Origin of the sequence: Streptomyces sp. WMMB 322, from assembly GCF_900090145.1 — a bacterium.
Lineage (GTDB): Bacteria > Actinomycetota > Actinomycetes > Streptomycetales > Streptomycetaceae > Streptomyces.
This window is the reverse complement of the sequence record NZ_FMHI01000011.1, coordinates 1-114508: the sequence shown is the minus strand read 5'-3', so window position 1 is coordinate 114508 and position 114508 is coordinate 1. Positions and strand designations below refer to the sequence as shown.

Annotated in this window: 98 protein-coding genes and 1 pseudogene (1 of these 99 cut by a window edge); 55 read left to right on the top strand and 44 right to left on the bottom strand. The window is 71.3% G+C overall.

The features are described from left to right. From H180DRAFT_RS18325 to H180DRAFT_RS18315, 3 genes are all read left to right on the top strand, one after another. Window positions 1–42, top strand: the end of a protein-coding gene (locus tag H180DRAFT_RS18325; RefSeq protein WP_055487166.1) for a bifunctional 4-hydroxy-2-oxoglutarate aldolase/2-dehydro-3-deoxy-phosphogluconate aldolase. It extends 609 nt beyond the left edge of the window; 42 of the gene's 651 nt are visible here — the last part of the coding sequence; the start codon falls outside the window, past its left edge; the stop codon is at window positions 40–42. A 132-nt stretch (window positions 43–174) separates the two neighbouring features. Beyond that, window positions 175–723 carry a GNAT family N-acetyltransferase gene (locus H180DRAFT_RS18320; protein ID WP_055487165.1) on the top strand — a complete coding sequence of 183 codons (549 nt, stop codon included), beginning with the start codon at window positions 175–177 and terminating at the stop codon, window positions 721–723. Between the two features lie 172 nt (window positions 724–895). Beyond that, window positions 896–1678 (top strand): class I SAM-dependent methyltransferase, encoded by a 783-nt coding sequence (locus tag H180DRAFT_RS18315; RefSeq protein ID WP_254666071.1) that lies wholly within the window; start codon window positions 896–898, stop codon window positions 1676–1678. A 251-nt stretch (window positions 1679–1929) separates the two neighbouring features. Here H180DRAFT_RS18315 and H180DRAFT_RS18310 read toward each other — a convergent pair whose 3' ends face one another. Then, window positions 1930–2934 (bottom strand): hydroxyacid dehydrogenase, encoded by a 1005-nt coding sequence (locus tag H180DRAFT_RS18310; protein ID WP_055487163.1) that lies wholly within the window; start codon window positions 2932–2934, stop codon window positions 1930–1932. A 349-nt stretch (window positions 2935–3283) separates the two neighbouring features. Between H180DRAFT_RS18310 and H180DRAFT_RS18305 the strand changes: the two are divergent. Further along, a pseudogene (locus tag H180DRAFT_RS18305) lies at window positions 3284–3630 on the top strand (VOC family protein). 55 nt (window positions 3631–3685) lie between these two features. Here H180DRAFT_RS18305 and H180DRAFT_RS18300 read toward each other — a convergent pair. Next, a complete protein-coding gene (locus tag H180DRAFT_RS18300; RefSeq protein ID WP_055487162.1) occupies window positions 3686–4684 on the bottom strand; it encodes a Gfo/Idh/MocA family protein in 999 nt (332 codons plus the stop codon). Window positions 4685–4872: 188 nt separating this feature from the next. On the opposite strand from H180DRAFT_RS18300, the gene H180DRAFT_RS18295 reads away from it, so the two are divergent. From H180DRAFT_RS18295 to H180DRAFT_RS18250, 10 genes are all read left to right on the top strand, one after another. After that, the gene (locus H180DRAFT_RS18295; protein WP_055487255.1) at window positions 4873–5595 is read left to right on the top strand and encodes a GntR family transcriptional regulator; all 723 of its coding nucleotides are present in this window, start codon (window positions 4873–4875) and stop codon (window positions 5593–5595) included. A gap of 160 nt (window positions 5596–5755) precedes the next feature. Continuing rightward, the gene (locus tag H180DRAFT_RS18290; RefSeq protein ID WP_055487161.1) at window positions 5756–6766 is read left to right on the top strand and encodes a sugar ABC transporter substrate-binding protein; all 1011 of its coding nucleotides are present in this window, start codon (window positions 5756–5758) and stop codon (window positions 6764–6766) included. Window positions 6767–6983: 217 nt separating this feature from the next. Next, window positions 6984–7928 carry a substrate-binding domain-containing protein gene (locus tag H180DRAFT_RS18285; protein ID WP_055487254.1) on the top strand — a complete coding sequence of 315 codons (945 nt, stop codon included), beginning with the start codon at window positions 6984–6986 and terminating at the stop codon, window positions 7926–7928. Further along, on the top strand, window positions 7925–9064 hold the full coding sequence (locus H180DRAFT_RS18280; RefSeq protein ID WP_079100210.1) for an ABC transporter permease: 1140 nt from the start codon (window positions 7925–7927) through the stop codon (window positions 9062–9064). Before H180DRAFT_RS18285 ends, H180DRAFT_RS18280 begins: the two co-directional genes overlap by 4 nt. Continuing rightward, window positions 9061–10029 (top strand): ATP-binding cassette domain-containing protein, encoded by a 969-nt coding sequence (locus H180DRAFT_RS18275; protein WP_079100209.1) that lies wholly within the window; start codon window positions 9061–9063, stop codon window positions 10027–10029. The genes H180DRAFT_RS18280 and H180DRAFT_RS18275 overlap by 4 nt, the downstream gene beginning before the upstream one ends. Window positions 10030–10234: 205 nt before the next feature. Continuing rightward, window positions 10235–11389: an ROK family glucokinase gene (locus tag H180DRAFT_RS18270; RefSeq protein ID WP_055487159.1), complete on the top strand. Its 1155-nt coding sequence runs from the start codon at window positions 10235–10237 to the stop codon at window positions 11387–11389. Then, complete coding sequence (locus H180DRAFT_RS18265) at window positions 11386–11949, top strand: hypothetical protein (RefSeq protein WP_055487158.1); 564 nt, start codon at window positions 11386–11388, stop codon at window positions 11947–11949. Before H180DRAFT_RS18270 ends, H180DRAFT_RS18265 begins: the two co-directional genes overlap by 4 nt. An 81-nt stretch (window positions 11950–12030) precedes the next feature. Beyond that, entirely contained in the window at window positions 12031–13278 is a 1248-nt protein-coding gene (gene pcaC, locus H180DRAFT_RS18260) for a bifunctional 3-oxoadipate enol-lactonase/4-carboxymuconolactone decarboxylase PcaDC (RefSeq protein ID WP_055487252.1), read from the top strand. A 73-nt stretch (window positions 13279–13351) separates the two neighbouring features. After that, a complete protein-coding gene (locus tag H180DRAFT_RS18255) occupies window positions 13352–13990 on the top strand; it encodes an MBL fold metallo-hydrolase (protein ID WP_055487251.1) in 639 nt (212 codons plus the stop codon). Between the two features lie 10 nt (window positions 13991–14000). Beyond that, on the top strand, window positions 14001–14780 hold the full coding sequence (locus tag H180DRAFT_RS18250; RefSeq protein ID WP_055487157.1) for an exodeoxyribonuclease III: 780 nt from the start codon (window positions 14001–14003) through the stop codon (window positions 14778–14780). Between the two features lie 96 nt (window positions 14781–14876). Here H180DRAFT_RS18250 and H180DRAFT_RS18245 read toward each other — a convergent pair whose 3' ends face one another. After that, window positions 14877–16676, bottom strand: a complete 1800-nt coding sequence (locus H180DRAFT_RS18245; protein WP_107097688.1) for an SGNH/GDSL hydrolase family protein — start codon at window positions 16674–16676, stop codon at window positions 14877–14879. A 209-nt stretch (window positions 16677–16885) separates the two neighbouring features. On the opposite strand from H180DRAFT_RS18245, the gene H180DRAFT_RS18240 reads away from it, so the two are divergent. After that, entirely contained in the window at window positions 16886–17329 is a 444-nt protein-coding gene (locus tag H180DRAFT_RS18240; RefSeq protein WP_055487155.1) for a DUF6278 family protein, read from the top strand. A gap of 84 nt (window positions 17330–17413) precedes the next feature. On the opposite strand, the gene H180DRAFT_RS18235 is transcribed toward H180DRAFT_RS18240, so the two are convergent. Further along, window positions 17414–18196, bottom strand: a complete 783-nt coding sequence (locus tag H180DRAFT_RS18235; protein WP_055487154.1) for a hypothetical protein — start codon at window positions 18194–18196, stop codon at window positions 17414–17416. Window positions 18197–18345: 149 nt separating this feature from the next. Here H180DRAFT_RS18235 and ggt point away from each other — a divergent pair, with 149 nt between their 5' ends. From ggt to H180DRAFT_RS18190, 9 genes are all read left to right on the top strand, one after another. Continuing rightward, window positions 18346–20172 carry a gamma-glutamyltransferase gene (gene ggt, locus H180DRAFT_RS18230; RefSeq protein ID WP_055487153.1) on the top strand — a complete coding sequence of 609 codons (1827 nt, stop codon included), beginning with the start codon at window positions 18346–18348 and terminating at the stop codon, window positions 20170–20172. 152 nt (window positions 20173–20324) lie between these two features. Further along, on the top strand, window positions 20325–21773 hold the full coding sequence (locus H180DRAFT_RS18225) for a hypothetical protein (RefSeq protein ID WP_074466869.1): 1449 nt from the start codon (window positions 20325–20327) through the stop codon (window positions 21771–21773). Between the two features lie 227 nt (window positions 21774–22000). Next, window positions 22001–22843, top strand: coding sequence for a nitrilase-related carbon-nitrogen hydrolase (locus H180DRAFT_RS18220; protein ID WP_055487151.1), 843 nt, complete (start codon window positions 22001–22003; stop codon window positions 22841–22843). Continuing rightward, window positions 22843–24186 (top strand): aspartate aminotransferase family protein, encoded by a 1344-nt coding sequence (locus H180DRAFT_RS18215; protein ID WP_055487150.1) that lies wholly within the window; start codon window positions 22843–22845, stop codon window positions 24184–24186. The genes H180DRAFT_RS18220 and H180DRAFT_RS18215 overlap by 1 nt, the downstream gene beginning before the upstream one ends. Next, a complete protein-coding gene (gene hydA, locus H180DRAFT_RS18210; RefSeq protein WP_055487149.1) occupies window positions 24183–25589 on the top strand; it encodes a dihydropyrimidinase in 1407 nt (468 codons plus the stop codon). The genes H180DRAFT_RS18215 and hydA overlap by 4 nt, the downstream gene beginning before the upstream one ends. Before the next feature lie 28 nt (window positions 25590–25617). Next, the gene (locus H180DRAFT_RS18205) at window positions 25618–26619 is read left to right on the top strand and encodes a TIGR03842 family LLM class F420-dependent oxidoreductase (protein WP_055487148.1); all 1002 of its coding nucleotides are present in this window, start codon (window positions 25618–25620) and stop codon (window positions 26617–26619) included. A gap of 156 nt (window positions 26620–26775) precedes the next feature. After that, window positions 26776–28347 (top strand): NCS1 family nucleobase:cation symporter-1, encoded by a 1572-nt coding sequence (locus tag H180DRAFT_RS18200; RefSeq protein WP_055487147.1) that lies wholly within the window; start codon window positions 26776–26778, stop codon window positions 28345–28347. 133 nt (window positions 28348–28480) lie between these two features. Continuing rightward, a complete protein-coding gene (locus H180DRAFT_RS18195) occupies window positions 28481–28774 on the top strand; it encodes a hypothetical protein (RefSeq protein WP_055487146.1) in 294 nt (97 codons plus the stop codon). Window positions 28775–28781: 7 nt separating this feature from the next. Continuing rightward, a complete protein-coding gene (locus tag H180DRAFT_RS18190) occupies window positions 28782–29024 on the top strand; it encodes a hypothetical protein (RefSeq protein WP_055487145.1) in 243 nt (80 codons plus the stop codon). A gap of 175 nt (window positions 29025–29199) precedes the next feature. Here H180DRAFT_RS18190 and H180DRAFT_RS18185 read toward each other — a convergent pair whose 3' ends face one another. Continuing rightward, a complete protein-coding gene (locus tag H180DRAFT_RS18185; RefSeq protein WP_055487144.1) occupies window positions 29200–35115 on the bottom strand; it encodes a WD40 domain-containing protein in 5916 nt (1971 codons plus the stop codon). Between the two features lie 93 nt (window positions 35116–35208). Here H180DRAFT_RS18185 and H180DRAFT_RS18180 point away from each other — a divergent pair, with 93 nt between their 5' ends. Continuing rightward, on the top strand, window positions 35209–36396 hold the full coding sequence (locus tag H180DRAFT_RS18180; protein WP_079100208.1) for an SLC13 family permease: 1188 nt from the start codon (window positions 35209–35211) through the stop codon (window positions 36394–36396). 130 nt (window positions 36397–36526) lie between these two features. Here H180DRAFT_RS18180 and H180DRAFT_RS18175 read toward each other — a convergent pair whose 3' ends face one another. The 4 genes from H180DRAFT_RS18175 to H180DRAFT_RS18160 form a co-directional block, all read right to left on the bottom strand. Beyond that, window positions 36527–37420 carry an inositol monophosphatase family protein gene (locus H180DRAFT_RS18175; RefSeq protein ID WP_079100207.1) on the bottom strand — a complete coding sequence of 298 codons (894 nt, stop codon included), beginning with the start codon at window positions 37418–37420 and terminating at the stop codon, window positions 36527–36529. Continuing rightward, window positions 37401–38102 carry a hypothetical protein gene (locus tag H180DRAFT_RS18170; protein WP_055487143.1) on the bottom strand — a complete coding sequence of 234 codons (702 nt, stop codon included), beginning with the start codon at window positions 38100–38102 and terminating at the stop codon, window positions 37401–37403. The genes H180DRAFT_RS18175 and H180DRAFT_RS18170 overlap by 20 nt, the downstream gene beginning before the upstream one ends. 13 nt (window positions 38103–38115) lie before the next feature. Next, window positions 38116–39066, bottom strand: coding sequence for a hypothetical protein (locus H180DRAFT_RS18165; RefSeq protein ID WP_368073133.1), 951 nt, complete (start codon window positions 39064–39066; stop codon window positions 38116–38118). 195 nt (window positions 39067–39261) lie between these two features. After that, on the bottom strand, window positions 39262–40059 hold the full coding sequence (locus tag H180DRAFT_RS18160; protein WP_079100206.1) for an SIR2 family NAD-dependent protein deacylase: 798 nt from the start codon (window positions 40057–40059) through the stop codon (window positions 39262–39264). Window positions 40060–40418: 359 nt separating this feature from the next. On the opposite strand from H180DRAFT_RS18160, the gene H180DRAFT_RS18155 reads away from it, so the two are divergent. The 12 genes from H180DRAFT_RS18155 to H180DRAFT_RS18100 all read left to right on the top strand — a co-directional run bounded on the left by H180DRAFT_RS18155 (window position 40419) and on the right by H180DRAFT_RS18100 (window position 54099). After that, a complete protein-coding gene (locus tag H180DRAFT_RS18155; RefSeq protein ID WP_055487141.1) occupies window positions 40419–42062 on the top strand; it encodes an ABC transporter substrate-binding protein in 1644 nt (547 codons plus the stop codon). Continuing rightward, window positions 42059–43012: an ABC transporter permease gene (locus H180DRAFT_RS18150; RefSeq protein WP_055487140.1), complete on the top strand. Its 954-nt coding sequence runs from the start codon at window positions 42059–42061 to the stop codon at window positions 43010–43012. Before H180DRAFT_RS18155 ends, H180DRAFT_RS18150 begins: the two co-directional genes overlap by 4 nt. Window positions 43013–43104: 92 nt before the next feature. Then, window positions 43105–43929, top strand: coding sequence for an ABC transporter permease (locus H180DRAFT_RS18145; RefSeq protein ID WP_055487247.1), 825 nt, complete (start codon window positions 43105–43107; stop codon window positions 43927–43929). A gap of 59 nt (window positions 43930–43988) precedes the next feature. After that, on the top strand, window positions 43989–45029 hold the full coding sequence (locus tag H180DRAFT_RS18140) for an ABC transporter ATP-binding protein (protein ID WP_107097690.1): 1041 nt from the start codon (window positions 43989–43991) through the stop codon (window positions 45027–45029). After that, on the top strand, window positions 45026–46102 hold the full coding sequence (locus H180DRAFT_RS18135; RefSeq protein ID WP_055487138.1) for an ABC transporter ATP-binding protein: 1077 nt from the start codon (window positions 45026–45028) through the stop codon (window positions 46100–46102). Before H180DRAFT_RS18140 ends, H180DRAFT_RS18135 begins: the two co-directional genes overlap by 4 nt. Window positions 46103–46287: 185 nt before the next feature. Further along, window positions 46288–48138, top strand: a complete 1851-nt coding sequence (locus H180DRAFT_RS18130) for a gamma-glutamyltransferase family protein (protein WP_055487137.1) — start codon at window positions 46288–46290, stop codon at window positions 48136–48138. A 65-nt stretch (window positions 48139–48203) separates the two neighbouring features. Next, the gene (locus H180DRAFT_RS18125) at window positions 48204–49022 is read left to right on the top strand and encodes an inositol monophosphatase family protein (RefSeq protein ID WP_055487136.1); all 819 of its coding nucleotides are present in this window, start codon (window positions 48204–48206) and stop codon (window positions 49020–49022) included. Window positions 49023–49064: 42 nt separating this feature from the next. Beyond that, entirely contained in the window at window positions 49065–50492 is a 1428-nt protein-coding gene (locus H180DRAFT_RS18120; RefSeq protein WP_055487135.1) for a phytoene desaturase family protein, read from the top strand. A gap of 188 nt (window positions 50493–50680) precedes the next feature. Next, a complete protein-coding gene (locus tag H180DRAFT_RS18115; RefSeq protein ID WP_055487134.1) occupies window positions 50681–51817 on the top strand; it encodes a glycerate kinase in 1137 nt (378 codons plus the stop codon). Between the two features lie 236 nt (window positions 51818–52053). Continuing rightward, the gene (locus H180DRAFT_RS18110) at window positions 52054–52608 is read left to right on the top strand and encodes a TetR/AcrR family transcriptional regulator (protein WP_055487133.1); all 555 of its coding nucleotides are present in this window, start codon (window positions 52054–52056) and stop codon (window positions 52606–52608) included. After that, the gene (locus tag H180DRAFT_RS18105; protein WP_055487132.1) at window positions 52601–53329 is read left to right on the top strand and encodes an ABC transporter ATP-binding protein; all 729 of its coding nucleotides are present in this window, start codon (window positions 52601–52603) and stop codon (window positions 53327–53329) included. Before H180DRAFT_RS18110 ends, H180DRAFT_RS18105 begins: the two co-directional genes overlap by 8 nt. A gap of 5 nt (window positions 53330–53334) precedes the next feature. After that, on the top strand, window positions 53335–54099 hold the full coding sequence (locus tag H180DRAFT_RS18100; protein ID WP_055487246.1) for an ABC transporter permease: 765 nt from the start codon (window positions 53335–53337) through the stop codon (window positions 54097–54099). A gap of 185 nt (window positions 54100–54284) precedes the next feature. Here H180DRAFT_RS18100 and pssA read toward each other — a convergent pair whose 3' ends face one another. The 8 genes from pssA to H180DRAFT_RS18060 all read right to left on the bottom strand — a co-directional run bounded on the left by pssA (window position 54285) and on the right by H180DRAFT_RS18060 (window position 64096). Further along, the gene (gene pssA / locus H180DRAFT_RS18095; RefSeq protein ID WP_055487131.1) at window positions 54285–55136 is read right to left on the bottom strand and encodes a CDP-diacylglycerol--serine O-phosphatidyltransferase; all 852 of its coding nucleotides are present in this window, start codon (window positions 55134–55136) and stop codon (window positions 54285–54287) included. Further along, window positions 55123–55770 (bottom strand): phosphatidylserine decarboxylase, encoded by a 648-nt coding sequence (locus H180DRAFT_RS18090; protein ID WP_055487130.1) that lies wholly within the window; start codon window positions 55768–55770, stop codon window positions 55123–55125. The genes pssA and H180DRAFT_RS18090 overlap by 14 nt, the downstream gene beginning before the upstream one ends. Before the next feature lie 168 nt (window positions 55771–55938). After that, on the bottom strand, window positions 55939–57150 hold the full coding sequence (locus tag H180DRAFT_RS18085; RefSeq protein WP_055487129.1) for an acyl-CoA dehydrogenase family protein: 1212 nt from the start codon (window positions 57148–57150) through the stop codon (window positions 55939–55941). Between the two features lies 1 nt (window position 57151). After that, complete coding sequence (locus H180DRAFT_RS18080) at window positions 57152–57706, bottom strand: MaoC family dehydratase (protein WP_055487128.1); 555 nt, start codon at window positions 57704–57706, stop codon at window positions 57152–57154. A gap of 5 nt (window positions 57707–57711) precedes the next feature. Beyond that, entirely contained in the window at window positions 57712–58698 is a 987-nt protein-coding gene (locus H180DRAFT_RS18075; RefSeq protein WP_055487127.1) for an HpcH/HpaI aldolase/citrate lyase family protein, read from the bottom strand. Then, a complete protein-coding gene (locus H180DRAFT_RS18070) occupies window positions 58695–60716 on the bottom strand; it encodes a protein meaA (RefSeq protein ID WP_055487126.1) in 2022 nt (673 codons plus the stop codon). Before H180DRAFT_RS18070 ends, H180DRAFT_RS18075 begins: the two co-directional genes overlap by 4 nt. Beyond that, window positions 60709–62109: a crotonyl-CoA carboxylase/reductase gene (gene ccrA, locus H180DRAFT_RS18065; protein WP_055487125.1), complete on the bottom strand. Its 1401-nt coding sequence runs from the start codon at window positions 62107–62109 to the stop codon at window positions 60709–60711. Before ccrA ends, H180DRAFT_RS18070 begins: the two co-directional genes overlap by 8 nt. 496 nt (window positions 62110–62605) lie before the next feature. After that, window positions 62606–64096 (bottom strand): class I adenylate-forming enzyme family protein, encoded by a 1491-nt coding sequence (locus tag H180DRAFT_RS18060; RefSeq protein WP_055487124.1) that lies wholly within the window; start codon window positions 64094–64096, stop codon window positions 62606–62608. A 254-nt stretch (window positions 64097–64350) separates the two neighbouring features. On the opposite strand from H180DRAFT_RS18060, the gene H180DRAFT_RS18055 reads away from it, so the two are divergent. Next, complete coding sequence (locus H180DRAFT_RS18055; RefSeq protein WP_139151407.1) at window positions 64351–65100, top strand: hypothetical protein; 750 nt, start codon at window positions 64351–64353, stop codon at window positions 65098–65100. A gap of 99 nt (window positions 65101–65199) precedes the next feature. On the opposite strand, the gene H180DRAFT_RS18050 is transcribed toward H180DRAFT_RS18055, so the two are convergent. The 3 genes from H180DRAFT_RS18050 to H180DRAFT_RS18040 form a co-directional block, all read right to left on the bottom strand. Next, a complete protein-coding gene (locus tag H180DRAFT_RS18050) occupies window positions 65200–65865 on the bottom strand; it encodes a class I SAM-dependent methyltransferase (RefSeq protein WP_055487122.1) in 666 nt (221 codons plus the stop codon). A gap of 51 nt (window positions 65866–65916) precedes the next feature. After that, the gene (locus H180DRAFT_RS18045; RefSeq protein WP_055487121.1) at window positions 65917–66705 is read right to left on the bottom strand and encodes a TetR family transcriptional regulator; all 789 of its coding nucleotides are present in this window, start codon (window positions 66703–66705) and stop codon (window positions 65917–65919) included. A gap of 97 nt (window positions 66706–66802) precedes the next feature. After that, window positions 66803–68587, bottom strand: a complete 1785-nt coding sequence (locus H180DRAFT_RS18040; protein WP_055487120.1) for a 3-hydroxyacyl-CoA dehydrogenase family protein — start codon at window positions 68585–68587, stop codon at window positions 66803–66805. Between the two features lie 372 nt (window positions 68588–68959). Here H180DRAFT_RS18040 and H180DRAFT_RS18035 point away from each other — a divergent pair, with 372 nt between their 5' ends. Continuing rightward, window positions 68960–69592 carry a HEAT repeat domain-containing protein gene (locus H180DRAFT_RS18035; protein WP_055487119.1) on the top strand — a complete coding sequence of 211 codons (633 nt, stop codon included), beginning with the start codon at window positions 68960–68962 and terminating at the stop codon, window positions 69590–69592. Here H180DRAFT_RS18035 and H180DRAFT_RS29890 read toward each other — a convergent pair. After that, window positions 69570–69743, bottom strand: a complete 174-nt coding sequence (locus H180DRAFT_RS29890; RefSeq protein WP_159033587.1) for a hypothetical protein — start codon at window positions 69741–69743, stop codon at window positions 69570–69572. The two genes, H180DRAFT_RS18035 and H180DRAFT_RS29890, sit on opposite strands and share 23 nt — an antisense overlap. A gap of 41 nt (window positions 69744–69784) precedes the next feature. Between H180DRAFT_RS29890 and H180DRAFT_RS18030 the strand changes: the two genes are divergently transcribed. Continuing rightward, entirely contained in the window at window positions 69785–70294 is a 510-nt protein-coding gene (locus H180DRAFT_RS18030) for a pyridoxamine 5'-phosphate oxidase family protein (RefSeq protein WP_055487118.1), read from the top strand. On the opposite strand, the gene H180DRAFT_RS18025 is transcribed toward H180DRAFT_RS18030, so the two are convergent. The 8 genes from H180DRAFT_RS18025 to H180DRAFT_RS17990 form a co-directional block, all read right to left on the bottom strand. Further along, the gene (locus H180DRAFT_RS18025; protein WP_055487117.1) at window positions 70279–71490 is read right to left on the bottom strand and encodes a Gfo/Idh/MocA family protein; all 1212 of its coding nucleotides are present in this window, start codon (window positions 71488–71490) and stop codon (window positions 70279–70281) included. The two genes, H180DRAFT_RS18030 and H180DRAFT_RS18025, sit on opposite strands and share 16 nt — an antisense overlap. After that, the gene (locus H180DRAFT_RS18020) at window positions 71487–72503 is read right to left on the bottom strand and encodes a glycoside hydrolase family 130 protein (RefSeq protein ID WP_055487245.1); all 1017 of its coding nucleotides are present in this window, start codon (window positions 72501–72503) and stop codon (window positions 71487–71489) included. Before H180DRAFT_RS18020 ends, H180DRAFT_RS18025 begins: the two co-directional genes overlap by 4 nt. A gap of 78 nt (window positions 72504–72581) precedes the next feature. Continuing rightward, window positions 72582–73430, bottom strand: coding sequence for a carbohydrate ABC transporter permease (locus H180DRAFT_RS18015; RefSeq protein ID WP_055487116.1), 849 nt, complete (start codon window positions 73428–73430; stop codon window positions 72582–72584). A gap of 6 nt (window positions 73431–73436) precedes the next feature. Next, window positions 73437–74351, bottom strand: a complete 915-nt coding sequence (locus H180DRAFT_RS18010) for a carbohydrate ABC transporter permease (protein ID WP_055487115.1) — start codon at window positions 74349–74351, stop codon at window positions 73437–73439. A 22-nt stretch (window positions 74352–74373) separates the two neighbouring features. After that, on the bottom strand, window positions 74374–75657 hold the full coding sequence (locus tag H180DRAFT_RS18005; protein WP_055487114.1) for an extracellular solute-binding protein: 1284 nt from the start codon (window positions 75655–75657) through the stop codon (window positions 74374–74376). Next, a complete protein-coding gene (locus H180DRAFT_RS18000) occupies window positions 75654–76667 on the bottom strand; it encodes a LacI family DNA-binding transcriptional regulator (protein WP_368073134.1) in 1014 nt (337 codons plus the stop codon). Before H180DRAFT_RS18000 ends, H180DRAFT_RS18005 begins: the two co-directional genes overlap by 4 nt. A gap of 590 nt (window positions 76668–77257) precedes the next feature. Beyond that, window positions 77258–77653 (bottom strand): RidA family protein, encoded by a 396-nt coding sequence (locus H180DRAFT_RS17995; protein WP_055487112.1) that lies wholly within the window; start codon window positions 77651–77653, stop codon window positions 77258–77260. 43 nt (window positions 77654–77696) lie between these two features. After that, window positions 77697–78737: an Rv2578c family radical SAM protein gene (locus tag H180DRAFT_RS17990; protein ID WP_055487111.1), complete on the bottom strand. Its 1041-nt coding sequence runs from the start codon at window positions 78735–78737 to the stop codon at window positions 77697–77699. A gap of 152 nt (window positions 78738–78889) precedes the next feature. Between H180DRAFT_RS17990 and H180DRAFT_RS17985 the strand changes: the two genes are divergently transcribed. From H180DRAFT_RS17985 to H180DRAFT_RS17955, 7 genes are all read left to right on the top strand, one after another. Beyond that, window positions 78890–79336, top strand: coding sequence for an SRPBCC family protein (locus H180DRAFT_RS17985; RefSeq protein ID WP_055487110.1), 447 nt, complete (start codon window positions 78890–78892; stop codon window positions 79334–79336). 268 nt (window positions 79337–79604) lie between these two features. After that, a complete protein-coding gene (locus H180DRAFT_RS17980; RefSeq protein ID WP_055487109.1) occupies window positions 79605–82106 on the top strand; it encodes an MFS transporter in 2502 nt (833 codons plus the stop codon). Between the two features lie 204 nt (window positions 82107–82310). Further along, window positions 82311–83144, top strand: coding sequence for a M55 family metallopeptidase (locus tag H180DRAFT_RS17975; protein ID WP_055487108.1), 834 nt, complete (start codon window positions 82311–82313; stop codon window positions 83142–83144). Next, a complete protein-coding gene (locus tag H180DRAFT_RS17970; RefSeq protein ID WP_055487107.1) occupies window positions 83137–84465 on the top strand; it encodes a M20/M25/M40 family metallo-hydrolase in 1329 nt (442 codons plus the stop codon). Before H180DRAFT_RS17975 ends, H180DRAFT_RS17970 begins: the two co-directional genes overlap by 8 nt. 29 nt (window positions 84466–84494) lie before the next feature. Then, window positions 84495–86516: a S9 family peptidase gene (locus H180DRAFT_RS17965; protein ID WP_055487244.1), complete on the top strand. Its 2022-nt coding sequence runs from the start codon at window positions 84495–84497 to the stop codon at window positions 86514–86516. Continuing rightward, window positions 86513–87481: a S66 peptidase family protein gene (locus H180DRAFT_RS17960; RefSeq protein ID WP_055487106.1), complete on the top strand. Its 969-nt coding sequence runs from the start codon at window positions 86513–86515 to the stop codon at window positions 87479–87481. The genes H180DRAFT_RS17965 and H180DRAFT_RS17960 overlap by 4 nt, the downstream gene beginning before the upstream one ends. Then, window positions 87478–88017 (top strand): DinB family protein, encoded by a 540-nt coding sequence (locus H180DRAFT_RS17955; RefSeq protein ID WP_254666070.1) that lies wholly within the window; start codon window positions 87478–87480, stop codon window positions 88015–88017. Before H180DRAFT_RS17960 ends, H180DRAFT_RS17955 begins: the two co-directional genes overlap by 4 nt. 32 nt (window positions 88018–88049) lie before the next feature. Here H180DRAFT_RS17955 and H180DRAFT_RS17950 read toward each other — a convergent pair whose 3' ends face one another. Together H180DRAFT_RS17950 and H180DRAFT_RS17945 are read right to left on the bottom strand one after the other, a co-directional pair. After that, window positions 88050–88967: a haloalkane dehalogenase gene (locus H180DRAFT_RS17950; RefSeq protein ID WP_055487105.1), complete on the bottom strand. Its 918-nt coding sequence runs from the start codon at window positions 88965–88967 to the stop codon at window positions 88050–88052. 186 nt (window positions 88968–89153) lie between these two features. Then, window positions 89154–90203: an aminoglycoside phosphotransferase family protein gene (locus H180DRAFT_RS17945; protein WP_079100205.1), complete on the bottom strand. Its 1050-nt coding sequence runs from the start codon at window positions 90201–90203 to the stop codon at window positions 89154–89156. A gap of 14 nt (window positions 90204–90217) precedes the next feature. Here H180DRAFT_RS17945 and H180DRAFT_RS17940 point away from each other — a divergent pair, with 14 nt between their 5' ends. The 7 genes from H180DRAFT_RS17940 (at window position 90218) to H180DRAFT_RS17910 (ending at window position 98399) form a co-directional block, all read left to right on the top strand. Further along, window positions 90218–90877: a 4'-phosphopantetheinyl transferase family protein gene (locus tag H180DRAFT_RS17940; RefSeq protein ID WP_055487104.1), complete on the top strand. Its 660-nt coding sequence runs from the start codon at window positions 90218–90220 to the stop codon at window positions 90875–90877. Between the two features lie 224 nt (window positions 90878–91101). Next, window positions 91102–93093: a DUF5107 domain-containing protein gene (locus tag H180DRAFT_RS17935; protein WP_055487103.1), complete on the top strand. Its 1992-nt coding sequence runs from the start codon at window positions 91102–91104 to the stop codon at window positions 93091–93093. A 232-nt stretch (window positions 93094–93325) separates the two neighbouring features. Next, window positions 93326–94087, top strand: a complete 762-nt coding sequence (locus H180DRAFT_RS17930; protein ID WP_055487102.1) for a DeoR/GlpR family DNA-binding transcription regulator — start codon at window positions 93326–93328, stop codon at window positions 94085–94087. Between the two features lie 94 nt (window positions 94088–94181). After that, window positions 94182–95543 carry an ABC transporter substrate-binding protein gene (locus tag H180DRAFT_RS17925; RefSeq protein ID WP_055487101.1) on the top strand — a complete coding sequence of 454 codons (1362 nt, stop codon included), beginning with the start codon at window positions 94182–94184 and terminating at the stop codon, window positions 95541–95543. Between the two features lie 146 nt (window positions 95544–95689). Further along, a complete protein-coding gene (locus H180DRAFT_RS17920; RefSeq protein ID WP_079100222.1) occupies window positions 95690–96535 on the top strand; it encodes a carbohydrate ABC transporter permease in 846 nt (281 codons plus the stop codon). Then, a complete protein-coding gene (locus tag H180DRAFT_RS17915) occupies window positions 96532–97413 on the top strand; it encodes a carbohydrate ABC transporter permease (RefSeq protein WP_055487099.1) in 882 nt (293 codons plus the stop codon). The genes H180DRAFT_RS17920 and H180DRAFT_RS17915 overlap by 4 nt, the downstream gene beginning before the upstream one ends. After that, entirely contained in the window at window positions 97410–98399 is a 990-nt protein-coding gene (locus tag H180DRAFT_RS17910) for a zinc-dependent alcohol dehydrogenase family protein (protein ID WP_055487098.1), read from the top strand. The genes H180DRAFT_RS17915 and H180DRAFT_RS17910 overlap by 4 nt, the downstream gene beginning before the upstream one ends. 152 nt (window positions 98400–98551) lie before the next feature. Here H180DRAFT_RS17910 and H180DRAFT_RS17905 read toward each other — a convergent pair whose 3' ends face one another. The 11 genes from H180DRAFT_RS17905 to H180DRAFT_RS17855 all read right to left on the bottom strand — a co-directional run bounded on the left by H180DRAFT_RS17905 (window position 98552) and on the right by H180DRAFT_RS17855 (window position 110761). Then, a complete protein-coding gene (locus tag H180DRAFT_RS17905) occupies window positions 98552–99388 on the bottom strand; it encodes a carbohydrate ABC transporter permease (protein WP_079100204.1) in 837 nt (278 codons plus the stop codon). A 2-nt stretch (window positions 99389–99390) separates the two neighbouring features. After that, on the bottom strand, window positions 99391–100380 hold the full coding sequence (locus H180DRAFT_RS17900) for a carbohydrate ABC transporter permease (RefSeq protein WP_055487097.1): 990 nt from the start codon (window positions 100378–100380) through the stop codon (window positions 99391–99393). Window positions 100381–100532: 152 nt separating this feature from the next. Beyond that, on the bottom strand, window positions 100533–101879 hold the full coding sequence (locus H180DRAFT_RS17895; protein ID WP_055487096.1) for an ABC transporter substrate-binding protein: 1347 nt from the start codon (window positions 101877–101879) through the stop codon (window positions 100533–100535). A 108-nt stretch (window positions 101880–101987) separates the two neighbouring features. Further along, a complete protein-coding gene (locus H180DRAFT_RS17890) occupies window positions 101988–103511 on the bottom strand; it encodes a glycoside hydrolase family 32 protein (protein WP_055487095.1) in 1524 nt (507 codons plus the stop codon). Between the two features lie 447 nt (window positions 103512–103958). After that, window positions 103959–105017 carry a LacI family DNA-binding transcriptional regulator gene (locus H180DRAFT_RS17885; protein WP_055487094.1) on the bottom strand — a complete coding sequence of 353 codons (1059 nt, stop codon included), beginning with the start codon at window positions 105015–105017 and terminating at the stop codon, window positions 103959–103961. A gap of 207 nt (window positions 105018–105224) precedes the next feature. Beyond that, window positions 105225–105359 carry a hypothetical protein gene (locus tag H180DRAFT_RS30805; protein WP_302622447.1) on the bottom strand — a complete coding sequence of 45 codons (135 nt, stop codon included), beginning with the start codon at window positions 105357–105359 and terminating at the stop codon, window positions 105225–105227. A 154-nt stretch (window positions 105360–105513) separates the two neighbouring features. Next, window positions 105514–105870, bottom strand: coding sequence for a VOC family protein (locus tag H180DRAFT_RS17880; RefSeq protein ID WP_055487093.1), 357 nt, complete (start codon window positions 105868–105870; stop codon window positions 105514–105516). A gap of 33 nt (window positions 105871–105903) precedes the next feature. Then, window positions 105904–106743, bottom strand: a complete 840-nt coding sequence (locus H180DRAFT_RS17875) for a methyltransferase domain-containing protein (protein WP_055487240.1) — start codon at window positions 106741–106743, stop codon at window positions 105904–105906. A 68-nt stretch (window positions 106744–106811) separates the two neighbouring features. After that, entirely contained in the window at window positions 106812–108683 is a 1872-nt protein-coding gene (locus H180DRAFT_RS28665) for a bifunctional phosphatase PAP2/diacylglycerol kinase family protein (protein ID WP_107097687.1), read from the bottom strand. A 463-nt stretch (window positions 108684–109146) separates the two neighbouring features. Further along, a complete protein-coding gene (locus H180DRAFT_RS17860; RefSeq protein WP_055487238.1) occupies window positions 109147–109548 on the bottom strand; it encodes a DUF2795 domain-containing protein in 402 nt (133 codons plus the stop codon). Beyond that, window positions 109535–110761, bottom strand: a complete 1227-nt coding sequence (locus H180DRAFT_RS17855) for a baeRF2 domain-containing protein (RefSeq protein ID WP_055487092.1) — start codon at window positions 110759–110761, stop codon at window positions 109535–109537. The genes H180DRAFT_RS17860 and H180DRAFT_RS17855 overlap by 14 nt, the downstream gene beginning before the upstream one ends. Window positions 110762–110917: 156 nt before the next feature. Between H180DRAFT_RS17855 and H180DRAFT_RS17850 the strand changes: the two genes are divergently transcribed. Then, window positions 110918–111151, top strand: a complete 234-nt coding sequence (locus H180DRAFT_RS17850; RefSeq protein ID WP_055487091.1) for a DUF6158 family protein — start codon at window positions 110918–110920, stop codon at window positions 111149–111151. Between the two features lie 204 nt (window positions 111152–111355). Here H180DRAFT_RS17850 and H180DRAFT_RS29885 read toward each other — a convergent pair whose 3' ends face one another. Beyond that, window positions 111356–111508: a hypothetical protein gene (locus H180DRAFT_RS29885; protein WP_159033586.1), complete on the bottom strand. Its 153-nt coding sequence runs from the start codon at window positions 111506–111508 to the stop codon at window positions 111356–111358. 89 nt (window positions 111509–111597) lie between these two features. Then, on the bottom strand, window positions 111598–113610 hold the full coding sequence (locus tag H180DRAFT_RS17840; protein WP_254666066.1) for a thiamine pyrophosphate-requiring protein: 2013 nt from the start codon (window positions 113608–113610) through the stop codon (window positions 111598–111600). Between the last annotated feature and the right edge of the window lie 898 nt (window positions 113611–114508).

Genomic DNA, 114508 nt, shown 5'->3' with positions numbered 1-114508 from the left:
GAGGAGGCCGTCCCCGACCCGTCCCGCAGACGCGGCCGCTGACCGCTTTCTCCGTATTCGGCGGCGGGCCGGCGACAGGTCCGCGGGCCGCGGCTGTGCCGGAGCCGCATGTTCCGCCTCACATGACTTCCGAACCCCCACCTGAACGGCACAAGAAGAATCTAGTCTGTGCCAATGCACATCAGGGAATGCCGGGAAGCGGACGTGGCATTGCTCGAAGAGCACATGCCCTCGCCCGGCGCTGCCTGCGACCACGCCTCCCGCTTCCGACGGCACCGCGAGGGTGCCGCCACCTTCCTCATCGCATGGCGCGACGGACTGCCCGTCGGCAGCTGCGACGTCCTCTGGGAGGGCTGCCAGGCGCCGGAGGTCAGGGCCGTGCACCCCGACTGCTCCGAGATCAGCGGTCTCGGCCTCTGGCCGGAGGCGCTGCGCTCGCAGTGCGTCGGCACCGCGCTCATCGAGGCCGCCGAGCGGCTCGTGCTCGCGCGGGGCCGCGTCAAGGTCGGCGTGGGCGTGGAGAAGAACAACCCGCGCACGCACGACCTGTACAAGCGGCTCGGCTACCGCGACTCGACTCCCTACCTCGACTGCGGCTCCTACGAGGACAGCGCCGGCCTCACCCACCGTGTCGCCGACGCCTGCACATTCATGGTGAAGCTGCTGGACCCTGCGGATGCGACAGATCCGGCGGACGCGGCCGACTCGGCCCGACAGCCCTGAGCGCGGGGCCGGTTCGGGCTGTCGGCCCCGGACGACCGCGCAACGGCGGAAGGCCCACGGCGGCGAGCCGGTCTGCCCCGGGCGTCGGGTTTCCGGCCCGGCCGGCACTTGTGCGGACAGCGGCCCGTTCACACGTCACCCGCCGTTTCGAGCCCGAGGAGAAGTGACGTCGGTGCCAGGACCGTTCGACGCAGCCCTCGACTCGTGGCGCGAGTGGCAACAGAGCCCCTGGGGCCGACTGCGGTACACGCTCGCCGAGTTCAACCTTCGGCGGAGGCTGGAGGAGCTCGGCCCCGGGCCGTTGCGGGTGCTGGACCTCGCCGGGGCCGACGGGGGTGACGCGCTGCCGCTGCTGCGGCGCGGACACCACGTGACCATCGCCGACTTCTCCCCGGGCATGCTCGCTGCGGCGCGCGAACGCGCGGAGGGGGAGGGCGCCGGAGAGCGGCTGATCACCGTGGAGGCCGACGTCTTCGAACTGCCCGGGTCCGTGACCGCCCGCCGCTACGACGTGGTGCTCTGCCACAACCTCCTCCAGTACCTGGACGATCCGGCGCCCGCGCTCCGCACCGCGGCCTCGCTCGTACGCGACGGCGGCGTCCTGTCGGTCATGGCGATCAACCGCCACGCCACGGCGCTCGGCCTCGCGGTGCGCTCGCTGGACCCGGCAGCCGCGCTCGGTGCCCTGGACCGGCGCACGACGCACGGCGAGACCTTCGGGACCGAATTGACCCTCCACACCGCCGAGGAGATCATCCCGCTGATGGCCGAGGCGGGTTGCACCGGTATCGAGCACTGCGGAATCCGCAACGTCAACGATCACATCACCGACGACTCCCGCAAGCACGAACCGGAGTTCTACGCCGCGCTGGAGGCGCTGGAGCTGGCGATGACCGACCGCCATCCGTACCCGCACACGGCGAAGATCTTCCAGCTTCTGGCCCGCGTCGCTTGATCCGCCGGTCCCGCGCGTCTGCGGTGTGGCGGTTCCGCTCGGTCGCCCCTTGCCCTGGTCCGTCCGGCGAGTTGATTCGGCGGACCGTCGGTGAGGGTGCCGCGCTGGTCGACGGCGACGGGCAGGCCCGCCGCCGTCCTGGCGTTCAGCAGGCCGGTCTGCATGAGGACGGAGGCCTGGTCCCAGTAGATGGACACCATCATCGCGTCCACGATGCGCAGGCCGTCAGTGGTACGGCTCGCGGCCGCCGCTCAGGCGAGGCGGTCGTACTCCGACGCGTGGATCTCATGCGCGAGCGGACGCCCCCGGAGATATGCCTCGGTCTCGTCGATGACGATCCGGCCCTGGCCGCTGTACGAGTGGTGCGTGGCACCGGCGATGTGCGGGGTGAGGACGACGTTCGGCAGGTCCCACAACTCGCTGTCCGCGGGCAGGGGTTCGTCGTCGAAGACGTCGAGCGATGCGCTCAGCCGCCCCTGCCGCAGCTCCGCCGTCAGCGCGGCCGTGTCGCAGAGCGCGGAGCGTGCCGTGTTCACCAGGATGCCGCCGTCCGGCATCATCGCCAGCCGCTCCGCGCCGAGCATGCCGCGTGTCTCGTCGGTCACGGGAGCGTGCAGCACGACGACGGAGCACGTGCGCAGCAGCGTCTCCAACGGCGTGGCGACCACGTCCAGTCGACGGGCCTCCTCGTCCGACAGGTACGGGTCGTGGACGGCGACGGCGGCACCCAGCGCGCGGACCAGTTCGATGTAGACCCGCCCGACCCTGCTCGCGCCGATCACGCCGATGCGGGTGCCGGCGACGGTGCGTCCGAGGCCGGGCGACCGCGCCAGCTCCCAATCGTGCCGCTGCCGCATCGCCTGCTCGACGCCGTGCATCGAGCGCAACTGGCCGATCGTGAACCAGAGAGCGGTCTCGGCGACGGAACGCGCCATGGCCGCCGAGGCATGGGTGAGCCTGATCCCGTCCGACAGCAGGGACTTGGGCACGAGGTGCCGCACGGTGCCGGCGCTGTGTGCGATGAACCGCAGCCGCCACGCGTCGCCCCGGCGGGAGGGCAGGGGCGACGATCCCCAGCCGGTGACCAGAACATCGGCCTGCAGCCGCCGTTCCGCGTCACCTTCCACGCCCGGAGTGGTGCGCGTGACGGTGCCCAGGGCTTCCAGCCGTGCGAGCGACTCCGCGTCGAAGAGGCTCTGTTCCAGCGACGGGGCCAGGTCGAGGACGATCACAGGCTCGGGGATCTCGTCGGTCATGCCGGCTGCCTTCCGCTGCGAGTGCGTCCGGACCGGCCGATCGCCGGAACGGGTGCGTGGGCTTTCGCGGCCGGGCGGTGTGCTTACCAGCCGTCCGAGCGCGGTCGGGCGGAGTGCGAAGGCCGTGGACGCGTGACAGTCTCGCAGGGCGCAGGGCGCAGGGCGCAGGGCGCAGGGCGCAGGGGAGGGGCGTCATCGCGCTGCCCGCCGATCGGTGGCCGTCGCTCGCGTGACTGTCCGGCCGATCCGGGTGCGGACCCCAGGCGCGCCGGGCCCAAAAGATCCGCCGGACCCAGTGTCCGGACATCCGTCTCCGGCCGTCCCGGCCGGCCGATCCAGGGGAGCTTCGATGTCCGTCCGCCGCGTCGTACCCGACATCCGCACCGAGGCCATGGAGGACAGCCGCGACTTCTAGGGCTGCTCGGCCTGGAGGAGGTGATGAACCTGGGCTGGGTGATGACGCTCGCGTCCCCCGACAACCCCACGGCGCAGGTCATCGTCATGAGTCGCGACGAAACCGCGCCCGTCGAGCCCGACATGAGCGTCGAGGTGGAGGACGTGGACGCGGTCTACGCGGCCGTCGTCGACAGTGGCGCGCAGATCGTGCACCCCTTGCAGGACGAGGAGTGGGGCGTGCGCCGCTTCTTCGTCAGGGATCCGAACGGGCGCGTGGTCAATGTGCTGACCCATCGCTGAGGGGCTCTCCGGCACCGGCCGGCGGGCCGGGCGGAAGCACTGCCCGGCCCGCCCCTCAGGCCAGCTCCGCCACCGCCACCGGACGCTTCTCGAGGCGTGAGAGCTCGCACGCCTCGGCGATGCGCAGCGCTGCCAGCGCCTCATGTCCGTCGCAGGGGTTGGGCGCCTCCCCCCGCACCGCCCGCACGAACGCGGCGAGTTCGGACTCGTACGCCGGGGCGAACCGCTCCAGGAAGCCGGGCCAGGGGGTGCCCTTGGACGGCGTCGCCGCCGGCTCGACGGACGTCAGCGGCGTACGGGCGTCGAGGCCCACGGCGATCTGGTCCTTCTCGCCCGCGACTTCCATGCGCACGTCGTATCCGGCGCCGTTGACGCGGGTGGCCGTCGCCGTGCACAGCACGCCGTCGTCCAGTGTGAGCAGCACGGCGGCAGTGTCGACGTCACCGGCGTCGCGGAACATCTCCGGGCCCGCGTCCGAGCCGGCCGCGTACACCGAGAGCACCTCACGGCCCGTGACCCAGCGCAGGGCGTCGAAGTCGTGCACGAGGCAGTCGCGGTAGAGGCCGCCGGAGAGCGGGATGTAGGCGGCCGGCGGCGGTGCCGGGTCGGAGGTGGCTGCCCGGACGGTGTGCAGCCGGCCGAGCGAGCCGGAGTGCACGGCGGCGCGCGCCGCCACGTACCCGGCGTCGAAGCGGCGCATGAAGCCGATCTGCAGCAGGGTTCCTGCCTCGTCGACGGTGCGCAGGGCGGCCGTCGTGCCGGGCAGGTCGAGCGCGATCGGCTTCTCGCAGAAGACGGGCAGACCGCGTCCGGCCGCCGCCTGGATCAGGCCCGCGTGCGAGGCGGTCGCCGAAGCGATCACCACGGCGTCGAGGTCGCGGGAGAGGAGTTCTTCGGGGGAGGGGGCGTGGGTCGCTCCGAGGTCCCCGGCCACCTCGGCGGCGCGAGGGGCGTCGACGTCGGTGACGAGCAGTTCGCTCACCTCGGGTTCGGCGACGAGGGTGCGGGCGTGGAAGGTGCCGATCCGGCCGGTGCCGATGAGTCCGATGCGCATGTGGGTACGTTCGCTTGCCGCTTCGAGAGCTGTCAATACTTTGTCAGGACAATTGGACGAACCACGGGGAGACCGCCGGGTCACGGTCCGCTTTGTCCGGACAACCGAACTTACGCCTTCCGGTGGACGGCCCCGCGCACTACGCTCCCCCCGTGGCCAAGAATGATCCCGTGGACCTCGAGTTCAGCGTGGACCGCAGCAGTCCCGTCCCGCTGTACTTCCAGCTCGCCCAGCAGCTCGAGACCGCCATCGAACGCGGCAAGCTCTCCCCCGGCAGCCTGCTCGGAAACGAGATCGAGCTCGCGGGGCGGCTCGGTCTGTCCCGTCCCACGGTGCGCCAGGCCATCCAGTCGCTGGTCGACAAGGGCCTGTTGGTGCGCCGCCGCGGCATCGGAACCCAGGTCGTGCACTCCCAGGTCCGGCGTCCGCTGGAGCTGAGCAGCCTCTACGACGATCTGGAGGCCGCCGGCCAGCGCCCGGCCACGCAGCTGCTGATGTACGAGAAGGAGGAGGCCACGGCCGAGGTGGCCGCCGCGCTCTCCGTCCCCCAGGGTGCCCAGGTGCGGCGCGTGGAGCGGCTCCGCCTGACCCACGGCGAGCCCATGGCCTTCCTCCGCAACCATCTGCCCGGCGACCTGCTCCAGGGGGAGAGCGGCGAGGAGCTGGAGTCGACGGGCCTCTACCGGCTGATGAGGGGTCTCGGCGTCACGCTGCACAGTGCGCGCCAGTCCGTCGGCGCCCGGGCCGCCACCGCGGAGGAGGCGAAGCTGCTGGGGGAGGATGCGGGGGCGCCGCTGCTGACCATGGAGCGCACGACCTTCGACGACACGGGCCGTCCAGTCGAGTACGCCTCGCACCTCTACCGGGCCTCGCGCTACGCGTTCGACTTCCAGCTGCTCGTGCGGTCCTGAGCCGGGAACCCGCCGCCAGGTCTCCGTCGCTCCCGGCGCCTGCCGTCGCAGGCAGGACCGGAGCCGGAGAAGCGCGGACACTTTGTTCGGACAAACTCTCATGGAGAATGTTCGGACAAAGTATTGACGGCCCGCTCCGGGCGCGGCTAGAACTCCGCTCATGGTCCTTCGGCGTAGAGCACGTAGAGCGACAACAGTGGCCGCAGCCATCACGAGCGCGGCCCTACTCGCCGCCGGCTGCAGCAGTTCCGGCGGCAAGAGTGGCGAGGAGCAGAGCAACGGTGCGGGCGGCGGCAAGGGCGTCGACACCCCGCGCATGACGATCGCGATGGTCTCCCACTCCGGCGACGGCGACACCTTCTGGGACATCGTGCAGAGCGGAGCAAAGGACGCTGCCCGCAAGGACAACGTCCAGTTCGACTACTCGCACGACGAGGAGGCGGGCCGCCAGGCGCAGCTCGTGAAGTCCGCCATCGACAAGAAGGTGGACGGCCTCATCGTCACGCTCGCGAAGCCCGACGCGATGAAGGGCGTGCTGAAGAAGGCGGCGGAGGCCGGCATCCCGGTCATCACCATCAACTCCGGCGGCCAGTACTCCTCCGAGTTCGGTGCGCTCTCGCACATCGGCCAGGACGAGGCGATCGCGGGCGAGGCCGTCGGCGACGAGCTGAACAAGCGCGACCGCAAGAAGGCGCTCTGCGTCATCCACGAGCAGGGCAACGTCTCGCTGGAGGAGCGCTGCGCCGGTGCGAAGAAGACCTTCGACGGTGAGATGAGCACGCTCAACGTGGACGGCACGAACATGCCGGACGTGCAGTCCTCCGTCGAGGCCAAGCTCCAGTCGGACAGCGACATCGACACCGTGCTCACCCTCGGCGCCCCCTTCGCCGCGACGTCCGCCAAGGCCAAGGAGAAGGCGGGCAGCAAGGCGGAGATCGACACCTTCGACCTCAATGCGCAGGTCGTGAAGGGGCTGAAGGACAAGAGCTTCGGCTTCGCCGTCGACCAGCAGCCCTACCTCCAGGGCTACGAGGCCGTCGACGCGCTGTGGCTGCACGCCTACAACGCCAACGAGCTGGGCGGCGGCAAGCCCGTGCTGACCGGCCCGCAGATCGTCACGGACAAGGACGTCCCGCGGCTGGAGAAATACACCAAGCGCGGAACCCGGTGAACATCGCCCGCGGGCCGGCCCCCGATACTGGCGCGGACGTCCGCGCCGGTCCGGGGTGCCGCCGCGGGCGCCGCGACGAACAGGAACACCCGTACCGAGAGGTCAGCAGTACGTGTCCACGCTGGAAAGGTTCCGACGGAACCGCGCGGGAGCCCGCGGGGCCCGGTCCGCGACGGCAGCGGCCGTCCTCGTCTCCGTCGGGCTCGCGTCCGCCGGACTGGCGGGGTGCAGCAGCACCGGCGGAAAACGGGCGGAGGAGGAGCGCAACGCGGCGGTCTCGGGCGGCGCGGCCGTGGACACTCCCCGCTGGAAGATCGCCATGGTGAGCCACTCCGGTGAGGGTGACACCTTCTGGGACATCGTCCAGAGCGGCGCGAAGCAGGCGGCCGCCAAGGACAACATCGACTTCCACTACTCGCACGACAAGGAGGCGGGCCGCCAGGCGCAGCTCGTGAAGGCCGCCGTCGACAACGAGGTGGACGGCCTGATCGTCTCCCTCGCCAAGCCGGAGGCGATGAAGGGCGCGCTGAAGAAGGCAGCCAAGGCCGGCATACCCGTCGTCACCGTCAACTCCGGCCAGGACAAGTCCGAGGAGTACGGCGCACTCGCCCACATCGGCCAGGACGAGGTCCTCGCGGGCGAGGCCGTCGGGCGGGAGCTGAACGAGCGCGGACGCAAGAAGGCCGTGTGCCTCCTGCACGAGCAGGGCAACGTCGGCCACGAGGAGCGCTGCCGGGGCCTGCGCAACACCTTCGACGGCAAGGTGCGCAACCTGCACGCCGACGGTACGAACATGCCCGCCGTCGAGTCCTCCCTGGAGGCCGAACTCCAGTCGGACCGCAAGATCGACACCGTCGTGACGCTCGGCGCGCCCTTCGCTCCCACGGCCGTCAAGGCCGCCGAGGGCGCGGGCAGCAAGGCGGAGACCGTCACGTTCGACCTCAACGACCAGGCGGCGCAGGGCCTGAAGGACGGATCGATCGGATTCGCCATGGACCAGCAGCCGTACATGCAGGGCTACGAGGCCGTGGACCTGCTGTGGCTGGAGCGCTACAACGCCAACATGCTGGGCGGCGGCAAGCCCGTGCTGACCGGCCCGCAGATCCTCACGAAGAAGGACGCATCCACCTTGCAGAAGTACACGAAGCGGGGAACGCGATGACGGCTGCACCCACACCGACACCACCCACACCACCGGACGCCCCCGGGGCGGCGGAGGACGGCACCGCCACGCAGGCGCGGACAGGCGGAGGCCCCGCAGGAGCCGGCCCGGCGGGGAAGAGCGACGAGCGCGTCGTGCACCGGCCGCTGCTCCAGCGGCTGCTGGGCCGTCCCGAACTCGGCGCCGTCGTCGGCGCGATCGCCGTCTTCGCCGTCTTCTCCGTGGTCGCCGACAGCTTCCTGCGCCCCTCCAGCCTCTCCACGGTGCTCTACGCCTCCTCCACCCTCGGGATCATGGCGGTGCCGGTGGCGCTGCTGATGATCGGCGGCGAGTTCGACCTGTCGACCGGCGTGATGGTCACCAGTTCCTCGCTGGTCTCGTCGATGTTCAGCTACCAGATGACTGCCAACGTCTGGGTCGGCGTCGGCTTCTCGCTGCTGGTCACGCTCGGCATCGGCTTCTTCAACGGCTACATGCTCGTCCGTACGAAACTCCCGAGCTTCATCATCACGCTCGGCACGTTCCTGATGCTGACGGGCCTCAACCTCGGCCTGACGAAGCTGATCAGCGGCACCGTCTCCACCAAGACGATCTCCGACATGGAGGGCTTCACCTCGGCCAGGGCGCTCTTCGCCTCCGAGCTGGCCATCGGGCCCGCCGATATCCAGATCACCGTCGTGTGGTGGCTGGCCCTGGTCGTCCTGGCCACGTGGCTGCTGCTGCGCACGAGGGCCGGGAACTGGATCTTCGCGGTCGGCGGCGGGGAGCACACCGCGCGCGCCGTGGGCGTCCCCGTCGCCCGCACCAAGATCGGTCTGTATCTCGGGGTGTCGCTCGGCGCCTGGATATCCGGCCAGCACCTCCTCTTCAACTACGACGTGGTCCAGTCCGGAGAAGGCGTCGGCAACGAGCTGATCTACATCGCCGCGGCGGTCATCGGCGGCTGCCTGCTGACCGGCGGCTACGGATCGGCGGTGGGCGCCGCGGTGGGCGCGTTCATCTTCGGCATGACGAGCAAGGGCATCGTGTACGCGCAGTGGGAGCCCGACTGGTTCAAGTTCTTCCTCGGGGCGATGCTGCTGGTCGCCGTCCTGCTGAACGCGTGGATACGCAAGCGTGCGGAGGCGAGCCGATGACGGCGGACAAGAAGCCGGACAAGAGGTCGGACAAGAAGTCGGACACGAGTGCGGAGAAGGACACGGAGCAGCACACGGGCAGTGACGCGGCGAAGGACACGGAGACCGGCGCCGGAGCGGCCGTGGACGCCGGCAGCCCACCCCGGGACGCCGCGACGGCGAAGGCCCCGCTCGTGGAGCTGACGGACGTCAGCAAGTTCTACGGCAACATCCGAGCGCTGGAGGAGGTCTCCCTCCAGGTCCAGGCGGGCGAGATCACGTGCGTGCTCGGCGACAACGGCGCCGGCAAGTCGACGCTCATCAAGATCGTCGCGGGGCTGCACCAGCACGACGCGGGCACCTTCCGCATCAACGGTGAGGAGACCCGGCTCTCCTCGCCGCGCGAGGCTCTCGACCGCGGCATCGCCACCGTCTACCAGGACCTGGCCGTGGTTCCGCTGATGCCGGTGTGGCGCAACTTCTTCCTCGGCTCGGAACCCGCCAAGGGCCGCTTCTCCAAGGGGCCCTTCGCCCGGCTCGACGTGGAGCACATGCGGCGCACCACGCACGCCGAACTGCTGCGCATGGGCATCGACCTGCGCGACGTCGACCAGCCCATCGGCACCCTCTCCGGCGGCGAACGGCAGTGCGTGGCGATCGCCCGCGCGGTCTACTTCGGAGCGAAGGTGCTCGTGCTGGACGAGCCGACGGCCGCACTGGGCGTCAAGCAGTCCGGGGTGGTGCTGAAGTACGTCGCCGCGGCCCGCGACGCCGGGCTGGGCGTGGTGCTGATCACGCACAATCCCCATCACGCCTATCTCGTGGGGGACCGCTTCGTGCTGCTCAAGCGCGGAGCGATGGCCGGCAGCCACCACAAGGACGGCCTGCAACTCGAGGAGCTGACAAGGCAGATGTCCGGCGGCAGCGAGCTGGAACAGCTCAGCCACGAGCTGGAGCGTGCGCCGGTCCCGCAGCATCTGGAGTGACGGCAGGCGGCCCCCCGGCGCTGGTGCCGGCCGGTACCTCCGCGTCCCGGCCGGTCACAGGAGTGTGGCGTCGCGACCTCGCGCGGTAAGGCAGAATCGGCCTGTGGGCCGGGACCGGGCTCACCGTTCCGTCCGGCCCACGGAACGACCGACCCGCCGGCCCGGAGGCCGGCAGCCGCGCACGAGGAAAGGCCGCGCAGTGAGCATGTACCGAGAGCGCGCGGACCGGGACCGCCGCCATCGCCGCTCCGCGCCGAGCGCCAGCGTTTTGCGGACGGTCAGCACCCGGGAGCGCCGCTCGCCGCTGTCCGCGCCCCGCGTCCCCACGGTCGGCATCGACATCGGCGGAACGAAGGTGATGGCGGGCGTCGTCGACGCCGACGGCCAGATCCTGGAACAGGTGCGCGCCGAGACGCCGGAGAAGTCCAAGAGCCCCAAGGTCGTCGAGGACACCATCGCCGAGCTGGTCCTGGACCTCTCCGACCGCCACGACGTGCACGCCGTCGGCATCGGTGCCGCCGGCTGGGTCGACGCCGACCGCTCCCGCGTGCTGTTCGCGCCGCATCTGGCCTGGCGGGACGAACCCCTCAAGGACGCCCTCACCGCACGTCTCGCCGTCCCGGTCATGGTCGACAACGACGCCAACACCGCGGCCTGGGGCGAGTGGCGCTTCGGCGCCGGACGCGGCGAGGACCATCTCGTGATGATCACCCTCGGCACGGGCATCGGCGGCGCCATCCTGGAGGAGGGCCGCGTCAAGCGCGGAAAGTACGGCGTGGCCGGCGAGTTCGGGCACATGCAGGTCGTGCCCGGCGGCCACCGCTGCCCCTGCGGCAACCGAGGCTGCTGGGAGCAGTACAGCTCGGGGAACGCCCTCGTGCGCGAGGCGCGTGAACTCGCCGTCGCCGAATCCCCCGTCGCGTACGGGATCATCGAGCGCGTCGGCGGCCACATCTCGGAGATCACCGGCCCGCTCATCACCGAACTGGCCCGCGACGGCGACGCGATGTGCACCGAACTGCTCCAGGACATCGGGCACTGGCTGGGCGTCGGCATCGCCAACCTCGCCGCGGCCCTCGACCCCGGCGGCTTCGTGATCGGCGGGGGTGTCAGCGCCGCCGACGAACTGCTCATCGATCCGGCACGTGAGGCCTTCAAGCGCCATCTCACGGGCCGCGGTTACCGCCCGGAGGCCACCATCGCCAAGGCACAGCTCGGCCCCGAAGCGGGCATGGTCGGCGCCGCCGACCTCGCCCGTCTCGTGGCCCGCCGGTTCCGGCGCGCCAACCGGCGCCGGCTCGAGAGATACGAGCGCTACGAACGCGCCGCCGACAACCTCCGCCGGGCGGTGGGCCAGTGACCACCACCACGCCCCCGGGAGTGCGCCCGTCGCGGCGGCCGCCGCACCGGCCGCGCCACCGCCTGCTCACCCTGCTCGTCGTGGTGCTGCTGATCGCGGTGCCGCTCGGCTATCTGGTCAGGTCCGCATTCCAGAGCCGCGAGAGCGGCGAGGACAAGCAGCGCAACGCGGCGGCCACCAACCTCACCTACGGCTGGCCGAACAAAGTGCAGCGCGACGTCTACGATGTGCCTCTGCCGTCCCGGTCCAGCCACTACGCCTTCTACGAGGCGAACTCCTGGCAGACCAGCACGCTCTACGTGCAGTTCCGTCTGCCGCCGAAGAAGCTCGGCGAATTTCTCGAAGACGTCGGTACCAGCTCTTCCGCACTGAGGTCCGGACACGTCACCATCGGCGGCAGGCATGCCGAGAAGGTCGGCTGGGACCTGGAGAAGGAGGGGCACGACTACGCGGGTACCACGTACCGGCAGAGCGGCAACCGTCCGGACGTGGCGATCACCGTCGACCGCACGTACCGGAGCATGCCGCGTGTGTATGTCGTGTCCACAGTGAAGTTCTGATGTACAGAGCAATGCCCCCGTGGTCGCGCCCCGCGGAGTGCTGGGTAGCGTGGCCGCGTGAGCGAGAAGCAGAGTGACCGGATGTTGCAACACCGCCTGGACGGCCCCGACGACGCCCCCGTGCTCGTGCTCGGTCCGGCCCTCGGTACGACGTGGCACATGTGGGACCGGCAGATCCCGGAACTGACCCGCAGCTGGCGCGTTCTCCGATTCGACCTGCCAGGTCACGGGGGAGCCCCCGCGTATCCGGCCGACTCGGCCACGTCGCTGGCCGAGCGCGTCCTGGCCACGCTCGACTCCCTCGGCGTCCAGCGCTTCGGCTTCGCCGGGTGCTCCATCGGCGGCGCCGTCGGCATACAGCTGGGCATCCTGGCCCGCGAAAGGCTCTCCTCGCTCGCGCTCATCTCCACCTCGCCCCGCTTCGGGACCGCCGACGCCTGGCGGCAGCGCGGCGTCGTCGTCCGTACCAACGGGCTCGACCCCATCGCCCGCTCCACGCCCGAGCGGTGGTTCACCGAGGGGTTCGTCGAGGCGCAGCCCGCGATCGTCGAGTGGGCCGTGCAGATGGTGCGCACGACCGACCCCGGCTGCTACATCGCGGCCTGCGAGGTGCTGGCCGCCTTCGACGTGCGCAGTGAACTGGGCGGGATCGGCGTGCCGACGCTGGTCGTCGCCGGAGCCGAGGACGAGGCGACACCGCCGGCCGACGCCCGCGCCCTCGTCGCCGGTATACCGGACGCGAGGCTCGCGATAGTGCCCGGAGCGTCGCACCTGACGCCCGTCGAACAGCCGGGTGCCGTCACCGAGTTGATCATCAGGCACTTCACGACCAGCTGGCAGGAGTCGCCCGCGGGCCCGCCCGCACCGGCGCCCGTGATCACTCCCGCGCCGACCAGGCCGACCGGCGCCGTCGCGGAACTGGAGTCCGCGGACCTTGTCACGGCCCGCAGCGACACCTACGACGCGGGAATGAAGGTCCGCCGCGAGGTCCTCGGAGACGCGCACGTGGACCGGGCGCAGGAGAACGCGGACGACTTCACGCAGGACTTCCAGGACTTCGTCACGCGCTACGCCTGGGGCGAGGTGTGGACCCGTCAGGGCCTCGACCGGCGGACCCGCAGCGTGATCACCCTCACCGCGCTCGTCGCCCGCGGCCACTACGACGAACTGACGTTCCACATCAGGGCGGCCCTGCGCAACGGGCTCACCCCGGAGGAGATCAAGGAGGTCCTCCTCCAGACGGCCGTCTACGCCGGCGTTCCGGCCGCCAACTCCGCGTTCGCGGTCGCCCAGGGCGTGATCCGGGAAGAGACAACGCCGGACGAGTAGTCCCGTCCCGGGTCGCGCGCAGGCACGCGGAGGTCGCGCCGAACCGCCGGGAGCAGCAGGCACAATGGCCCCCATGGAGCTGATCAAGAAGGGCCACGCCTGCGTACGGGTCGAGCAGGACGGACGCACGCTCGTCATCGACCCCGGAGGCTTCAGCGAGGGCGACGCCGCCGTCGGAGCCGACGCGGTGCTGATCACGCACGAGCACCCCGACCACTTCGACGAGGGCCGGCTGCGCGCCGCCATGGAAGCCGATCCGGCCGCGCAGATCTGGGCGCCGCGCAGTGTCTCGGAGCGGATCTCCACGACCTTCCCCGGCCGGGTGCACACCGTCGGAGAGGGCGACACCGTCGACGCCGCGGGTTTCTCCGTCGAGGTCCACGGGCAGCTGCACGCCGTGATCCATCCCGACATCCCGCGGATCGCCAACTGCGGTTACGTCGTGAACGGTTCCCTCTTCCACCCCGGTGACGCCCTGACCGTTCCGGGCCGCCCCGTGGACACGCTGCTGCTGCCGGTGCACGCGCCCTGGAGCAAGGTCTCCGAGGTCATCGACTACCTGCGCGAAGTCGCGCCGCGCCGCGCCTTCGACGTGCACGACGGACTCCTCGCGGACCAGGCGAGGCCGGTCTACGACCGGCTCATCGGCGATCTGGGAGGTGTGGAGCACGGGCGTCTGGCCCCCGGCGAGAGTGTCGGTGTCGCGAGGTAGATTTCACGGCATGCGTATCGCGACCTGGAACGTCAATTCCGTGGGTGCCCGTCTGCCGCGGCTGCTGGAGTGGCTGGAGTCCTCCGCTCCCGATGTGCTCTGCCTCCAGGAGCTGAAGTGCTCCGCCGAGGCCTTCCCCGCCGCCGAGGTCAAGGCGCTGGGTTACGAGTCGCTGGTCAACGGTGACGGGCGGTGGAACGGGGTCGCGGTGCTCTCCCGGGTCGGCCTGGCCGACACCGTCACCGGCCTGCCCGAGGGCCCGGCCTACGACGGCGGCCAGGAGTCGCGCGCTGCGGCTGCGACGTGCGGCGGTGTGCGCGTGTGGTCGGTGTACGTGCCCAACGGCCGCGAAGTGGGCCACCCGCACTACGACTACAAGCTCCAGTGGCTGGAGGCGCTCCGCCTCACCGCCCGGCACGAGGTCTCCGGGGACGTCCCCTTCGCGATACTCGGCGACTACAACATCGCCCCGACCGACGAGGACGTCTACGACCGCTCCGTCTTCGAGGGCTCCACCCATGTCACCGAGCCGGAGCGCGCCGCCCTGAAGGCCCTGCGCGAGGAGGGCCTGTCGGACGTGATGCCGCGCCCCCTCAAGTACGACCACCCGTACACGTACTGGGACTACCGGCAGCTGTGTTTCCCGAAGAACCGGGGCATGCGCATCGATCTGGTCTACGGCAACGCGCCGTTCGAGGCAGCCGTGAAGGACGCCTATGTCGACCGGGAGGCGAGGAAGGGCAAGGGCGCCTCCGACCACGCCCCCGTCGTCGTCGACCTCGAACTCTGACCGTCCCGGCAGGGGCGGGCGCCGCCGGCGTTTCCGCGCGGCGGCCCTCCCGTCCCGGCCTGTGCCTGTGCGTTCCGGTCCCGGGCGGCGGTGCGGCTACGGCACGAGCTTCCTCAGATCCACCGAGTCCGCCATCGCCTTGTATCCCGCGTCACCCGGGTGCAGATGGTCGCCGCTGTCGTACTCGGGCAGCATCCGCTGAGGGCGGTCCGGGTCCCGTACGACCGCGTCGAAGTCGACCACCGCGTCGAAGGTTCCCTTGCTGTCGCGGATGAAGGCGTTGACGGCGCTGCGCTTGGCCTCGACCTCCGGCAGGCAGTCCTTGTAGCCCTCACAGGGCGTCAGCGTCGCCCCCACGACGCGCAGTCCACGCTCGTGCGCGCGCCGCGCGACCTCCTTCAGTCCCGCGACGACCTCCTCCGCCGAGGCGCCCCACCGCACGTCGTTGATGCCTTCGAGGACGACGACGGTGTGCGCGTTCGAGTGCGCCAGCACGTCACGCTCCAGGCGGTGCAGGGCGCTGACGCCGCCCGTGTCGTCGCTGACGCCGTCGCCGGGATAGCGGTCGGAGACGACACGGTTCGCGGAGATGCCCTGGTTGAGCACGCCGTAGCGCGGCACTTCCTGCTGTGCGCGCAGCCGCCGTGCCAGCACGTCCGGCCAGCGCCGGTTGGTGTCGGGCGTGGAGCGCACCCCGTCCGTGATGGAGTCGCCGAACGCGACGACGGACCCCGGTCCGCCGCGCACGTCGACACCTGTGAGGAAGGGCCACACTCCCAACGAGCCGGTGAACGCCGTGCCTTCCTGGTCTCCCGTGCGGTCGCCGCTGCCGCCGGCGCTGACGTAGCTGCGCTGACTGGTCGCGCTGTGCACCGGAGCGGCCGCCACCGGGCCGGGCAGATGGATGCTCACCAGCAGATTGCTGCCGGCGGGCACTTGGAAGCCGACGGGATCGCTCACCGCGTGCGTGCCCGCGGGCATCACCACTCGATCGCGACCGCCGAACTGCAGCTTCACCGGCCGCCCCCTGCCGGTGGCGCCCTCGCGCTGGACGACGACGGAGGCCCGCCCGATCTCGACGGGCGCCGAGGCGAAGGTGTTCGCCAGCCGGATGCGCGTGCGCGAGCCGCCTGCGGAGGTGTGCACGACGAGGCGGAGCGTCTGGTCCGCCCAGGGGCCGACGGTGGTGTACCCGGCGGTGCTCGTCGTCCAGCTCCCCGTCCACTCCGGCTCCTGACGCCGCACCGACGCGGCGAAGACGTGCAGATCGCGTTCGGGGCCGGCGTCGCGCGGCAGCGTCACCGAGCGGACGGAGCGGCCCTTGCGGACCGGAACCGTCACGGCGTACAGCTTGGCCTTCTCCGTGAGGGGCGTTCCCGAGCGGGTGTTGATGTGCGGCAGGGCGACGGCCTTCGTCGCGAGCGGGCCGGCGCGCCAGTCGGGAGCGGTCAGCGTGTAGGGGGAGGTGGAGCCGTCCCAGTAGCGGATGGTGCCGGTGCCGGTGACGCCCGCGCCCGGGCCCCCGCTCCGGGAGGTGGCCGCGACAAGCAACGACACCGCGTTGCCGGTTCCGCTGACCCGGACCTGCTGCCCGTCGGCGCGTACGTTGTCGGGCTGTCCCGGCCGCTTGTGCGGCCAGCGCAGTGCGGCCGAGTCGAGCCCGAGCAGGCGGCCCGGCTCCCAGCCGGCGGCCTTCAGGTCCTGCGCGGAGAGGGAGTTGCCCGCCCCGTCGAAGTCGGCCGCTCCCGGCCGTGCGTCGTCGCTCACCGCCCGGTTGTCGAAGAGCCGCTCCAGAGGGAGCGGCTCTTCGGTGGTCGTTGTTGTGCGGTCCTCCGCCGCCACTGCCGCGGGGGCACCCGCGAGGGTCAGCAGGATCACGAGGGGAACACTCCACATCCGTCCGCGCACGCCGACGGTCCTCTCTCTTCGTCCGGCACCAACACCCTTTCCGCGCGCCCCGATTCGACCGAGGCCCGGTGAAGGTAGAGAGACGGCAAAGCGGCGTCAAGGTGTCCAGTCGGGACACCGACCGTTTTTTCGGCACGCCTGCCGATGCACAGCGTGCCTGTGGTGCTCGCCCATGGGGGAATGACACCCTGAACCGTATGAACATCCCCTTCCTGGACAACTGGCGTAAGAGGCACGGCGACGCGCAGAACGCCTCGGTCGCGGACGCGGTGTCCGGCGAGGACCCGGAGGGTGCCGCGCAGCTGCTGTCGGAATGCGAACTGCTGCGGGACCAGGCGGGGGACGCGGGAGTCGAACTCGACGACTCCGTCGAGTCGTTGGCCGCCCTGGACCAGTTGCTGCCGCGCTGGCGGGACGACCCGGAGATCACTCCCTGGCTCGGCAGCGACGCCGGCCTGTACCTGGGGACGGTACTCGTACGGACCGTGCCGGGCGCCCGGTGGCGGCTGCGGCCGGACGGTCAGCCGGTGGTGCGGCTCGGTTCGGGCCGGGAGCTGGACGTCCTGGAGGAGGGGGCTTCGTGGGCGGAGACGGGCACGCCGGAGCTGTCGCAGCTGTATGCGGAGTTCTCCGAGTCGTGAGCCCGCAGCGCGGGCCGGGCGTCGCCCGAGCCGGCTCGAGGAGGGGCGGGCCGTGCGGGTGTGCAGGCAGGGCGGTCCGTGTGGTCAGCTCTTCGCCCGGTGGCCGCCGCGGCGCCCGCCTGCGTCGGGGTCGGCCGACGACGTGGGTGGCGGCGCCGTCGCGGCGCGGGTGACGTCGGCGACGAGCTCGACGACGTCCGCCCCGTACGCCTGGGAGTTGACGACGCGCAGCAGCACGCAGAAGTTCCCGTTCGCCCCGTACTTGCGCGTCAGCTGGTCGTGGTGCCGGGCCAGATGACGGGCCGCGGCCTGGTGGGTGACGGAGCGCTGGCCGCAGACGAGGAACACGGGTCGCGCGGTGTCGCCCTGCCCGGCGGTGAGCCGCGCGAGGAGCACGTGCTCGCGCACGCCGGGCTCCAGGAGATGACGCTCGCCGCCGATGGTGAAGGCGCCCCTGTCCGGGCTGTTGCCGGTCTCGGTGTCGATGCGTACACCCGGCAGCAGGGACTGCAGATGAGCTGCCATGCGCCGGTTCGAGACGGGCCCGCCGATGCAGAACTCGGTGCGCTCGCCGAAGCCCTGCTGCGCCATGTCGTGGGATATGACGTCGGCGTTCGCTCCGCACTCCTTGACGACGGCGGACAGCTCGAGCAGCGCGAAGACGTCGTTGCGGATGACGGACCACTCGGCGGTGGCGGCGTCCCGGTTGACCACCATGAGGCACTCGGAGTGCTGCGGCAGGCCGAAGAACCGCTGCTTGCGGTCGAGTCCGCGCCGCCACAGAAAGGTGCGCGCGAACCAGCCCAGGGCGATGGCGAGGGCCACCGCGACGGCACCCAGCACAAGGGCAGGCAGGTTCTGCGTCATGGAGCCGGAGCGTACTGCGCAGACGGACGGGGCGCAGCGGGGTCGGCGGGATCTGCGCAGCGAGAGCGGCGGGGTCAGCCCCGCACCGGTGCTGACGCGACTTCGGCGGCGGGCTAGTCTTCGCTGACCCGTCCCGTCAGGAGGCTCCCATGCGGCGTATGACCAACCGCCGTTCCGTCAGACTGATCGCCGTGATCACCGCCACCGCGGCCGTCGCCACGGTGGGTGCGGCGGCAGCACCCGCCCTCACCGGAAGCGGTCCGGACGCGGGGCACGAGCCGTCGAAGAAGCCGGTCGCCGTCGGCTACGGCGGCGCCGTCTCCAGCGTGGATGCGGACGCGTCCGCGGCGGGCATCAAGGTGCTCAGGCAGGGCGGCAACGCCGTCGACGCCGCGGTGGCCACGGCTGCCGCCCTCGGCGTCACCGAGCCGTACTCGGCAGGTCTCGGCGGAGGCGGGTACTTCGTCTCCTACAACGCGGCGGACGGGAAGATCCGTACGCTCGACGGCCGCGAGACCGCCCCGAAGAGCGCCGACGAGAAGCTCTTTCAGGAGAACGGCGAGGCCATACCGTTCGACGAGGCCGTCACCAGCGGCCTGAGCGTGGGCACCCCCGGCACGCCCGCCACATGGGAGAAGGCCCTCGGCAAGTGGGGCACGAAGCCCCTCGGCAAGGTGCTCGCCCCCGCCGAGAAGCTGGCGCGCGAGGGCTTCACCGTCGATGAGACCTTCCGGCAGCAGACCGCCGACAACGAGGAGCGCTTCCGCAAGTTCCCCGACACGGTCGAGCTGTTCATGCCCGGCGGCGAACTGCCGGAGACGGGCAGCACCCTGCGCAACCCGGACCTCGCCCGCACCTACAAGGCGATCGCCCGCAAGGGCACGGGGCAGCTCTACGACGGGGCTATCGCCGACGACATCGTCGAGACGGTGCGCAAGCCGCCGGTCGAGCCCGGCAGCGGGGAGAAGGTCCGCAAGGGCGACCTGACACGTGAGGACCTCAAGGCGTACGAGGTCAAGAAGCAGGCGCCGTCGCACACCCGGTACCGCGGTCTCGACGTCTTCGGCATGGCGCCCTCCTCCTCCGGCGGGACCACCGTCGGCGAGGCCCTGAACATCCTCGAAGGCGGCGATCTGAGCAAGCTCGGCGAGAAGAAGCTGCTGCACCGCTACATCGAGGCCAGCCGCGTCGCCTTCGCCGACCGCGGACGCTGGGTCGGGGACCCGTCGGCGGAGGACGTGCCCACGAAGGAACTGCTCTCGCAGCGCTTCGCCGACTCACGTGCGTGCCTCATCAAGGACGACAAGGTGCTCGAGAGCCCGGTGGCGCCCGGAGACCCGCGCGACCCGGAGGAGTGCGGCTCCGGCGACGAGGCCGCGCCGACGACGTACGAGGGCGAGAGCACGACGCACCTGACGACGGCCGACAAGTGGGGCAACGTCGTCTCCTACACGCTGACGATCGAGCAGACCGGCGGCAGCGGCATCACCGTCCCCGGGCGGGGCTTCCTGCTCAACAACGAGCTGACGGACTTCTCGTTCGAGCCCGCCGACCCGGACGTGCACGACCCGAACCTGCCGGGCCCGGGCAAGCGTCCGCGTTCGTCCATGTCCCCGACGATCGTGCTGGAGGACGGCAAGCCGGCCTTCGCTCTCGGCTCGCCCGGCGGTGCCACGATCATCACCACCGTGCTCCAGAGCATGATCAACCACGTGGACCGGGGCATGCCGCTGGACAAGGCGCTCAACGCGCCCCGCGCCAGCCAGCGCAACGCGGCGAAGACCGAGATCGAGCCCGAGTTGTGGAACAGCGGCGTGCGGCCCCGGCTGGAGGATCTCGGCCACTCCTTCACCAGGGTCGACGAGATCGGCGCGGCCACCGCAGTGCAGCAGCTGCCCGGCGGACGGTGGCTCGCCGCGGCGGAGGAGGAGCGGCGCGGCGGCGGCTCGGCGATGGTGGTGCGCCCCTCGAAGTAGCGGCGCCCCTCGACGCCGGGGACGTCAGGAGCGGGACAGGGCAGTCCGTCCCGCTCCTGACGGTCGCCGGGAGCGGGCCGGGAGCGGCACGAAAACTGCCCGTAGCATCCCGGATACACCCGCTGTAACACGGCGGGTGTGCAATGCCGGGCATGGCAGATGTGTCTGCGGCGACCGCCCGGCCGCCCCTGGAGCCGGTTGGTGAATACGCCGCCGAACTGGCCGCGCTGGCCGGGCGGTTGGACGCGGCTGCCGGCTGGTACGCCGTCTTCGCCGCGCACGACCCGCAGGGTCTGCGGGACTGCCTGGCGGGCCGCGAGGTTCCCCCGTGGGACGTCGTGGCCTCGCTGCTGGAGGACTTCACACGCCTGTACGGGACCGGTCCGGCGCGGCGGGCGGAGGAACGCCTGCTGAGGCTGCACGCCGCGGCCACCGCCGCGTACGACGTCTGGGCCGGCGGCGCGCCCGCGCTGCGGAGCCGGCTCGCCGTGCTGGAGGGGGAGTCGGCCGAGGCGGCGGCGCGCGTACGGGCACTGGAGGCGGACGGCGGCCCCGAGTTGGCGTGGGCGCTGGACCATCTCGCGCGGACCGAGTCGCGCCGTGCGGAGCTGCGTGCCCGTCACGCCGCTCTCGGCGCTTCCACGCGGGAGGGTCCGGCCGAGCGGGACGAGGCAGAGCGAAACGAGGCAGAGCGAAACGAGGCCGAGCGGGACGAGACCGAGCGGGCCGTCGCGCCGGAGCACCACGGGCCTGCTTCCGCTCCCGCTCCGAACATCCCCGCGCACCCCAACAGGCGCGCCCGCACGGGCGGTTCGCGCTTCGCCGGGGCGCCCCTCGCCGCGGCGGACGCCGCCGGGCCCGCCGCGATCGTGCCGCCCGGCGCACCGTCGCCCGACCTCGTCACGCCCGTCGCCGGGAACGCCGGTGCCGCCGCCGCAGGTGAACCGCCGCCGCGCGGCGCCCGGTTCGCCGGGGCGGTGCGGCGCCCCGCCGCGGCCGTACCCGCCCCCGAGGAGGTCGCCGAGGCGCGGGCGGCCGAGGCGGAGACCGCCGCGCGGCTGACGCACCTGCGGCGTGCGGGAAGCGGCGGCGAGGCGCACGCCCTGCTGTGCGAGGCCGCGGGCCGGCAGCCGCTCCGATTCGCCGTGCTGGTCGAGGAGTTGCACCGCCGCGGCATGACGTCGGACGCGGGGATTCTGCTGTGGGAGGCCGCTGCGCTGCCCGCCGGCGCCTTCGCCGCCGCTGCCGGTGCGCTCTGCTCCCTGGGCCGCACGGAGGACGGTGCACGGCTGCTGCGCCAGGGCGCTCACCGGCCGCCGCAGGAGGTCGCCGAGGCCGCACTGGCCCTGCACCGGGCGGGGCGGGAGAGCGGGGCCGTGGAGTTGCTGGCCGCCGTGATCCGTGCCCGCTCACCGTCGGGAGCCGCCGAGGTGGTGTCCGCCGCCCCCGCGGTGTCCGCCGCTGCGGCGGCGCCTGCCGCTCCCTCGGTGCTCGTCCCTCTCGTCCTGGACGCGGCAGGGACGCTGTCCCCGGAGCACCGCCGCAGGGTCGCCGACGCTCTCCGGGCCGCGGGAGTTCCGGGCGTGCCGGGAGCGGTGTGACCGGGCGGCCCGGGCTGCCGCGCGCGGCTCCTCGCCGACGGTTGTGCCTGGTGGCCGGGCGTGCGGGGCTTCGCGGACCGGTATGTCTCGCGTCAGCGGGAAGCGTGATCGTTCGGGCGACCTGGCGCAGATGCCCTTGCCACCGTGCGTGACCCGACCTACCGTCACATTCTCACGTGGATCTACGCGTGTCGAACGGCCTTGACCTCCCGGCAAAGGAGCTGCTCATGCCCGATGTTGTGCGCGCCGCCCTCGTGCAGGCGACCTGGACAGGCGACACGGAATCGATGATCGAGAAGCATGAGCGGCACGCACGCGAGGCGGCCCGGCAGGGTGCCGAGGTCATCGGGTTCCAAGAGGTCTTCAACGCCCCGTACTTCTGCCAGGTGCAGGACGCCGAGCACTACAAGTGGGCCGAGCCCGTGCCGGACGGCCCGACGGTGCGGCGGATGCAGGAGCTCGCACGGGAGACGGGAATGGTCGTCGTCGTCCCGGTCTTCGAGAAGGAGCAGTCGGGCTTCTATTTCAACACCGCAGCGGTCATCGACGCCGACGGCACCTACCTCGGCAAGTACCGCAAGCACCACATTCCCCAGGTAAAGGGATTCTGGGAGAAGTTCTACTTCAAGCCGGGCAACGTGGGCTGGCCCGTCTTCGACACGGCCGTGGGCAAGGTCGGCGTCTACATCTGCTACGACCGTCACTTCCCCGAGGGCTGGCGAGCCCTCGGCCTGGAGGGCGCCCAGCTCGTCTACAACCCCTCGGCCACGCACCGGGGGCTGTCCTCCTACCTGTGGCAGCTGGAACAGCCCGCCGCCGCAGTCGCCAACGAATACTTCATCGCCGCCATCAACCGGGTCGGCACCGAGGAGTACGGCGACAACGACTTCTACGGCACGAGCTACTTCGTCGACCCGCGCGGCCAGTTCGTCGGCGACGTCGCGAGCGACAAGGAAGAGGAACTCCTCGTCCGCGACCTCGACTTCGGGATGATCGAAGAGGTGCGCCGGCAGTGGGCCTTCTACCGGGACCGCCGCCCCGACGCCTACGACGGACTGGTGCAGCCCTGATGAGCACCCACCACACCGCCGGACCGGCCGAGGCGCTCCTTCGGCGTCACCGCGCCGTCATGCCCGACTGGCTTGCGCTGTACTACGACGAGCCGATGGAGATCACCCACGGTGAGGGACGGTACGTCTGGGACGGCGAGGGCAACCGCTACCTCGACTTCTTCGGCGGCATCCTCACCACGATGACGGCCCACGCCCTGCCGGAGGTCACCAAGGCCGTCAGCGAGCAGGCGGGGCGCATCCTGCACACCTCCAGCCTCTACCTCGACCGGCCCATGGTGGAGCTGGCCGAACGCATCGCCGCCCTGTCCGGGATTCCCGACGCCCGTGTCTTCTTCACCACCTCCGGCACCGAGGCCAACGACACGGCACTGCTGCTGGCCACCACCTACCGCCGCTCCAACCAGATCCTCGCGCTGCGCAACAGCTACCACGGCCGTTCCTTCTCGGCGATCGGCATCACGGGCAACCGCGCATGGTCGCCCACGAGCCTCTCGCCCCTCCAGACGCTCTACGTGCACGGAGGCGTTCGCACCCGCGGTCCCTACGCGGCGCTGGACGACGCGGAGTTCATCGCGGCCTGCACCGCGGACCTGGAGGACATGCTCGGCCAGACCGGCGGTGACGTGGCGGCTCTGATCGCCGAACCGGTGCAGGGCGTCGGCGGGTTCACCTCCCCGCCCGACGGCCTGTTCGCCGCGTTCCGCGAAGTCCTCGACAAGCGCGGCATCCTGTGGATCAGCGACGAGGTGCAGACGGGCTGGGGCCGCACCGGCGAGCACTTCTGGGGCTGGCAGGCCCACGACCGGGCCGGCCCGCCCGACATGCTCACCTTCGCCAAGGGCATCGGCAACGGCATGTCCATCGGCGGTGTCGTCACACGGGCCGACGTCATGAACTGCCTTCCCGCCAACTCCATCTCCACCTTCGGCGGCAGTCCCGTCACCATGGCCGCCGGCAACGCCAACCTCAACTACCTGCTGGAGCACGACCTTCAGGGCAACGCGCGCCGCGTCGGCGGTCTGCTCATGGAGCGGCTTCGGGCCGCGTCCGCCGGCCTGGACGTCGTACGGGAGGTGCGCGGCAGGGGCCTGATGGCCGGGGTGGAACTGGTCGATCCGGACACCGGCGACCCGTCGCCTCAGGCGGCTTCGCTGGTGCTGGAGGCGGCGCGGGAGGGAGGTCTGCTCATCGGCAAGGGCGGCGGCCACTCCACGAGCAGCGTGCTGCGCATCGCACCGCCGCTGAGTCTCACCGTCGCAGAGGCGGAGGAGGGCGCCGGAATCCTGGAACGCGCCCTGCGCACGGCCAACAACGAGCTGGGAGGGAAGAGTTCGCAATGACGCACTCACGTACGGTCGTTCGCGGGGGGCTCGTCATCACCGCGTCCGACGAGACGCACGCGGACGTACTCGTCGAGGACGGAAGGATCGTCGCCACCGCCGCCACCGGAAGCAGCGTCGCCGAGGGCTGGAGCGCGGAGCACACCATCGACGCCACCGGCAAGTACGTCATCCCGGGCGGCGTCGACCCGCACACCCACATGGACATGCCCTTCGGCGGCACCTTCTCCTCCGACGACTTCGAGAGCGGAACCCGGGCCGCAGCCTGGGGCGGCACGACCACCATCGTCGACTTCGCCATCCAGACGAAGGGCCACGCGCTTCGTGAGGGCCTGGACCGCTGGCACGCCAAGGCCGACTCCCAGTGCGCCGTCGACTACGCGTTCCACATGATTCTCTCCGATGTGAACCAGGGGACGCTGAAGGAGATGGACATGCTGGTGGAGGAGGGCATCACCTCCTTCAAGATGTTCATGGCCTACCCGGGCGTCTTCTACAGCGACGACGGGCAGATCCTGCGCGCCATGCAGCGCACCGCCGCCAACGGCGGCCTGACGATGATGCACGCCGAGAACGGCATCGCCATCGACGTCCTCGTCGAACAGGCGCTGGCCGCCGGCCGGACCGACCCGCGCCACCACGGCGAGGTGCGCAAGGCCCTGCTGGAGGCGGAAGCCACCCACCGGGCGATCCAGCTGGCGCGGGTGGCGGGTGCACCGCTGTACGTCGTGCACGTCTCGGCCGAGGAGGCCGTCGCGGAACTGGCCGCGGCCCGGGACAAGGACCTCCCGGTCTTCGGCGAGACCTGCCCGCAGTACCTGTTCCTCTCCACGGACAACCTGGCCGAGCCGGACTTCGGCGGCGCCAAGTACGTGTGCTCCACGCCGCTGCGGCCGCGCGAGCACCAGGCCGCGCTGTGGCGGGGGCTGCGCACCAACGACCTCCAGGTCGTCTCCACCGACCACTGCCCGTTCTGCTTCGTCGGGCAGAAGGAACTCGGCCGCGGCGACTTCTCCAAGATCCCCAACGGGATGCCGGGCGTCGAACACCGGATGGACCTGCTCCATCAGGCCGTGCTCGACGGCCACATCTCGCGCCGCCGCTGGATCGAGATCGCGTGCGCCACACCGGCCCGGATGTTCGGGCTGTATCCCAAGAAGGGCACTCTGCAGCCCGGTTCGGACGCCGACATCGTCGTCTACGACCCGCAGGCGCAGCAGACGCTCTCCGTCGACACGCACCACATGAACGTCGACTACTCGGCGTACGAGGGCAAGCAGATCACCGGTCAGGTCGAGACGGTGCTCTCGCGCGGCGAGACCGTGATCGACAGGCGCACCTACACAGGACGCGCGGGGCACGGGCAGTACACCCCCCGCGGTCTGTGCCAACTCCTCGGCTGAAAACAGCAGTTGAAAGGACGGACAGGGCATGGACTTCGGACTCGTACTGCAGACGGACCCGCCCGGCTCGCGGACCGTCGGCCTCATGCGGCGTGCCGAGCGGCAGGGCTTCCGCTACGGGTGGACCTTCGACTCCGCCGTGCTGTGGCAGGAGCCGTTCGTCATTCACAGCCGCGTGCTGGAGAACACCGAGCGGCTGATCGTCGGCCCGATGGTCACCAACCCCGGAACCCGCTCGTGGGAGGTCACGGCCTCCACCTTCGCCACCCTGAACGAGATGTACGGCAACCGCACCGTGTGCGGCCTCGGCCGGGGAGACTCGGCGATGCGCGTGGCCGGACGCAAGCCCAACACCCTCGCCCGGGTCAGCGAAGCGATGTCCGTTATCCGCGACCTTGCGGAGGGACGCGAAGCGGTCATCGACGGCACACCGCTGAAGCTGCCGTGGGTGCGGGACGGGAAGCTGCCGGTGTGGATGGCCGCGTACGGGCCGAAGGCGCTGGCCATGGCGGGCCGTGAGGCGGACGGCTTCATCCTCCAGCTCGCCGACCCGTATCTGACGGAGTCGATGGTCAAGGCGGTGCGGGTGTCCGCCGCCCAGGCCGGCCGCGACCCCGACGACGTCACCATCTGCGTGGCCGCCCCGGCCTACGTCGGCGACGACCTCCAGCACGCCCGGGAGCAGTGCCGCTGGTTCGGCGGCATGGTCGGCAACCACGTCGCCGACCTCGTCACGCGCTACGGCGAGAACTCCGACCTCGTGCCCACGGCGCTGACCAGCTACATCAAGGCACGTCAGGGCTACGACTACGCACACCACGGGCGGGCCGGAAACCCCGACACCGAGTTCGTGCCCGACGACGTCGTCGACCGCTTCTGCCTGCTGGGCCCGGCCGAGGCGCACATCGAGAAGCTGCGGACCCTGCGCGATCTCGGAGTCGACCAGTTCGCCGTGTACGCCATGCACGACGCCACGGAGTCGGTCATCGACGCCTACGGCCGGGACATCATCCCCGCCCTCAACGGCTGAGCGGGGGCGTCGCGCCTGCCCGTCCCGGCCGCCGTGACACCGCACCTGCGACGCGGCACCGCACCTGCGACGCGGCACCGCACCTGCGATGCCACAACGGCGAACCCGCAACGACAACCGAAGAAGCCCCAGCACCCAGCAGAAGAGGTGTCTGCCATGACCGGGACCGTTCCAACCGCCGCACCGGGCCCGCAGGACGCGCCCGGTCCAGGTGCCTCCGGAGAACTGACCCATCCCGACGGCCGGGTGGAGCTCGTCGAGGGCGCGATACCGGAAGGCAGCCGGTTCGCCAACGCCGACCTCCACCCGGTGCCGATGGCCGAACGGCGCTGGACCACCTACAACTTCGCTGCCGTGTGGATCGGCATGGCCCACAACATCCCGTCCTGGCTGCTGGCTTCGGGTCTCGTCGCCCTCGGCATGGACTGGAAGCAGGCCGTCTTCACCATCGCCCTGGCCAACGTGATCGTGCTGCTGCCGATGCTGCTGACGGGGCACGCCGGCCCCAAGTACGGCATTCCCTTCCCCGTCTTCGCGCGGGCCTCCTTCGGGCTGCGCGGCGCGAACCTCCCGGCGCTGATCCGCGCGGCGGTGGCGTGCTGCTGGTTCGGCATCCAGACGTGGATCGGCGGCCAGGGCATCTTCGTACTGCTCGGCAAGATCTTCGGAGGCTGGACGGAGGCAGCGAAGATCGCCGGCCAGCCGTGGACACTGTGGGTCTGCTTCGTGCTGTTCTGGGCGCTCGAACTCGCCATCATCTACCGGGGGATGGAGACGCTGCGCCGCTTCGAGAACTGGGCGGCGCCCTTCGTGATCGTCGGTGCCTTCGTGCTGCTGGGGTGGATCGCCGTCAAGGCGGGGGGCTTCGGGCCGCTGCTGGACGAGCCGTCGAAGCTGGGCTGGGGCCCCGAGTTCTGGCCGGTGTTCTTCCCCGCGCTCATGGGCATGATCGCCTTCTGGTCGACGCTCTCGCTCAACATCCCCGACTTCACCCGCTTCGGGGCGGGACAGCGTGCCCAGGTGTGGGGCCAGTCCCTCGGCCTGCCCACGACGATGACGCTCTTCGCCCTGCTCTCCGTCTTCGTCACCTCCGGATCGCAGGTGGTCTACGGGGCGTCGATCTGGGACCCGGTGGAACTCGCGGGCAAGACCGACAACGTCTTCGGTCTGCTCTTCGCGCTCGTGACCGTCCTGGTCGCCACGATCTCCGTGAACCTGGCGGCCAACGTCGTCTCTCCGGCCTACGACCTGGCGAACCTCGCGCCGAGGTTCATCAACTTCCGTACCGGCGCGCTCATCACAGGTGTCGTCGGCGTCGTGATCATGCCGTGGAAGCTGACGGAGACGCCCGAGCTGTACATCTACACCTGGCTCGGGACGGTCGGCGGCCTGCTCGGTACCGTCGCCGGCATCCTCATCGCCGACTACTGGCTGGTGCGCCGTACCCGACTGCACCTGGCCGACCTCTACCGCGAGGGCGGCGCCTACTGGTACGGCTCCGGCTGGAACTGGCGGGCCGTCGCGGCGTTCCTGGTGGGCGGTGTGCTCGCCGTCGGCGGCTCCTACTCCGCCAAGGGCAAGGGCCCCTTCCCCGCCGACGGCCTCATCCCCTTCCTCCAGCCGCTGGCCGACTACGGCTGGGCGGTCGGCGTGACGAGTTCGCTGCTGCTGTACGTGGCGCTGATGCGGGTGTCGCCGCCGAAGGCGGCAGCGGGCGCCGCGGGGTGACGAGGGTGCGGGGCCTGTGAGGCTTCCGTTTGTGTGTTGGCGACTCACTGAGGTGGCTGGACGCTACGGTGGTGACACGTAAAAGTTGACTCAGTTGGATGTGTCGGATCACGTGTTGTGCCGGGAGGCTGCTGTGGGCGACGAGCCGTGGACGATTGACCGGATCCGAAAAGCGCTTGGTGCGCCGTCGTTGGCTGAGCACTTCCTGACGGAGATCAACCGGGCTCCGGCACATGAACTGCTCCCGGTCTTTGCGAAGTGGCAGGGGATCGCAGAGGACACGTTGGCTGCCGTCGAGCAGGCGGACGAGATCCTGGCGTACGAGGCCCGGGGTGAGGAACCTCCGGGAGAGTGGATCGACGGCACGGAGCGGGTGCTCGAGGCGGCTGCACGGATCCGTGAACAGGGCGCTGCTGACCTGACATGATGACGCGGTGTACAAGCTGCGTTACCGGGCCGACGTCGAAGCCGTGTGGGATGCGCTGCCGGATGCGGCGAGGCGCGAACTCGACCTCGCTCTCGCTGAGGTCTGCCGCGACCCGTATGCGACAACCGAGCCGCACGGCAAAGACGGCGATGTCACGCGCATCTTGAAGCTGAGGCACACCAGAAGCGTTCTTCTGGTGATCGAGCCGGGTCTGCGAGTCCGCATCATCTCGATCAACTACCTGGGCTGACCCACCGCCCGGGGCAGTGCCGCCTCACATTCGAGCGACGACGTGGATCACCGCCTCGCCGTGGCTGCCCGAGGCCTTTGCGAGTGGGCGGGCACAAGCCGGCGTCGCCCCCGGGGGCGCGCGGTGACGCGGAGTGCCGCGGACGTCGGCCGCCCCGGGGGGGAGGCGCCTCCCGTCACAACTCCGCGTCGAGAGCGAGGCGGTGGACGCCCGGGAGGTAGGCGTCGAGCTCTCCCGGGGTGAACCGTGTCATGCCGACGACGTGCCAGAACTCGCCCGTCACATCGCCCTCGTACTTGTAGCCGCCGCTCGGCGTCAGCGCCGCCCAGCCGCCGGGCACGCCGATCAGGGTGGCGCGCAGAGCGGGGCCGGCCGCCGGATCCGCACCGTCGGGGAGGTTCCACAGGCGGACCGTGCCGTCCTCGCCGCCGCTCGCCAGCTGCGTACCGCACGGGCTGAAGGCGAGCGAGTGCACGCGGCCGGTGTGTCCCGTCAGCCGTGCCGTCATCTCGCCGCTGTCCGCGTCCCACAGGCAGACGGCGCGGTCGTCCCCGGCGGTCGCCAGCAGCGGACGCCGCGGGTGCGCCGCCGCCGTCCACAGCCGTCCGCGGTGCCCGCGCAGCACGTGCCGCTGCTCGCCGTCCTCCCACACGACGGCCGTTCCGTCCCAGGAGGCGCTCAGCAGCGCGCTGTTGCCGCAGCAGAAGGTCACGGCGTACACGCGGTCGGTGTGCCCCTCGAGGTCGGCGACGAGGCGTCCGGTGGCGGGCTCCCACAGCCGCACGTGGCTGTCGTCGCATCCGGTGGCCAGCAGCGCGCCGTCCTCGCGGAACGCGATGGATCGCACCCGGCCGCGGTGCAGCGACAGTGTCGTCAGGTGTGCACCCGTGGCCCGCCACCACAGCTGGACGGTGTCGTCGTCGTTCGCGGTGGCCAGGAGTTCACCGTCGCCGCTGAAGGCCTCCGCCCAGGTGTGGTCGGTCTCGACGTCGATCTCCCGCATGTACTCGCCGTTCGTGGCGTTCCACAGGTAGACGTCGCCGTCGTTGCTCGCGGTGCCGAGCACGGGACCGGCGGGGCTGAAGACCGCGGAGACCAACCGGTCGCCGCGGCCGGAGAGTTCGGCCGTGCGCCGTCCCGTGCGGGCGTCCCACATGCGCACCAGCCCGTCGTTGCCTCCGGTGGCGAGGAGGGCGCCGTCGCAGCTGAAGGCGAGGGTGTTGACGCGCCGCCCGTGGCCGCGCAGGATCCGCTTGCCCTGACTTGATCCGGCGTCCCAGATCTGTGCGCCGCCGTCGTTGCCGACGGTGAGCAGCTGACGGTCGTGCGGACGGAAGGCGCACGCCCAGGCGGAGCCGCGGTGCTCGACGGGCTGCTGCGGAAGCAGTGCCACCGAACGCCCGCCGCTGCCGGGGGAGTTGAGCCGCCACAGGCGTACCGCGCCGTCGCTGTCGCAGGCGGCGAGGAGCCGGCCCTCGTCCCCGAAGAGCACCTGGTAGACGGCGCCGGAGCCGCGTTCCAGGGTGCCGGCCGGAGCGCCGACGCGGGGATCCCACAGGCGCACCTGTCCGTCGGTGTCGCCGCTGACGAGCAGCCCGCCCGACGGGTGGAAGTCGAGCGTGTAGACGTGGCCCGTGTGGCCCGCGAACTCGTGCAGCAGGCGGGGCTCCTCCTCCTGCGGGCCTTCGCCGGTGGCCGGCATCTCCCACACGCGTACGGTTCCGTGGCCGTCCGCGCCGCGGTCGCCCGTCGCCAGCAGCGTCCCGTCGGGGCTGAACCTGGCCCGGTAGAGGGCCCCTTGATGGCCGTGCACCTCGGCGGTGCACCGCCCGGTGCGGGTGTCCCAGATCCGCAGGGCCGCGCCCGCGTCGCCGGTGACGAGAGTGGTGCCGTCGGGGCTGAAGACGGCCGTGTAGACGGGGACGGCGTGCCCGGGCAGCCGGTGCAGGGGCCGGCCGCTGTCCACGTCCCACAGCGTCACCATCCCTTCGGCGTCGCCGGTGGCCAGCTGCCGGCCTGTGGCGTCGAGAGAGACGGGCCAGACACCGCCGGGGTGGACCTCGATGCGGTGCAGGCAGCGGCCCGAGACCGGGTCCCAGAGCCGCACATCTCCGTCGGCCGCGCCCGTGGCGAGCACGTTCGCGCGGAACTTGACGGCGTAGACCCGTCCTTCGTGGCCGTGCAGCGTACGCACGGCCCGGCCGGTGTCCGCGGCGCACACCAGGACGCCGCCGTCCTCGCTGCCCACGGCGAGGAGTTCACCCTCGGGACTGTAGGAGACCGGTTCGGGCAGGCGGCTCGTGCGCATGTCGAAGCCGTAGGGGACGCCGACGCCCGAGGGGCGCAGCCCCGCCTCGACCGGCATGCCCGGCGCGATTGCGGCCGTGGCCAACTCCGGTGCCGATTGGGCCTGTTCGTCGGTGACGGGGTCGATCAGCGCGGCCCTGTTCCACCGGCTGTCCGTCAGCCTGGCCCCGCGCAGGTCGGTCCTGGTCAGCCTCGCCGTGCGCAGGTCCGCGCCGGTGAGGTCGGCACCGCTGAGGTCGGCCTCGTCCAGGCGGGCGCCGACGAGGCGGGCGCCGCGCAGCACCGCTCCGGAGAGGTTGGTGCCCAGCAGCCGGGCGTCGGTCAGGTCGGCCCCGGTCAGGTCGACGCCGGAGAAGTCACGGGCCGAGAGATCCTCGCCGACGAGGCGGGCGCCGCGCAGGTCGGCGTCGGCCGGCACCCGGAGCCGGTCGATGACGCGCACCGCGTTGGCGCGGGCGGCCTCGCTCGTGCGGGGCCCGGGGGAGTTGAGCACGCTCTGGACCCACTCGGTGCACAGCTCGTGGTCGGCCAGGTCGCAGAAGAACTCCACGGCGAGCTGGGTGAGGGGACGTGCGGCGAGCAGCGTGTCGTCGCCCAGGGCCAGTTGGGCCGCCGCTTCGCGTGCGATGAGCCATTCGACGACGGAGCCGTGAATGAAGTGGAAGAGCCCTTCCTCCGTGCGCACCAGGAGACTGCCCGCGCCCACGGCCTGCGCGCTCTCCTGGGTGGACATCGAGCCGCTTCCCACCAGCCCGCTGAGCGTCTCGGCGACGGTCTCGGTCAGTTCGTCGAGGCGGAGGGCGCTGCGGCCGCTCTCCCACAGCCGCTGCGCCAGCGCGGTGACCGCGGCCCACAGCTGCTCGATGCTCAGGCCGGGAGCGGCGCCGGGGCCGCCCTGGCCGCGGCGCTCCTCGAAGGCGAGCCAGGCGGCGAAGACGTCCTCGTACAGCCCCGCGGGGCTCAGAGCGCGTCCGGCCCCCGCCACCGCGCGGAGCTGCTCGGTGCCCAGATCGGCGACGAAGCTGAGCAGCCGCGGGTTGCGGCTCAGTTCCAGCAGGTCGGGAATGTTCTGCAGCAGGCGGAAGCGCTCGTCGGCAAGTGCCTCGTCGCCGTAGCGGTTGACGAGATACCTGCGGATCTGCGCCGGGACGAAGCCTTCGAGGGAGAGCACGCGGCGCCGCGGGAGCATCCCGACGCGCTCGCCCAGGGCGGTGAGGACCTGCGCCTGCGACTTGAAGTGCTGAGTGCGGCTGCTGACGACGATCTTGGCGTTGTCCACGGACGCGTCCAGCAGGACCTGGAGGTGGTCGGCGGCCCGGTCGTAGCTGACGCGGTTGACCAGTTCGTCGAAGCCGTCGAAGAGCAGCACGACGCGCCCCTGCGCGAGCATGTAGCGCAGCGCCCGCAGGTCGATCGTGTCGACGCCGTGACCGGCCAGGTGCGCGGCGACGAGACCTTCGAGGCTGTGCGCGCGGTCGAGGGTGTTGAGCGGGATGAGCAACGGCGTGAGATGCGGCAGCTGTTCGGGGATGCGGCGCGCCAACTCCCGCAGGGCGAAGGTCTTTCCGTGCCCGAAGTCCCCCAGGAGCAGGACGAAGCGGCCGTGGTCGGCCGCCAGCTGGTCGAGCATGTTCTCGACGAGGCCGTCGCGTTCCTCGCCGTCCGGGCGTTCCGCGTCACGGTAGCGCCCGGGCAGGTAGAGCCCCGGCCGATAGCGGTCGTCGGCGCTGAGGCCCGCCGTCTGGGCGGCGACGTATCCGCGCAGGTCGAGCAGACCCTGGAACTCGAGGAAGCTGCGGACGCGGATGCCCCGCCGGCTCGCCCGCTCCCGCAGCGAACGGTCCGGCGCGGGCCCCTCGTGGACGACCTCCGCCTCGGAGCCGGTGTCCGTCGCGTGTGCCTGCGCGACGAAGCGGTCGATCTCCTCGTCCGTCGGTGTGCCCGGATGGACGGCGATGCGCTGCTGCCGCACCACGCCTTCCTCGTGCCAGGTGGCCATGATCTGGGCCATGTCGTGATGGTCGCGGCGGGGGACGTCGCGCAGTCGCACGCTCTCGTGGCGGGCCCGGCACACCTCGCGTACGCGCTCGGCGAGCGAGTCGGCGGGCTCGTCGAGGGGACGGTTGTCCCTGTCGTCCTCGGGCGCCGTGGGCGCCGGGACGGGCAGGGGGGCGGCCGGCTCGTCGGGGACGGCGAAGATCCGGTGGGCGGCGCGCCATTCGAGGGGGAACTCCGCGGGCTCGCTGCCGGCCTCGTCCGTCCAGCGTGTGACGCCGTCGGAGGCCACGCGCAGCAGTTCGCAGCGGGCCGGGGCGGCGGAGCCGAACAGGGGCAAGGTGCCTGCGGGGGTGGACAGTCGGGCGTGGAACGGTTCGGAGGAGGCGGTGCGGGGGCCGCCGGTGGGGCCGTGCAGCACGAAGTGCAGGCGGCGCGCGGTCAGCCGCGCGAAGGTGTCGGCGTCGCGCAGCGGCCCCGGGCCGCCCGGCGCGTCATCTGGCCGCTGCCGCCCCTCCGTCAGCGGGTGCCGCAGCACGCCGATGCGCAGCCAGCCTTCCTCCTCGTACGTGCGCAGCGCCTCGGAGAACCAGGTGGCCTGGTCGCGCCCCAGGAAGCCGTACTGATCGTCCTTGCGGTGGCTGAAGGCGATGGAGGAGTTGAACCCCGCGACGACGGTGTGCAGTTCGGGCACGGGGAAGAGCGTCCAGGGCTGGTCGCTCTCGAAGACGGTGTCCATGCCGTGGTAGAGACCGCGGAAGAGCCGGGTGTAGTGGCGCCACTTGGGCCAGTACGGCGGCTGCGGCGGCACCTCGTCGGCCTCGCAGGTGTGGAAGTAGCCCAGGCACGCGGCCTGGCTGACGTCCTGCGTGCCCGGCACGATCACCATCCGCTGCGGCGGCAGGTCCAGCTGGGACCGCAGCCCCGTCAGGAAGTTGAGGGCCTGGTCGCATTCGCGGGGACTTCCGGACGCCGTCAGGTCACCGGAGACGACGAGGAGGTCGGGCGCGGGCGCGCCCGCGTCCTTCAGTTCGACCAGGTCGCTCCACATCTCCCGCAGCAGCGCGTCGGGTTCGCGTCCGCGGCCGAAGTTGGGGCCGGCCACGTGCAGTACGGACAGGGCGTCCTGCCGCGACCCGGTGCCTCCGCCCGGTGCGGCCGGATACTGCGGGGCCCTGGCGGGGCGCCGCCGGCCGGACCAGCCCGTACGGCCCAGGGGGCGCTGCCCGTCCTCGCGCCGCTGCCCGGCCGGTTCGGCGGGGCCGTTCTGGCCTTCGGGGGTGCGGGGCCCGGGTACCTCACCGGCGGCGCCGCCCGGGTAGCCGGGCCGCAGCCCCGGCCGTGCGTGCCCTTCGACGGCCTGCCCGACGCGCGTGAGCAGCATCTCGCGCGCCGTCTCGGTGTCGCTGACGCCCACGAGGTCGACGTACGTGATCGTCGCGAGGAGGCCCTCGATGGGAATGTCCTCCACCCGCACGGTCAGCAGCTTGCGCTCGGGCGCCTCCGGCTCGGCACGCAGCGCCGCCTGCCACTCCATGCGTCCGTACGTGGAGCGCCCGTAGTGGCCGGAGAGGACGGCGATCACGGCGACGGACTCGCTGACGCCGCGGTCCATGAAGTCGATGAAGTTCGTGCCCGGGACGAAGTCCCACGCCTGGATCACGGTGCGGTAGCCGGCCTCCTCCAGCGTCCAGGCGATCCACGAGGCCCATTGCTCGTCGGCCGGGGAGTAGCTGATGAAGAAGTCCAAGTCCCGCGTGTGGCCCACAAGTTCCCCGTTGCCCGTCATGTGTGCATCGTAGGAGTTCAACGGCAGGTCGGGCACCTCGGGTTCGACAGGCTGCGACATTCTCCTCACCGCACGTGTGGGATTCTGTCTGGCGTGCGAATTCTGAAGAGAGCGCATCCGCTTGACTGGTTCGCCGGCGGACTCCTCGTCTGCGGCGTCCTCCTGGTGGCCACCGGGGCCCTGCCCACGGGCCCGGCCGGGCAGGCGATGACCCGCATCGCCCCGCTCGTGGTCTTCCTCGCGACGGTGATCGTCCTGGCCGAACTGACCGGCAGGGCGGAGGTCTTCGACGCCGTCGCCTCGTGGGTCGCCCGCACCGGGAAGGGCAGCTATCCGCTGCTGTTCTGCCTGTGCGTGCTCTTCGCCTCCGTCACCACGATCACGCTCAACCTGGACACCACGGCGGTGCTGCTCACGCCCGTGATGCTCGCGCTCTCCACACGGGTCGGTATCGCGGCCGTGCCGCTGGCCATGACGACGGTGTGGCTGTCGAACACGGCGAGCCTGCTGCTGCCCGTCTCCAACCTCACCAACCTGCTCGCCGCCGACCGTGTCGCGCTCACGCCCGTCGAGATGGCCACGACCATGGGCGTGCCTCAACTGGTCTCGATCCTGGTGACCATGGCGTGCCTGTGGGGCTTCTACTGGCGGCTCGGCCGGCGCGGCGCCGAGAGTTACATACCGCCGCAGCCGCTGCGGCCCGCCGACCCCGTGCTCTTCCGTGTGTGTGCGCTCGCCTGTGCCGGCTTTCTGCTGTCGATTCTCGTGATCGACGTGCCGCTGTGGTCCGCATCGCTGACGGCGGCTGTCGTGGTCGTCGCCGCCTTCGCGCTCAGACGCAGAGCGGAGCTGCGGCTCTCGCTCGTCCCGTGGCGGCTGCTGATGCTGGTGCCGGGCATGTTCCTCGTGGTGGAGACCGTCAGTGCGCACGGGCTGCACGATCTGCTCACGGCGGCGATCGGCTCCGACGGCGGCCCGCTGGGCATGCTCCGCTCGGCGGGCGTGGGTGCCGGCCTGTCCAACGTCCTCAACAACCTCCCGGCCTACCTCGCGGGGGAGGCGGCGGTCCCGATCGGGAACCACCACCAGCTGCTGGCCCTGCTCATCGGCACCAACGTCGGCCCTCTGGTGACTCCTTGGGCGTCACTGGCGACGCTGCTGTGGTTCGAGCGCTGCCGCTGGCACGGCACGCGGATCCCGCTGCGCCGCTTCATGACCACGGGGCTGGTGCTGGCCGTGACGGGGACCGTGTCGGCCACCGCCGCGCTCGCCCTCGTCTGAAGCCCCGCCGGTTCAGCGGCGGTTCGGGCGGCCGTTCGGCCCGCCCCGGTCATTCCGCACGGGCGCGAGGCCCCGTGACAAGACCCCGGTGACGAGCCCCCGCCACAAGACGCCGGTCACTCCGTCCCGGTCACTCCGCCCCGGGCACGCTTCCGGACGCCGCGGATGCCAGGTCCACCAGACGCCCGAGCATCTCACCGCGGGCCGCGACGAAGCTGCGGCCCGAGTCCGGTCCCTCGAAGCCCACCCGGAAGGCGCCGCCGGAGAGGGAACGGAACTCCACGCCGGCCTCGGCGGCGAGCAGTGCACCGCCCGGGAAGTCGACGCCCTCCGCCCGGTAGCCGGCGTACCCGTCGATGGTGCCGCTCGCCAGCATGGTCCATCCCAGCAGCGGTGCCCACAGCTGCAGTACGCGCCGCGAGTCCAGCTCCAGGGCCCGGCGCAGAGCCAGCGCGCGCCCGTCGCTCCTGCCCACCGCGTGCCCCTGCGTCCACGCGAGAACCGGGCCGCCGCGCGGCAGTTCGCCGCGCGGGCCGCCGAGCCGTGCGGTGCCGCACCAGGCGCCCTGGCCGAGCGCCGCGTGCCACGTCCGTCCTGTCACCGGCTCGTGCACCACGCCGACGACGGGCGAACCGTCCACGCACAGCGCGATCCCGACCGCGTAGGCGGTGAGCCCGATCGCCACGTTGTTGCTGCCGTCGAGCGGGTCCACCAGCCATGTCCGGCTGCCGGAGGCATCCAGCAGCCCGGCCTCCTCGGAGACGATCCGCTCGTGCGGGAAGTGGGTGCGCAGCCGGCCGAGGATGACCTTCTCCGCCGCCAGGTCCAGGTCGGTGACGACATCGCCGCCGTCGCCCTTCCTGCCGACCGTGTGCGCCTGCGCGAAGCGTGCCTTCAGTAACGCTCCGGCCTCCTCGGCCGCTTCGACCGCGACCTTCTGCTCGTACGTGTACGCGCCGGTGTGCACGCCCGGCCGGCCGTTCCCGGGCGCGGCCGCAGCCGCGTCACTCCCGATGCCCTGCATGGACCCTCCTCAGCGCAGCCCGCACGGTCCTTCGGGTGTCTTCTTCCCCGCAGAGCCGGCGCACAGTGCGGTGGCCGGGGCCGTGCAGCGGTCCGAGGAAGAGGTCGCTGCGGTCCGGAAGCGTCCTGCCCAGCACGAGTGTTGCCGCGGGCTCGCCGTTCCTGACGACGGTCGAGTGGAACTCGCCGGCCGCCAGTGTGTAGGTCTCCCCGCCGGTACTGGTCTGTTCCGGGCCCGGCTCGCTGCGCACGAGGCGCCCTGTGGGCCGCAGTTCGTCCGTGCCGTCGGGTGCGCTGTGCACCTCGAAGACACGGTGGGTCGGCCCGGGGGAGGGGCCGGCGTCCGGCCCGGACGCCGGTGCGGGTGCCGCCGGGTCCGTGACCCGCACGGGGACGTTGGAGACATGGCCGTAGAGCACATGGCTGACCAACTCCCAGCTGTGCGCGTGCACTCCGGCCGCCGCGGGCTCCCCGGCCGGGATCTCGCCGCCGAAGAGATGGACGCACACGCCCCGCTCCCCGTCGCGCACCACGGGCAGGCACAGAAAGCCCAGCGGATGCCGTACCGCTCTCAACTCACGTTTCCCCGAAGCGATTTCACCGAGGACGTCCGCCGCCGCGGCACGCGGCGCGCGTGCCGCGGAGCCGCTCCGCAGCGCATGTTCGAGCTCGTCGTAGTCCATGGCGCCCGAGAGGTCACCTCCGGTACGGGTCCTCCGCGTGAAGTGCCTTGTCGATGATCTCGCCGACGTCGGCGTCGGTGAAGACGGCGGGCAGCGGGAGCCTCAAATGGTCGAAAACCGCCCGTACTTCGTCGACGGTCGGCTCGTCGCTCAGCGGCGGCAGCGCATGCAGGTCCAGCCGCTCGGCCTGCTCCCTGCTCTGGTGCAGCTCAGTGACGTAGTAGTCGTAGAGCGGCTGGTCGCGTGCGACGAGGAGGTTGACGCGGTTGGGGTCGTCCTGCGTGATGACAAGGCAGGATTCGGACAGGTCGAAGCGGAGCGTCGGCACTCCCGCCGAGAGATGCACGCTGATCTCCAGCGTGTCCAGCCGCTGCCGGTACCAGCAGGCGGCCAGCACGGTCGCGTACGACTCCTTGCGGGTGCGCGTCGCCGTCCAGGCGTTGGCAGCGTCCACGTTCCGCTGCCGCGCGAAGGTCTGCCGGAAGCGCGCGTAGTCCGAACAGGTCTTCTCACTGCCGGGGTTGATGATGTCGATCTTGATGCTGAGGGGCGTGCGCTGCCGGGTGGCCGTCTCCACGCAGCGCGGCAGCGTCACCGCCCGCAGATAGGTGCCCGTTCCGCCCTTGAAGTACCAGCGGTTGGTCTGCTCCCGGGCCTTGCTCAGCGCCTCACCCACCTCGCTGCCGGACAGTGAGCGCACCATCGCCAGATCCTCCAGCGCACGGCGCGTATCGGCGGACACCTCCTGGATGTCGGACCGGCGGCGCACGCGCTCCGTCATCGACCCCACGGCGAGTGCACCGAGAACGAGGAGAGTCGCACCGGAGGAGACGTCGTCGCTGACCACGTCCCCGAAGACGTCCAGGAACCCGATCGTCAGGCCCAGTCCGACGGCGATGACGACGTCCAGGTTCCGGATGATCCAGCCGACGCCCAGCTCCACCCGTCCAACACGCTGCGCCACGTATCCACCCCTCCCCGTGATGACCAGCATCGTAGGAGGGAGAGGAGGTGGCCCGCCAGGCGGGGCCGGTGACGGGCCCGCACCGGAGCGGGCCAACAGGCGGAGAAACACTGCGACTTGGCGCTCCGCCTCGGCACGTGCGGTGCCGGAGCCGCCCCGGCGGGCCTGCCCGCCCGGGACCGCGGCCGACGTGTATCAGGCCGCGTGCAGCCGCTCGAGCAGCGCCGGCAGGGCCTCGCCGATCGGTTCGCGAATGAGCTCGTCCGCCAGCCCGTCGTACGGAGTGGGCTCGGCGTTGACGATGATCAGGCGGGCGCCGTGGTCGACGGCGATCTCCGCCAGCGACGCCGCGGGCTGCACCTGGAGCGAGGTTCCGACCGCCACCAAGGCGTCGCACGCCTTGGCCACGCCCACCGCCTGCCCGAGCACCTCGGGGTCGAGGGCCTGCCCGAACATGACCGTGCCCGACTTGAGGATGCCGCCGCACTCCACGCACGCGGGGTCCTCCTCGCCGGCCTCGACCCTCTCCAGGGCCTGTGCCATCGTGCTCCCGGCCTCGCACTGCGTGCACACCACCGTGCGCGAACTGCCGTGCAGCTCAAGTACCTTGCGGTCCGGCAGCCCCGCGAGCTGGTGCAGCCCGTCCACGTTCTGCGTGATGACACGCACCGGTTTGCCTGCCTTCTCCAGCTGCGCGATCGCCTCGTGCGCCGCGTTGGGGCGGGCGTTCCAGGTGGGGCTGGTGCGGCGCATCTGCCACGACTTGCGGCGGATGTCCGGGTCGTTCATGTAGTAGTCGTACGTGACGAGCTTCTCCGCCTCCGGATCCTTGCGCCAAAGCCCTTGCGGGCCGCGGTAGTCGGGGATGCCGGAGTCCGTGGAGATCCCCGCGCCGCTGAGGATCGCGACGAGCGGGCCGCGCAAGGAGCTCGCGGCGGTCGGCCCGTCGTGTGCGGGGGTTGCGGGCCCGGGGGAGTCAGGGGAGGCAGCCATGGGGGCCAAGAGTAGTCATCCTGGCAAGGGCCGAGCGGTCGCGCAGGGTCCCGGGGCTCCGCTGCGGTGAACCCGCAGGCCGGGCCGCGTCTGCGACTGCCCGGCTCCGGGTCACCGATGACGGCGCCACGGCAGTCGCCGCCCCCGTTCGCAGCCGCCCGGCATCTGCGCGGGGCCGGCGCCCGCTCGGGACCGGGCGCGCAACGAGAGCGTGGCCGCGAGAAGGCCGGCGCGCACCGTGCCGGTCATGCGGTGACCGGGCTCCCGGGCCGGGGATCGCGGCAGGGGACTAGTCAGATTAACTGTATACGGCATACAGTCGCCTGGATCCTGTCGGTCCGCTTCAGAGGTGGGCAGCCATGCGGCTTCGCGTATCAGCTTCCTCGCGCACCGCATCCCTGACTGCCGCCGCCCTTGCCCTCGCCGTGACGGGCTGCGCCTCCCTGACGACCTCCGCGACCGAAGTCGGCGGCGTGCGGATGAGCGACACCAGGCCCGTCAAGGACGGAGGCACGCTCACCGTCGCGTTCAAGTCCGATCCGGACAAGCTCGATCCGAGCCTGGGCAGCACGCTCGTCGGCCGCAGCGTCTTCGCCGCGATGTGCCAGAAGCTCTACGACACGGACGCGAAGAACCGCATCAAGCCTCAACTGGCCGCCGGAATGCCGAAGGTGAGCGACGACGGCCGGAAGGTCGTCATCGGCGTCCGCCGCGGCGCCCGCTTCAGTGACGGGACGCCACTGGACGCGAAAGCCGTCGAGACGTCGCTCAAGCGGCACCGCGATCTGCCGGCCTCGGCCCGCGCCAGCGAACTCGAGCCCGTCGAGAGCATCGAGGCCGTCGGCGACCACGAGGTCGAACTGCGGCTGAAGGAGCCCTACGAGCCGCTGCTCGGTGCGCTCGCCGACCGCTCCGGCATGGTGATGTCCCCGCGTGCCCTGAAGAAGTACGGCGAGGACTTCGCCGCGCACCCCTCCTGCGTGGGGCCGTTCCGCTTCGACGAGCGCGTGACGGGCGACCGCATCGTGCTGGAGAAGGACCCCAACTACTACGCGGCCTCGAACGTGCACCTGAAGAGGATCGTCTACCGCACGATCGTCGACGGCAACGTGCGGCTGGCCAACCTCCGTTCCGGCGACGCGCAGGTCAGCGACCAGACGGCGCCGCTGGAGGTGCAGAGCGCGCTGACGGACGACAAGCTCCAGCTCTTCAACTCCCCGACGCTCGGCTACCAGGGCCTGACCGTCAACGTGGGCAACGCCCGTGGACTGGGGGAGAAGCCGGGCAGGGTGAACAGCTCCCTCGCCCGCGACAAGCGCATCCGGGAGGCGTTCGAACTCTCCCTGGACCGCCGCCTCATCAACAGGATCGTCTTCCAGGGCATGTACGACACCGCCTGCGGACCGGTCGCCCCCTCCAGCGAACTGGGCACGAAGACGACGTGCCCGGGCCGGGACCTCGGCAAGGCACGCCGGCTCCTGCGCGAGGCGGATGCGAAGGGGCAGGTGCCCGTGGAGCTGACCATCTCCAACACCGTGGAGGACATGCGGCTCGGGCAGGTGATCCAGGCGATGGCCAAGGACGCCGGATTCCGGGTGAAGTTGCGGCCCACGGAGTTCACCACGCTCCTCGAACACGCCGACAGGGGCGATTTCGAGGCGGTCTCGGTCGGCTGGTCCGGCCGCCTCGACCCGGCGGGCAACATCGACGCCTTCGCGCAGACGCTCGGCTCGGAGAACCGCTCGGGCATCTCCGACGAGCACATCGACTCCCTCATCGAGGAGGGACGCCGCACCGCGGACCCGGAAGAGCGCCGGGGCATCTACCGCGACGTCACTCGCGCCATCAACGACCAGCACGCGCTCATCTACCTCTACCGGCAGCGCAATTACGTCGTGGCCACGAAGGACGTGGCGGGCCTGCGTGTCTTCGGCGACGGCCTGATACGCGTCGAGAACGCCGGCTATGTACGCGGCGCGAACGCGGAGGCGAGGAGCCGATGACCCGGTATGTGCTGCGCAGGCTGGGCCAGTCGGCACTGACCCTGGTCCTCGTCAGCATCGTCGTCTTCCTCGGCGTGCGCGCCATGCCCGGCGACACCGCACGCGCACTCGCCGGCGAGGAGACCACCCCGGAGGCGCTGGCCGCGATCCGCGCCCAGTACGGCCTCGACCAGAACATCGCGGTGCAGTACGGGCGTTACGTCGAGAACGCCGTCACCGGCGACCTCGGCACCTCGGCCCGCACCGGCCTGCCCGTCATCGACGGCATCTTCGAAGCGCTGCCCGTCACTCTCGAACTCGCCCTGCTGTCCCTGCTGCTGGCGATCGTCGTCGGCATCGGCGGGGGAGTGGTCGCGGCCGTGCGGCGCGGCAGGCCCGCAGAGTGGCTGGCCAACACCGTTGCCCTGCTTGGGCTTTCGGTTCCGAACTTCTGGCTGGGCATCGTCCTCATCCTGGGATTCGCCATCGCCGTACCGGTGTTCGCCGCTTCGGGCTTCGTGCCGTTCGGTACGGACCCACTGGAGAACCTGCGTCGCATGGTGCTGCCCGTCGTCGTTCTGGGCAGCGGGCTCGCCGCCGTCGTGATGCGGCAGACGAGAGCGGCGATGCTGGAGTCGCTGTCCGCCGACTATGTGCGCACCGCCCGCGCCAAGGGTCTGGCGCCGCACCAGGTCGTCGGCGGGCACGCGCTGCGCAACTCCCTCGTCACCGTGGTGACCGTGCTGGGACTCCAGCTTGGCCACCTCATCTCCGGCGCGGTCGTCACGGAGCAGATCTTCGTCCTGCCCGGATTCGGCAAGCTGATGATCGACGCGGTGTTCACGCGCGACTACGCGATGGTGCAGGGCGTCGTGCTCTTCACCGCCGCCGGTTACATCCTCGTCAACCTCGCCGTGGACCTCCTCTACTCGGTCATCGACCCCCGCATCAGGCTGGGAGGTGCACAGTGAGCGCGCTCACCGGAGCCGCCGGAGGCGCCGGGCAGGACGGGTCGCGCGCCCCGGTCGCGCAACCCCCGGCCCCAGCGGCGCGGCCGAAGAGTCTGCTGCGTCAACTGGGCCGCAACAAGCTCGCGTTCAGCGGCGGCGTCATCGCGGCGGTCTTCGTGCTCGTCGCGCTCGCCGCGCCGCTCATCGCCCCCTACGACCCGGCGCGCGCCGACTTCGGCTCCGCGCTGGCCGCACCGGGACTGGACCACTGGCTCGGCACCGACGACCTCGGCCGCGACCAGCTTTCCCGCGTGATCCACGGTGCCCGCGCCTCGATGCAGGTGGGTGTGCTGGCGGTGGCGCTGGCGTTTGTCGTGGGCGTGCCGCTCGGCCTGATCGCCGGATACTACGGGCGGTTCGCCGACTCCCTCGTCTCCCGCCTCACCGACACGCTGCTGGCTTTCCCGTTCCTGGTGCTGGCCGTCGGGCTCGCCGCCGTGCTGGGGCCCTCACTGCTGAACGCGACGATCGCCATCGGCATCTCGCTCGTCCCGCAGGTGATACGCGTGATGCGCGCCGAGACGCTGCGGCTGAAACACCTCGACTACATCGGGGCCGCGATCGCCTGCGGCGGCGGCGACGGAACCGTCCTTGCCCGGCACGTCCTGCCCAACGCCGCCTCGGCACTGCTCGTACAGGCCACCGTCGGGGTGCCCACCGCCATCATCGGGGAGGCACTGCTCAGCTTCCTCGGCCTCGGCGTGCAGCCGCCCGACCCCTCGCTCGGCGTGATGCTCTCCAGCGCGCAGCCCTACATCGCGGCGGCGCCGTGGATGGCGGTCTTCCCCGGGCTGGCCATCGTCGCCGCGACGCTGGCGTTCAACCTGTTCGGCGACGGGCTGCGCGACGTTCTCGACCCCAGGGGGGTGACCCGGTGAACGAACCGGTCCCAGCGGCCTCCACCGGCACCGAGCCCACCACCGCAGACAAGGGCCCGGTGCTGAGCGTCAGCGACCTCGCTGTCACCTTCCACGCCGAGGAGGGCGACGTGCACGCCGTCGACGGCGTCGGGTTCGACGTCCGGCCGGGCGAAGTGCTCGCCGTGGTGGGCGAGTCGGGCTGCGGCAAGTCCGTCACGTCCCTCGCCGTGATGGGCCTGCTGCCCGGAACGGCGGACGTCACCGGCTCCGTGACGCTCCGCGGACGCGAACTCGTGGGTGCCGAGGAGAAGTTGCTGCGCGGTGTACGCGGGACCCAGCTGTCCATGATCTTCCAGGAGCCGATGACGTCCCTCAACCCGGTGCTGAGCGTGGGACGCCAGATCGGCGAGGTGCTCCGCCGCCACCAGGGCCTCGACAGGCAGGCGGCGAAGCGGCGCGCCCTCGAACTGCTGGAGCTGGTGGGCATTCCCGCGCCGGAGCGGCGCATCAACGAGTACCCGCATCAGCTCTCCGGCGGCATGCGCCAGCGCGTCATGATCGCCGTCGCCGTCGCCTGCGACCCGGCGGTGCTCATCGCGGACGAGCCCACCACGGCGCTGGACGTGACGGTCCAGGCGGGCATCCTCGACGTGCTGACCTCGCTGCGGGAACGGCTGGGCACCGCCGTCGTGCTGATCACCCACGACCTCGGCGTCGTCGCCCACACCGCCGACCGGGTGCTGGTGATGTACGCCGGGCGTGCCGTCGAACACGCAGGCGTCGACGACCTGTTCGCACAGCCCCGCCATCCCTACACCCGCGGCCTGCTCGACGCGGTGCCGCGCCCCGGCGCGACGGCGTCCGCCCCGGCGGGCGAGCGGGCGCGGCTGCGCGAGATCCCCGGCATCGTCCCCGGACTCGCCGTCCAGCCGGACGAGTGCACCTTCGCGCCGCGCTGCCCGCGTGCCGACGAGGTGTGCACCGCGTCGCGGCCCGTGCTGACCGTCCCCGAGGAGACGGACGGCGACCGCGTCGGCCGCGGGCACGCGGTGGCCTGCCGGCACCCGCTGACCGGCACCGGCGAATTCGCCGGCCACGCAGGGGAGGGAGCACCGTGAACGAGCCCGCAGAGGGGACCACCGGCGCGGCGGCGGACGCCCCCGCCCTCGAAGTGGACGGTCTGGTACGGCACTTCACCGCTCCAGGGCGAAAGGGCACGGTACGCGCCGTCGACGGGGTGTCCCTGACCGTGGGACGCGGCGAAGTCGTGGGCCTCGTCGGTGAGTCCGGCTCCGGCAAGTCGACGGTCGGACGATGTGTCGTCCGGCTCGACACCCCCACCGCCGGCACCGTCCGCATCGGCGGCACCGACATCACGCGCCTGTCACCCCGCAGACTGCGCCCGCTGCGCAAGGACTTCAACATCGTCTACCAGGACCCCTCGGCGTCGCTGGACCCGCGGATGCGCGTCTCCCGCATCGTCGGCGAACCGCTCGTGCTGCACCGGATGGCGAGCGGTGCTGAATTGCGTGAGCGTGTGGCGGGGCTGCTGGGCCAGGTCGGGCTGCCGCCCGGGACGGCCGATCGCCGCCCGCACGAACTGTCCGGCGGGCAGCGGCAGCGTGTCTCCATCGCCCGTGCGCTCGCCGTGGACCCGATGCTGCTCGTCGCGGACGAGCCGACCTCGGCCCTCGACGTCTCCGTGCAGGCGTCCGTGCTCAACCTGCTCGCGGACCTTCAGCGCGACCGCGGCTTCGGCTGCCTGTTCATCACGCACGACCTGGCCGCCGTGGAGTTCCTCGCCGACCGCATCGCCGTGATGTACCTCGGCGAGATCATCGAAGTGGCGCCCGCCGCCGACCTCTTCGCCGAGCCGAAGCATCCGTACACGCAGGCGCTGCTCTCCGCCCTGCCCGTACCGGACCCGCCCCTCCAGCGCGCACGGCAGCGGATCGTGCTGCAGGGCGATCCGACCGGCCCGGTCTTCCCCCGGGCCGCCGGCACGGCGCAGACTGTGGACCACTGCCGCTTCCACACCCGCTGTCCCCTCGCCGTCGAACAGTGCCGCACGCAGGCACCCGAACACCGCACGCTGCCCGGACCGGACGGCGGCCGCACGGTCGCCTGCCACCTCGTGAAGGACGACGGCACCGCGCCGGACGCGGCCTCGCCGGCACACGCCCGCGCCTGAACGAGACGGCGGAGGCGCCGCAACAACACAAGACCCGGCAAGAGGACCGGCAGACACCGGACGGCACACCGGACGGCACCGAACAGAAACCAGCACCGGACACCACCGAGGCAGAAACCCAGGGCCGGACAGCAAGCCCACCCCGATCGACGAAGCAGCCCACGAAGCAGGGAGCCGCACCACCCGTGTTCACGACCCGCCCCACTCTCCAAGGCACCTTCGGCATGGCCTCCTCCACCCACTGGCTCGCCTCGCAGACGGCGATGGCCGTTCTGGAGGACGGCGGCAACGCCTACGACGCCGCCGTCGCCGCGGGTTTCGTGCTGCAGGTGGTCGAACCGCACCTGAACGGGCCCGCCGGCGAGGTGCCCGTCCTCGTCGCCCCCGCCGACGGCCCCGTGCAGGTCCTGTGCGGCCAGGGCGTCGCACCCCGCGGGGCGACCGTGGAGCACTACACCTCGCTCGGCCTGGAACTCGTCCCCGGCACCGGGCCCCTGGCCGCCGCCGTTCCGGGCGCCTTCGACGCCTGGATGACGCTGCTGCGCGACCACGGCACCCAGTCCCTGGAGCGGGTCCTCGGCTACGCCATCGGCTACGCCGAACGCGGCCATCCCGCCGTCGAACGCGTCGGCGAGACGGTGGAGACCGTGCGGGAGCTGTTCGAGACGGAATGGACCGCCTCGGCGGCCCTCTATCTCCCGGACGGGCGCCCGCCGGCCCCCGGCGCGCTGCTGAAGAACCCGGCGCTGGCCGCGACCTGGCAGCGGCTGCTGTCGGAGGCCGCGGCGGCCGGACCGGGCCGCGAACAGGTCATCGAAGCCGCGCGCCGGACATGGCGCGAGGGCTTCGTCGCCGACGCCCTCCTCGCCGCCTCCGCCCGCCCCACCATGGACACCTCGGGAGAGCGCCACGCCGGCACCCTCACCGGCGACGACCTCGCCGGCTGGGAGGCCACGTACGAGGACCCGGTCACCTACGACTGGAACGGCTGGACGGTCTGCAAGGCCGGCCCGTGGTCCCAGGGCCCGGCCCTGCTCCAGCAGCTCGCCCTGCTGCCGGAGGAAATCTCCGCCGCCGACGCGCACTTCGGCGACGCACCGGACGGCTCCGCCGCGGCGGGCGGGGCCTTCGTCCACCGCCTGGTCGAGGGCACCAAGCTCGCCATGGCCGACCGCGAGGCGTGGTACGGGGACGCCGACGGCGCCGCCGCCGTCCCCGTCGAAGCGCTGCTCTCCGAGGAGTACAACGCCGAGCGGCGCGCCCTCATCGGCGAGGAGGCCTCGCGCGAACTGCGTCCGGGAAGCCCCGGCGGCCGCGAACCCCGCCTCGCCGCGCACGCCACCGCGGTGGCCGCCGGAGAGACGACCGGCTTCGACCCTCTTGCCGCGGCCGCAGGCGCGGGGGAGCCCACCGTCGCCCGTGACGGCGCGACCCGCGGCGACACCTGCCACATCGACGTCGTCGACCGCTGGGGCAACATGGTCAGCGCCACCCCCAGCGGCGGCTGGCTCCACTCCAACCCCGTCGTCCCCGAACTCGGCTTCCCCCTCGGCACACGCCTCCAGATGACCTGGCTGGAGCCCGGCCTGCCCAACTCGCTGACGCCCGGCCGCCGTCCCCGCACCACCCTCACCCCGTCGCTGGCGCTGCGCGACGGCCGGCCGGTGCTCGCGTTCGGCACGCCCGGCGGCGACCAGCAGGACCAGTGGCAGCTCCACTTCCTCCTCGCCGCCGCGCTGCGCCCCCGCGTACGCGGCGGTCTCGACCTCCAGGGCGCGATCGACGCCCCCAACTGGCACACCGACAGCTTCCCCGGCTCCTTCTATCCGCGTGCCATGCGCCCCGGCAGCGTCACCGTCGAGGCCCGCACGCCGCAGGCCGTCATCGACGGGCTGCGGCGGCGCGGCCATGACGTCGAGGTCGGCCCGCCCTGGTCGGAGGGGCGGCTGTGCGCCGTCGCGCGTGACCCGGAGACAGGCGTGCTCAGCGCCGGCGCCAACCCGCGCGGCATGCAGGGCTACGCGGTGGGCCGTTGACGCGGGCGGAGGTCCGGGAGGCAGGGGGAGGGCGCACCGCTCGTGCATCGTGCTTTGATGGGCGCATGATCGACGATGAGCTGGTCGCTGCGGTCGAAGGCGCCGTGCGCAGGACCGTCGCGGAGGAGGTGACGCCTCGCTGGCGTCAGCTCTCCGACGACGAAGTGGTGCAGAAGAGCGGCCCCCACGACCTCGTGACCGTCGCCGACCAGCGGGCGGAGGAGCAGCTGTCCAGGGAGCTGGTGCGCCTGCTGCCCGGCTCCGTCGTCGTCGGTGAGGAGGCGGTGCACGCCAAGCCCGCCACCTACGAGGCGCTGCACGGCGACGCACCCGTGTGGATCGTCGACCCCATCGACGGCACACGGCAGTTCGTCCGCGGACACGAGGGCTTCTGCACGCTGGTGGCCCTCGCCCGCTACGGCGAGATCCTCGCCTCCTGGACCTACGCCCCCGTTCCCGGCGAGATGGCCATCGCACGGCACCGCGGCGGCGCGCTCCTCAACGGGGAGGTGCTGTGCGCCGGTTCCCCCGGGGAGGAGAAGGTCCTCGAAGTGGCCACCTCCCACCCGGACTTCACCACCGACGAGCAGAAGCGCTCGCTGCTCGGACTGCGCACCGAGGGGGTGGCACCCCGCCCCTGCGGCTCCGCCGGACTGGAGTATCTGTCCGTGGCGCGCGGCCGCGTCGACGCCGTCGCCTTCAGCTGGGAGGCCGCCTGGGACCACGCCGCGGGGCTGCTCCTGGTGGCCGAGGCGGGCGGCGAGAGCCGCACCGTCGCGGGCGAGCCCTTCCGCCTCGCCGGGGGCAACGCGCTGCCGTTCACCGCGGCGCGGGACGCCGGAACGGCCCGGCGTATGGTGGGGCTGCTGCGCGCCGGACGCTGACCGGTGCGGCGCGCGACCTCACAGGCGAGGGGAGAGCCGACAGTGCCATCGATCCGTGACGCGGTCGTCGTCGGAGCAGGACCCAACGGGCTGACCGCGGCGGTCGAACTGGCCCGCCGCGGCTTCTCCGTCGAACTGTTCGAGGCGAAGGAGACCGTGGGCGGCGGAGCCCGCACGGAGGAGCTGACGCTGCCGGGGTTCCGGCACGATCCGTGCTCCGCGGTCCATCCCACGGCGGCGGTCTCCCCGGCCTTCAACAACATGCCGCTGGAGAAGTACGGACTGGAGTGGCTGCACCCCGAACTGTGCATGGCCAACCCCTTTCCTGACGGCACGGCAGCCGTCCTCTCCCGCTCCGTGAGCGAGACGGCCCTCTCGCTCGGCCCGCGCGACGCGGGCACCTACCGGCGCATGGTCGAGCCGTTCCTCGCGAAGTGGGAGACGCTCGCCGCCGACTTCCTCGGCATGGGCTCCTGGTTCAACGGCCGCTTCCCCTACGCTCCGCTGCTGCTCGCCCGGTTCGGTCTGACGGCGCTGCAACCGGTGAACCTGCTCAACCTCCGCTTCCGCGACGAGAAGGCCCGCGCGCTGACGGCCGGCCTCGGCGGCCACGTCATCGCGCCGCTGTCCACCCCCGCCATGAGCGGAGCGGCCCTCACCTTCGCCCTCGCCGCGCACAAGGCCGGCTGGCCGCTGCCGCGCGGCGGCTCACAGGCCATCTCGGACGCACTCGCCGCGTATCTGCGGGCCAACGGCGGGCAGATCCACACCGGCACCGAGGTCAAGCGTCTCGATGAACTGCCCCCGGCCCGCGCCTACGTCTTCGACACCTCACCCCGCGCGCTCGCGCGCATCGCCGGGCTCGGCAACGCCTACGAGGGCTTCCGCTACGGCGCCGGCGTCTTCAAGATCGACTATGCGCTGGACGGGCCGGTGCCGTGGACGTCCGACGCGGCACGCCGCGCGGGCACCGTCCACGTCGGCCCGACGGCGGGAGCCATCGGAACGGCCCTCAAGGCGGCCGTCTCCGGGCAGGTTCCGGAGCGGCCCTTCCTGATCACGGCCCAGCCGAGCCTCGTCGACGAGACCCGCGCGCCGGCGGGCAAGCACGTCTTCTGGGCGTACGGACACGTCCCGAAGGGCTGGGAAGGCGACGCCACCGAGCACGTCGAGGCCCAACTGGAGCGTTTCGCACCGGGGTTCCGCGACCTCGTGCTGGCGCGTGCCACGGCCGGACCGCCCCAACTGGCCGCCCGCAACGCCAATTACGTCGGCGGCGACTTCTGCGCCGGAGCTGCCGACGGGCTCCAGCTTCTGATCCGTCCGAAGCTGACGGCCCTTCCCTACAGCACCGCTCACCCCGCGGTCTTCCTGTGCTCCTCGTCGACACCGCCCGGGCCGGGCGTGCACGGAATGTCCGGACACCATGCCGCCCGTGCGGTCTGGCGGGAGCTGCGACGGCGCGCCTGAGGCGCCGACGGGCCGGTCGGTCCCGGCGTTTCGTCCGCCCGGATCTCCGGGAGGAGGTTCCGCTACCTCCGGCACGGGAACGTGGCAGGCAGCCGTCGTATAGCCCATGGTGGCCGGGGCCTCGCGGCGGATAGGGTCGCATCGGCGCGACTGCCTGTTCGAACGTAAACAGACCCAGGGGCAGAACCATGACGACGACGGCGCGCGTACTGATCGCCGCGGACAAGTTCAAGGGATCGCTGACGGCCGTGGAGGTCGCCGAGCGGATCACAGCAGGGATCAGGCGGGCGCGGCCCGACGCGAGTGTGGAATCGCTTCCCGTCGCCGACGGCGGCGACGGCACCGTGGCGGCAGCGGTCGCCGCCGGTTTCGAGCGCCACGAGGTGGAGGTCACCGGACCGCTCGGCGCGCCCGTCACCGCGGCCTTCGCGCTGCGCGAGGGAACCGCCGTGGTCGAGATGGCCGAGGCGTCCGGCCTCGAACTGATGCCGCCGGGCGTCTTCGCTCCCCTGACCGCCACCACACGCGGCACCGGTGAGCTGCTCCTCGCCGCCGTCGAGGCGGGCGCCCGCGCCGTCGTCCTCGGCGTGGGCGGGTCCGCGACGACGGACGGCGGCGCCGGCATGCTCGAGGCGCTCGGCGCCCGCTTCCTCGACGAGGACGGCGATCCCGTGCCGCACGGCGGCGGCCCGCTGGTGGAGATGGTCTCCGCCGACCTCTCCGGCCTCGACGAACGGCTCAAGGACATCCAGGTCGTACTCGCCAGCGACGTCGACAACCCGCTCACCGGCCCGAAGGGAGCGGCCGCGGTCTACGGCCCGCAGAAGGGCGCGGGCGAGGAGGACGTGCAGGTCCTCGACGCGGCGCTGACGCATTTCGTGCAGGTGATGGGCGACTCCGTCGGGCCGCGGGCGGCCGAGACCGCCGAGGCGCCCGGAGCGGGCGCGGCGGGCGGCATCGGCTACGGCGCGCTCGTCGGCCTGAACGCGACGTTCCGCCCCGGCATCGACGTGCTGCTGGAGGTGCTCGGCTTCGCCGGCGCACTCGAGCGCGCCGACGTGGTCATCACGGGGGAGGGCTCGCTGGACGAGCAGACCCTGCACGGCAAGGCGCCGGCGGGTGTCGCCGCCGCGTCCCGCAAGGCCGGCAGGCCCGTCCTCGCGGTGTGCGGACGCCTGGCGCTCGACGACAAGGCCCTCAAGAGCGCCGGCATCGAACGTGCCTACGCCCTGACCGACTTGGAGAGAGACGCGGCCCGCTGCATGTCGCAGGCAGGCCCGCTGCTGGAGCAGCTCGCCGAACACCTGGCGGCGGAGCGCCTCTGACGCCGGTCGCAGAACCGCTTCTGTCCCGGGGCGCGGCGCACCGGGACCGCCCGCACCACCCGGGCACGCCGCGCGGTCGCGCCCGTCCGTGCCTCGGACCCGTCAGCTTCGCTGCGCGCGCGGGCGGGCCGGGCATCGTCCTTGTCTCCCCCGCGCGGACCGGCCATGCTCGGCTGCGCCGAAATGTTAGTCTCTAACATCGGCGCGGGTGCAGTACGGGAGAGGGGCCGGGAGTCATGAGCAAGAGCGAGCGGACACGGGAGCGCCTGGCCGGGGCGGCCCTGACTCTCTTCGAGCGCCAGGGGTTCGAGCAGACGACCGTGGCCCAGATCGCCGCCGCCGCGGGCGTCACCGAGATGACGTTCTTCCGGCACTTCCCGGCCAAGCACGAGGTCCTCTTCGAAGATCCCTACGACGCCCTGGTCGCCGACGCCGTCGCTGCCCAGCCGGAAGATCTGGACCCCCTGCGCAGAGCGGTCCGCGGCCTGCGCCAGGCATGGTCGCGGGTACCGGAACCGGACGGCGACGTCGTACGCAGGCGGGTGCGGATCGTGGCGGGCACACCCGCCCTGCGGGGCGAGATGTGGCGCAACAACGGCGAGACGGAACGGCTGGTGGCAGAGCAGCTCATACGGGACGGAGCCCGGCCGCTGTCCGCCAAGGTGGCCGCCGCGGCCGTACTCGCCGCGGTGACTGCGGCGCTCCTCGAGTGGTCGGTGAGCGAGGACACCCCCCTCGGCGACGCGGTGCTCACCGCGCTGGAAACGGTGGAGGGCGGCCGGGATGAGTGAACTCCGCCTGCGGGCACGGAACTTGGAGCGTGCATTTCCGGGCGGCGCCGGCGTGCACGACATGGACCTCGACGTCGCCGCCGGACAGATCCACGCTCTGGTCGGACTCAACGGCTCCGGCAAGACGACGCTGATGCGCCTCCTGCTGGGGATGCTGCGGCCCGACTCCGGATCCGTACGCCTCAACGGGTGCGGCCTCGGCGAAGCGTCCGCAACGACGTGGGCCGGGGTCGGCCATCTCGTCGGCCACCCGCTCGCCTACCCCGAACTCGACGTCGCAGCCAACCTCACGATGGCAGCCCGGTTGCGAGGCGTCCCGCGACAGCGCATACCCGCCACAGTGACCCGTGCGCTGGCCGAACTCGGTCTCGAACAGTACGCCCGTGTGCGCACGCGGGTGCTCTCCAGCGGGAACCTGCAGCGCCTCGGGGTCGCCGGTGCGCTCCAGCACGACCCGGACCTGATCGTGCTCGACGAGCCCACAAGCGCCCTCGACCCGGCGGGAGTCGTCCTCGTGCGGGAGGCACTGCTGCGCAGAGCGGACGCCGGGGCCGGGGTGCTCGTCTCCAGCCACCACCTCGACGAGGTGGCGCGGACCGCGCAACGCATCACCGTCGTCAACCGCGGCCGCACGATCGGCACGCTGGACCCGGACGGCCTGGACATCGAACGGTCCTTCTTCGCGCTGGTCCATGCCGATGACGAGCGGAGCAAGGTATGAACAGGATGAACACCGCATTCGCGGCGGCGCTGACCGTCGAGGTGCGCAAGTTCGCCGCGTCCCGGGTCGTACGGACCGCGACGGTGCTGATCGTCGCGGGCATCGCGGTGCTGACGGGCTCGATGACCGTGGCCGCGGAGGCGGGCAACGAAAGAATCCTCGCGCAGCTGGGCGAGTTCGCCGACGCGCAGGGCTGGGACCGGCTGACCGGCGTGGCCGCCCAGATCACCGGTGCGGGCAGCCTGCTCGGGTTCGGGGTCGTGCTGGCGTGGGTGGTGGGGCGGGAGTTCGCCGAGGGCACGGTCAGCGGGCTGTTCGCGCTGCCGGTGTCGCGGGCCACCGTCATGGCGGCGAAGCTGACCGCGTTCGTCGCCTGGACGGCCGGTGTCGCGGTCGCGCTGGTGTCCGTCCTCGCCGTGACCGGCCTCGCCGCGGGCAACGGGACGCCGGACGGCGAAGCGCTCGCCGGGCTCGTGCGGCTGCTCGCGCTGGCAAGCTTCTCCGGGCTGCTCGCGGCTCCGGCGGCGTGGGCGGCGACGCTCGGCCGGGGCCTGCTCCCGGGGATCGCGACGTCCATCGGCACCGTCGTCGTCGCTCAGGTCATGGTCGTCTCGGGCACCGGCGCCTGGTTTCCCGTCGCCGCACCCTCGTTGTGGGCCATGCGGCCGGGGGACGTCTCCGCCGCCCAGCTGGCGCTCGTACTGCTGGTCCCGCTCCTGGCGGGACTGCTCGCCGTGCGGGCCTGGTCCCGCCTCCAGCTCGACCGCTGACCGCCACGGGAGCCGGCAGGAGCCTCCACACATGCCGCTGCCTCGCGGATCACGGCTTGTGACCTGCGGCAACGACCACGGCCACACAACGGAACCGGGCCCGGGCCGCAGTCTGCGACCCGGGCCCCGGAGATCCGAACGACGGTGCCTGACGCCGCCCCGCAGACGGGACTTCGAAACAGGCCCTAGCCCTGTGCGGCGGTCCTCGCCTCGCGGCGGTTGTCGCGGAAGGTGTGGACCCTGCGCGCCGTCGCGAAGAGCGGGATCACGGCGCCGAGCACGACCTGCAGCGCGCAGCCGGTCTGGAGCAGCAGCACACCGCCCGGGGCGTCGAACGCCCAGGCCGCCAGCAGCCCCATGCTCGCGACGATCCAGCCGAGCATCGCCACGGCCAGACGGCCGCGCGGCTTCGGGTACTCGACGCGGCTCACCATCAGCCAGGCGACGCCCATGATGGCCAGCAGCGTCGGCACGAACGGCAGCTCCAGCAGCACGATCGACACGACGGTCAGCGCCCCGAACGGGCCGGGCATGCCCTGGAACATGCCGTCGCGCATGGGCACGCACGAGAACCTGGCGAGCCGCAGCACCACCGCCAGCAGCACCACGACGGCGGCCACCACCGACACTTCCTGATTGGCGTCGTTGGCGACCATGCCCCATGTGGCGACGAAGTAGGCGGGGGCCAGGCCGAAGCTGATGAGGTCGGAGAGGTTGTCCAGCTCCGCGCCCATCGCGGAGCTGCGCAGCTTCCGCGCCACCAGTCCGTCGAACAGGTCGAAGACGGACGCCAGCAGCATCAGCATCACGGCGGTCGCGGCGCTGTGCCGGGCCATGCCGCCGTCCTCGCTGCCCGTCAGGTGCGGGATGAGCACGCCGGTGGTGGTGAAGTACACCGCCATGAAGCCGCAGGTGGCGTTGCCCAGCGTGAGGGTGTCGGCTATCGACAGCCGCGTCGAGAGCGGCATCTCGTCGTCGTCCTCTTGGGCCTCGGCGACCCAGGCGGCTGCCTGCGTATCCGGATCAATCACGGTCAAGGCGAGTCACCCCTGCTGTCGTGGCCTGTCCCACCTCGACACCGGCCTCGACCCCTTCGGGGAGGTAGACATCGACGCGGGAGCCGAAACGGATCAGCCCCACGCGGTCCCCCTGCTCGACCTTGCAGCCCTGCGGCACGTACGGGACGATCCGACGGGCCACGGCCCCGGCGATCTGGATCATCTCCACGTCGCCGATCTCGGTGTCGAAGTGCCAGACGACCCGCTCGTTGTTCTCGCTCTCCTTGTTGAACGCGGGGACGTAGCCGCCCGGGATGTGCTCCAGGGAGGCCACGGTGCCCGCGAGCGGAGCGCGGTTCACGTGGACGTTGAGCGGGCTCATGAAGATCGCGACGCGGGTGCGTCCGTCGGGCCACGGCATGATGCTCTGCACCACTCCGTCGGCCGGAGAGATGACGCGGCCCTCGGAGATCTCACGCTCCGGGTCGCGGAAGAACCAGAGCATGCCCGCGGCGAGAGCTGTCGCCGGCACCGCGAGCGCCGCCGCCTTCTTCGAGCGGCGGGCCCGGACGAGGCCGACGGCCGCGGTGGCCACGGTCGGCAGAAGCCACGGCGACGCTCCGCGCGCGATGCGGACTCGTCCGCGTGGTGCGGAGGATGGGCTGTGGGGCATGTATGACCTTCGTAGCGGAGGGAGCCGCGGCGGTGATTGGGGGACGGCGGCTTTACGGGATGGTATCGGTTACGGATGGCAACTGGCCAAGCCAGTGCGGCAGTCCGTGACCGTAATCCCGGTTCGGGATGTCGTCCCGGCCGGCGGGAAAACACCCCGAACGGGACATCACCCCTGGAAGCGGTACTCCTCCAACAGGCGGCGGCCTACGATCATTTTCTGGATCTCGGCGGTTCCTTCACCGATCAAGAGCATCGGCGCCTCGCGGTAGAGGCGCTCGATCTCGTATTCCTTGGAGAAACCGTACCCGCCGTGAATGCGAAACGCGTCCTCCACGACTTCCTTGCAGTACTCGGAGGCGAGGTATTTGGCCATCCCGGCCTCGAGATCGTTGCGCTGACCGGCGTCCTTCTTGCGTGCTGCGCCGACCATCAGCGCATGCGCGGCCTCCACCTTGGTGCCCATTTCGGCCAGCCTGAACTGGATCGCCTGGTGCTGGGCGATCGGCTTTCCGAAAGTGTGCCGTTGCTGTGCGTAGTCGATGCCCAGCTCGAAGGCGCGCCGGGCGACGCCGCAGCCGCGAGCGGCCACGTTGACGCGGCCGACTTCGACGCCGTCCATCATCTGGTAGAAACCGCGCCCGGTCGCACCGCCGAGCACCCGATCCGCGGGGACCCGCAGGTCCTGCATGATGAGTTCCGTGGTGTCGACGCCCTTGTAGCCCATCTTGTCGATCTTGCCGGGGATGGTGAGCCCGGGCCGCACCTCGCCGAAGCCCGGTTCCTTCTCCACCAGGAACGTCGTCATCGACTTGTGGGGGGCGGCGTCCTCGGGGTGTCCCTCGTCCGTGCGGCACAGCACCGCGACCAGCGTCGAGGAACCGCCGTTGGTCAGCCACATCTTCTGGCCGTTGAGGACGAAGTCCCCGTCGTCGCCGTCGCGGACGCCCTTGGACGAGATGGCCGAAACGTCCGAGCCCAGGCCCGGTTCCGACATGGAGAAGGCGCCGCGCACCTCGCCCGTGGCCATCTTCGGCAGGAAGTGGTCCTTCTGCTCCTGGGTGCCGTGCTGCTTGAGCATGTACGCCACGATGAAGTGTGTGTTGATGATGCCGGAGACGCTCATCCAGCCGCGCGCGATCTCCTCCACGCACAGCGCGTAAGTGAGCAGGGACTCGCCGAGGCCGCCGTACTCCTCGGGGATCATCAGGCCGAACAGGCCGAGTTCCTTGAGGCCCTCGACTATCTCGGTCGGGTACTCGTCGCGGTGCTCCAGCTCCGTCGCCACCGGGAGGATCTCTTTGTCGACGAAGCTGCGGACCGTGGAGAGGATCTCCTGCTGGATCTCCGTGAGACCTTCAGTCTGTGCGAGCCGTCCCATCTCACTTCCCTCCCTTCGCTGTTTCCTTACCGGGGGCGGACTTGCCGGGGGCGGACTCGCGCAGCTCGGGGCGTCCCGGCTGCTCCCCTCCGCGCTCCTTGATGTATGCCTCCGTGGGCACCATCACCTTCCGGCGGAAGACGCAGACGAGCGTGCCGTCCTGGTTGTAGCCCTTCGTCTCGACGTGCACGATCCCGCGGTCGCTCTTCGACCTGGAAGGGATCTTGTCGAGGACGGTGGTCTCGCCGTAGATCGTGTCGCCGTGGAAGGTCGGAGCCACGTGCTTGAGCGACTCGATCTCCAGGTTGGCGATGGCCTTCCCGGAGACGTCCGGCACGGACATGCCCAGCAGCAGCGAGTAGATGTAGTTGCCCACCACCACGTTCCTGCCGAAGTCGGTCGTGCTCTCGGCGTAGTTGGTGTCCATGTGGAGCGGGTGGTGGTTCATCGTGAGCAGACAGAACAGGTGGTCGTCGTACTCGGTGACGGTCTTGCCGGGCCAGTGCTTGTAGACGTCCCCGACGGCGAACTCTTCGTATGTGCGGCCGAACTGCATCCTGATCAGGCCTCCGGAGCTTCGAAGGACGTCGTGCGGGACATCCCGGCGGCACGGCCCTTGCCCGCGACGACCAGGGCCATCTTGCGGCTCGCCTCGTCGATCATCTCGTCGCCGAGCATCGCCGAGCCCTTCTTGCCGCCCTTCTCGGAGGTGAAGTACTCGTACGCGTCGAGGATCATCTCCGCGTGGTCGTAGTCCTCCTGGGAGGGGGAGAAGACCTCGTTCGCGGCGTCGACCTGCCCGGGGTGCAGCACCCACTTGCCGTCGTAGCCGAGCGCGGCGGCACGCTGGGCCACCGTGCGGAAGCCGTCCACGTCCTTGATCTGCAGGTACGGGCCGTCGATCGCCTGGAGGTCGTGCATGCGGGCGGCCATGAGGATGCGCATCAGGATGTAGTGGTAGGCGTCCGCGTCGTAGCCGGGCGGCTGCTCGCCGACGACGAGCGACTTCATGTTGATGGACGCCATGAAGTCGGCCGGCCCGAAGACGATCGTCTCCATGCGGGGCGAGGACGCGGCGATCTCGTCGACGTTCACCAGGCCCTTGGCGTTCTCGATCTGGGCCTCGATGCCGATGCGGCCGACCTCGAAGCCCATCGTCGTCTCGATCTGCGTCAGCAGCATGTCCAGGGCCTGGACCTGCTGGGCGTCCTGGACCTTCGGCAGCATGATGCAGTCGAGGTTCTGCCCGGCGCCCTCCACGACGGTGATCACGTCGCGGTAGGTCCAGTGCGTCGTCCAGTCGTTGACGCGCACGACGCGGGTCTTGCCGCTCCAGTCGCCCTCGTTGAGGAATTTGACGATGGTGTGCCGGGCGTCCGGCTTGGCCAGCGGCGCACAGGCGTCCTCCAGGTCGAGGAAGACCTGGTCGGCGGGGAGGCCCTGCGCCTTCTCCAGGAAGCGCGGGTTGCTTCCGGGCACGGCCATGCAGGAGCGCCGCGGGCGCAGCGTGCGGGATGCCTGGCCGGTGTCCGGCGACGGGGCTGTCATGCGGGGACCTCCAGGGGGTCGAGCTTGTTCGCTGTGCGGATTTCGTTGACGATACGGCCGATGATCTCGGTGATGCCGAAGTCCTTCGGAGTGAAGACGGCGGCGACTCCGGCCTCGCGCAGCGCCGCGGCGTCCGCCGAGGGAATGATGCCGCCGACGATCACCGGGACGTCGTCCGCGCCCGACCGGCGCAGCCTCTCCAGCACGTCCGGTACGAGCTCCGCGTGCGAGCCGGAGAGGATGGACAGGCCGACGCAGTGCACGTCCTCGGCGACCGCGGCCGAGGCGATCTGCTCCGGTGTGAGCCGGATGCCCTGGTAGATCACTTCGAAGCCCGCGTCGCGGGCCCGTACGGCGATCTGTTCGGCTCCGTTGCTGTGCCCGTCCAGGCCGGGCTTGCCCACGAGCAGCCGGAGCTTGCCCACGCCCAGTTCCCCGGCCGTCAGCTCCACGCGGCGCCGCACGTCGGCCAGCGCGGAACCCTCCTCGGCGGGCACCGCGACGGGGGCGCTGCTGACGCCGGTCGGCGCGCGGAACTCGCCGAAGACCTCACGCAGGGCCCCGGCCCACTCGCCGGTGGTCACGCCCGCGCGGGCGCACTCCAGCGTCGCCTCCATGAGGTTGGCGTCGGTGGCGGCGGTGTCCTTGAGCCGCCGGAGCGCGCGGGACGCGCCGGCGTCCGGCGACTCGTCGCGGTCGGCACGCCAGCGCCGGACGGCCTCCGCCACCTGGGCCTCGGTCGCCGGATCGACGGTGTGGATGGCCGTCTCCAAGTCCGCCGTCAGCGGGTTCGGTTCCGTCGACTCGTAGCAGTTGACGCCGACGATCTTCTCCTCGCCGGACTCGATGCGGCCGCGGCGCTCGGCGTGCGAGGAGACCAACTGCGACTTCAGATAGCCCGATTCGACGGCTGCCATCGCCCCGCCGAGCTTCTCGATGTGCTCGATCTCGGCGAAGGAGGCGTCCACGAGCTCGTTCACCTTCGCCTCGATCACGTGCGATCCGGCGAAGATGTCGTCGTACTCCAGCAGGTCGCTCTCCATCGCGAGGACCTGCTGGATGCGCAGCGACCACTGCTGGTCCCAGGGCCGCGGCAGGCCCAGGGCCTCGTTCCAGGCGGGCAGCTGGACGGCGCGGGCGCGCGCGTCCTTGGAGAGGGTGACAGCCAGCATCTCCAGCACGATGCGCTGGATGTTGTTCTCCGGCTGCGCCTCGGTCAGCCCGAGGGAGTTGACCTGGACGCCGTAGCGGAAACGGCGCTGCTTGGCGTTCTCGATCCCGTACCGCTCGCGCGTGATGCGGTCCCAGATGCGGGTGAAGGCCCGCATCTTGCACATCTCCTCGACGAAGCGGACGCCTGCGTTGACGAAGAAGGAGATCCGGGCCACGACGTCGCCCATCCGCTCCTGCGGCACCTGCCCGGAGTCGCGCACGGCGTCGAGTACGGCGATGGCCGTGCTCATCGCGTACGCGATCTCCTGGACCGGTGTGGCACCGGCCTCCTGGAGGTGGTAGCTGCAGATGTTGATCGGATTCCACTTGGGGATGTTGGCGACGGTGTAGGCGATCATGTCCGTCGTCAGACGCAGCGAGGGCCCCGGCGGGAAGACGTGCGTGCCCCGCGAGAGGTACTCCTTGACGATGTCGTTCTGCGTCGTCCCCTGGAGCTTGGAGATGTCGGCGCCGTGCTCCTCCGCGACGACCTGGTACAGCGCCAGCAGCCACATGGCGGTGGCGTTGATCGTCATCGACGTGTTCATCTGCTCGAGGGGGATCCCCTCGAACAGCCGCCGCATGTCGGCCACATGGGAGACCGGAACCCCGACGCGGCCGACCTCGCCACGCGCGAGGACGTGGTCGGGGTCGTAGCCGGTCTGCGTCGGCAGGTCGAAGGCGACCGAGAGTCCGGTCTGGCCCTTGTCGAGGTTTCGCCGGTACAGCTCGTTGGATGCCTCGGCCGTGGAGTGACCCGCGTACGTGCGCATCAGCCACGGCCGGTCCTTGGCTCGCTCAGGCATGCTTGCCGGTCCGCTGGCCTTCGGTGTCCCTGCTGTGCTTGCCGGTCCGCTCACCTTCGGTGTCGCGGAACAGGTTGATCGCGTCCAGGTGCTTGGCGCGCTTCTCCGTGTCGCGGACGCCCATGCCCTCCTCGGGAGCCAGCGCGAGGACGCCGACCTTGCCCTGGTGGACGTTGCGGTGCACGTCGTGGGCGGCCTGGCCGGTCTCCTCCAGGTTGTAGGTCCGCGAGAGCGTCGGGTGGATCTTGCCCTTGGAGATGAGGCGGTTGGCCTCCCACGCCTCGCGGTAGTTGGCGAAGTGCGAGCCGACGATGCGCTTGAGCGACATCCACAGGTAGCGGTTGTCGTAGGTGTGCTCGTAGCCCGAGGTGGAGGCGCAGGTGACGATGGTGCCGCCCTTGCGGGTGACGTACACGCTCGCCCCGAAGGTCTCCCGCCCGGGGTGCTCGAAGACGATGTCGACGTCCTCGCCGCCGGTCAGCTCGCGGATACGCTTGCCGAAGCGCTTCCACTCCTTCGGGTCCTGGCTGTGCTCGTCCTTCCAGAACTTGTAGCCCTCGGCGTTGCGGTCGATGATCGCCTCGGCGCCCATGCGCCGGCAGATCTGCGCCTTCTGCTCGCTGGAGACGACACAGATCGGGTTGGCGCCGCCGGCCAGCGCGAACTGCGTGGCGTACGAGCCGAGTCCGCCGCTGGCGCCCCAGATGAGGACGTTGTCGCCCTGCTTCATCGCCGCGCCGTTGCGGGAGACCAGCTGCCGGTAGGCGGTGGAGTTGACCAGACCGGGAGCGGCGGCCTCCTCCCAGCTGAGGTGGTCCGGCTTCGGCATCAGCTGGTTCGACTTGACCAGCGCGATCTCGGCGAGCCCGCCGAAGTTGGTCTCGAAGCCCCAGATGCGCTGCTCCGGGTCGAGCATCGTGTCGTCGTGCCCGTCGGCCGCCTCCAGTTCCACCGACAGGCAGTGCGCGACGACTTCGTCGCCCGGCTGCCAGGCGTTGACGCCCGCGCCGGTGCGCAGCACGACGCCGGCGAGGTCGGAGCCGATGATGTGGTACGGGAGGTCGTGCCGCTTGGCCAGCGGTGAGAGGCGTCCGTAGCGCTCCAGGAACGCGAAGGTGGACACCGGCTCGAAGAGCGAGGTCCACACGGAGTTGTAGTTGACGGAGGAGGCCATCACGGCCACCAGCGCCTCACCCGGCCCCAGTTCGGGCACGGGCACCTCGTCCAGGTGGAGGGACTTGCGGGGGTCCTTCTCCCGGGAGGGGAGACCGTCGAACATTCCGGCCTCGTCCCGGTGGACGGTCACCGCCCGGTAGGACTCCGGGAGGGGAAGGTTCGCGAAGTCTTCGGCGGTCGTGTCGGACGCGAGGATCGCGTCGAGGATCTTGTTCACGGTAATGCCTCCGGCGAAGCGCTGTTGAGGGAGACGCTTTGAGGGTCGTCGGGTGTGAGGCAGAGCCGTCGGTTCGGCGGGTGATGCTGTTTGGCGGCGCTGGTGAGCGCGGATTGCCTGTGACGCAGGCGTCCGGGCACGTACGGGTGTGGTGCCGTCGGGACAGCACCCGGACATGCATCAAGGTATGACACCCGGTGCCAGCGCACAAGACACTGCGTGCCAATAATTTCTCTCACTTGATGTGAGGGCGCGCACGCATGAGCGCTCCGGTGTGGAGCCGGCTCTCCGCTGTGGAGCCGGCGCCGGAGGCTGCCGTCTGTGTCTGTGTCTGTGCCTGTGCCGGGCGAGGGGGCGGTCCGCGTGCCGCGCTGCGGGTCGAGCCGACCCGCAGCGCAGGTGCCGGCCCGCTACGGCCCCGTCCGCGACGGCGGCCCACGCCGCGTACGGCGTACGACGTGCGGCGTGCGGCCCCGCGGGCGCTCCACGCGGTCGCCTACGACCGCGGCCGCTGCGCCCCCGTCTCCTGCAGGTCGCGGTGGGAGATCTTGCCGCTGGCCGTGAGCGGCAGCGCGTCGAGGAAGTGGATGCGGCTGGGCAGCTTGTACGCGGCGATCCGCTTCTTCAGGAACGTCATCAGCCCCTCGGCCGTGAGCCCGCTCCCTTGCCGAGGGACCACGAAGGCCACCGGTACCTGGCCCTGCTCGGAGTCCGGCGCTGCGACGACCGCCGAGTCGGCAACCTCCGGATGCTCGTCGATCGCCGACTCGACCTCGCCGGGGGTGATCTTGGAGGTGCGGCGCACGATCAAGTCCTTGATGCGGCCACGGAACCACCAGAGCCCGTCTGCGTCCTGCGAGCCCATGTCGCCGGTCCGCAGCCATCCGTCCGACCGCGACAGCCGGGTGAGCTCCTTGTCGTCCCAGTAGTGACTCATCACCATCGGCCCCCGCACCAGCAGTTCACCGGTCTTCTCGTCCGTGCGCAGCTGCGTGCCGTCCACGGGCGTGCCGATGCAGTTGTCGCCGTGGGACCCCGGGTCGCGCTCGACGGTGAGCCAGATCGCCTCGGTCAGGCCGTAGCCCACGCCGATGGGGAGCCCGGTCAGCGCTCTGAAGTCGCGCTGCAGTGCGCCGGGCACGGTGTCGCCGCCGGTGTAGACGCCGCGCAGCGAGGAGAACCATGCGTGCTCCGCCCGCGGCTCGCGGGCGAGCCGGGCCAGGACGTCGACGTGGGTGCAGATCAGGGTGGGCCGGTGGGCGAGCAGCCCCGAGGTGTAGCTCTGCAGGTCGAAGCCGTCGTACAGCACGGCCTTTCCGCCGGCCAGCAGGGTGCTCAGCGTCTCGATGAACCCGCTGACGTGCACCAGCGGATCGCACACCTGCACCACGTCGTCGGCGCGGATGCCGCCCATCGCCTCACAGGTGCTGGTGAGCATGGCCAGGGCGGAGCCGTGGCTGTGCACGACCCCCTTGGGCTCTCCGGACGAGCCCGAAGTGAAGAACAGTGCGGCCGGGCGGTCCGGGGCGGGCGGCGGCGGATCGCTGCCGGGCCCGGAGGTCAGCAGGGGGGCGAACGGCTCGAAGCGCCCGCTGCGCCCGGCGACCAGGATCCGGACGCCTGCCAGGACTGCCGGGTCGACACCGGCGAGCCGGTCCGTCCGGCTCTCGTCGAGGATCAGCCAGCGCGGGCGTGCGCGCCGGAGCGCCCGCTCCAGCTCGGGCGGTGCGTAGCGCGTGTTGACCGGCGTGGCGACGGCCCCCGAACGGAAGCAGGCCAGGTACACAAGGGCGGCCTCGGGGCAGGTCGGCAGCATGAACGCCACCCGCTCGCCCGCCAGTTGGTCCATCTCCGCTGCCAGGGCTCCGGCCGCGGCGGCCACGTCGCCGTACGTCCAGTGCCGTCCCTCGTGCACCAGGGCGACCGGCTCGGGCGGGTGACCTGCGAGCAGGCGGCTGAGCTGCGGCGAAGCGTTCTCGGCAGGCATGGCGTCCTCCTGGTCCGCTCGGTCCTGTCCCTGTGCTTTCCGACTTCCCGAGGTCAGCCGGATATGCCCGGAAAGTTCGTGGTATCCGCCCTCCGAGAGGGCGCGGGCGACCTCCGTCCGTGCGAAGGCTCGGCCGAACAGGCCGTGGTCCGCCCGTTGCTTTTGGTTTCCCGGCCGCCCGGGGACCTCTGGATCCGTTCGTTGAGTTCGGGTACCGCGCCACGACGGCGCACGAGTCGAAGCCGAGGAGACCCATGGGTTGGACACGGACACGTCGCGCGGCCTGCTCGGCCGCTCTCGCCACAGTGATCACCGTCTCGGTGACGGCCCTCTCGCCGGCCGGCGCCGAGAAGAGGGCCGCACCGGCGCCGTCCTCCGTCGCCGCCGCGGCCGAGCAGCCCGGCGGGTCGAAGACTCCGCAGCCGCCTCAGCTCCCGCGGAACTTCCGCGCCAAGGGCAAGTGGATCGTCCGTGACCTGGGCATCACGGTCCCCTTCACCTGGGAGGGGAAGAACGGCGACAGCCAGATGACCGCCGGAGGCCCGCAGTACCCGATCTGGTTCACGAACCTGATCTACCGCAACACGCTCTACACGATCACCTTCAAGTGGCCGGGCCTGAACGTGCATCCGTGCTCGCAGATCCCCGGCTTCAACCTGCGGACGCTGAACCGGTTCCTCGCCGGTTCACGGTTCGTCGGACGGGAGACCCTCCGGCTGAACAAGCCCCGGCACGTGAATCACTGGAGAGTCGGAGTGGTCCTGCCGGAGCGGCCTCCGGGGCTGGAGTTGCGGTTCCCGATCGCGCTCGCCGACGTCTATGTCGACGAGCGCAACAGAGGGACGTTCTGGCAGTTGCTGCAGTTCGGTCTCCAGAATCTCTACGACCCCGAACTGGACGAATGGGCGAAGCTGGACAGCTTCGTGCACAAGCCCGGGAAGGTGAAGCTCCCCGCGGAGTGCGCCGCTCCCGGCACGCAGGCTTCGTCCTCGAAGCGCTCCTGACGCAGGGCGCACAGCCCGGCGGGCCCGCGGTGGCGGCTGCGTCCCGCGGGCCCGTGCCGTTCGGGCCCTGCCACGCTCTGCCACGCGCTGCCACCTCGGTCACACCCGCCGGAACTCCGCCCGCCACCGCAGAACGTGCGGGTCGCCCGGGTGGGGCACCTGCTCGACCTCCGCTGTCCGCATGCCGCGGACCGCGAAGGATTCCACTTCGGACCTGGTGAGCGGCCACGGCGGACCGTCTACCTGCTCGCCCTCCTCGCGGGCGGCGGAGATGACCACCAGCCTCCCGCCGTGCGCCACCGTGCGGACCACGTTGCCGATCGCCTCGGCACGTACCGGGAGGGGCAAGGACTGCACGGTGACCGATTCCACGACGAGGTCGAAGGCACCCGCCCACTCCGCCGGCGGGTCCAGAAGGTCGGCCACGACGTAGTCGACGGCCGAGTCGGGGAAGCGCTCACGGGCGCCGCGGACCGCGGTCGGCGAGATGTCGAAGGCGGTCGTACGGAATCCGAGCCCCGCCACGAATTCGGCGTCCCGCCCGAGCCCGCAGCCGACGACGAGCGCCCGCTTCCCCGCCCCGTCCAGGCCCTGCCGCTCTGCCCAGCCGGCCAGCAGCGCGTTCGGCTCGCCGCGGTCCCACGGCACCGTCGCCTCGCCGGCGGCGGCCAGGGCGTACAGCCGCTCGAACCACCCCGTCGGGTCGTTCTCGGCGAGCGACTCGGAGGCCAGCCTGTTCGCGTCCACTTCACGGTCGTCGGTCATGGAGCCAGCTTCGCCGAAGCGGCGCGCGCGTCCACAGCCCCCGGCGGGGGCTCAGTCCCGCAGCGCCTCCTCGATCGTGCGCATGATCTCGCCGATCGGAGCGTCCGTGCGGGCGACGGTGACCAGCACCTCGTCCTCCCGCGTCGTCGCGGCCCGGGCGGTGCCGTCCGCACCTCCGGCGGGCTCCGGGACCGCCAGGCGGTTCGCTCCGAAACCCGTGCCGAAGGTCCTGCGCACGATCGCGAACGCGTGGTCCAGCTGCGCTTCCACATCGCCCACTCCGCCGCCGCGCAGCCACCGGCGCAGCACGTGGTTGTGCGCCGTGACGACGGCCGAGGCGGCGACCTCCGCGAGGAGCGGATCGTCGTCGCCGTCGCGGTGTGCCGCCTCGTCGAAGTGGCCCAGCAGATACCGGGTGAAGAGCCGCTCGTAGCGCGCGACGGAGGCGATCTCGCGCTCGCGCAGCGCCGGCACCTCCCGTGTCAGCTTGTAGCGCTCGACGCTGCCCTTGGGCGACGCCGCGTACATCCGCATGACCTCTTTGATGCCGCGGCACACCGTGTCGAGCGGGTTCTCGTGCGGGGGCGCGGCCTCCAGGACGGCCTGTGCCCGCACGAGGGTGTCGTCGTGGTCCGGGAAGATCGCCTCTTCCTTGGCGCGGAAGTGCCGGAAGAACGTGCGCCGGGCGACGCCCGCCGTCGCGGCGATCTCGTCGACCGTCGTGGCCTCGTACCCCTTCGTCGCGAAGAGTTCCATCGCCGCCGCCGCCAACTCGCGTCGCATCCTGAGGCGCTGGGAGGACGCGGCAGGCGAACGGGACGGCTTCGCGGTGTCTGACATGTGGGGAACGTTACATGCCGTGACGTACTCGGGGGGCGGGCCGCTTGCGGAAGGCTCAAGCAGCCCGCCCCACCGGTTGTCCCGCTTCACAGACGCGTCACCGCCGTGCGTACTCGCGGAATCCCCGCCCCGTCTTGCGGCCCAGGCAGCCTGCCGCGACCAGGTGTTCCAGCAGCGGCGCGGGCGCCAGCCCCGGGTCGCGGAACTCCCTGTGCAGCACCTGCTCGATGGCGAGTGAGACGTCCAGCCCGACGACGTCCAGCAGTTCGAAGGGCCCCATCGGGTAGCCTCCGCCGAGCCTCATCGCCGCGTCGATGTCGTCGAGCGAGGCGTAGTGCTGCTCGACCATCTTCACGGCGTTGTTGAGGTACGGGAACAGCAGCGCGTTGACGATGAACCCCGCGCGGTCGCCGCAGTCCACGGGGTGCTTGCGGATGCCTGCGCAGACCTCGCGGACCGTGGCGTGAGCCTCGTCCCCGGTCAGCACCGTGCGCACGACCTCGACGAGCTTCATCGCCGGCGCCGGGTTGAAGAAGTGCATGCCGATGACGTCCTGCGGTCGGGACGTGGCGCGGGCGCAGGCCACCACCGGGAGGGAACTGGTGGTCGTGGCGAGCACCGCGCCGGGCCTGCACACCTCGTCGAGCCTGGCGAAGAGTTCCCGCTTGACCTCCAGGTCCTCCGCGACGGCCTCGACGGCCAGGTCGACGCCGGACAGAGCCTCCAGCGAACCGGCGGGGGTGATGCGGCCGAGCGCGGCGACCCGGTCGTCCTCGCTCATCCGGCCCTTCTTCACCGCGCGCTCGAAGGACTTGGCGATGCGGTCCTTGGCCGTCTGCGCCTTCTCCTCGCTGCGTGCGGCCAGCACCGTCCCGTATCCGGCCTTGGCGAAGACCTCCGCGATGCCGCTCGCCATGGTGCCCGAGCCGGCGACGCCGACGGTGGAGACGGGACGGCCCCCGGTGCGTGCGGCGTCCCCGTCCGGGGTTTCGGAGTCGGCGACGACGACGGACGAGCCGGGAGCCTCGTAGGAGTAGAAGCCCCGGCCTGCCTTCTGGCCCGTCAGACCGGCGTCGCTCAGCTGCCGCAGGATCGGTGCGGGCGCGTGCAGCCGGTCGTGCGAGTCGGCGTACATGGCGTCCAGCACGGTGCGTGCCGTGTCGATGCCGATGAGGTCGAGCAGGGCCAGCGGTCCCATCGGCAGCCCGCATCCGAGGCGCATCGCGCTGTCGATGTCCTCGCGGCTGGCGTAGCGCGACTCGTACATGGCGGCGGCCTGGTTGAGGTAGCCGAACAGCAGCCCGTCGGCGACGAATCCGGGCCGGTCGCCGACCGCGACGGGCTCCTTGCCCAGTTCGCGCGCAAGGTCGGTCACGGCGGTGACGGCCTCCGGCGAGGTGAGCACCGAGGAGACGACTTCGACGAGCTTCATCGCCTGCGCGGGGTGGAAGAAGTGCAGTCCCAGCACGCGTTCGGGGCGGTCCGAGTCGGCCGCGAGCCGCGTGACGGAGAGTGCGTTGGTGCCCGTCGCGAGGATCGTGTCCGGCTTGACGACGGTGTCGAGCGCCGCGAAGACCTGGCACTTGGTGTCGTAGTCCTCGGGCACCACCTCGATGACGAGGTCCGCCTCGGCGGCGTCCTCCAGGTCGGTGGAGGTGCGGAAGCGGGCCAGGGCGTCCCGCCGCTCGGCCTCCGTCATCCGCTCGCGCCGGACGGCGCGAGCGGTGGAGGCTTCGAAGGCTTCGGTGGCGTGACGTGCGGCGGCGTCACTGATGTCGATGCCGATGACTTCACGGCCAGCCCGGGCGAGGACGTCGGCGATGCCGGTGCCCATGGTGCCGAGACCGATGACGGCGATGGTGTGCAGAGGCGGACGGTCCATCACGGGACTCCAGGTGTGACGACTGACGAATGGGGTGTGCCGGCCGCGCGCACAGCACGGGGAGGTGCGGGGCGCGGCTGCAAGGCAGCAGATTCGAAACTCTGGGAATTCGGGAAGCCGGACGGGAATCGGGGTCAACCGGCCCTGTCCCAGGGGCCGTTCCGTACAGGCGTGCATGCCCGGGCACTGCCGCGGCGGTACGCCGCGTCCCGGACCCCCGCCGAACCGACTTCTCTCTCGGGCGGCTGCGTCACCAGGCCGCCTGAGCGGGGGCGCCGCTCTGACGAGCAGCTTAACTCGTGGGTAACCAATGCGCCAGGGGTATGGCTCTTCCAGGGCTGTGGGACGGAGCACGTGGGGGAGGGAGCGCAAGTGGCCGACGCATTCCGATCGTTGATCGATCGCGTCCGGGCGGAGGCGGACCCGGTCGAGTACGAGCGGCTGGTCGCACTCGCGAGGGAGGACACTCCCGCGGCACGGGACGAACTGGCGTCCGTGCTGTCGGAGAGCCAACGCCCGTTGTGGGCACGGGAAGTTGCGGCGTTCGCGCTCGGCAGCGCGGGGGACAGGCGCAGCTTCGAGACCTTGATCTTCATGCTGAACTACCGCGACCCCGTGCGCTGCGCCACCGCCGCCCACGCCCTGGCACGGCTGAGGGACCCCCGTACCGCACGCGCCGCCGCCGCTCTGGCCACGAACGAACTGCGCACCGGCTACGCGCTGCACGCCGTGCGGCTGCTCACGGCGTTACGGGCGCCCGAGTCCGTGCCCACTTTGATCTCCGTCCTCCAACGGCTGCTGATGGGACCGGTGCACTACTGGCCGATCGCCGAGGCGTGCGTGCAGGGCCTGGGCGCCCTGGGGGACCGGCGCGCCATCGCGGTGCTGGCGGCGGCTGCCGAGCACCACCGGCTCTCACCGTTCGCGAAGGCCGCGCTGGCGCGCATCCCCGCGGCGCAGGGGCGGCCCCGCAGAAGGGCGGTCAGACCGAACAGCTGCCCGTGACCGGCAACGGCCGTCCGTAGCGCACGATCGGGATGTGCGTGCCCTGTCCGTCGAGGTCGTAGGTGTCCTGGGCGCCGTCCGGTGCGAAGCCCGCCCGAGCGGCCGGGATCGCCGGCTGCCTGAGCCGGTACGGCTCACGCAGCGGACGCAATCCGGACGGTGGATGTCGGGTATCGGCGGCAGCATGGACGCATGACCGAGAGCTGGGCGGCCTTCCGCGCCGCCGAACCCGAGTTCGCCGACGCCGTACGAGCCCGCTTCCAGGCTTTCCAGCACCACGTGCTCGCCACCATCCGCCCCGACGGGGCGCCCCGCCTGACCGGCCTGGAGGGTGACTTCAGGGGGGACGAGCTGTGGCTGGGCATGATGATCGGCTCCCGCAAGGCGCTCGACCTGCGCCGCGACCCCCGTTTCTCGATGTACGCCAACCCCGGCACGGGTACGGGAATGGGCGGCGGCGACGTGCGCATCTCCGGACGCGCGGTCGAGGTGACGGACCCGGAGGAGTTCGCACGCTACGCCGCCGGTGCGGCGGAGGGCGAAGTGCCCGAGCGCTTCCACCTCTTCCGCGCGGAACTCTCGGAGGCCGTGCGGATCACGATCGAGGACCCCCACATCGTCTTCCAGGTCTGGCACCCGGGCCACGCGCTGCGCACGATCCGGCGGGCCGACGAGGACAGCACCGTCTACGAGGACGGCTGAGCCCTCGCGGGCACGGAGACGCTCTGGCCGGTCCCTGTCGCTGCCGCACGCGTGGCCGCTTCGGCCGCGGCGACCGCCGTCAGGCCGGCGTGCGCGCCGGCGACCGGTGTGGAACCGTCCGCCGCGCAGTGCAGCAGGTCGGCGACGGCGGCCCGCACGCTCTCCGCGTACACATGGGGTTTGCGGGCCTCGCCGCCGAGGTCGATCACGGCCTCCGCGCGGTGCGGGACGCTGCGTGCGACGCCTCTGCCGCGGGCGGGACGGGTCCCGCCCGCGCCCCGGTGCACGGTGACGGCGACGCGTTCGCCGCCGTGCGGGCGGAAGCCGGGAACGGCAAGCAACTCAGCGGTCCTGGAAGGGATTTCCTCCCACCGGGCTGCGCCCTCCTCGTCCGTCCACGCGATGACGGCCGCGTACGTCGGGATCCACCCGGTGATGCGCGACTCGGCGAAGCCGTGGTCCAGGCGCATCAGCTGGCGCTCGCACCGGTGGGCGTGGGTGAAGGAGTGCAGGTGGGTGGCGAGGACGCCGCCGGGGTGCACGGCGTCCGCGATCACCATGTCGACGGGGCCGCCCGGGCGCTGCACGGCCGTGGCGCTCACCGACTCGGGCTCGCTGCCGAGCAGCGCGCGGGCCGCGTCGAAGAAGTGGACGCCGTGCTCGATGAAGATGCCCCCGCTGTGCGCGGGGTCCCAGAACCAGTGGCCGGGGCCGAGGTCTTCGTCGGACGCGTCGTTCTCGAAGAGGAAGCGGCGGGGCGGGTCGAGGAGTCCCTCCGCGGTCAGCCGCTGCAGCGCACGCAGCAGCGGGTTGTAGCGAAGGACGTGGTCGACGGCGAGAGTGCCCGGCGAACGGTTCACCTCGTCCCGCACCCGGGCGGCGTCCTCGGTGGTGGTGGCCAGCGGCTTCTCGCAGAAGACGTGCTTGCCCGCGCGGAGAGCGCCGATGGCCATCCGGGCGTGGGTGGCTGGCGGGGTGGCAAGGGCCACCACGTCCACGCCGTCCGTGGCGAGCAGGGAGCCGAGGCCGTCGCACACCGTCGCGCCGTGCCGTGCGCCGAGCGGCCTCGCGCGCGAGGCGTCGGGATCGGCGACGGCGGCGATGCGCAGGCCGGGCAGGCCGGCCACGGCATCCAGGACGTACGCCCCGAACGATCCGCAGCCGACCAGCCCGAGGCCGAGGGGCGGCGCCGTCATGTGGCGCGTTCCAGGAGGGCGACGCCGATGTGGGCGTCGGCCATGCCGTAGAAGACGTACAGCTTCCCGCCGACCTCCTCGATGGCCGTGGGGAAGACGACGTTCGGGACGGTGCCGGAGCGCTCCTCCTCCGTCTCGGGGGCCATCATCGGCTCGTCGGAACGGGCCAGCACCTTCGACGGGTCGGCGGGGTCGAGGATCATCGCCCCCGCGGCGTACGAGACCCGCTGGTTCTGCTCGAAGGGATCCTCGATGGAGCCGGACACGCCGTGGTGGATGAGCAGCCAGCCTTCGTCGACGCGGACGGGGGCGGGGCCGGCGCCGATCTTCAGTGCTTCCCAGGGGTGTTCGGACAGGGCGACCAGGCGGTGCTGCCGGGGGCGCACCAGGGCGCGGATGTCCTGTTCGGCCTCGGCGGCCGGGACGTAGGAGATCCAGATGCCGGGGCGTTCGTCGGTGACGCCGGCGGGCAGGTGGGTGCCCTCGCCGGGACGGAACCAGCCCAGGTCCCACATGGGCCGGTGCAGCATCGCGTATGCGGGTTCGCCGTCCGGGCCGGGGACGGGTTCGGGGAAGTGGACGACGTCCTTGTTGGGGAAGAGGTTGAGGTCGGTGTCGAGGCCGGGCTGGTACTCGAACTGGATGGGCCCGAGGCGGGTCCAGTCGGTGAGGTTCCCGGAGACGGCGAGGGCCGGCTTGGGGCCGAGGGGGCCGTATGCGACGTAGGACATGACGTACTTGCCGAGGGAGGGGACCCAGGTGGTGCGGGGGTCCTCCACGCCGGCGTTGTTCTTGCCGCGCTCCCAGCCCTCGTCGGGCGCCAGCACGACGCCGCGGCGCTCGACGCCGGAGGGTATGCCGTCGGTGAAGGTGACCTCGGCCAGCCCGACGCGCGAGACGTTGCCGCCGGCCACCAGGCGGGGCAGCAGATGCAGTGTGCCGTCGGGGGTGCGCCCGGAGGCGGGGTTGAGGACGCCCTCCCTCTCGTTGGCCTCACCGGGCAGTGGCGACATGACCACGCCCAGCCGGCGCAGGGTGTAGGGGATGTTCGTGCCGGTCTTGTTGTTGGGAGGTGTGTCGGTGCTCAAGTGTCAGCCCTTTATGCCGGATCCGAGGTCGGTGGAGACGAAGCGGCGCTGGAACGCGAGGAACAGCGCCACCGCCGGGGCCGCGAGCACGCATGCCCCGGCGAGTATCGCGCCGTACGGGTTGGCGGCCCGCCCGGCGACGTTGGAGATGTAGTTGGCCAGTGCCACGGCCAGCGGCTGCATGTCCGAGTCCTTGGTCACGAGGAACGGCCAGAGGAACTCGTTCCACGGGCCGATGAAGGTCAGCAGCACGGTGGTCAGCAGGGCCGGCTTGCACAGGGGGGCCGCGATCCGCAGCATGATCGCCAGCTCGCTCGCCCCGTCGATCCGCGCGGACTCGAACAGCTCCCGTGGAAGCTGCAGGAAGAACTGGCGGAAGACGAAGACGGCCGTCGAGTTGATCGCGAACGGCAGGATGATGCCGAGGTAGGTGTCGGCCAGCCCGTAGCTGCGGACGATCATCACATAGAGCGGGATCATCAGCAGCTGGAACGGAACCAGCTGCACCAGGAGCACGGTGCCGAAGACGGCGCCTCTGCCGCGGAAGTGCATCTGCGCCAGCGCGTAGCCCGCCAGGAGGCCGAAGACGACGGTGCACAGGATGACGCCCCCGGTGAATATCCCCGAGTTGACGACGGCCCTCAGCAGCGGAACCCGGTCGTTGATGGCCGTGTAGTTGCCCAGCGTGAGGCCTGACGGGTCGGGCAGTACGTCCGACGGTTCGGAGCTCGGCTCGGACTGCAGCGAGCCGAGCACCATGGAGTAGAAGGGGAAGAGGAACGCGCACGCGCCGGCGAGCAGCACGAGCAGCCGAGGTATCCGGTGGATTCGGCGTGCGTTGGCGGCGGGCATCACGGCTCAGCCCCTTTCCGTCAGCTTGCGGTTGATCAGTGAGACGGCCAGCACGAACAGCACCAGCAGCACCCCGATCGCGGCTGCGACATCCGGACTTCCCTGCTCGATGCCGCGCTGATACATGAGCAGGACGGGGGAGGCGGACGCTCCGTCCGGACCGCCGCCTCCCGTGAGCAGGTACGGCTCGGTGAACAGGTTCGCCCCGGTGATCGTGGCCACGATCACCACGAGTGTCGTCGCCGGGCGCACGCCCGGCACCGTGATGGAGAGGAACTTGCGCACCGTGGACGCGCCGTCGGTGTCCGCCGACTCGTAGAGCTCCTTCGGCACGTTCTGCAGCGCCGCGAGGTACAGCATGATGAAGAAGCCCAGCTGCTTCCACGCGACGAACACCGCGATCAGCGGCATCGCCAGAGTCTCGTTGACCAGCCACGACGGCTCCGGAGCCAGCCGTCCCAGAACCTCGTTCACCAGGCCGCCGCTGCTGAAGAGCCACACCCAGATGCCGACCATGGCCACGCTTGCGGTGATGTACGGCAGGTAGTACGCCGCGCGGAAGAACGAGCGCATCGGCAGCCTGGCGTTGAGCGCGGTGGCCAGTACGAGCGAAAGACCCACGGTCAGCGGTACGTTGAAGACAAGGAAGACGGCGATGTTGCCGAATGCCTGACGGACGTCCGGGTCGCTCAGCACGGCGGCGTAGTTCTCGAAGCCGACGAACGGGTACTCCACGATGGCGTTCGGCGCGGCGAAGAAGTAGTCGTGGAACGACATCCACACCGCGAACCCGAACGGGTAGGCGAAGACCACCGCGACGAACGCCAGATACGGCGAGACGAACCCGAGCCCCAGGAGGTTGCGGCCGAAGGACCGCCGCGTGCTCCCGGGGCGCGTGCCGCCCCTCGTGGGCGAGGACATCAACTGCACCTCCCTGCGCTGGTCACTTCTGGCCGGCGAGCTTCTCGACCTCGGCAGCCGCCTTCTTGAGCGCGGTCTGCGGGTCCGCCTTGCCGAAAATGACCGAGCGCGAGTAGGCGTCCCGGAACTTCTGCCACACGGAGATCGACTGGGGCACGTTGGGCACCTCGACGGTGTTCCCGGCCGCCTGGGCGTAGGTCCTGTACTTCGCGTTCTTCGCGAAGAAGTCCCCGTAGGTGCCCGTCAGATCCTCCCGCACCGGCATCTGGCCGGTCGTCTCCAGCAGCTTGCCGTCCTGCTCCTTGCTGCTGGCGAACTTCAGTACCTCCCAGGCCGTACCGCGGTTCTTGCAGGAGTTGAACATCCCCACCGACTTGGCGTCGCTGAAGGTGCGGGTCTCCGCGGCCGGCCGGCCCTTCGACGTGGGAACAGGGACCACGCCGTAGTCGACCTTCTTGTCGTAGACCTTCACGGCCCACGGCCCGGCGATGGTCATGGCGGCCTTGCCGTCGGCGAACGCGTCCCCGTTGTACTTCTCCTTCTGCGACAGGCCCTTGTCGTACATCGACCGCCAGAAGTCCGCGACCCGCTGCCCCTCGGGGCCGGTGAACTGCGCCTTGCCGTCCTCCAGGAGCTGCTTGCCGCCGCTCTCCGCCGCGAAGAGCGGATAGAAGTCGAACCAGGACTGGAAGAACTCCGAACTCGGCGCGGGCCAGACCGCAGCCTTCACCCCGCCCTTGTCGACGAGCTTCTCGGACGTGGCCAGGAAATCCTTGTACGTCTTCAGGCGGGGCTTGTCGGGGTCGAGTCCGGCCTTTTCGAAGACGTCCTTGTTGTAGGAGATCATCACCGGGTTGGACTTCCAGGGCAGCTGGTAGTACTTGCCGTCCTCCGACTTGTACTGCTCGGCCGCGTCTCCGGAGCGCTTCTGGATGTGCTCCGTGGCACCGGGGAAGTCGTCGAGGGGCACCAGGCCGCCCTGCTTCTGGAACTGCGACACGGCCGCCGGGGAGGTGTTGAAGACCAGACAGGGGGCGTTGCCCGCGGTGATGGCCGCTCCGATGACCTCCTCGGAGCTCTTTCCGGCCGGGATCTCCTGGGCACGGATCTTCTCGTCCGGGTGCGCGGAGTTCCAGGACGCGACCATCTTCTTGGCCCAGGCGATCTCGTCGGGGTTGTTGGCGTACCAGATCTTGATCGGGCCCTTGGAGGAGGCGGCTTTTGCGTCACCGCCGTCGGAGCCGCCGCCGCAGGCACTGAGCGGCAGCACGAGGAGGGCCATGGCGAGGGGAAGTGCTCGTTTCATGAGGAACTCCGTGGTTCGTCGTCGGCTTGGGAGGCTCTGGGGCGGGGGAGGCCGCCCGGTGCGGGTGGTGCGGTGGATCGTCGGAGAACCAGCTCGGCCGGCGGCAGGTCGACACTCTCCGCGCTGCCCTTCTCCACGAGTTGGAGCAGGGCGCGGGCGGCGGCGCGGCCCATGGCGAGGGCGTCCATCCGCACCGTGGTGAGCGACGGGTGCACGTGGCGGGCCAGTTCGGTGTCGTCGAAACCGGTGACCGAGAGGTCGTCGGGAATGCTCAGGCCGAGTTCGTGCGCGACGGTGATGCCCGCGATCGCCATCAGATCGTTGGCGTAGACGATGGCGCTCGGCGGCTCGCCGTCCTGGAACAGGCGCCGGGTGGCCGCGGCACCGCCGGCAGCGGTGAAGTCCCCTGCCGCCTCCGGCCCCGGAGGCAGGCCGAGGCCGCGCAGCGTGTCCGCCCAGGCGTCACGTCTCCGGCGGCCGTGGACGAACTGCTGGGGCCCGGCCACGTGCGCGATGCGCCGGTGCCCGAGCGCTGCCAGATGCTCCACGGCGGCGCTGATCCCGGTGCGTTCGTCCAGGTTCACGGCGGGGAAGGCGGGCGACGTGTCCGGAGTCTGCAAGGTCACGGCCGGCAGCCGCAGCTCCTGAAGGAGCGGCAGCCGGGGATCGTCGCCCACCCGCAGGTCGGAAAGGAAGACGCCGTCCACCCGCCCGTCGTCGGCGAGTTGACGGTATCCGTTGGCCTCCTCTTCCCAGCCGCCGGTGACGACCCGCAGGACCAGGGCATGCCCCACTTTGGCCAGCTCGGTCTCCACTCCAGCGATGAAGGCGGGGAAGAAGGGGTCCGCGCCGAGCAGTTCGGCGGGCCGGGCCATCACCAGGCCGAGCGCGAACGCCCGGGAGTAGGACAGAGCCCGGGCCCGGTGGCTCGGCCGGAATCCCAGCTCCGTCGCCGCGGCCAGGACCCTTTCCCTGGTGTCCGGTGCGACGCCGGGGCGGTTGTTCAGCACGAAGGACACCGTGCCTTTGGACACGCCGGCGGCGCGGGCGACGTCGGCGATCGTCGGGCTTCGGCGCACGGTCTCCCCTCTCGGACGGTGTGGGTGGTGCCGGCCGTCGCTGCGTGCGAGAGCCGGAACAGTCGGCTGAAGCGGTCGCTCGTCATGCAGCCTGGGCAGGCACTTAACCGGTTTAAAACGGAGCCCGTCAAGAGTTCTGGCTGCAGTTTTCAAACCGGTTTGAGAGAGGGGTGTTCTCCAGTCGGTTCCCTCAGGTGCCGGAGGACTCCGCGTGAGCGTTCACAGCACACGACAACTGTTCCGGGAAGGCAGGCAGTTGGCAGGCAGATGTCAGGCGCTGGACGGCAGGTCCTGGTGCGGGCAGGTCCTGGTGCGGGCGCCCGCGTCGAGGAGAAGTGAGAAGCCCTTTGGGTCTTCATGGCTGCTGGTGCGGGAGCGACGGCGGGCCCCTGCATCGAGCAGGGGCCCGTTCAGGTAGCCGGATGTGCTGGAGGCGCCGGCCCCTCTGCGCTGTCGGGCCGCGGCCGGCATCCCATCGGGTCGCCGCCGACGGGGCCGTGCGTGCCGGATGGCGGTCGGCGTCAGCGGATGACCGCGTACGCCTCGACTTCGAGCAGCAGGTCGGGGTGGATGAGTGAGGAGACCTGGACCGCCGTGCTCGCCGGCGGCCGCGTGACGTCGATGCAGGAATCGCGCGCCTCGCGGACCGCAGGCAGGATGCCGACGTCCGTGGTGAAGAAGGTGAGCTTCACGACGTCCTCGAACCCGGCGCCCGCAGCGGCAAGACAGCGGCGCAGATTCGCGAAGACCTGCCGGGCCTGCGCGGCGGGATCTCCGCGGCCGACGACGTCGCCCTTCTCGTCGAGCGCGATCTGCCCGGAGACGGCGACGAACCGGCCTTCGCCCCATACGACTTGGCTGTACCCGTTGCCGGGTGCTACGCCCTGCGGGGCGCTGATGTGAGTGAGTTCGGACATGCGGCGATCGTCGTGCCTGCGGCGCGGATGTGCGAGCGGATTTCTACAGCAGGGTCAGCTGCGTGCAGTCGGGGCTGTCCGGCTCCTGCTCGCCGGCCCTGTCGGGGCGGGCGTCGATGCGCCGGTGGGTGCCGGGTGAGGCGGGTCCGATGCCGTACTCGGCGGCCAGTTCGTGCACCTGACGGGTGATGCGGCGCTGGTACCACTTGGGGGCGTAGGCACCGTCCGCGTACAGCCCCTCGTAGTGCCGCACCAGTCCCGGGTGGTGCTTGGCCAGCCACTGCATGTACCACTCGCGCGCCCCGGGCCGCAGATGCAGCGCGAGCGGGGTGACGGACGTGGCTCCGGCGGCGGCGATCGCCCGTACCGTCGTGCGCAGTTGGGCCGGGGAGTCGCCGAGGAACGGGATGACCGGGGCCATCAGCACGCCGCACGGGATGCCCTGGCTGCTGAGGGCGCGGACCACGTCGAGGCGGCGCTCGGGTGCGGGGGTGCCCGGTTCGACGGTGCGCCACAGCTCCTCGTCGGTGAACCCCACGGAGACGGAGACGCCCACGTCGGTGACGGCCGCCGCCGAGCGCAGCAGGTCCAGGTCGCGCAGGATGAGCGTCCCCTTGGTGAGGATGGAGAACGGGTTGGTGTAGTCCCGCAGCGCCGTGAGGATGCCGGGCATCAGGCGGTAGCGTCCTTCGGCCCGCTGGTAGCAGTCGACGTTCGTGCCCATCGCTATGTGCTCTCCGCGCCAGCGGCTCGACCCCAGTTCACGCCGGAGCAGTTCGGGGGCGTTGACCTTGACGACGATCTGCGAGTCGAACCCGGCGCCCGTGTCGAGGTCGAGATAGCGGTGCGTGCCGCGGGCGAAGCAGTACACGCAGGCGTGCGAGCAGCCGCGGTAGGGATTGACCGTCCATTCGAACGGCATGCGGGAGGCCCCCGGCACGCGGTTCACGATGGAGCGTGCCCGCACTTCGTGAAAGGTGATCCCGGCGAATTCGGGGGTGTTGAAGGTGCGGGTGACCACGTCCGTACCGAAGAGGGCGGGGTTCACCGCCGACCCGTCGCCGCTCAGGTTCTCCCAGCGCATGGACCCTCCTCGTGCAGCGTGCCGTTCGTACAGAGAATAGAACATCTGTTCCCACATGCTCGTCAAGCCGATTTGGGCCCCCGTTCGCGGGGTGATTGGGTTGCCGGTGCCAAGCGGGACGCAACGGACGCGGTGAACAGCAGGAGGAGCACATGGCGCAGGTCGAGTCGAGAACCCATCGCGAGATCGCAGCGGAACCGGAGGCGGTGCGCAGCGCTCTCGCCGACTACAGCGGAACCCGGCCGAAGCTGCTGCCCGGTCACTTCAGCGAGTACGAGGTGCGCGAGGGCGGCAAGGGTGCGGGCACCGTCGTGCACTGGAAGATCCAGGCCACCAGCAAGCGGGTCCGCGACTGCCTCGTCGACGTCAGCGACTCGGCCGGCGGGGAACTGGTCGAGAGTGACCGCAACTCCACGATGGTCACGACCTGGCAGGTCGGGCCGGGCGCCTCGGAGGGCACCTCCCGCGTCACGGTGAAGACCACATGGACGGGTGCGGGCGGTGTCGCCGGCTTCTTCGAGCGGACCTTCGCGCCCAAGGGCTTGGCCCGCATCTACGACGAGATGCTCGCCAAGCTCGCCTCGGAGACGGAGAAGTGAGGCGGAAGTAGCGGAAGAGCGGGTGTGCGGCCGCACACCCGCTCACCGGATCGAGTGGTTCTCGCGCGGACGCGGACGGCGTGCGCCCGGGCCCTCCCCTCGGCGTCCGCCGCCGAAAGCCGCAGTTGAGCGCCCGACAGGCGCCCCGGGCAACGGACTTGAGGTTTCCGCGGCCCTTCAAAGCCCAGTGGTGTCTGACTTGCTCGGTCCTGTCACGTAATGCGAGAAATGCTCCCCGAAGACGGCCGGATGCGACCAGGGGAGTGCGATGAGCGGTACGGCTCTGGAACCCCCGGAGGCGCGGTCACCCGCGGTCGTCGAGGTGAGCCTGGAGATTCCCGCGCGGGAGCCCGTGGAGGACGCCGGCCGCGAAACCGGGCACGGAACCGGGCCCCGGACCGGGCACGGGCCCGGTCCGGGGCAGCCCCCCGCGGAGCGCCGGCAGGCCAGCCCCGCAGGGCTCAGCAGGCGCCGCGTGCGGCTGGTCTTCGTCGGGCTGATGCTCGCTCTGCTGCTGGCGGCGCTCGAACAGACCATCGTCGCCACGGCGTTGCCGAGGATCGTGGGCGAACTGCACGGCCTGGACCGGATGTCCTGGGCCGTCACCTCCTACCTCCTGGCCGCGACGATCGGGCTGCCGGTCTACGGCAAGCTCGGCGACCTCTTCGGACGCAAGGGGATCTTCCTCTTCGCCATCGTCGTCTTCGTCGCCGGCTCGGCCCTCGCCGGCTGGTCGCGCACGATGACGGAACTGATCGCCTACCGGGCGATCCAGGGCGTCGGCGCCGGGGGCCTCCTGATCGGCGTGCAGGCGATCATCGCGGACGTCGTCCCGCCCCGCGACCGCGGCCGCTACATGGGCCTGATCGGCGCCGCGTTCGGTGTGGCTTCCGTGGCGGGACCGCTGCTCGGCGGCTGGTTCACCGACGAACTCTCCTGGCGCTGGTGCTTCTACATCAACGTCCCCTTCGGCCTGGTCACCCTCGTCGTCACCGCCCTGGTGCTGAAGCTGCCGCGCCCGGCGGGACGTCCGAAGCTCGACGTGCTCGGGACGCTACTGCTGGCGGCGTTCTCCACGTGCCTGGTGCTGCTGACGAGCTGGGGCGGAACCGAGTACGACTGGGACGACACCGTCATTCTCGGGCTGGCGGCGGGCGGGGTGCTGAGCGCCGTGCTGTTCGTCGCCGTCGAAAGCCTCGCGAGCGAACCCGTCCTGCCGTTGCGCCTCTTCCGCGACTCCGTCTTCAACGTCACCGGCGTCGTCGGAGTGGCTGTGGGCATCGCGCTGTTCGGTGCCGCGAGCTATCTGCCGGGCTTCCTCCAGATGGTCGACGGCGTGAGCGCGACCGGGTCCGGACTGCTGATGCTGCCCATGATGGGCGGGGTGGTCCTCTCCTCCACCGTCTCGGGCCAGCTCATCTCCCGCACCGGTCGCTACAGGATCTGTCCCGTGCTGGGCTGCGCCCTCTCGGCCGTGGGCATGTGGCTGCTGTCGCGGCTGGAGGCCGGCACCTCGCGCGAGGCGTACAGCGTCTGGATGGCCGTGCTGGGCCTGGGCATCGGGCTCGTGCTGCCCGTACTGATCCTGGCCGTGCAGAACTCCGTCCCGGTCCGTGACCTGGGCGCGGCGACCAGCGCCAACAACTACTTCCGCCAGATCGGCGGCAGCGTGGGTGCCGCGGTCTTCGGCACGCTCTTCGTCCAGCGCCTCACCGACGCGCTGGCCGTGCGCCTGCCGAACGACGTGCCCCACCGGCTTCCCGATCCTTCGTCGCTGACCCCGCAGGCGGTGCACAAACTGCCCGCTCCGCTCCGCGAGATCTACGTACAGGCCTACGCCGACGCCATGCCGCGCATCTTCCTGTACCTGGTCCCGGTCCTCGTGCTCGGGCTGATCTTCGCCTGCTTCCTCAAGGAGAAACCGCTCGTGAACGAGAACGCCGCCGTCCCCGAGGCCCGCACCCCGGCGCACACCCCCTCGGCGGCAGACACGGCGAGCGCCCCGCACGCCGGAGGCGTCCCCGTGTGCGGGAGCGTGCGCCATCACGACGGGAGCAGCGTGCCGCGCGCGGCGCTCACCCTCATCGACACGTCGGGGAAGCAGGTCGGGCGGAGTGCGACGGGGGAGGACGGACGGTATGCGCTGAGCACGCCCGCCACCGGCTCCTACGTCCTGATCGCCGCGGCGAGCGGTCATCAGCCGCAGGCGGTCGGCGTCACGGCGGCGGAACGCCCCGTCGAGCTGGACATCGTGCTCGGCGGCGCGGGACGCCTGGCGGGCTGCGTGCTCACCCCGGACAGGCAGCCGGTGCGGGAGGCGGCGGTGACCCTCACCGACGTACGGGGCGAGGTCGTGGCCGCCACCCGCAGCGGCGTGGAGGGGAGTTACGTCCTGGACCAGCTGGTGGCCGGCGAGTACACGCTCGCCGCGAGCGCCCCCGCACACCGTCCCGCCGCGCTGCCGGTGTCCGTACCGGCCGCGCGCGAGACACGGCAGGACATCGAACTGGCGGGCGGCGCAATGCTCCGCGGCACCGTGCGGGCGGCCGGCGGACGGGCCGTGGAGGATGCGCGCGTCACTCTGCTCGACGCGGCGGGCAACGTCGTGGACACCGCGACCACCCGTGCGGACGGCGTCTTCCGTTTCGTCGACCTGGCTGCCGGCGAGTACACCGTCATCGCTGCCGGCTATCCGCCGGTGGCGACGGTGCTGCAGGTCGAGGGCGGCGGGCGCACGGAGCGCGATCTGCAGCTTGGGCACGAGAGCTGAGGACCGGTCCTCGTGCGGTGGCTCCGCTTGGGGCCGGGCGCGTCGGGCGTTGACGCGACGCGTGTCGCGCGAGGCGGCAGAGACCCTTCGTCTGCGGGTGAAATGCCTGGTCAGCGGGGAGAGCGAGAGGGCTTCAGTGGTCGAGACCACAGGAGTTATCCACAAGGGTGTCACCGGGTTTGCGTACCGCGTAACGTTCCCGGCATGAAGATCCTCATCAGCGCCGACATGGAAGGCGCCACCGGCGTGACATGGCCCGCGGATGTCCTGCCGGGCACCCCCCAGTGGGAGCGCTGCCGCCCCATGTTCACCTCGGACGTGAACGCAGCGGTGATCGGCTTCTTCGAGGGCGGTGCGGATGAGGTGCTCATCAACGAGGCGCACTGGACGATGCGGAATCTTCTGCTCGAACAGCTCGACGACCGGGCACAGATGATCACCGGAAGGCACAAGACGCTCAGCATGGTCGAAGGCGTGCAGCACGGCGACGTGGACGGCATCGCCTTCGTCGGCTATCACACGGGCGCCGGCACCGAAGGCGTACTGGCGCACACCTACTTGGCCAACTCCGTCACGGGCGTCTGGGTCGACGGGAGCCGCGCGAGCGAAGGGCTCCTCAACGCCCTCGTCGTCGAGGAGTACGGGGTGCCGGTGGTCCTCGTGACCGGTGACGACCGCACCATCGAGGACGCCAAGGGGTACGCCCCCGACGCCTACGGAGTCGCGGTGAAGGACTACGTCTCGCGCTACGCGGCGGTCTGCCGCACACCGGGGCGGACGGCCGCGGACATCAGGTCCGCCGCCGGCAGGGCCGCCGCCCTCGCCGTGCGGGCCAGTCCGTCGCCGCCTCAGGAACACACGGTGGAGCTGGAGTTCGACGCGGAGCATCTCGTGGGTGCCGCGACTGTCGTGCCCGGCGTGGAGCGCACCGGGGAGCGCCGCGTCGCCTACACCTCCCCGGGCATGTACGAGGGAATCCGCACGTTCAAGGCGGTCACGACGGTCGTCTCGGCAGCGGTGGAGGAGCAGTATGGGTGAGCACATCGACCAGGCGGCGCTCGACGAGGCGGTGACGTTCACCTCCGAGCTGATCCGCATCGACACCACCAACCGCGGCGGAGGCGAGGGCTCCGAGCGTGCCGCCGCGGAATACGTCGCCGAGCGGCTCTCCGGTGCGGGCATCGAGCCGCAGATGCTGGAGAAGGCCCCGGGGCGTACGAACGTCGTGGCGAGGATTCCCGGTTCCGATCCGGGGGCCGACGCCCTCCTCGTGCACGGCCACCTCGACGTGGTGCCCGCGGAGCCCGCCGACTGGAGCGTCCACCCCTTCTCGGGCGAGATCTGCGACGGTGTGGTCTGGGGCCGCGGCGCCATCGACATGAAGAACGCCGACGCGATGGTCCTGGCCGTGGCGCGGGCATGGGCGCGCGCGGGCGTGCGGCCGCGCCGCGACATCGTCCTGGCCTTCACCGCGGACGAGGAGGACAGCGCCGAATACGGTTCGGACTACCTCACCGACCACCATCCCGGCCTGTTCGAAGGCTGCACCGAGGGCATCAGCGAGTCGGGCGCCTTCACCTTCCACGCCGGCGACGGGCTGCGGCTCTACCCCGTCGCCGCGGGGGAGCGGGGCACCGCCTGGCTCGAGCTCACCGCCCGCGGCAAGGCCGGGCACGGCTCGAAGGTCAGCCGTGCGAACGCCGTGAGCAGGCTCGCCGCCGCCGTCGCCCGCATCGGTGAGCACGAATGGCCGCAGCGGCTGACTCCGACGGTGCGTGCCGCCCTGAAGGAACTGGCCGTGGTGCACGGCCTGCCCGAACCGGACACCGACGCCCCGGACTTCGACGCCGACAAGCTCCTCGCCCAACTCGGTCCCGCCGCCGCCCTGGTGGAGCCCACCGTTCGCAACAGCTCCAACCCGACGATGCTGAGCGCCGGTTACAAGGTCAACGTCATCCCCGGCAGCGCCACCGCCTTCGTCGACGGGCGGATGCTCCCCGGCGGGGAGGAAGAGTTCCACCGTACTCTCGACGAGCTCACCGGCCCCGACGTGGACTGGGAGTTCCACCACCGTGAGGTCCCCCTCGAGGCCCCGGTGGACGCACCCGCGTACGCAGTGCTGCGAGAAGCCCTGGAGCACTTCGACCCCGGCGCTCACGTCGTCCCGTTCTGCATGTCCGGCGGTACCGACGCCAAGCAGTTCTCCCGGCTCGGCATCGCCGGTTACGGCTTCACGCCGCTGAAGCTGCCCGAAGGCTTCGACTACCAGGCGCTCTTCCACGGCGTGGACGAACGCGTCCCCGTGGACGCCCTGCACTTCGGCACCCGCGTCCTCGACCGCGCCCTGCTCGCTCTCTGACCCGACCCCACGGAGGCTCATCACACATGGTGAAGACCACGGCACCGTACGGCAGTTGGCCCTCCCCGATCGACGCCGCCCTCGTCGCGTCGCACGACGGCCGGCCCGATTACCTGGGCGCCGTCGGCGAGGAGGTGTGGTGGACGGAGCCCCGCCCCGCCGAGGGCGGCCGGCGGGCCCTGATGAGGCTGTCCGCGGACGGCGGGGAGGCCCGGTCGGTGCTGCCGGCACCGTGGAACGTGCGCAACCGCGTCATCGAGTACGGCGGCGTGCCGTGGGCGGGCATCGCGCGCGACGAGGGCGGGCCGCTGATCGTCTTCACCCACTTCGCGGATCAGCGGCTCTACGCCTACGAGCCCGACGTGCCCGACCGGGCGCCCCGCCCCCTCACACCCGTCGCGGAAGTCGTCCCCGGCGGGCTGCGCTGGTGCGACCCGCTGCTCGTGCCCGAGGGCCCCGCGGGGCCCGAAGTCTGGTGCGTGCTCGAGGAGTTCACCGGCGAGGGACCGACCGATCTGCGGCGAGTGATCGCGGCCGTGCCGCTGGACGGCTCGGCGGCCGACGACCGCGGGCACGTGCGGGAGCTGACCGACGACGCGAGCCGGTTCGTGACGGGGCCGCGGCTCTCCCCGGACGGCAGCCGCGCCGCGTGGCTCGCCTGGGACCACCCCGCCATGCCCTGGGACGGCACGCAGGTGAGGACCGCCCGTGTGACCGCCGCCGGCGGGTTCGAGGACGTGCGGACCGTCGCGGGCGGCCCGGAGGAGTCCGTGGCGCAGGTCGAATGGGCACCCGACGGGGCGCTGCTGATGTCCTCCGACGAGTCCGGCTGGTGGAATCTGCAGCGACTCGATCTCGACGCCTCCGCCACCGACCCCGGCCGCAGACGCGATCTGTGCCCCCGCGAGGAGGAGTTCGCGGCGGGGCTGTGGCGCATCGGACAGAAGTGGTTCGTGCCGCTGGAGAGCGGCCCGATCGCGACGCTGCACGGGCGGGGCGGCCTGCGGCTGGGTGTGCTCGACCCGCACAGCGGAGAACTCGCCGACTCCACCGGCCCCTGGACGGAATGGGCGGCGGTCGCGGCCGCGGGCGACCGGGTCTTCGGCGTCGCGGCCGGGCCGCACAGTTCGTACGAGGTCGTGGAACTCGACACGCGCACCGGCCACAGCAGGGTCGTCGCGGCACACCACAAGGACCCGGTCGACCCGGCTCACTACCCCCAGCCGCGTGAGCGCACCTTCACCGGTCCCGACGGCCGCGACATCCACGCCCAGGTCTACCCCCCGCGCCACCCCGGATACGAGGCACCCGAAGGGGAGTTGCCGCCGTACGTGGTGTGGGCACACGGCGGTCCGACGAGCCGTGCGCCACTCGTGCTCGACCTGGAGATCGCCTACTTCACCTCACGTGGCATAGGCGTCGTGGAGGTCAACTACGGGGGATCGACGGGCTACGGGCGCGCCTACCGCAACCGGCTGCGCGAGCAGTGGGGCATCGTCGACGTCGAGGACTGCGCCGCCGTCGCACGCCGGCTGGCGGCGGAGGGCGAAGCCGACCCGGCACGGCTCGCCGTGCGCGGCGGCAGCGCCGGCGGCTGGACCAGCGCCGCCTCCCTCACCTCCCCTGCCGCGGAAGGCCTCTACGCCTGCGGGACGATCAGCTATCCGATTCTCGATCTCGCCGGCTGGGCCACCGACGAGACCCACGACTTCGAATCGCAGTACCTGGAGTCCCTGGTCGGGCCGCGCGAAAGCGTCCCCGAGCGTTACCACGACCGTTCCCCCCTGCACCACGCCGACCGGGTCGGCGTGCCCTTCCTGCTGCTGCAGGGGCTCGACGACGTGATCTGCCCGCCCGTCCAGTGCGAACGCTTCGTGGCCGAAGTCGACGGCAGCGGAGTCCCGTACGCCTACCTCACCTTCGAGGGGGAGGGCCACGGGTTCCGCCGCGCTGAGACGATCATCCGAGCCGTGGAGGCCGAACTCTCCCTGTACGCACAGGCCTTCGGCATCGAACGCGACGACGTACCGGTACTGGAGCTGAACCGATGAGCAGCAGCACGACCACAGCCACATCCACATCCGCAGTCACGGCACTGACCAGGCCGTCCCGGCTGCGTCGGGGCGACCGTGTCGCGATCGTCGCGCCCAGCGGCCCGGTTCCCGAGGAGCGGCTGAAGGCCGGCCTCGCCGCGCTTCGCGAGTGGGGCCTGGAGCCGCACGTCGGCCGGCACGTCCTCGATCCGCACCCGTCCCTGGGACATCTCGCGAGTACCGACGAGCACCGGGCCCGGGACCTCCAAGAAGCCTGGTGCGACCCGTCGTTCGCGGCCGTCGTCTCGGCGCGGGGCGGCTACGGCACCCAGCGCGTCCTCGACCTGCTCGACTGGGACCGGCTGCGCGAGGCGGGCCCGAAACTCTTCGTCGGCTACAGCGACCTCACCGTCCTGCACGAGGCCCTCTCGCAGCGCCTCGGCCTCGCAACCCTGCACGCGCCGATGCCGACCACCGCCGCGTTCCTCGAAGACGCAGCGACGCGTGACCACTTGCGGCGCTCGCTGTTCGACCCCGAGTCGGTCCTCACGGTCGGGCCGGGCGAGGGAAGCAGGACGCTCGTCCCCGGCCGCGCCCGCGGCATCACCCTCGGCGGGAACCTCTCCCTCCTGGCTGCCGAGCGCGGCACCCCGCACGCCCGTCCCTCCGCCGACGGCGCCATCGTGCTGCTGGAGGACATAGACCAACCGCCGTACAGCATCGACCGGATGCTGACGCAGCTGCTGCGCTCGGGCTGGTTCACCGGCGTCGCCGGCATCGCCCTGGGGTCATGGACGGCGTGCGGTGACCCGGAGGAGGTCGGCGCCGTGCTGCGTGACCGGCTCGAACCGCTGGGCGTTCCCGTCGTGGAGGAGCTCGGCTTCGGCCACGGCCCGTCCACGCCCACCCTTCCACTCGGCGTCCCGGCCGTACTGGACGCCGACGCCCGCACTCTCACCTACGACGAACCGGGACTGCTGTGACCGCAATCCAAGCCCCCATCCCACCGCTGCCGCCGGGCGAGCCCGATCCGTCCGTCGCCGACCCGCACGCGCTGCTGCGCGGCTACCTCGACTACTACCGCGACACCCTGCTGCGGAAGCTCGACGGCCTCTCGGAGACGGACCTGCGGGTCAGCCGCGTGCCGTCCGGCTGGTCGCCGCTGGAGCTGGTGCGGCACCTGACCTACGTCGAACGCCGCTGGCTGGCATGGGGGTTCGAGGCCGAGCGGGTTCCCGACCCGTGGGGCGACCGAGGCGGCGACGACAGGTGGCGCGTCCCCGACGGAGCCACGACGGCGGACATCATCGACGCCTTCCGCGCGCAGTGCGACCGCTCCCGCGAGATCGTCCGCGAGGCCCGCCTGGACGCCCACGCGCGGCTCGGCGGACGCTTCCCCACCGAGGACGAGGCGCCGTCGCTGGCCTGGATCCTCTTCCACCTGCTCCAGGAGTACGCCCGGCACGTGGGGCAGCTCGACGTGGCGAGGGAACTGGCGGACGGAGCGACGGGGGAGTGAGCCGGCCGGTGCCCGTCCGCCCTACGGCCCGGTCATGAACTCGTGTGCTGTTCGAGGAACTCAGCGATGTGGTGGGCCAGCTCCTCACCTGCATCCTCTTGGAGGAAGTGCCCGGCACCGCTGATGACCGGATGATCGAGCCCTTGAGCGCCTCGCATCTCGCGCTGGAAGACCGGGGCCATACCCCCGGTGATGGGGTCGCCGTCGCTGAAAGCCACCGACATCGGAGTCGGGCTGTCGCGCAACGCAGCCCAGGCGGCCCGGTTGGCCGGAGCGGCGGGGTCATCCGGTGAGGTGGGCACCAGTCCGGGCATCGCCCGGGGGCCGGCGCAGTAGGAACCGTCCGGGAAGGGCGCGTCGTAGGCTGCGCGTACCGCGTCGCTCATCCGGCGCTGACATCCGGACTGCACGAACCGGCCGATGTCGAGGGTGGGCCCGCCCTGGATGGCTTCGCGGAACTTCCACCAGATGTCGGGCATCGGGAAGTCGCCGGTGGGCAGGCCGGTGTTGGCGACCACCAGACCCGCGAAGCGCTCAGGGTGCTCGGCAGCCAGCCGCAGCCCGATCAGGCCGCCCCAGTCCTGCCCGACCAGCGTCACGCCGGTGAGGCCGAGCTGATCGAACACCAGAGTTCGTACCCATTCGACGTGGCGGGCGTAGGTGTGGTCGAACACCTCGGTCGGCTTGTCGGAGCGGCCGAAGCCCACCAGGTCCGGGCAGACGACGCGATGGCCGGCCGCGGCCAGCACCGGCATCATCCGCCGGTACAGAAACGACCACGACGGCTCACCGTGCAGCATCAGTACGGGACCGGCATCGGGGGGTCCGTCTTCCACCCATGCCATCCGCAGTTCGCCGCCTTCGTCGTCGGACACGTGGGCGTACCGGGGCTCGTAGGGGAAGTCGGGGAGGCCGGCAAACCGCTCGGCGGGGGTGCGCAGGATCTGCATGGCCCTCGACCCTATTAGGCCCTGTCGTTCCGATCTCCGCGGGCCCGCGACGACAGCTACGGCGCCTCTCCCCCTGGCTTCGCCGGGCGGCGCCCCGGCGTTGTCGGAGTCGTCCGGGAAGCCGGTTCCCGACGTGACCCCGGTTCGGCCGGCGGGGGAGTGAAATGGGCCGCGTCCGGTGCCCGTTCAGAGCTCGGCAACCTCCGCCAGGGCCCGTACCTGCTCCGACATCCGCACGGAGTCCGACAGGTCGCCGTCGCCGTCGAGGTGGTACAGCAGGAAGTCGACGAGGCGTGCCACTGCCCAGGCGCGTACGCGTGTCACGTCCGTACCGGTCGCGTCGGCCACGAGCGCGGTACGCCGGGCGAGCACCCGCTGCGGGTCGGGATGTCCGAAGGGATCGTCGATCTGCTGGATCAGCGGCCACGGGTCGAACGCGGGGTCCCCGTACATCGGCTTGGTGTCGATCGCCAGCCACGGCTCGCGTTCAGCGGTCAGGAGGTTGCCCGGGTTGAAGTCGCCGTGGACGACGGTCTCCCGTCCGCCGGCGCACGGGAGTTCGCGAAGAAGCCCGGCACCGAGCAGGAAGAGACCGGTGTCGACACCGGCGGGCCAGTCGTACCGCTCGATGCGTTCCTCGGCGAGATCGGCCCAGCCGGCCGCCACCACCGACAGGCGCTCCACGGACGGCACTTGGTTTCCGCCGCAAGTCCCCGTGCCCGGGCCCGTCCCCGTCTCTGTGCCCGCCCCCGCCCCCGTCCCGGTGTCAGCGCCGCCACCTGTGTCCCCGGCGCCCGTCTCCGTGCCCGCTTCCCACAGCCGCCGCAGCACCCCGGCGCCCAGCAGGAGCCGTTCCTCCGCGGGCAGGCCGGTCGCCGCGCGCAGCTGCCTGCCCGGTTCGCAGCGCTCCAGCAGCAGCGCGTACCGCTCCGGATCGTGCTCGTGGACGAGTACCGAACCGCGGCCCGCCCACAGCTTCAGCGCCTCGCCCTCGGGCCGCGCCTCCAGGTGCGGCCACGTCAGCTTCAGCACGGCGGCGGTGCCGTCGGCCCGCCTCGCCGGAGCCACCCAGGAGCAGCTGCCGCCGTGGTACGGGGCCTGGAGCCGAAGCTCCCAGCGGTCGCGGAACTCCTCGACCTGGGCGGGCAGTTGCTCCAGCCACTCGCGTCCGCTCGCGGTGCGCCGCATGTCGTTGAGCACCGGCAGCGACGCCGGGAAGAGCCGGGGGTCGGTCACGGTACGTTCGTACCATGACCGCCGGCCCCACCCCTCCCCCAGCTCCCGCCGCCCCGGAGACCCTGATCGTGCGGGTGTCCGGGAACGCCGCCCGTGCCGCCCGGGAACTGGAGTGGCTCTCGGAGGAGGAACGGGCACGGGCGGGGGCGTTCCGGCGTCAGGAGGACCGGGACCGCTATCACGTCGCACACACCGCGCTCCGCCGCGAGCTCGCCCGCCGAACCGGCACAGCGCCGTCGGAGCTTCCGCTGGTGCGGGCCGACTGCCCCGTGTGCGGCGGCGCGCACGGCAGACCCGGGCTCGCGGGCGACGCCGTGCACTTCTCGCTCTCGCACGCGGGAGATCTGGTGCTCCTCGCGTTCGCCGCCGCACCCGTGGGAGTCGACGTCGAGTCGCTGCCCGGCCCGTCCGTCGTCGAAGAGGTCTCGCGCTCCCTCCACCCCCGGGAGCGGGACGAGCTCGCCGCCCTGCCGGCGTCGCACAGGCCCGCGGCGTTCGCCCGGTGCTGGACCCGCAAGGAGGCCTATCTGAAGGGCACCGGCAGCGGTCTCGCGGAGGAGCCGTCGGTGACGTACGTCGGCACCTCGCAGCGGGCCGCCTCACCGCCGGGCTGGCACGTCGGCGACATCGCCGTGCCCGCCGGCTACGCCGCCGCGTGGGCCCTGCGCGTCTGACCGCTCACCGCGGACGGGACGACGGCGGACCGCCGCGGCGTTTTGTTCACCGCGGCCTGTTCACCGCGGCCTGTTCACCGCGGCCTGTTCACCGCGGCCTGTTCACGTCGGCTTGTCCACGGCGGCCTGTTCACGGCGGCCTGTTCAAGGTGACGTCCACCGTGTTCCATGGTCATCAGGGGCCCCGGGAAGGCGGCGGTCACCCACGGAGGATCGAGGTAGCCGTGCCGACGACACTGCGCCGCACCACCCTGACCCTGCCCGTCTCGCCGGTCGGCCCGGAGAATCCGCTGCCCGCGCTCGCGCCGCTCGACGAGATGCACACCATCGGCGAGGACGAACGCGCCGCGCTGCCGCCCGACATGGCGCGTCAGGTCGGCTACGCGCCGCTGCGGTCCGTACTGCCCGCCCGCATCCTCGACGGCTACACACGCGAACGCGCACCGGCCCCCCTGGATGCTCTGGTCCTGGAGAACGACCGGCTGCGCGCGACCGTGCTCCCGGGACTCGGCGGCCGCCTCCACTCCCTGCACCACAAACCCACGGGCCGCGAACTGCTCTACTCCAACCCCGTGGTGCAGCCCGCGGACTTCGCCCTGAACGGCGCGTGGTTCTCCGGCGGCATCGAGTGGAACATCGGCGCGACCGGTCACACCACGCTCTCCGTCGCACCCCTGCACGCTGCCCGCGTACCGGCCCCCGACGGGGGAGACATGCTGCGGCTGTGGGAGTGGGAGCGGCTGCGCGACACCCCGTTCCAGGTGGACCTGTGGCTCCCGGAAGGGTCCGACTTCCTCTACGTGGGCGTGCGCATCCGCAATCCGCACGACCGCACCGTGCCCGTCTACTGGTGGTCCAACATCGCGGTGCCGGAGGACGAGCACACCCGTGTCCTCGTACCGGCGGACGAGACCTGGTACTTCGCCTACGAGCAGCGCCTTCGCCGCATCCCCGTGCCCGAGTGGGACGGTGCCGACCGCTCGTACGCGCTGCGCAGCGAGTTCCCGGCCGACTACTTCTACGAGATCCCCCGCGAGGAGCGGAAGTGGATCGCCTCCCTTGACGAGCAGGGCTCAGGCCTCGTCCAGACCTCGACGGACCTGCTGAGGGGCCGGAAGCTGTTCGTGTGGGGTCACGGCCCCGGAGGGCGGCGCTGGCAACAGTGGCTGACCGAGCCCGGCACCGGCGGCTACGCCGAGATCCAGGCGGGCCTCGCACGCACCCAGCTCGAACACGTGCCGCTGGAGGCGGGGCGGGAGTTCGCATGGCTGGAGGCCTACGGGCCGCTCACCGCAGACCCGGCCATCGTGCACGGCCCCGACTGGGCCGCCGCACGCGGACACACCGCCGCCCGTCTGGAGGAGGCCCTGCCCCGCGCCGACGTGGACGCGGCCTTCGCGGCCTGGCGCCCGCACGCCGACACCGAGCCGGAGGCCGGGGAGGACGGCCGCCTGCTTGCCACCGGCTCCGGATGGGGAGCGCTCGAAGTGGCCCGGGGCGGCCATGAGTTGCGCGGCACGCCCTTCCCCCGGGAGACGCTGGGCGAACAGCAGCGGCCCTGGGCACAGTTGCTGACGAACGGCCGTTTCCTCGACGACACCGCAGGCGGCCACGCCGCTCCGACCACGTCCGACCCCGGCCCTTCGCTCGTCTCCGACGCCTGGCGCGACCAGTTGGAGTGCGCCCCCTCGGGGCCGCTGACCGACTACCACCTGGGCGTCGCGCAGTGGCACGCCGGCGACCGCGCACAGGCCGTACGCAGCTGGGAACGTTCCGCCGCGGCGGCGCCCACACCCTGGTCCCTGCGCTGCCTCGGATTCGCCGACGCCTACGACGACGCCGCCGGAGTGCACCCCGAGCGTGCCGCCGACCGCTACCTGGCCGCCCTGGACCTGGCGACGGCCGCCGGTGCGCCCACCCTCGCCGCGTTCGTACGGGAGGCCGTGCCCGTCCTGCTCGCGGCGGGCCGCACGGCCGCCGCCTGCGAGGCGCTGGATCTGCTGCCGCCCGCGTACCGGCAGCGCGGCCGCTTCCGGCTCCTTCGTGCCCAAGTGCTGCTCGCGAACGACGAGAAGGAGGCCGCGCGGGCCGTCTTCGACGAGGGGTTCGAAGTCGACGATCTGCGGGAGGGCGACGAGGTGCTGGCCGGGACCTGGGCGGCGATCACCTCGGACCCGCTGCCCGCTCGGTACGACTTCCGGATGCGCCCGGCGTGACGAGCCGGGCCGGGAACGGGCATCCCGGCCCCAGAAACAGGCACACCGGTGGACCGCGCGGGCCGCGCCGCCCCAGGGCACGCGGCCGCGCGGACTGCAAGGAAACGGGCCGATACGGTCACGATCGCGCCGGTACTTGGCCTGGTCCCCGTGTTCGAGGGGCTGTACAACTCTGCACACGGGCCCGAACGGGCAGATCCGTGACCGTACGGAGAGGGAAGGAGCATCGTCCATGAGCGCGGAGGAACGTCAGCGGGAGATCGTCGGGGCCGCCCGGCGAGGCGGTTCCGTCGACGTCGCCGAGCTCGCCGCCGAACTGGGCGTCGCGAAGGAGACGGTCCGCCGTGATCTGCGCGTACTGGAGTCCCACGGGCTGCTGCGCCGCACGCACGGAGGCGCGTACCCGGTGGAGAGCGCCGGCTTCGAGACCACGCTCGCCTTCCGCACCACCATGCACGTACCGGAGAAGCGCCGCATCGCCGCCGCCGCGGTCGAACACCTCGGCGAGGCGGAGACGGTCTTCATCGACGAGGGCTTCACGCCGCAGCTCATCGCCGAGGCCCTGCCGCGCGACCGTCCACTGACCGTCGTGACCGCCTCGCTCGCCGCGGCGGGCGCGCTCGCGACTGCCGAGGAGATCACCGTGCTGCTCCTCGGCGGGCGCGTGCGGGGCGGCACGCTCGCCACCGTCGATCACTGGACGACGAAGATGCTCTCCGGTTTCGTCATCGATCTGGCCTTCGTCGGAGCCAACGGCATCTCCCGCGAACACGGCCTCACCACACCGGATCCGGCCGTGAGCGAGGTCAAGGCGCAGGCGCTGCGGGCCTCGCGGCGCCGCATCTTCGCGGGAATGCACACGAAGTTCGGCGCGGTCAGCTTCTGCCGCTTCGCGGAGGTCGGCGACTTCCAGACGATCGTCACCTCCACGGGACTCACCGCCTCCGAGGCCCATCGGTACTCGCTGCGCGGACCTCAAGTGATCAGGGCCTGACGGCCCGTACAGGACCTGCGCTCTGCTGTCCGGCCGACGGTCCGCTCCGCGCATCAACCGCCCGTTTCGCCCCCTTATGACCAGGAGACCGCACATGCGCACCCGCAGTCGCCACAGGACACGCGCAGTCATAGGCGTCGCCACGGCCAACGTGCTGCTGGCCGCCTGCGCCGGCGCCGGGAGCCTCGCCACCGGCGGCGACACCATCAACGTCCTGATGGTGAACAACCCGCAGATGGTCGAGCTGCAGAAGCTCACCGCCAAGCACTTCACCAAGAAGACCGGCATCAAGGTCAGGTTCACGACGCTCCCGGAGAACGATGTCCGGGACAAGATCGGACAGGACTTCGCCAACCAGGCCGGCCAGTACGACGTCGCCACGATCAGCAACTACGAGGCGCCGATCTACGCCAAGAACGAGTGGCTCAAACCCCTCGACGGCTACCTGAAGAAGGACAAGGACTTCGACCAGAAGGACATCCTTCCGCCCATCCGCGAGTCCCTGAAGGGCGAGGACGGCAAGACCTATGCCGAGCCCTTCTACGGGGAGTCCTCCTTCCTGATGTACCGCAAGGACATCTTCGAGAAGAAGAACCTGACGATGCCCGACAAGCCGACCTGGCCGCAGGTCGCCGACCTCGCCGCGAAGGCCGACGGGGCGGAGAAGGGCATGAGCGGCATCTGCCTTCGCGGACTGCCCGGCTGGGGCGAGGTGATCGCTCCGCTCACGACCGTCGTCAACACCTTCGGCGGCACCTGGTTCGACAAGGACTACAAGGCCAGGCTGACCGACCCCGCGTTCGTGAAGGCCACCAAGTTCTACGTCGATCTGGTCCGCAAGCACGGCGAGTCCGGCGCCACCCAGTCCGGCTTCGCCGAGTGCCTCAACAACATGACGCAGGGCAAGTCCGCCATGTGGTACGACGCCACCTCCGGCGCCGGCTCGCTCGAAGCGGCCAAGTCCCCCGTCAAGGGCAAGATCGGCTACGCGCCGGCACCGATCGTGAAGACGAAGTCCTCCGGCTGGCTCTACAGCTGGGCATGGGGCCTGCAGAAGGCCTCCCGCAACCAGGACAAGGCGTGGAAGTTCATCTCCTGGGCCTCCAGCAAGGAGTACGAGCGGCTGGTGGGCGAGGAGTTCGGCTGGGCCAACGTCCCGGCGGGCAAACGCACTTCCACCTACCGCATACCCGAGTACAAGAAGACCGCCGGCGCATTCGGCGAGACCACGCGCAAGGCCATCACCGAAGCCGACCCGCGCAATCCGGGCGTGCAGGAACGCCCCACCATCGGCATCCAGTTCGTGGACATCCCCGAGTTCTCGGACCTGGGCACCAAGGTCTCCCAGGAGATCAGCGCGGCCATCGCCGGACGGCAGTCCGTCGAGACGGCCCTGAAGAAGTCGCAGCAGCTGGCCGCAGAGATCTCCGAGGAGTACGAGGGGCGAGGGCAGTGACAAATACGAAAGACACGACGAACACGACCGACACCACGACCACCGCGACCGCATCACCCGGCGCGTCCGCGCACGGCACCGCGCCGTCCGCGCCGCCGGCGAAACCACCGGCCGGGCTGCGCGCCTGGGTCACCCGCGCGCCGCTGATGCCCGCGCTGATATTCCTGATCGTCGTCACGCAGCTGCCGATGGTGGCCACGCTGGTGATCTCCGTCTTCGACTGGAACGCCCTGTACCCGGAGGCACGTTCCTTCGCCGGACTGGCCAACTACGGCGAGGTGCTGGGCGATCCGGAGCTGCGCAAGTCGGTGTTCACCACGATCCTCCTCACGGTCACCGTCGTGCTCGTCAGCCTCGTGCTGGGCATGCTCCTCGCCCTGCTCCTCGACCGCCGCTTCAGGGGACGCGCGGCCGTCCGCACGATGCTCATCGCGCCGTTCCTGCTGGTGCCCGTGGCCGCCGCCCTCCTGTGGAAGCACGTCCTCTACAACCCCGAGTACGGGCTCTTCAACGGCGTACTGCACTGGCTCTTCGGCGACGGCGCCCCCCAGCCCGAGTGGGTTCCCGAGATGCCGCTCGGCGCCGTCGAGGCGTCGCTGGTGTGGCAGTGGACGCCGTTCATGATGCTGATCCTGCTCGCCGGGCTGCAGAGCCGCCCCACGGAAGCCGTCGAGGCCGCCCGCATCGACGGTGCGGGCGCGTGGCAGGTCTTCCGCTACATCACGCTGCCGCATCTGCGGCGCTACCTGGAGCTGGCCGCGCTGCTCGGCACCGTCTACATCGTGCAGAACTTCGACGCCGTCTTCACCATCACCTCGGGCGGTCTCGGCACCGCGAACCTGCCGTACACGATCTACCAGACCTTTTACCAGGGCCACGAGTACGGCACGGCCTCCGCCGCCGGCGTACTCGTCGTGATCGGCTCCATCATCATCGCCACCCTCGCGCTGCGGGTGGTCTCGTCCCTCTTCCGCGAGGAGGCCGCATCATGAGCGCCGCGACGAACGTGAATTCCGCACCGCCCGCCGTGGAGACCGCCCCCAGGAGGGTGCGCAGGACGAACGCCGCGCTGGGCCTCGTCGCCTGGCTCGTCGGGCTCGTCTTCGTGCTGCCGGTGCTGTGGATGGCCCTGACCTCGCTGCACTCCGAGGCCGACGCCGCCACGAATCCGCCGTCGCTGGCGGCGCCCCTCACACTCGACGGCTACCGCGAGTTCTTCGGCGCCGGGGGAGGACCCAGCCCCTGGTTCTCGCTCGCCAACTCCCTGACGGCGTCCGTCGTCTCGACCGCGTTCGTGCTGCTGCTGGCGCTGCCCGCCGCGTACGCGCTGTCCATCCGCCCCGTGAAGAAGTGGACCGACGTCCTGTTCTTCTTCCTCTCCACCAAGATGCTCCCGGTCGTCGCGGGGCTGCTGCCGATCTACCTGTTCGCCAAGAACACCGGGACGCTGGACAACATCTGGCTGCTCGTCGTCCTCTACACCTCCATGAACCTGCCGATCGCGGTGTGGATGATGCAGTCCTTCCTCTCGGAGATCCCCAGCGCCCTGATCGAGGCAGCACAGATAGACGGGGCCCGGCTTCCGGTGATCCTCACCCGCGTCGTCGCGCCCATCGCCATGCCCGGCATCGCCGCGACCTCCCTGATCTGCTTCATCTTCAGCTGGAACGAGATGCTCTTCGCCCGGGTCCTGACGGGTGTGATCGCGCAGACCGCACCCGTCTTCCTGACCGGATTCATCACCAGCCAGGGCCTGTTCCTGGCGAAGGTGTGCGCCGCGTCGCTCGTCATCTCCCTGCCGGTGCTCGCGGCGGGGTTCGCCGCCCAGGACAAGCTGGTCCAGGGCCTGTCTCTAGGAGCCGTGAAATGAAGGCAGCTCTCGTCGAGTCGGTGGGCAAGGTCGGCCTCACCACCGTGCCCGACCCGGCACCCGGCCCCCGTCAGGTCGTCGTCCGGGTGGCCGCCTGCGGGCTGTGCGGCACCGATCTGCACATCCGCCAGGGCGAGTTCGCACCGTCGCTGCCTCTCGTCCCCGGTCACGAGTTCGCCGGCGAAGTCGTCGGTGTCGGCAGCGAGGTGACGGAGCTGTCCACCGGCGACCGGGTGGCGGTCGACCCGTCCCTGTTCTGCTACGAGTGCCGCTACTGCCGCACCGGGCACAACAACCTGTGCGAACGCTGGGCGGCGATCGGAGTGACCACGGCCGGCGGCGCCGCCGAGTACGCCGTCGCGCCCGTCGCCAACTGCGTGAAGCTGCCCGAGCACGTGCGCACCCAGGACGCCGCGCTCATAGAGCCGCTGTCCTGCGCCGTACGGGGTTACGACGTCCTCAAGAGCCAACTCGGCGCTCACGTACTGATCTACGGCTCGGGAACCATGGGCCTGATGATGCTGGAACTGGCCAAGCGGACCGGCGCCGCCGCCGTCGACGTGCTCGACCTGAACGAGGAGCGGCTGGCCACCGCCCGGCGGCTGGGCTGCTCCTCCGCGGCCGCGACCGCCGACGAACTGGACCGTCCGCAGGGCTGGGACCTCGTCGTGGACGCCACGGGGAACGCCGCCGCCATCCAGGACGGGCTCGGCCGCGTCGCCAAGGCCGGAACCTTCCTCCAGTTCGGCGTCTCCGACTACGCGACGACCGCCACGATCGAGCCGTACAAGATCTACAACCAGGAGATCACCATCACCGGCTCGATGGCCGTCCTGCACAGCTACGAGCGTGCGGCCGAACTCTTCGCGGGCGGCGTGCTGGACCCGGAGATCTTCATCTCCGACCGCCTACCCCTGGACGAGTACCCGGACGCCCTCGACCGCTTCGCGGCGGGAAAGGGACGGAAGATCGTCGTGGTGCCGTGAGCTGGTGAAGACCCGCCCGCCCGCGAGGAGTTCGCGGGCGGGCCGATCCGCCCCGGGGCGCCGCGCCGGAGCGGCAGGCCGTTCTTCCCCGGGGCCGGCCGGGTGCCGGCGCACACGGTCCGGCCGCCGCCCCTCGGCGGTGCGCGGAACGCTCAGCCCTTGACGGCGGAGCCGGCGACTCCCTGGACGAACCATCGCTGGAAGAACGCGAAGACGACCAGGACGGGGAGGACCAGTAGCACGCCGAAGGCGAGGATCTGGCCCCAGTCCACCGGCTGCTGGCCCTGGAAGACGCTGATCGCCAGCGGCAGCGGGCGCACCGAGGGGTCGGAGACCATCAGTACGGGCCACAGGAACGAGCCCCACTGGATGAGGAACGTCAGGATCGCGACCGACGCGAACGCCGGCTTGCTCATGGGGACGATGATCGCGAAGAAGGTGCGCCAGGGTCCGGCGCCGTCGATGCGGGCGGCTTCCTCGATGCTGCGCGGGATACCGCGGAAGAAGGTGGCGAACTGGTAGACGGAGAACGCGTAGGCGATGAAGGGGAGGGCCTGGATGTAGATGGTGTTGCGCTGCCCGTTGAACATGTAGAAGAGCGGGACCGCGACCGCCTCGAACGGCACCAGCATCAGCAGCAGGACGATCGTGAAGACGGCGCGCTGGCCCCGCCAGTGCAGCCGGGTGAGTCCGTAGGCGGCCATGGAGTTGACGAGCAGGCCGCCGAGGACCACGACGGTGGCCAGGAGCACCGAGATGCCCATGAAGCGCCAGAAGTAGCCGGTGGCGTCCGAGTCGAAGTTGTCCAGAACGGCGGCGTAGTTGTCGAAGGACAGGTTGGTCGGCAGGAAGCCGGTCAGGCCGCCCAGCACCTCGTCGGAGGGCTTGAAGCTGCCGAGTATCAGATAGAGCGCCGGCAGGACGAAGACGAAGGCCAGCACGCTCAGGACGGTGTAGTCGAAGAAGCGGCGAAGTGGTGTGCGGATCATGATCAGTCCTCGTTGCCGGGGCGGACGACGCGGCGCTGGACGAGAGTCAGGACGACGACGATCAGGAAGAAGACGATGGTGATCGCGGATGCCTGGCCGATGTTGTTCTGGTCGAAGGCAGTGGTGACGGCCTGGTACATCACGGTGCGGGTGGCGTCCTCGTGGAGTCCGCCGCCCTTGACGAGTACGTAGACCTGGTCGAAGACGCGGAATGCCAGCACCGAGGTGAGCAGGGCGACGAAGACGAGAGTGCCGCGGATGCCGGGCAGGGTGACGTGGCGGAACTGCTGCCACCGGGAGGCCCGGTCGAGTTGGGCGGCCTCGTAGAGCTCGCCGGGGATCTGCTGGAGGCCGGCGAGCAGGATGACCATCTGGAAGCCGACGCCCTGCCAGATGGACAGCACGATGATCGAGGCCATCGCGGTGGCAGCGCTGCCGAGCCAGTCGAAGGCGCCCCAGTTGCCGAAACTCACCGCATCCAGTGCGGAGTTGAGCATGCCCTGGTCGCTGCGGGCCAGGATGAGCCGCCAGATGACCGCGACCAGAGCCATGGGGAAGACGACCGGCATGAAGAACAGCGACCTGAAGAGGCCGATGGCCTTCAGCTTGCGGTTCAGCAGGATGGCCAGGCCGAGGGCGAGGGCGGTCTGAAGGGGGACGACGGCCACGGCGAAGGTCAGGTTGTTGAGCAGGGCCCGCAGGAACGGGCCGGACAGGTCGGGGTCGGTGAAGATCCGCCGGTACTGCTCCAGGCCGGAGAACCGGGGCGGGAGCGGTGAGCCGAGCAGCACGTGGTGGAAGGACAGGAAGACGGCGTAGACGAACGGCACGCCGACGAAGGCGATCAGTCCGCCGAGGGCGGGTGCGGACATCAGCAGCCCGTGCACCCAGTCGCGGTGGGGACGAGGAGACCGTACGGACTTCGGGGATCTCGGCGGCGGGCTCGGCTTCCGCCCGTCAGGCGCTGCGGGCGCGGGGTTCACGGTGGTCACGGTGGAGTCCTGTTCCCGGCCGGGAGGGGTGGCGCCGTCGGCGTCCGTCCCTCCCGGCCGATGGATGCGGCTAGGGCGTGTTTCGAAGTAGCGTCGTCCGCCCGTTAGGGCGGGCGTGGCGCCGCCCCGCAGGCGGGACTTCGAAACAGGCCCTAGGGCAGCTTGTAGCCGCCGTTGTCCGAGAAGTCCTGGTCGATGGCGCGGGCGGCCTTGGCCAGTGCGGTCTTCGGGTCGGCGCCGCCGTAGACGTCGTTCAGCGCCTGGCTGAACTTGGCGGTGACCGTGGGGTATCCGCCGGTCACGGGCCGGGTCACGGCGACGCAGGTCTTGTCGATGTCGCTGTCACCACAGGGCTTGGCGAGCTGGTCGGCGAAGAGCTGCAGCGGGCCGCCCTTCTTGTACAGCTCACTCTCGGCGAGTGCGGACTCGGTGCCGGGAGGGGCACCGTTGGCCTTCGTCATCGCGGTGACGTTGGTGTCGTTCAGGAGGGAGTCGAGGAAGGTGCCGGCGGCCTTGCCGTTCTTGGTGTCGGCGCCGATGCCCCAGGCCCAGGAACCCTGGCCGGTCTTGGAGCCGTTGCCGAAGTCGGGCAGCGGCAGCACGACGAGGTCCTTCCCGAGGGCCTTGCTGTAGTCGGGGTACATCCAGTGGCCGACCCAGCTCAGCGCCACGCGGCCCTTGGCGAACGCCTTGCCGTCGGTGTTGGGGTCGACGTGGGTCTTCCAGGACTGGAAGGTCTTCAGCGCGGACGCCGCTTCCGGTGTGTCCAGGGCGCCCTTGGCCTTGCCGTTCTTCAGCAGGGAGCCGCCTGCCGACCAGATCGCCGGGGCGAAGCCGTAGGTGCCCCACTCGGTGGCGAGGCCGTTGTTCTCCTGCAGATCCAGGCTCTTGCCGTCGGAGTCCTGGGCCGCCAGCTTCTTCACGGCGTCGGTGAACTCGTCGGCGGTCCAGCTGTCGGACAGACCCTTGGGGTACTTGATGCCGGCCTCGTCGAGCTTCTTCTTGTTGCCGTAGATGCCGAGCCCGGAGTCGTACATACCCAGGCCGTACTGCTTGCGGTCTATCCGGCCCTGGGCCTTGATGGAGTCCGTGGCGTTGGCCAGGGTCTTGACGGAGACGTGGTCGTCGATCGGGGCGAGCTTCCTGTTGTAGACGAAGTTCGCCATGGTCGGACCGTCGAACTCCATCACGTCCGGCAGCTTGGAGGGGTCGGTGGCGGTGATGGTCTTGGTGTAGTCGGTGTCGGGGATCAGCGTCAGCTTGACCTTGACCTTCTTCTGCGAGGAGTTGAAGGTCTTCACCGCGTTCTTCAGGGCGGCGGCCTCACTGGCCTGACCCTGGTGGGCCCAGACCTTGATGGTGCCGCTGCCGCTGCCCTTCTCGGCGGAGGTGCTGCCTGTGCCGCCGCCTCCGCCGCAGGCGGCGAGTGCCGCCAGGGGAAGGACGAGAGCCAGTGCTGCACGGGCGGTCCTGCGGGTTCTGTTGTTGCCGACGTTCATGGTGGGTGCCTCCGGTGTGTGGTGCGGTAAGGCTGGACGGGTGTGAAGGTGTGCTGTGGGGACTCGGGATCGCCCACCGGCCTTATGGCCGTACGGGCGACGGATCCGTCATGTGGGCCGCTCCTGCGGCAGTTCGGTGCCGGCGCTCTGCTCCCTCACCACGAGGGGCAGCAGGTCCCAGGCGTCGACCGCGTAGCTCAAGCGCGCGTCAGTCGCGGTGTGGGCCTGGAGGCGCCACGGGTCGCCCCCCGTCGGGTAGAAGCGCATGGTGAGCACCTGGCCGGTGGAGGTCAGGAAGACTTCGGCCATGGAGTGGTCGACGACCACGCGCAGATCGGCCGGCCGGCCGGTGGGGCAGGGCATCCTGGCGGAGCCACCGTGGGCGCGGGAGTCCCGCGAGGCGTGGTCCCGGTCGACGACCAGTTCACCCGCAGCGGCATCGAGACGGATGTCGAGGTACTCGGATCCGTCCTGGGCGGTGAGCAGCCGCAGGCCCGCCGCCCCGGCCGTCTCCAGACGGGCCGTCAGATCGAACGCGCGCTGCACACCGCCGAGTTCGACCGGCTCGGGGCCCTGGGCCGTGCCCTCGGCACGGACGGTGTGCCTGCCGCGCAGGCCGAGCAGCTCGGCGGCGGGCTGCTGTCGCAGCGTGCCGTCGCTGCCGACCGATATCTCCCGGGGGACGGTCAGCACCCCGGCCCATCCGTCTGCGACCGACCAGGATTCCTCGCGGGCTTCCCAGGACCAGCCCCACAGCAGCCATCTGTCTCCCTCACTGCCTTCGGCGCGGGTGGTGTCCCCGGGCGCACGCAGCAAAGCGGGTGCGTAGCAGTCCGGTCCGTGGTCCACGAGGACCGGCGGGCCGGCGTCGAAGACGTTGCCGCGTTCCTCGCCGACCAGGGCCGTGACGCACTGCGCGCCGCCGTGACCGTTCCATGCGCTGAAGACGAGGGCACCGGGCCGTCCGGACTGCGCCGGCAGGTACTGGGGACACTCCCAGCCTTCGCCGGTGTTCAGGCCGGTGCCGCCGACCGGCTCCTGCTTGCGGGAGTCGAAGGGCCCCAGGTAGGTCCAGTCCTCCAGGTCGGGCGACTCGTACAGCAGGGCCGCGCCGCAGCCGTCCGCGAGGGCGGAGCCGACGAGCATCCGCCAGCGGTCGCCGTCCCGCCAGACGTACGGGTCGCGGTACATGGTGCAGCCCTCGGGCCATGCGGGGATGACAAGTTCGCCCCGCGGCCGGAAGGTCCGGCCGCCGTCGCGGGAAGTGGCGCTGGTGACCGGCTGATGCTGGGGCGAGCGGTCCTCGCGGTGCGCGGAGTAGAAGGCGACCAGCCGGTCGCCGTCGGAGACGGCGTTGCCGGAGAAACAGCCGTCGGCGTCCTCACCGTCCGGGGTCGGGGCCAGGGCGATCGGCAGGGACTCCCAACTCAGCAGGTCGGGGCTGCGGAAGTGGCCCCAGTGCATGTTCGTGTGACTCGCGCCGTAGGGGTTGTACTGGTAGCAGACGTGGTAGTGGCCGTCATGGAAGACCAGCCCGTTGGGGTCGCTCATCCAGTTCCGTGGACGACGCAGATGCGCGACGGGCCGGTACGGATCACGGGGTGCAGTGGACACACACGTGCCTTTCGTCATGTGCAAGGAGCATGCGAGGAGGGACGGTCACCGGACCGCCCTGCCTCGGTCCCCTCGTTGCACTCGATGAAGTGCTTCCACCGGAACTCGCTGCAGGCCCGGGTGGCATGGCGACCGGAGCGGGCCTCGGCGGGGTGCCGACGGCGAGGTGCGGAAAGGGCTGTTGAAGTGCCGACGCCGGGTCGGCGGGGAGCGCGAGGCTCAGTGCTCCCGTGCCTGAGAGGCCGGGGCGCCGGCGGAACGGGACGAGGTCACGCAGACCAACTCGCCCGCTCCTGCGGACAGATCGGCAGCGGTGCCGGACACCGGCCGGCTGTGCCGGTTCGACGGCTCATTGAAAGTCTCAGGGGACATGTGTGTACCCTCACAGTGTTCAAGTGCTGACAGGGATGACGACCGGTTGCGACGGTCGCCTGTCACGGTGCGAAACGCTTCGCCGTCCCGGTGTCAGAGTCGGGGCGGCGAAGTGACCGATGCCCGCGCCACCAGCGGGCAAGGCAGCTTCTCCTGGGTGTCCGGGCCCGGTGGCCGGCCCGGTTTTCCGGTGAGTGCGAGCAACTGGGCCACGGCCCGTGCCCCCATCTCGTAGTGCGGCAGCTGAACCGTGCTCAGCGCGGGGTGGACGGTCTCGCAGACCAGCTCCTGGTTGTCGAATCCCATGACCGACAGGTCGCCGGGGATGGAGAGCCCCAACTCGGCGGCAGCCCGGTAAGCACCGGCGGCCATCCGGTCGTTGAAGCAGAACAATGCCGTGGGGCGCCGCTCCGCCGTCAGCAGCCGCCGCGCGGCCCGGTGGCCGGCGTCCACGTCGCCGGTGGTCGTCCCGTGGGGCACTGCCGTCTCGGCGGCGACAAGAGACGGGTCGTGGGATACACCGGCCTCGGCCAGCGCCTTGCGGTAGCCCTCCAGGCGGCCCTGCCGGGCGGGGATGTCGACGGTCTGCACGATCGCGCCGATCCTGCGGTGCCCGTGGCCGGTCAGCTCACGCACCGCCGTGTACCCGCCCTGGACTTCATCCGGTACGACGAAGGGGACGGCGGGGTCGTCGGAGCGCGCGTCCAGCAGCACGGTGGGCGTGGAGCGCATCGACTCCGGCACGCGCAGGACTCTGTGGAACATCGCCGCGTACAGCACGCCGTCCACCTGCCGCTGGAGCAGCATCTCGATGCTGGTGCGCTCCAGTTCGGCGTCGCCGCTCGTGTTGACCAGCAGCAGCACCAGGCCCTCTGCCGCGGCGGCCTCCTGGGCACCCAGGATCATCCGGCCGGCATGGGGGGTGGTGGCGATCTCGTCGCTGACGAAGCCGATGGTGTGCGAGCGCTTCAGCCGCAGCCCCCGGGCGAGGCCGTTCGGCGCGTACCCGAGCTCGTCGGCGACCTGCAGGACGCGCTGCCGGGTCTCGGTGCTGGCCCGTTTGCCTTCGACGCCGTTCAGGATGTGCGACACGGTCGCGGTCGACACACCTGCCGCCGCAGCCACATCTTTGATCCCGATCCGGCGTGTCATTACCCCTGCCCAAAGTAGTGGATAACGCATTGGCAAATCGTTTAGCCCATCGCGTGCACATGAGAGTGCCCAGGGCCGGGGCTCCTGTCAATGGTTCGTTTCAAATTTCTGGCCGGCCCGTCTCCTCCGCCGTTGTCCCGACACCGGCGCCCGCTCCACGCGCCGATGTCCGGGCCGGTCCGCGGGCGCCCGTGCTTCGCGCCCTGATCAGCTCAGTTCGCCGGCCATCTCGTCGGTCGCCGGCGGCGACAGGCCCGAAAACACCGTGCCCACAAGCTCGTTGAGGTTCCGCATGTGCTGCCGGACGAGTCCGGTCACGACTCCGGTCGCGAGTCCGAGCACGCTTCGGTCACCGCCGGAAGTCCAGCAGCGCCGGACTTCCGGCAGCCCAGGCCCGGGAGGTCCCACCGGCCACGGCCCCCGGCACGGGTCGGCCTCCCCTCCGGCGAAGCCAGGGGGAGGCCGGCTGCACGGCGGGTGTGTCCGGCGGGCCCGGTTACCCCTCCGCCTCCTGGCGGTCGACGTACTCGAACACGCTGCCGTCAGGATGGCGTGCGATCACGCTGCGCCCGATGGGCGTCTCCTTGGGGCCGGCCACGATCTGCGCGCCGACCGCCTCCAGATCCGCGACGGCCTCGCGGACGTCCTTCACGGCGAGCGTCGCCGCGATCTTCCGGAGGATCTCCAGGTGCTCCGACGGGCCGCTCATCAAGAAGAAGGGCCCCACCGCCGCGACCGAGACCGGTCCTTGGGTGAAACGCACCGCCTCGGTGCTCGCAAGCCGCTCGTACGCCGGAACTGCAGCGTCCAGATCGTCGACGCAGACGCGCAGTGAAGTCCCCAGAATGTCCATGGCCCGCACCCTAGTTGGGCGACTCGGCGCACGTCAGGCCCGGCACAGGATCTCCCCGTGAGGCACCGCGAACCAGCCGTCCTCCCGTGCGCCCCACTCGAGCCACGCGTCCGCCGCCTCCCGCAGCTGATCCCGCGTTGCGTGACCGCCCTCCACCGCCGATGCCGCGAAGGACGAGGCCAGCGTGCGCTCCGCCCACAGTCCGCTCCACCACGCGCGCTCCTCGCCGGTGGCGAAACACCAAGTGGACGACGAGGCCGTGACGTTGCCGAAGCCCGCCTCACGCGCCCACGCATGCAGCCGGCGCCCCGCATCGGGCTCGCCCCCGTTGGCGCGGGCCACCCGCCGGTACAGCTCCTGCCAGCCGGTCAGCCCCTCCACGGACGGATACCAGAACATCGCGCCGTAGTCGGAGTCCCGGGCGGCCACCACTCCGCCCGGAGCGCACACCCGGCGCATCTCCCGCAGCGCCCGGACCGGATCGCCCACGTGCTGAAGCACCTGATGGGCGTGCACCACGTCGAAGGCGCCGTCTGGGTGCTCCAGGGCGTGTACGTCGCCCTCCTCGAACGTCACGTTGTCCAGCCCGCGGCCGGCCGCCGCGCCGCGGGCCCGCTCCAGCACGCCCGGCGCCGAGTCGAGTCCGGTGACGTGGCCCTTCGGCACCAGCGCCGCGAGGTCCGCGGTGATGGTGCCGGGCCCGCACCCGATGTCCAGCACCCGCATGTGCGGCGCCAGTTCGCCCAGCAGGTATCCCGCCGAGTTCACCGCCGTACGCCACGTGTGCGAACGCAGTACCGCTTCGTGGTGCCCGTGTGTGTAGACGGCCGTCTCCGCGTTCCCGGCCGCCTGTGTCCCGTCCCTCGACGCCATGGTGCGCAGGCTATTGCGCGCCGGGCCGGGGAGGCCACGGGCGACCGCCATGCGGACCGGGGCCGCGCTCACACGTTCAGCGGCCGGTAGACGCGCAGCGCCTCGTGCTCCTTGTCGAGCAGCAACCGCCCCGGGGCCCTGGCCACTTCACCGTCATAGCTGAGGTGGGTGCCCGGCGGGATGTCCGTGATCATCAGCCGGCGCAGGCGCGTCGTGCTGTGCAGCGGCGAGCGGTCGACGGCGCTGGTGAGGGCCGCTATGAACAGCCGCGTGCGGGCCCAGCGCCCCGCCTTGACGAGGCGGACGTCGAGCATGCCGTCGGCGAGGTCGTGCCGCCGCACGGGCGCCATCCCCACCTTGTAGGCGCAGTTGCCGGCGAAGAGCAGCCACAGGGCACGCTCCTTGCCGCCCAGGCCGGCCTCGACCGGCCCGCTCGTCTGCAGGACGCGCAGCGCGGCGAGCACCCCGGCGGGCCACGGGCCGATGCGGTGGGCCCACCGCTCGCGGATGCGGACCAGCTCCGGATACGCGCCCAGGCTGAAGGTGTTGAGGAAGTAGCCCGGCTCTCCGGGCCGGAGCACGGGCGCCGCGGTGCCCGGACCGGGCTCCGGCGGAACCGGTGACCGCAGGGCACGCTCGGCCTCCAGGCCGCTCGCCTCGTCCGCGTCCGCCGCGCGCACGACCTCCTCGGCACCCGGCGCCGCCCCCGGCTGGGGCGTGAAGCGTCCCAGGTCCACGGCGACGGCGTCGCCCGATTGCACGGCCCGGCAGGTGTCGGCGAACTCCTCGATGCCGAGGTCGAAGGCGAAGTGATTGTGCGTGCCGCCCGGCAGCACGGCCAGCGGAACACCGGCACGCTTCGCGCAGACCGCGGCGGCGTTGACCGTGCCGTCGCCGCCGCACACGCCGAGCGCGCCGCCCAGCTCCGCCGCCCGCTGGGCCGCATCTTCGAGGGCCCCGACGATGTCGTCGGACTTCGGGTCGCAGGTGATGATCTCGGCCTTCGGCAGCATGCTCCGCACGACGGCCAGCGCCGGGGGTTCGAGGGGCTCCGCGGACTCCTCCTGCCCGGCCGACTCGCTGTGCTCGCCGCGGTTCCCCTCCAGCAGGCTCGTCCCGGGGAAGAGGTCGGAGTCCTCGAGCCGGGAACCGGACGTGGAGTTGGCGACCAGCACCAGCCCCGAGCCCTCCGGCATCGCCGGGGCGTCGGCCAACGGGCGCCCGGGGGAGGGGAGTTGAGAACGGGTGGGGGCGATGCCGCGCACGGCGAACGCCGAACCCACGCCGAGGGCCGCGCCCACCAGCACGTCGCTGGGGTAGTGGACGCCGGTGTAGACGCGGGAGAAGGCCACCGCCGCCGCGAGAGGGGCGACCGCGGCGCCCCAGCGGGGAGACTCCAGGGCCACTCCCGTCACGAAGGCCGCGGCGGACGCCGCATGACCCGACGGGAAGGACGTGGTCACCGGCTGGCGGTGCAACTGCCGGATCAGCGGCACGCCCTCCAGCAGCGGACGCTCCCGCCGCACCGCCTGCTTGCCCAGGGTGTTGACCGTCGCCGACGCCACGGCCAGGGAGGCCAGGCCCCGCGCCGCGGCCCTGCGGGAGCGCGGTGTGTCGGCCAGCGCCATCGCACCGGCAACCGCGAACCACAGCCGTCCGTGGTTGGCGCTCCGGCTCAGCCGGGGCAGCACCCGCTCCGGGCCGGGCCAGTCGCGGTCGGCCACCAGCTCGAACAGCCGGCGGTCGGTGGCCGACCAGGCCCGCGAGGCGGGCCAGTTGCGCCAGGCGGGGCTTCCGTCCGACGCCGCGTCAGTGTTCCGGCGCGCGAACGGGGGCGAGAGCGTCCCCGCGCCCGGCTTCGTCGCCCCGGCCCGGCTCCGCAGGTTCCGGCGGCGGAAGCCGCGCAGGCTCCGGCCGACGCGGTCGGTGAATGTTGCCATGAAGCTGCGCCTTCTCTGACCTGGTTGCCTGTAAACCTTCGCACCCCCGTGACCGGGCTCCGCCCCCGCTCCATCACTGTCATGTTCCCGCCGCGAAGCGGGGCCGCCCTGCCGGTCCGGCGGGCGTGTGCCCGCCTGAGGCCGGGCCCGCGTCGCGGGGTGTGCGCGGGCGTGGGCGGGGGCGGCCCGGCGGCTCCGTGCCGGGCCGAGGCAGTGCTTGGCGGCGGTGAATCTCCGACGCGGGAACCCGCGCGCCCGCCCGCCGCCGTGCGCAGAGGCGCAGCGAAGCGGTTCCCGTCGTCCCGGGGACGGGAACCGCTTCGCCGCTCTCACACGGCGGGAGCCGGAGTCAGCCCGCTCGCACCCGCACAGCACTCGTTACGGGACGATGAGCCGCAGGCGCGCCACGCCCCACTCGCGCGGGCACGTCCACGGCCGCGGTCTTCCTTCCGGTTCCGGCCGCTCACGCCTGAGGCTTCCGCCCCAGAGCGGCCATCACCTCCTGAACGTTTCCGTACGTGTCGCCGTCCTTGGGCAGTTCGCGCACCGTCTCCACCAGGGGTTCCGGCGCGTACTGGTCCAGGAGCGTGCGTTTGAGGCCCTCGCGGTCGGCGGGGAAGGCGCGACGGCCGAGATGCCGCGCCAGCTCGGACCGCAGAGCCTCGTCCTCCGCTTCCTCGCGGTCCGGGTCGCGCCGCCCCTGCTGGACCGGGTGCTCCGTGATCTCCGGGTCGTCGTCGGCGCCGGGCTCGGGGTCGTCCCACTCCTCGGCCCTCGTGGGGTGCCCGGACCGGATCCAGCCCTGCATCTCCCGCTTGGCCTCGTCGTCCCGGTGAACATTCAGAGGGTCACTACCGCGTTGCATGTTGTCCTCCACCGGCTCCACCTCCTTGCGGTGCTCCTTCGTGCGGCCAGCGCAGCAGGGCTCCGAGACCGCCGTCCGGCAGGTCGCGCGGCACGCCTTCGGGTATGTCGGAGTCCCGTACGCACAGCACATCGGCGCCCGTCGCCGCCGCGGAACGCAGCAACGCGTCGTCGGCGCGTGCCGGGGAGGGTTCCGTGGCGCCCAGGTACTGGGTCTCGCTGCGGCGCAGCGCGATCTGGCCCGGCTCGTCACCCACCCAGACCTCGCGGCGCGCGTCGGGGCCGTCGGGCCGTACGAGCAGCACGCCGACGCGGTGCTCGCGCGCGGCCTCGACCAGCGCCGGCACGCCCTCGGCGGCGTCGATCCGGCCCTCGCCGCCCGGCGAGCGCCCGGCCTGGAAGCGTTCCATGACGTCCGCGGCACGCTGCCGCGCGTACTGCGCCCGCGCTCCGGCTACCTCGTCCGCGAGCAGCCTGCGGCCGCCGGCGGTGTTCGAGGCCGGCCCGTCGGCGCGACTGTCGGCGCGGACGCCGTGCTCCGCCTGGACCGTACGTTCACGCAGGTCGGGCGGCAGACGGTCGTGCACGGAGCTGCGTTCGCGCGCGTCGCCCGCCAGTACGAGGACTTCCGCGCCGCACTTCTCCCAGCGGATGCGCAGCTCGTCGGCGATCTCGGCGGCGTTGTGCTCCCAGGTGTTCTCGACGCGGGTCTGGAAGTGCCGCTCGGACCAGTCGGCCGAGGGCGTGCGGTGCACGGGCCAGTCACTGCCGGTGACGCCGCCTGCCGGCTGCGCGCCGAACGGGCCGGTCAGCTCGAATTCGGCGCCCTTGCGGTCGATGTAGGCCACCAGCGCCGGGGGATCGCTGTCGACGAGTTCGACGAGCGGCCCCGTGTGCGGGAGCGCCTGCCAGACGGCGACCGGACCGCCGCCGGGGGGCTGCACCGTCAGCTCCGTGTCCAGGACGACCTCGCCGCCGGTGGCGAAGACCGCGTGAGCGGGGGGTTCCGGCCCTCGGGACAGCGCCAGGAGCCTGTCGTACACAGCTCGGCACGTGGCGTCGTCGGCTCCCTGGTCCCTGAGCCGGTCACGTGCCGATTTCGCGTTGAGCTGGTGGCGGGCGGCGGCGTCCTCGGAGGCCGTGCGGGTGTCGAAGTAGACAGACGCCCAAGGGCCCTTGCGCTCGAAGAGCGGACCGAGGAATCCGAGTTCCATTGATTTCCTCCTTGGATTGCCGAGCACGGGTACCCGTACGGCCGCGAACCACACGAGCGGTGCTCGCACGGGCGCAATGGCCCGGCCGGCGGCCGGCCGGCGCAGACGCAGCACGGCGATGAGCGAGACGAGACCGATGTCGAGAGAGGGAGCCCCATGGGAATCGATCCCCGCGAGCTGTCCGATGCGGACCTTCTGAGGGAGCTCGAGACCATCCACCGCACCCGGCACGACACCCTGCTGCACGCGCCGAAGGACGCGCTGTCCGCGCACAGCGTGCGGATGGCGGAGCTGGAGTCCGAGTACCTGCGCCGCCACCCGGACCGTCCGGTCACGCCCGGCCGTACAAGGGAGGGCGCCCGCGCCCGGGAGACGTCGGCGGGGGCATGACCGGCCGTGGCGGTACGGCGTCCCGCGCCCGCAGCACGGGCGTTGGGGCGGTGCCCGGACCGGAGCCCGCCGCGGGCTCCGGTCCGGGCACGTGGTGCACGCCCGCCCCGTAGGCCCCGGCCCGTTGCGCCAGGTGCCCTGCCGGCGCGAGAACGCGGTGCCGCCTCCGGCCGGGCCGGCCGTGGCTCGTCCTGCGCGCCCTTCTCAGCCCCGCTCGTCCCGCTCGTCGGCGACGACGCGCAGGGTGCGCAGTGACGGGTCTGCGGTGTCGGGAACATACATGGTCGCCTCGACGTCCGTACGCAGGTACTTCACTGCTTCGGGCCCCAGCCGTCCGCCCGTCACCGCCACCGGCACACCCGGTGGGTACGGGCCGAGCTTCGGCGGCGGGGCGGCCCGGCCGGGCCGCCCCGCCGCCGGCGAACCGGCCGGTGCCCGAGCGGGCATCATGCGTCCGGGCCCTTCGGCGCCCGGTCCTCGCGTCCCGCTTCGGCCTTGCGCTTCCTCGACTTCCTGCCGCCCTTCTCCCCGCCGTGGCGTCCGGAGGCGGACTCCCGGTCGCCCTTGGCTTCCTTGCCCTTGGTGCTGCGCCCGCGCCCGTCCGTCCCTGGGGCGCCGGCGGCAGTGTCCGGCTCCTGGTGCTGTACCTCGTCACCGTCCGACGGGTGGGGCCTGCTGCCGGGCAGGAACTCCTGGAGCTTCGCCTTGAAGCCCTGCTTGACCATGGCCTTGCGGTCGGAGTCGCCCTTGACGATCGAAGCCACCGTGGACTCGATCTGGTCCCAGTCTGCGTGCGGCGGGATCGGCGGCACCGCGGGGTCGGTCATGAACTCGACGACGGCCGGGCCGTCCGCGTCGAGCGCCTGCCGCCAGGCGTCCTCCACGTCCTCAGGCTTCTCGGCCCTGATGCCGGTCATGCCGAGGGTGCGGGCGAAGGCCGCGTAGGAGACATCGGGCAGGGCCTGGGACGGAACGAACTGCGGCGAGCCGCTCATGGCACGCATCTCCCACGTCACCTGGTTCAGGTCGCGGTTGTTCCACACGCCGATCACGAACCGCGGATCGCTCCAGGACATGCGGTACTTGGCGAGCGTGATGAGTTCGGCCAGCCCGTTCATCTGCATCGCGCCGTCCCCCACGAGCGCGACGACGGGACGGTCGGGGTGGGCGAACTTCGCGCCGATCGCGTACGGGACGGCGCAGCCCATCGTCGCCAGCGTGCCCGACAGGGAGCCGCGCATCGTGCCACGCATGGTCAGGTGCCGGGCGTACCAGTTGGTCGTGGAGCCGGAGTCGGCGGTGATGACCGCGTTCTCGGGAAGCAGCGGATCGAGGCAGTGGGCGACGTATTCGGGGTTGACCGGGTCCGCGCTCACCTCGGCGCGGCGCCGCATGACGTCCTTCCAGCGGTCGACGGAGGCCATCAACTCCTCCTGCCACTCGCGCCCTTCCTCCTTCTGCCGGAGCTTGGGCAGCAGCCGCCGCAGCGTGGACCTGGCGTCGCCGATCAGGTTCACCTCGTACGGGTAGCGCATCCCGGCCATGTGCGGATCGATGTCGATCTGGACGGCGCGGGCCTTGCCGAAGGGCGGCAGGAACTGGCTGTAGGGCAGGCTCGACCCGATGGTGAGGAAGGTGTCGCAGTCCCGCATCATCTCGTAGCTGGGGCGGCTTCCCAGCAGTCCGATGGGGCCCGTGACGTATGGCAGGGTGTCCGGCAGCACGTCCATCCCGAGCAGCGCCTTCGCCACGCCTGCCTGCAGCATCCCGGCGACCTGCTGCACCTCGGCACGGGCGCCGCGTGCGCCCTGGCCCGCCAGAACGGCCACCTTCTTGCCGGAGTTGAGCACTTCTGCGGCGTGGTCGAGTGCCGCCTCGGCGGGTTCGGTGTGCCAGCCGCTGCTGCCGAGGCTGGAGGGCACCATCTTGAACTCGTGGCCCGGCGGCTGGTATTCGAGCTCCTGCACGTCGGAGTGGACGATGACGGCCGTCGGAGCCCGGCGCGCGTAGGCGGTGCGGATGGCGCGGTCGAGGACGTTGGGCAGTTGCTCGGGGACGGTGACCGTCTCGAGGAAGTCCGAAGCGACGTCCTTGAAGAGGGAGTGCAGATCGACTTCCTGCTGGTACGAACCGCCCATCGCGGAACGTGCCGTCTGCCCCACGATGGCCACGACGGGCACGTGGTCGAGCTTCGCGTCGTAGAGCCCGTTGAGCAGGTGGATGGCGCCGGGCCCCGAGGTCGCGGTGCAAACACCGAGCGTGCCGCGGAACTTGGCGTACCCGACGGCCTCGAACGCGGCCATCTCCTCGTGCCGCGCCTGGACGAAGCGCGGTTCGTTCTTGGCCCTTTCCCAGGCGGCGAGCAGGCCGTTGATGCCGTCGCCGGGGTAGCCGAAGACGTGCTCGACGTCCCACTCGCGCAGCCTGCGCAGGATGTAGTCGGAAACCTTCTCGGACATGGATCGTCTCTCCTCTACCGCGATGCCGGCGGCGCCGGCGGGTTCGGGTTCGTTCCCCCGCTGATTGCTCTCCGGGCCCCGTCGGGGCCGTCCGGTCGGTCCGGAGGCGCCCCGGGGGAGCGGCAGGCCCGGGGTGCGGCAGCCGGTGTCAGCTCCCCCGTCGTGCCGCCCGCCTGACGCGGCCGGCACGCCGTACGCGGAGCTCCCGGGGACCGCGCCCTCGGGGGCGGGCACGGGCCCGGCGGACGCGGAGGGCACCGCATGGGTGACCGGGCGAGGGTTCCCGGCCTGCCCCTCCGTCACAAATACGGCAAATGTCATGAGTCAGGCGGAGATCGGCTGCCGCGGCGCAGTGGCCGGCAGGTCCCGGAGCGCCGTGACCTGCGCCCGTACGGGACCGGCACCCTCCGCTGCCGGAGCAGAGACGCGCACCGCCCGGGCCCCGCAGGCCGGCAGCTGTCCGCACGTGGTCGCAGTCGGAAGGCATGCGGCCCCGGGTTACCGGGCCGAAGGGCAGGAAACACCGCCTGCCCGGTCTCGTCGTGCGCGGGGGTGCGGCCGGACGGTGTGCGAGGCCACGTCTGCGGGGCGGGTGTTGACGTTTGCTGTCGGGGGTGGGGGGCACGCGGAGGTCAGTGCTTCGGCAAGAAGGCACATCCGCGGGAGCGGGGCTCGTTCGAGAGCCCGGTCTTTGCGCGTGACCGTTTGTTCGGTCCGTCCCGGTTGTGTCTTGTCTCCCGCGGTGTCCGCAGATGCAGTACACCGAGGGGAAGTGGGCCAAGCACATGACTTCTGTATCGATGCGCACTTCGCGTGCCCGTCGTCCGCATGATGACGCTCCTGATACGGCGGAGGATTTCCGGCGGATTGTCTCTTTGCCCGAGGGGGTGGAGAGGGA

What these genes read in the sequence shown, in the direction of transcription:
- H180DRAFT_RS18320 (WP_055487165.1), top strand. Translation starts at nt 175, where the DNA reads ATGCACATCAGGGAATGCCGGGAAGCGGACGTGGCATTGCTCGAAGAG.
- H180DRAFT_RS18310 (WP_055487163.1), bottom strand. Translation starts at nt 2,934, where the DNA reads ATGACCGACGAGATCCCCGAGCCTGTGATCGTCCTCGACCTGGCCCCG.
- H180DRAFT_RS18300 (WP_055487162.1), bottom strand. Translation starts at nt 4,684, where the DNA reads ATGCGCATCGGACTCATCGGCACCGGCCGGATCGGCACCTTCCACGCC.
- H180DRAFT_RS18290 (WP_055487161.1), top strand. Translation starts at nt 5,756, where the DNA reads ATGGTCCTTCGGCGTAGAGCACGTAGAGCGACAACAGTGGCCGCAGCC.
- H180DRAFT_RS18280 (WP_079100210.1), top strand. Translation starts at nt 7,925, where the DNA reads ATGACGGCTGCACCCACACCGACACCACCCACACCACCGGACGCCCCC.
- H180DRAFT_RS18275 (WP_079100209.1), top strand. Translation starts at nt 9,061, where the DNA reads ATGACGGCGGACAAGAAGCCGGACAAGAGGTCGGACAAGAAGTCGGAC.
- H180DRAFT_RS18270 (WP_055487159.1), top strand. Translation starts at nt 10,235, where the DNA reads ATGTACCGAGAGCGCGCGGACCGGGACCGCCGCCATCGCCGCTCCGCG.
- pcaC (WP_055487252.1), top strand. Translation starts at nt 12,031, where the DNA reads ATGTTGCAACACCGCCTGGACGGCCCCGACGACGCCCCCGTGCTCGTG.
- H180DRAFT_RS18255 (WP_055487251.1), top strand. Translation starts at nt 13,352, where the DNA reads ATGGAGCTGATCAAGAAGGGCCACGCCTGCGTACGGGTCGAGCAGGAC.
- H180DRAFT_RS18250 (WP_055487157.1), top strand. Translation starts at nt 14,001, where the DNA reads ATGCGTATCGCGACCTGGAACGTCAATTCCGTGGGTGCCCGTCTGCCG.
- H180DRAFT_RS18245 (WP_107097688.1), bottom strand. Translation starts at nt 16,676, where the DNA reads ATGTGGAGTGTTCCCCTCGTGATCCTGCTGACCCTCGCGGGTGCCCCC.
- H180DRAFT_RS18240 (WP_055487155.1), top strand. Translation starts at nt 16,886, where the DNA reads ATGAACATCCCCTTCCTGGACAACTGGCGTAAGAGGCACGGCGACGCG.
- H180DRAFT_RS18235 (WP_055487154.1), bottom strand. Translation starts at nt 18,196, where the DNA reads ATGACGCAGAACCTGCCTGCCCTTGTGCTGGGTGCCGTCGCGGTGGCC.
- ggt (WP_055487153.1), top strand. Translation starts at nt 18,346, where the DNA reads ATGCGGCGTATGACCAACCGCCGTTCCGTCAGACTGATCGCCGTGATC.
- H180DRAFT_RS18225 (WP_074466869.1), top strand. Translation starts at nt 20,325, where the DNA reads ATGGCAGATGTGTCTGCGGCGACCGCCCGGCCGCCCCTGGAGCCGGTT.
- H180DRAFT_RS18220 (WP_055487151.1), top strand. Translation starts at nt 22,001, where the DNA reads ATGCCCGATGTTGTGCGCGCCGCCCTCGTGCAGGCGACCTGGACAGGC.
- H180DRAFT_RS18215 (WP_055487150.1), top strand. Translation starts at nt 22,843, where the DNA reads ATGAGCACCCACCACACCGCCGGACCGGCCGAGGCGCTCCTTCGGCGT.
- hydA (WP_055487149.1), top strand. Translation starts at nt 24,183, where the DNA reads ATGACGCACTCACGTACGGTCGTTCGCGGGGGGCTCGTCATCACCGCG.
- H180DRAFT_RS18205 (WP_055487148.1), top strand. Translation starts at nt 25,618, where the DNA reads ATGGACTTCGGACTCGTACTGCAGACGGACCCGCCCGGCTCGCGGACC.
- H180DRAFT_RS18200 (WP_055487147.1), top strand. Translation starts at nt 26,776, where the DNA reads ATGACCGGGACCGTTCCAACCGCCGCACCGGGCCCGCAGGACGCGCCC.
- H180DRAFT_RS18185 (WP_055487144.1), bottom strand. Translation starts at nt 35,115, where the DNA reads ATGACGGGCAACGGGGAACTTGTGGGCCACACGCGGGACTTGGACTTC.
- H180DRAFT_RS18175 (WP_079100207.1), bottom strand. Translation starts at nt 37,420, where the DNA reads ATGCAGGGCATCGGGAGTGACGCGGCTGCGGCCGCGCCCGGGAACGGC.
- H180DRAFT_RS18170 (WP_055487143.1), bottom strand. Translation starts at nt 38,102, where the DNA reads ATGGACTACGACGAGCTCGAACATGCGCTGCGGAGCGGCTCCGCGGCA.
- H180DRAFT_RS18160 (WP_079100206.1), bottom strand. Translation starts at nt 40,059, where the DNA reads ATGGCTGCCTCCCCTGACTCCCCCGGGCCCGCAACCCCCGCACACGAC.
- H180DRAFT_RS18155 (WP_055487141.1), top strand. Translation starts at nt 40,419, where the DNA reads ATGCGGCTTCGCGTATCAGCTTCCTCGCGCACCGCATCCCTGACTGCC.
- H180DRAFT_RS18150 (WP_055487140.1), top strand. Translation starts at nt 42,059, where the DNA reads ATGACCCGGTATGTGCTGCGCAGGCTGGGCCAGTCGGCACTGACCCTG.
- H180DRAFT_RS18125 (WP_055487136.1), top strand. Translation starts at nt 48,204, where the DNA reads ATGATCGACGATGAGCTGGTCGCTGCGGTCGAAGGCGCCGTGCGCAGG.
- H180DRAFT_RS18115 (WP_055487134.1), top strand. Translation starts at nt 50,681, where the DNA reads ATGACGACGACGGCGCGCGTACTGATCGCCGCGGACAAGTTCAAGGGA.
- H180DRAFT_RS18110 (WP_055487133.1), top strand. Translation starts at nt 52,054, where the DNA reads ATGAGCAAGAGCGAGCGGACACGGGAGCGCCTGGCCGGGGCGGCCCTG.
- H180DRAFT_RS18105 (WP_055487132.1), top strand. Translation starts at nt 52,601, where the DNA reads ATGAGTGAACTCCGCCTGCGGGCACGGAACTTGGAGCGTGCATTTCCG.
- H180DRAFT_RS18100 (WP_055487246.1), top strand. Translation starts at nt 53,335, where the DNA reads ATGAACACCGCATTCGCGGCGGCGCTGACCGTCGAGGTGCGCAAGTTC.
- H180DRAFT_RS18090 (WP_055487130.1), bottom strand. Translation starts at nt 55,770, where the DNA reads ATGCCCCACAGCCCATCCTCCGCACCACGCGGACGAGTCCGCATCGCG.
- H180DRAFT_RS18085 (WP_055487129.1), bottom strand. Translation starts at nt 57,150, where the DNA reads ATGGGACGGCTCGCACAGACTGAAGGTCTCACGGAGATCCAGCAGGAG.
- H180DRAFT_RS18080 (WP_055487128.1), bottom strand. Translation starts at nt 57,706, where the DNA reads ATGCAGTTCGGCCGCACATACGAAGAGTTCGCCGTCGGGGACGTCTAC.
- H180DRAFT_RS18075 (WP_055487127.1), bottom strand. Translation starts at nt 58,698, where the DNA reads ATGACAGCCCCGTCGCCGGACACCGGCCAGGCATCCCGCACGCTGCGC.
- H180DRAFT_RS18070 (WP_055487126.1), bottom strand. Translation starts at nt 60,716, where the DNA reads ATGCCTGAGCGAGCCAAGGACCGGCCGTGGCTGATGCGCACGTACGCG.
- H180DRAFT_RS18060 (WP_055487124.1), bottom strand. Translation starts at nt 64,096, where the DNA reads ATGCCTGCCGAGAACGCTTCGCCGCAGCTCAGCCGCCTGCTCGCAGGT.
- H180DRAFT_RS18055 (WP_139151407.1), top strand. Translation starts at nt 64,351, where the DNA reads ATGGGTTGGACACGGACACGTCGCGCGGCCTGCTCGGCCGCTCTCGCC.
- H180DRAFT_RS18050 (WP_055487122.1), bottom strand. Translation starts at nt 65,865, where the DNA reads ATGACCGACGACCGTGAAGTGGACGCGAACAGGCTGGCCTCCGAGTCG.
- H180DRAFT_RS18045 (WP_055487121.1), bottom strand. Translation starts at nt 66,705, where the DNA reads ATGTCAGACACCGCGAAGCCGTCCCGTTCGCCTGCCGCGTCCTCCCAG.
- H180DRAFT_RS18040 (WP_055487120.1), bottom strand. Translation starts at nt 68,587, where the DNA reads ATGGACCGTCCGCCTCTGCACACCATCGCCGTCATCGGTCTCGGCACC.
- H180DRAFT_RS18030 (WP_055487118.1), top strand. Translation starts at nt 69,785, where the DNA reads ATGACCGAGAGCTGGGCGGCCTTCCGCGCCGCCGAACCCGAGTTCGCC.
- H180DRAFT_RS18025 (WP_055487117.1), bottom strand. Translation starts at nt 71,490, where the DNA reads ATGACGGCGCCGCCCCTCGGCCTCGGGCTGGTCGGCTGCGGATCGTTC.
- H180DRAFT_RS18020 (WP_055487245.1), bottom strand. Translation starts at nt 72,503, where the DNA reads ATGTCGCCACTGCCCGGTGAGGCCAACGAGAGGGAGGGCGTCCTCAAC.
- H180DRAFT_RS18015 (WP_055487116.1), bottom strand. Translation starts at nt 73,430, where the DNA reads ATGCCCGCCGCCAACGCACGCCGAATCCACCGGATACCTCGGCTGCTC.
- H180DRAFT_RS18010 (WP_055487115.1), bottom strand. Translation starts at nt 74,351, where the DNA reads ATGTCCTCGCCCACGAGGGGCGGCACGCGCCCCGGGAGCACGCGGCGG.
- H180DRAFT_RS18005 (WP_055487114.1), bottom strand. Translation starts at nt 75,657, where the DNA reads ATGAAACGAGCACTTCCCCTCGCCATGGCCCTCCTCGTGCTGCCGCTC.
- H180DRAFT_RS17995 (WP_055487112.1), bottom strand. Translation starts at nt 77,653, where the DNA reads ATGTCCGAACTCACTCACATCAGCGCCCCGCAGGGCGTAGCACCCGGC.
- H180DRAFT_RS17990 (WP_055487111.1), bottom strand. Translation starts at nt 78,737, where the DNA reads ATGCGCTGGGAGAACCTGAGCGGCGACGGGTCGGCGGTGAACCCCGCC.
- H180DRAFT_RS17985 (WP_055487110.1), top strand. Translation starts at nt 78,890, where the DNA reads ATGGCGCAGGTCGAGTCGAGAACCCATCGCGAGATCGCAGCGGAACCG.
- H180DRAFT_RS17980 (WP_055487109.1), top strand. Translation starts at nt 79,605, where the DNA reads ATGAGCGGTACGGCTCTGGAACCCCCGGAGGCGCGGTCACCCGCGGTC.
- H180DRAFT_RS17975 (WP_055487108.1), top strand. Translation starts at nt 82,311, where the DNA reads ATGAAGATCCTCATCAGCGCCGACATGGAAGGCGCCACCGGCGTGACA.
- H180DRAFT_RS17970 (WP_055487107.1), top strand. Translation starts at nt 83,137, where the DNA reads ATGGGTGAGCACATCGACCAGGCGGCGCTCGACGAGGCGGTGACGTTC.
- H180DRAFT_RS17960 (WP_055487106.1), top strand. Translation starts at nt 86,513, where the DNA reads ATGAGCAGCAGCACGACCACAGCCACATCCACATCCGCAGTCACGGCA.
- H180DRAFT_RS17950 (WP_055487105.1), bottom strand. Translation starts at nt 88,967, where the DNA reads ATGCAGATCCTGCGCACCCCCGCCGAGCGGTTTGCCGGCCTCCCCGAC.
- H180DRAFT_RS17940 (WP_055487104.1), top strand. Translation starts at nt 90,218, where the DNA reads ATGACCGCCGGCCCCACCCCTCCCCCAGCTCCCGCCGCCCCGGAGACC.
- H180DRAFT_RS17930 (WP_055487102.1), top strand. Translation starts at nt 93,326, where the DNA reads ATGAGCGCGGAGGAACGTCAGCGGGAGATCGTCGGGGCCGCCCGGCGA.
- H180DRAFT_RS17925 (WP_055487101.1), top strand. Translation starts at nt 94,182, where the DNA reads ATGCGCACCCGCAGTCGCCACAGGACACGCGCAGTCATAGGCGTCGCC.
- H180DRAFT_RS17920 (WP_079100222.1), top strand. Translation starts at nt 95,690, where the DNA reads ATGCCCGCGCTGATATTCCTGATCGTCGTCACGCAGCTGCCGATGGTG.
- H180DRAFT_RS17915 (WP_055487099.1), top strand. Translation starts at nt 96,532, where the DNA reads ATGAGCGCCGCGACGAACGTGAATTCCGCACCGCCCGCCGTGGAGACC.
- H180DRAFT_RS17910 (WP_055487098.1), top strand. Translation starts at nt 97,410, where the DNA reads ATGAAGGCAGCTCTCGTCGAGTCGGTGGGCAAGGTCGGCCTCACCACC.
- H180DRAFT_RS17905 (WP_079100204.1), bottom strand. Translation starts at nt 99,388, where the DNA reads ATGATCCGCACACCACTTCGCCGCTTCTTCGACTACACCGTCCTGAGC.
- H180DRAFT_RS17895 (WP_055487096.1), bottom strand. Translation starts at nt 101,879, where the DNA reads ATGAACGTCGGCAACAACAGAACCCGCAGGACCGCCCGTGCAGCACTG.
- H180DRAFT_RS17890 (WP_055487095.1), bottom strand. Translation starts at nt 103,511, where the DNA reads ATGACGAAAGGCACGTGTGTGTCCACTGCACCCCGTGATCCGTACCGG.
- H180DRAFT_RS17885 (WP_055487094.1), bottom strand. Translation starts at nt 105,017, where the DNA reads ATGACACGCCGGATCGGGATCAAAGATGTGGCTGCGGCGGCAGGTGTG.
- H180DRAFT_RS17880 (WP_055487093.1), bottom strand. Translation starts at nt 105,870, where the DNA reads ATGGACATTCTGGGGACTTCACTGCGCGTCTGCGTCGACGATCTGGAC.
- H180DRAFT_RS17875 (WP_055487240.1), bottom strand. Translation starts at nt 106,743, where the DNA reads ATGGCGTCGAGGGACGGGACACAGGCGGCCGGGAACGCGGAGACGGCC.
- H180DRAFT_RS28665 (WP_107097687.1), bottom strand. Translation starts at nt 108,683, where the DNA reads ATGGCAACATTCACCGACCGCGTCGGCCGGAGCCTGCGCGGCTTCCGC.
- H180DRAFT_RS17860 (WP_055487238.1), bottom strand. Translation starts at nt 109,548, where the DNA reads ATGCAACGCGGTAGTGACCCTCTGAATGTTCACCGGGACGACGAGGCC.
- H180DRAFT_RS17855 (WP_055487092.1), bottom strand. Translation starts at nt 110,761, where the DNA reads ATGGAACTCGGATTCCTCGGTCCGCTCTTCGAGCGCAAGGGCCCTTGG.
- H180DRAFT_RS17850 (WP_055487091.1), top strand. Translation starts at nt 110,918, where the DNA reads ATGGGAATCGATCCCCGCGAGCTGTCCGATGCGGACCTTCTGAGGGAG.
- H180DRAFT_RS17840 (WP_254666066.1), bottom strand. Translation starts at nt 113,610, where the DNA reads ATGTCCGAGAAGGTTTCCGACTACATCCTGCGCAGGCTGCGCGAGTGG.